The following is a 115,343-nucleotide window of genomic DNA, read 5'->3' as shown; positions in this document are numbered from 1 at the left end:
ATAATATCCCCATCCATATCCGGAATTCGCTCTCTCGTAACGTCATCGGCAAAGCCGTCATTATCCTGGACTTTAGGACGGGCAAAGCCGAGCTGGTCAAAAATTACCCCTGAAAATGTATTTTTGTAATAAATCCGTGCGATTCCCGGCATAAAGCGAACAAGGGAAACTTTTGTATTCAGCTTATCTCCAGCCTTTTCTTTGATCGATTTGACGCGATTGTCAAAGTCATCCAATACTTTTTGACCCTCTTTTTCTTTATTTAACGCTTTTGCATAAAGTTTGAAGTTATCCTTCCAATTTCCTCTTAAATCTTCGGAAAATACAGTTGGCGCGATTTTACTTAATTGACCATAAATTTTTTCCTGACGCATTTTATTCCCGATAATTAAGTCCGGCTTTAATGCCATGATCGCTTCAAGGTTGACGTTACTTTCTTCACCGACGACCTTAACGCCTTTCATTTTATCTTTAATATGGTTATACCACGGATCTCCTTCCCATGATTTAACCGCGCCAACAGGTTTAATTCCCATGGCGAGCACAGCTTCGGTTCCTTCATTCGTTAAAACGACAACTCGTTTATGGCTTTTCACTTTTGTTGTACCCATTGCATGCTTAACCGTGTACGACTTTGAAGAATCAGTGTTTGATGATTCTTCGTTTCCGCCATCTTTTCCTCCGCAAGCCGATAGCGATAGCAAGAGAATGAGCGTCATGAAAAAGATACCCATTTTTTTATATGTAGCCTTTGAAACCATTTTCTTTCTCTCCCCTATCTTTTGTTGATAATGAATATCATTTACAGTTAGTATCATAAATGTATAGAGTAACTGTGTCAATATATAATTGATAATGATTTTCAAATTCATTGACATCATCAAACTTCTTCTACTAAACTAGAAAATGAAAATATTGTTTAAGTAGAGGTAACAATGAACGGAATCATTCATTCAACACGATTGAAAATTATTGCGCTGTTCGTCGGGATGCTACTCCTTTGTTTGCTTATGGCATTAAGCGTTGTCTCGGGCTATACGGATACGAGCTGGGAGACGGCAATCAGCGCCTATACCCATTTCGATGGATCCAATGCGCAAATCATTGTAAAAACGTCGAGAGTGCCGAGGGCTATCATTGGTGCCGTCATCGGGGTTAGCCTCGCGATTAGCGGCGTCATTTTACAGGCAATCACGAGGAACCCTATCGCCTCTCCGGAGTTTTTTGGAATTAATGCGGGAGCCGGTTTTTTTATTGTTGCAGCCGTCACTTTTTTAGGCATCAGTTCGCTTCAGCAATTTATGTGGATCGGTTTTCTCGGCGCTGGGATCGCCGGTATCTCTGTCTATGCATTGGGTTCTGCTGGACGGGAAGGATTAACGCCAATTAGGCTCACTCTTGCAGGTGCGGTAATGGCCGCGTTGTTCGCTTCCTTAACCCAGGGAATGCTTGTTTCAAATGAGAAAGGATTAGAAGAGGTTCTGTTTTGGCTCGCCGGATCTGTCGAAGGAAGAAAGCTTGAGCTGCTCGCACCAGTATTACCCTATCTGGTCTGTTCGTGGATCGGCGCGCTTTTTCTAGCCCGGCAGCTTAATACATTTTCCCTTGGCGAAGATGTAGCAAAAGGCCTTGGCCAGCGAACCGGTGCATTTAAGCTACTTGCGACCCTTCTTGTCATTTTATTGTGCGGCGGGTCCGTCGCCGTTGCCGGTCCAATCGCCTTTATCGGTGTTGTCGTACCGCATTTCGCCCGTTTTCTTGTCGGGTCCCATCACGGATGGGTCATTTCGTATAGCGGTGTAATCGGGGGCATTTTATTAGTCGCAGCTGACATTGCCGCACGATTCATCATTATGCCGGATGAAGTTCCTGTTGGTGTCATGACCGCCATTATCGGCACGCCATTTTTTATTTACATTGCACGAAAAGGAAAATTCAAATGAACAAATATTGGATTCTTCGCTCAAAAAAAATTTCGTTTTTACTGGATAAGAGAGTGTTCTTTTTAACATTGCTACTATGTATCATTACTATTCTCGTCATGATCGTAAGTAGCAGTGTTGGCGAGCTACATATTCCTCCTTTAGAGGCGGCCAAAACATTGTTCGGTTTCGGCTCGGAAATGAATGAAACCGTCATCCAAAAATTCCGGCTTCCGAGAATTCTAATTGCTTTTATTGCCGGTGCTTCTCTCGCGCTTAGCGGTGCGATCTTGCAAGGAGTGATTCGAAATCCTTTAGCGTCACCGGACATGATCGGCATATCGACAGGTGCAGGATTTGCAGCCGTTACATTCATTACGATGTTTAGTAATAAAAGCAATGCGTTAACGGTCAGTATTCATTATCTTCCGGTTTTTGCATTTATCGGGGCAACGATCGCCGCACTATTTATCTACTTTCTCGCCTGGAAAAAAGGGGTAAGCCCGACGCGCCTTGTACTCATCGGCATCGGATTAATGGCTGCCTTCCAGGCTTTGACAACCTTAATGATTATTTTAGGCCCGATTTATGCGGCCAGCCAGGCAACGATCTGGCTCACCGGTTCAGTTAACGGTGTGTCATGGCAAGATGTGAACGGCCTCCTTCCATGGTTCATCCTTTCCCTACCGGTATTAGCCGTCCTTGTGCGCAGGCTGAATGTTCAGGAACTGGGAGATGAGCTTTCGACAGGACTTGGTGTAAATACAAACCGTGAACGTTTTTTATTTTTAATGATCTGTACCGCCCTCGCCGGGTCTGCCGTTGCATTTAGCGGCGCAATTGGATTTGTCGGCCTGATCGGGCCACATATTGCAAGAAGGCTCGTCGGTTCTTCCTTTGGAGGATTGCTTCCGGTTTCAGGATTGATCGGCGGACTGATTGTACTCATCGCTGATTTGGCAGGCAGAACGCTGTTTTCTCCTTTGGAAGTCCCTGCTGGAGTATTTACGGCAGCGGTGGGAGCGCCATATTTTCTCTATTTATTGTTTAAAACAAACGGATAAGGAGTGGATGGAAATGACTGTTTTGCGTGCGGATGACTTAACGCTTTCATACGGAAAAGAAAACATTATTGATGGCCTTCATTTAGAGATCCCAAAAGGGGAAATTACCGTTTTTATCGGCAGTAACGGATGCGGCAAGTCAACGTTGCTCCGTTCGATGGCACGCCTTTTGCAGCCAAAAAGCGGAGCGGTCATTTTAAATGGAAAAGAAATTGCGAAACGTTCCACGAAAGAAGTAGCAAAAGAATTAGCCATCCTTCCCCAGGGACCGGTCGCGCCCGAAGGATTAACCGTTCTTCAGTTAGTAAAACAAGGCCGCTTTCCTTACCAGTCCTGGCTTAAACAATGGTCGGAAGAAGATGAAGCGGCCGTTGAAAATGCGCTTGAGGCAACCAATATGACGGCGTTTAAAAAGCGTCCCGTTGACTCTCTTTCAGGCGGCCAGCGCCAGCGCGCATGGATTGCCATGACGCTTGCCCAGGGAACTGACACGATTCTTTTGGATGAACCGACAACCTATCTTGATATGACACATCAAATTGAAATTCTTGATCTACTATTTGAATTAAACGAAAAAGAAAAACGGACGATTGTCATGGTGTTGCACGATTTAAACCTTGCCTGCCGTTATGCCCACCATCTTGTCGCTATTCAAAACAAAGCGGTATACAGCCAGGGGGCTCCAGAAGAAGTCATGACGGAAAAGCTCGTTCAAGACGTCTTCCGCATGCCTTGCCAGATTACAAGAGATCCGCTCTTCGGGACACCGATGTGCATTCCGTATGGAAAGGGGAGAATGGTTCGAAATGCGGCAAGAAACCAATATGCCTGATCATTTAGGCTGGACAATCGAAGAACAATCCTATTTAACAGACCACTACCGGTTTCAATTTCACATTCCAATCAATGTCCCGGTCTATCCCGCTGGCGACCTATTGTTCCGCGAGCCGTTGCTAAACTTCCTAAATAAGGCGGGGAGGAAAATAGGTTCAAATGAATTAACCGTTACTGCATCGCTGTTTTTTAAACGTTATGCCTTTTGCGGCCTCACGTCTTCACTTTATGCAATGACAATGTTAAACAAAGCGTTTGACATGCGATTGAACAACATCGTCATTATCGACCAGGAAGCGGAAGATATGTGGCTTCCTTCGTTCACGCTGAAAAACCTCCACGGAACATCTTTGACAGGAAATCGAAAGCAGTGGCGTTCAGCGATTGTAAAAACGCTCTTTGCGGACAATATGACGATCATGCTGGAACATCTCGCAAAAGAAACGAGAGCGCCAAAAGCAATGTTATGGGAAAATGCCCGCATTTACATCGTCTGGCTATATGAAACGTGGTTAAAGGAAAACCATTCCGAATCCATTCAAAAGAGAATACAAGATGACTATCAATTTATCATTCACGATGCTGAGCCGTATCACTTCGGCACGATGAAAAAAAATCCGTTTTTCCGATTCGAACATAATCATCAAGAACGGCAACGGCAAACATGTTGTTTATATTACCGGACAGAGAACGGAACATGTTGCACGACATGCCCGCGAAAAAACCTCCGCCATTAAATGAAATTTTGGCGGAGGTTTCTGCTAGAAACGAATCCCATGTACGATCGTTTTTGCTTCGCTCATAATCGTTTCAATGATTTTTGCAGCCGGCTGTTTTTTGCCCATTGGCGCCGCCTGGCCCGCCCACATGTGGACATATTCCCTGTTCTTTTTGGCAGCGGAAGCTTTTCGTATATCATTCGTTAACGCATTTTGGACAGGGTATGGAGGCAAATCGGATTCCTTCTCCATTTCAGCCATGAACGAATTTCTTATTCCTCTTGCCATCTTTCCGGAAAATGCTCTTGTCAATTGAAGATCCGTTTCCTCGCATTCCAAAATGGCCTGTTGGTGCAACTGCCTTGCTCCGCTTTCTTCCGCTGTTAGAAAGGCCGTTCCTACTTGCACTCCCGCCGCCCCGAGGGCGAGGGAAGCAACTAGCCCTCTTCCGTCCATAATGCCTCCGGCCGCGATGACGGGAACGTTCACCTTGTCTACAATTTGCGGGACTAAAGCGATCGTTCCGATCAGGGCCTCTTCTTCTCTTCCGATAAATGTTCCGCGATGCCCACCCGCTTCGCTTCCTTGCGCAACGATCACATCAACGCCCACTTCTTCCAATATGGCCGCTTCCTTTACGGTTGTTGCCGTTCCAATAACCGTAATGCCGTGTTCTTTTAACTTGTTCATGATCGTTTGAGAAGGACAGTTAAATGTGAAGCTTATGATTTTGACATCCGATTCGATAACGGCTTCCAGCTGTTCCTGAAAATCTTCCCCATATTTTGACACTTGTGGGCTTAAAGGGAGGTCTAATTTTTCTCGATATGTATTTAAGCGCTCTTGCATTCGATGAATTTGCTGCCTATCCACGACGAATTCTTCGGGCAAAAATAAATTTACGGCAAATGGCTGGTCCGTCAACTCCTTTATTTTTTTAATCGACTCCTTGATCGCTACAGCGTTCATGTAACCCGCGCCAAGTGTCCCAAGTCCGCCAGCCTTGCTTACTGCTGCAACAAGTTCCGGTGTCGTTGGGCCCCCTGCCATCCCCGCCTGTACGATCGGATATTGAATGCCAACAAGGTTGCACAATCTTTGATCCATTAAGTCCACTCTCCCCTTCGTTATTTTTTCATCTCTCTCCATTTCTGATGAATGACATTTGATGTTTCTGTCATATGTTCAGCCCAATGATTATCTTTTTTTGTAAAGATCACTTTTCCCTTTTTATCCAGCATACCATATCCCCGGTAAGGAACCGTATCATTTCGCATGTTCATATGCTCGATCAACTTAAATTCAGGGTCAGATAAAAATGGAAACGGCGGTTCCAATTCATCGTGCAAATATTTAAGGCTTTTCATTGTATCGCTACTTACAGCGTAAATATTGACATCCATATCATTAAATTTTTTCACATTTTCTTTTAAAAGAGTAAGCTGTTTTTTACAAAGGTCACAGCCAGCTGTAGTAAAGAAAAAAATAAGCGCAGGTTGATCCCCGGGGAAAATATGAACGATTTCACCATTTGTATTCTTCAATTCAATAGACGCCTCTTGTCGGCCGGTGCATCCGGCAATTAATGCGGCAACCATTACAAATAGCAATGTGAAGATGATCATACGAAGGAATTTCAAAAGCGTGCCCCCCTTTCCTAATTATCTATAGTGTTCGCATATTTCTCTTTATTTACTTCCCTAAACTGTTATGATTAAAAGGTGCATCATGAACTTTGAAAAGGATTGAGAGATATGAACCATTTTTTGCGAACGTTATGTTTAGCCTTTCTTTTACTATTAACCGCCTGCGGGACGACAGAAACCTCTTCATCTTCTAAACAGGGCGCGTCTACTTCACCACTGCATACTGAAGAAGCAGAAAAACATAAAAGCATTGTTCCGGCAGAAGTAATTCGAGTAATTGATGGAGACACCATTAAAGTGAACGTAAACAATAAGGAAGAAACCGTCCGTTTTTTGCTCGTTGATACTCCTGAAAGTGTCCATCCGACAAAACCGGTACAGCCTTTTGGACCGGAAGCGAGCCAATTGACAAAAAAGCTCTTAACCGGAAAAAAAGTTGAGCTGGAACTTGATGTGAGTGAACGTGACAAATATGGCCGCCTGCTCGCTTATGTATATGTGGACGGAAAAAGCGTTCAAGAAGAACTGCTTAAAAAAGGGCTTGCCAGAGTGGCGTATGTATTTGCGCCTAACACGAAATATGTCGACCGTTATCGCAAGATCGAGCGGGCCGCCCGCGAAAAAGGGATCGGTATTTGGAGTCTTGAAAACTATGTCCAGGAGGACGGTTTTCACCCTAAAAAAGAGGCGAAGCAACCGAAGGAGCGCCTGGAAACGGAAGATCATCCTTCTGGCTGCAACATTAAAGGCAATATTTCCACCCACGGCGACAAAATCTACCATGTGCCAGGAGGAAGGTATTATCGTATTACCAAACCGGAGCAATGGTTTTGCACAGTAAAAGAAGCTGAACGTGCAGGATTTCGGCGATCAGCCGAGTAAATTCGCGAGGAGCGCCAATTTCCGGGCACTCCTTTCTCTGCTTATTGGCCATTGTCATTCATATGCGTTCTTCGATAAAATTTCAACCAGGAATGTTTCATTTTCTGATGAGCAGGGTAAAAGAATACGGTATGTTCCGAATCAAACGATAAAAGGTGAAGGAAATGCATGATAAAAACAAAGCGTTATACGATTATTTAATTTCCCATGCAAATGAAATAACGGACGAATGGCTGGGCAAACGAAAATATAGCAAAAACTCCGTCTATTCATTGGAAAAAGATGCTGATCACCTGCGAAAGACGAATCAATGGGTGATTCAAATTCTCTCGAGCTCTTTGCTGGATGCCCCGAACACTATAAAAGAATTAAACGAATGGGCGCAAAAGACGGCTTCTGAGAGAGTAAGGACCGATACGCCCATTTATGAAGTGATTCATCAATTCAAAGTTTTCCGCAATGTATTTTGGGACAAAATCCATTCATTTGTAAATGACACAACGTTACAGATTACACCATCCGATATAATCGAGTGGGAAAAGAAGATCAATTCTACTCTTGATGAAGTGATCGAAAGATTTACCGAATCTTATAATGAAATTACGACAACGAGATTGGTCGCCCAGGAAGCATTGATTAACGAACTGAGTTCACCGATTATTCCGATCGCGCACGAAATCGGAGTCCTGCCGCTTATTGGCGTTATTGATACGAAACGGGCAAAATATATTATGGAATCGACTTTACAACAATGCACGTCATTAAAAATTAGCCGGTTATTTATTGATCTGTCTGGTGTTGCCATTATGGATACAATGGTTGCTCAAGAAATCTTTCAGGTGATCCAGACATTAAAACTAATAGGCGTCGAAACGACACTGTCCGGCATCCGGCCCGAAGTCGCGCAAACCGCCGTGAATTTAGGAATTGATTTTAGCAACCTTTCAATAAGCAGCACACTCCAGCAAGCACTAATGGATCTCCACTTGACAGCAAACAAAAAGACCTGAAAAGAATGATCTTTAAGCAGGTCTTTTTTTGCTGTTTTTTATTAATTTAATGATGATAACGGCAACGATCAGAACGGCGGCAATAATTGCTGCCAGTTTCGTATAAGGCGCAGCGACCGTTTTAATATTCTCCCAGTTTCTCCCCAGCGTACTGCCTAAATAAATAAACATCATCGACCATGGAATGATCGCAAGTGTCGTGTACGTCGTAAATTTGACAAAAGACATTTTGGCAATGCCGGCCGGGATTGAAATGGCATGTCTGACAACTGGAATAAAGCGGGCAAAAAAGATCACACCTGCTCCATATTTTTCAAACCATCGTTCTGATATGTCAATATGTTTTTTACTGATTAATATATATTTGCCGTATTTCTCGAGAAACGGACGTCCTCCGTACGCTCCTGCCCAGTATAGGAACAGCTGGGCGATTGTCCCTCCGATTACTCCGGCGATGACCGAGCCTGTGAACGTAAGGTGGCCCTGAGACATCATATAGCCTGCATAAGATAATACAAGTTCACTTGGAATAATCTCAATCATTAAACCGAGTGCAATGCCAAGATGGCCTAAACTAACAATCCATTCTAAAATCGATACGATAAATTCATGCATGCTGAACCCACTTTCCGTATATAAGCTGCATCACTATTATAGCATTATTGGAACGCTCCATTTCTTAAAAAACGATGAAAAATAGGAAAAGCGAAATGCTTGTCACATAATCTACTAAAATATATGCAAAAACACTTCCCGCTATTCGCAAAAACAAGCTGAGGCCATTTTGACCCCAGCTTGCTTTTATAACTCATCAAAACCATTGACATCGGATACTTTTGTGTATTGACGTGATTTTTGTTCAAAGAAATCGCTTTTGCCACTGTCGACATCTTCATAAGCTTTAATCCATTTCATCGGATTTTCGCGATAGCCTTCAAACGGCCGCTCAAACCCAAGTTCGTTCACCCGTTTATTTGCCATAAACTTAATGTACGCCTCAAGCTCAGAACCGGTAATGCCCATGAATTTATTTCCGATAATGTAACGTCCCCAATTGATTTCTAGCTCTGCTGCCCGCTTAAACGTTTCTCGGACAAACTTCTCCGTTTCTTCATTGTCAAGTTCGGGGAATTCGTTCAGCAGCTCTTTAAATATATTTCGGAACAATAGGACGTGCAGCTGTTCATCACGGTTAATGTAATTAATCATCGTGCTTGTCGACACCATTTTTTGATTGCGTGCCAAATTATAGAAAAACGCAAACCCGGAGTAAAAATTCAGGCCTTCTAAAATGATGTCGTACACGATCGACTCCATCAGCGTTTTTGGCGTCGGATGATTCACAAACCGTTCATATCCTTCAGCGATGAAATCATTTCGTTCCCTTAATACCGGGTCATGTTTCCAATACTCGAAAATTTCATCTTGCTTCTGCTTCGAAACAAGGCTTGACAACACATAGCTGTAGGATTGATTATGAACGACTTCCTGGAAGGACAAGGTCGTCATTAAAGCGACGAGACTGGAATCTGTCAAATAGTGGGCTACCCTTCCGCTATAGTCCGTTTGAATGCTATCGAGAAAAGCAAGTAGACCAATAATTTTATTAAACGCCTCTTTCTCCTCTTCATTCAATTGCGGATATTGTTTCATATCGGTTGACATGTTGATTTCAAATGGCGTCCAAAAGTTGGCGAGCATATTTTTATAGAGCGGATAGGCCCATGAGAAGCGGACATCGTCCCAGTTTAAGACATTCGAGCTCTTCCCGTTGATGATGCCGGTTGAAGCATTTGGCGCTGCCACATCGTACAGTTTTCTTTCTTGCAATTTTTCCATTTAAAAACTCCTCCTCATTAGAGCCTGCCATTTAACTTGAACAGCTTTCGCATTCATCGATTTCCGCCTGTGACGTTGAACGTAAATAATAGGTGGTTTTCAATCCAGATTTCCACGCAGTTAAATGGAGGTTGAGCAGCTCTTTCGCCTTAATATTGTTTTTAACGTACAAATTAAACGAAATCGATTGGTCAATATGTTTTTGCCGTGCCGCATTTTGCCGGATGCTCCATTGCTGGTCGATTTCGTAGGCCGATTTGTAATACCAGATTGTTTTGGCTGACAAGTCCGGAGCCGTAACCGGAATCTTGTAATCTTTCTTTTCTTCGGAGTACTCTTTTTTGAAAATCGGGTCGATCGATGCCGTGCTTCCCGCAATAATCGCCGTCGTCGAGTTCGGTGCCACTGCCATTAAATACCCGTTGCGAAGCCCATTTTCTTTCACTTCCGCTTTTAATTTTTGCCATTTTCCGGCAGTGTAATTCCGCGAGTCAAAGTAAGTGCCCGTTTGCCAGTCCGATCCTTCGAACACAGGGTAGGCGCCTTTTTCTTTCGCTAATTCCATACTTGCATGAATCGTTAAATAGCTAATTTTTTCATAAAGTTGATCGGCATACGCTACCGCTTCTTCCGATTCCCAGCGAATGCCTTCTAACGCCAGAAGGTGATGCCATCCGAACGTTCCAAGACCGATGGCACGATACTTCTTATTCGTCAAAACCGCTTGCGGCACTTCAATACGGTCTTCATTCAAATCGATGACGTTATCGAGCATCCGCACTTGAATCGGGATCAATCGTTCTAAAACATCTGCTTTCACCGCGCGGGCAAGCGAGATCGAGCTTAAATTGCATGTTACAAAGTCACCCGGTTCTTTCGTGATGATGATCTTTCCGTCTTCCGTTGTTTCCTCAATCACCTTTGTCAAACTCATGTTCTGGGCAATTTCTGTGCACAAATTGCTGCAATAAATCATGCCGGTATGCTTATTCGGGTTTGCCCGATTGACCGTATCCCTGTAAAACATATAAGGAACGCCTGTCTCAAGCTGGCTTTTTAAAATTCGTTTAACAATTTCAATGGCGGGTACGACATCGTAACCTCCTGTTCCCCGCTCACCGAACAACCCTTCATTCGCCGCTTTTACACATTCTTCATACTTCTCCCTGAAACTTCCTTTGCCCGGCTCCTCATCATAAAAATCATCCAGATCATATCCCATCACTTTCCTGATCGTATGCGGGTCAAACAAATACCAGTCTTCTCGCGCTTCGACCTTTTCCATAAATAGATCTGGGACTGACAACCCGATAAATAAATCATGCAGTCTTAATCGTTCATCCCCGTTATTCAGCTTGCTGTCCAAAAACGAAAAAAGATCTTTCCCGAACACAGGATAATAAATGCTGATGGCGCCTTTGCGCTGGCCAAGCTGATCGACGCTGACAGCCGTCTGGTTGAGCAACTTCGCCCATGGAATGACGCCTGATGATGTCCCTTTAAATCCTTTAATATCGGATCCGAGGCTTCTGATTTTCCCCATATAGATGGAAATTCCTCCGCCCCCTTTTGAAAGGGTAGCCGCATCGGTATTCGTATCATAAATGCCTCTCAGGCTATCATCCATCGTATCTATGAAACAACTGGATAGCTGCCCATAGCTTTTACCCGCGTTGGCGAGTGTCGGCGTCGCCACCGTCATGTACAGGTTAGAAAGCGCCCAGTACGCTTCTTTAACAAACTCCATTCGCTTGTGCACGGGTTCATTGATCATTAATGTCATTGCAATGATCATAAAACGTTCCTGCGGCAGCTCGTACACCCGGCCATCGTACGATTTAGCCAGATAGCGGTCAGCCAGCGTCCTTACGCCAATATATGTAAACAGCTTGTCTTTTTCAGGATCAATAACTCCCTCGAGTTCTTCAATTTCTTCTTTTTCATAGCGGTCTATTAGTTCAGGTGTATAGATCCCTTCATCCGTTAACCGTGAAATGAGCGTGTAAAGAGAGCCATATTTGATCTCCGGATTGAACCCTCTATTTTTTGCCGCTTCCATGTAAAGTTTTCTTAAAAAAACGGATGCCGCCATGAACGTCCAGTCCGGTTCATTTGCATTTATTCGTTCAAGGCTATTTAAGATCAATACATCGGCAAGCTTCTGTTCATTTATATCTTCATGATCGTTTAAAAAGGACATTACTTTTTCGATATAGGGCCTGGAATGCAATTGTGGAAACCGGCTAAGAACTGGCTCAATCCATGTTTGGATGATTCTTTCTCTTTCCATCGTATCGGTAGTCAAACGAAACACTTCCTTTCAAAAATAAAAGCCCATCCTTCTTCAAGGATGAGCTCTATAAAACGACACAAATAAAAATGCACAGTTGTACATCACATTTTTAGCCCGTGTCGTTCTCATCTCAATCCCCGAAGAAAAGAAACGCATAAGAAAAAGGCAGGTCTACTGGCTCATGCTTCGCTCTACTCTGGTCCTTCCCATGTAAAAGCCACGATCCATCGCGCGTTCTTTACACAGTGGATATTCCCATTTCGTCCACAATTACAGTTGCGGGGACAGCTCCGAATTTCCATCGGATTCCCTATTAAGTCTTTTATAAGACACCTTTATTCTTACTTCATATTCAATATGTAGTTAACATCTATTACTTTGACACTAAATATTGTGTTTGTCAATAGTTCTGGCAACATTTCCTTCTGTTATTTCAAATCAATATTTTCTTGCATGACTTTTGCGCAATACTTAATGATGTCTCGTCGTCTGATAATACCAATAAAGTAACCGTTGTCATCTGTTACTGGAATAAAGTTTTGATCGGTTGAAAGAGGAATTAAATCTTCCATGTTCGAGTTGATGGTAACAGGAATGTTGCGAACCCGTTGCGGCACGTTTTTCAATTTCGTTTTCAATACTTCTTCATATCCGATTTCAAGCGCATCCCGGAGCTTCCACAATAAATCTCCTTCAGTCAGCGTACCTACATAGCGACCATCCTCAGAAACAAGAGGCACCGATGTATATTTATGGTACGACAATTTTTCAAGCGCCTGTCTCATCGTTGATTCTGGATTTAAGTATTTTACTTCATCTTTTGGTAATAAATAAAAAGCGATATTCATTTGTATATGTGCCTCCTCTAATCCAGTTGTTACCCATTATATTATAACAGATCTACTGAAAATCAAGAGAATTATACACTCTAAACAGTCCTTCGATAAATCGTAACAATTTCGTTTTACAAATCGTAGTCTTTCCGTTTATAATAAAACGTGCGTATAAAATGAGAGGAGAAACATCATGAGAAACAAATATAGATTCTTGACAGTATTACTTATTGTTTCGGTTTTGCTAACTGGATGCGGTGCAAAAAAGGCCTCCAATGATCATCATTCCGGCCGGCTAAAAATCTTTACAACCATTTATCCTTTGCAATACTTCACTGAGCGTATTGGAGGCAAGTATGTTGAAGTTAAAAATATTGTTCCCCCGGGGGCAGACGCTCATTCATTTGAACCAACGACGAGAACGATGATGGATGTCGCTACAGGAGACGCATTTATTTATAACGGAACTGGAATTGAAGGGTTTGCAAATGCAGTAAAAGATGCAATTAAAGATGAAAATGTGAAAGTCATTGAAGCAGCAAAAGGGATCGATTTAATAAAAGCGTCAGAACATGAAGAAGAAGGACATGACGATCACGGTGATAAAGATCCGCACGTTTGGCTCGATCCAGTCCTTGCTGAAAAAATAGCCGCCAACATTAAAAATGAATTAATTGCGTTAAAACCTGAAGAAAAAGCCGAATTCAATAAAAACTATCAATCTTTGAAAAAAGATTTAGAGCATTTGGATGCATCATTCAAAAACACCGCTGCCAAATCATCAAAGAAAGCGTTTGTTGTTTCACACGCTGCTTACGGTTATTTAGCCAAACGCTATGGTTTAGAACAAGTTGGCGTGACCGGCCTGTCGCCTTCGGAGGAACCATCACAAAAACAATTGGAGAAAATCATTAAGCTCGTCAAAAAAGAGCACATTCACTACATTTTATTTGAAGGAAATGTGAACAATAAAGTCGCAAGCGTCGTCGAAAAAGAAACAGGGGCGCGCACATTAACGATGCGCAACCTTGAATCGTTAACAAAAGATGACGTGAACCATCATGAAGATTATCTTTCATTAATGAAGAAAAATGCAATTGCCCTTCAAGCCGCTTTAAAATAAACTATGAAAGACCATCGGAACGTCCGATGGTCTTTCTTTTCCTTGCAAGGGAATCATCATTGTAATTAGCAGCAACCACCGCCGAAGCCGTATCCGCCAAATCCAATACATGCACATCCAATAATAATTAACAAAATGAACAAGACGACGATTAATGCAAAGCCGTTCCCAAATCCACATCCAAGTGCCATTTTGTTTCCTCCTTCAACATTAGTTAATTAACTGCTTTCACCCATAACATATGTGACTACCCCATGATTTGTACCGGTACAAATGTGGAATTTTCGAAATGGCGCAAAAATGTCCATTTTCTCCTTTATCCACTCTTGTCCTCTACAAAGCTTCCTAATCCTTCATATGTTATGAAGGAAAGACAAACTGCTTTTAAGAGAGGAGGTCCATAATGGCAGGTTGGGGCGGATGGTTCGCCATCATTATCGTACTGTTCATTCTCTTAATTATTGTCGGGTGCGCTTGCGTTGGCTGTTGGTGGTAATGGGAAAAACGCTACAATTGTTTCTCTTATAAGAAGCAAGACTTCGATCAATTGGCGAAGCGCCAAACTAAAAAAATCGGGACATCTCCCGATTTTTTAGTTATCCGATTGATTCTCTTCTTTATATTTTTCTTTCAGCTTCCAATAAGTATCGAGCGCCTGCGTGCCGATTCTTCCCGCAACATCATTATTGGAATACGTCGAAACATTCGGGACGGCAATCGCAAATGCGACTTCAGGGTTTTTAAACGGCGCAAAGCCGACCATCGTAATATTATATTTTTCGGTCTGGCCATGGTTGACATACACCTGGGCCGTCCCCGTTTTCCCGGCAGGATCATGGTATTTTGCCTGATGGAAGCCATATTTATAGGCCGTTCCTCCAGGGCTGTGCATCACTTGGTAAAAGCCTTGCCGGACTCGATCAATATACTCTTCTTTCATATCGACTTTGTTTAAAATGTGCGGCTCTACTTTTTCAATTAATTTGCCTTCCTTATCGGTTGAAGGGCTCGGTTCGCGAATTTCTTGCAAAAGGTGCGGCTGAACGCGATACCCCCCATTGGCAATTACGGATACATATTGCACAAGTTGCAGCGGCGTATATGTATCAAACTGTCCAATCGCCATATCAATCATGTTCCCTAATTGCTGATAGCCGCCATTATAGCCGGTCGCTTCATTTGGAAAATCAACCCCCGTTTTCACCCCGAGGCCAAACTGGCTGAAATAATAGCGCATTACATCAAAACCGAGCGTCTTGCTTTTGCCGTAATAAACGCCTCTATCATAATCATATTTCCCCAGCATCATCGCAACGCGCCAGTTATAGACGTTGGAAGACATTTTTAATGCCTCGAGGTCATCAATATACCCCATGTTTTTCCATGACTTTTTTGGCTTCCCCTGACCGAATTTCAATGGCGTATCATACAGGACAGTACCTGGATGAATAACACCCTTTTGAAAGCCTGTTAAAATGGTAGCACCCTTAACCGTCGATCCCATGGCATAAGCGTTAAATAGGGCACCATACGAGTCGTTATGGAATTTTCCTGTTTTCTTGTCATATGTCTTTCCGGCCATCGCATAAATTTCGCCCGTTTTCGGATTCATCATGACAATATAGGCACGGTCGACATATTCATTGCCGGCCATCGTTCTAGACGTTTTTATTTCTTTCTCCACAATTTTTTCCAGATTGCTTTGCAGTTCCATATCAACGGTCAACACTAAATCTTTGCCGCGCTTGCCGTGGATGACTTTCGGCTTCCCGATCGTTTCTCCGTTTTTTGGATTGATTTTATAAACGGTTTTCTCCTTTGTGCCTCTAAGCACATCTTCATATTGCTGCTCCAGGCCGCTTACGCCGACCTGGTCGCTTAAATCATAGTTTCGCGCTAAATAATACCCTTGCTTTTCTTTCGGCATTTGTTTAATGTTGCCGAAAATGGTTTTCAGCGATTCGCCATACGGATATTTCCGGTCGGCATCCGGCGAAATTTCCACGCCCGGCAATTGATCGAGGTTTTCCGAAATAACAGCGATTTGCTCGTTCGTCAAGCCTTTGATGACCGGTTGGGCGGTGTATGAGGAACCTTGATCCATATTCCGCTTGATCGCCAATACTTTAAAATCATCTTTCGTTAACGTTTTTAAATCGTCTTTCGTAATCCGTTCTTTTAAAATTTTATATTGTTCACTGTCGCTCTTTTTCAATTCTTTTTTCGAAAGGCGGCTGACCATTAATTTTTGCAGCCCGTTTTTTCCAAACTTTTTCAAATCGTTTTCTGTTAAGCGCTCCGTTAAAAGCTTATATTGCCCGTCGCTGCTTTTTTGCAGCTCTTCTTTTGACAAATGGGCTTTCAATAAAGCTTGCACGTCATCGGCAGGCAATTGTTTCAAATCCCCTGCCGTTATTCTTTGTTTTAAAAGCTTGTATTGTTTAGCAGCATCCAAATTGGCCCGTTCATCTTCATTAAGGCGTTTTTCCATTACGTTATATAAAGCTTCTCTCGCCTTCAGGCTTTGTTTGGCAATAAAATAGTCTTTCTTATCGCTTTCAGTAATTTTATCTTGATCCCCTTTTATGTAGCGGGAAAGCCATTTAGCGACCCGCATGGTATCTTCTGGGGTCGTGCTCTTTGTTTTCGTGTATGTGAGGGTGAAAAACGGTTTATTATCGACGACAACCCGGTGGTGGCGGTCATAAATGATACCGCGGGGCGATTCCTTCGTCGCTTCTTCCTTTTCAACCGCTTCTGATTCTAAACGTTTTTCTTCTCCGTGCACAATTTGCAACACACCTAAACGCAGGATAAGGATCGAGAATAATGCAAATACAGATAAAAACAAGATATTGAGCCTCAGAGGCAAGTGGCTTTTCTTTTTCTTTATTTTGGATTTCATTTTATTTACAGATTGAACTTCCATTCTCTTCCCCTCCCTGGAGTGTAACACAATTGAAACATAACGGTAAAAAAACTAATACTACATGTGCTAGTGTAACAAAATTCCCTTTTTTTATCTATGAAAATTTTTAAATTGCTCATTTAATAATTATTTACTTTATTAAAAACTCCTCTTATTTTTACACTTTTTTAATAAGAAATAAGAAAAACGACTCATTCGACAATGACATGAGCCGTTTTTCTCTATGAATCATTGAAAATAATCTTCAAGTCCGCAGATAATGCCTTCTGCGGCTTTGTTCTGGTAGCTAGATGTGCGGATTAGAAACTCTTCTTGAGGATTCGTTAAAAATCCGAGCTCAACAAGAACTGCCGGACGGCTATTTTCCCTGAGGACGTGAACATTTTGAAACTTAATGCCCCGGTTTCTCATCCCGGTTTCTTTAATGACATTTGTTTGAATGTCATTCGCTAAACTTGTATTTTTGCTGTAATAATACAATGTTTCAATACCGGTTGCCGTGCTATCAGCCGAATTGAAATGAATGCTTACAAACGCGTCAGAAAAATAGCGATGACTTATATCTACTCTTCCTTGAAGCGTAATGTAAGTATCGTCGGTTCTCGTTAAAATGACGGTAGCTCCTTCACGTCGAAGTTTGTCTGCTACAATCTTTGCCGTGCTGAGCGTTAAATCGGCCTCATGTGTTCCATATTTTGTGCCAATTGCTCCGGAATCATGTCCGCCATGGCCCGGGTCGATAACAATTCGTTTTCCGGCAAGCGGACCGGGGTTTTCACCGGGATTCGGTTTTGGAACCGTTCCTTCAGTGACCAATACGTACTTGCCCGAAACCCACGCCGTCTTTCCATTCGCTAATTTTACCTTCACCCATCCATTATCGCTCGTTTCAACATATTCCAATACATCGCCATAATAGGCATAGCCTATTGTTGAATACGATGTCCCCGGACCTGTTCGTAAATTTAGCGTATCGGCTTTAATCGTAACAATTTTACTTTCCGGCTTTGACGGTTTGTCCGGCTTGCCGGGTTTAGGATTCGTCGTGTCGACCTTAAAGGTTAAATATTTCGTTGATACCCAGCCAAGTTGGGCGGAAGATGTTTTCACATTGGACCAGGAGCCCTGTTGTTTTAACACGTTAATCACTGTTCCTTTTTTCAAGGTACCTATTAACTTGTAAGCCGTTCCAGGGCCTGACCGGAAATTTAACGAGCTGGCCGTCACCATTGCCGGTTTTGGCTTTGCCGCTGAACTTGTGTTTGGGTTGCTTTCTTTGATTGGTTTGGAAGATTCCAGTTGAATGTATTTTAAAGAAATCCACCCTTTTTTCCCTTTGTAGCTAATTTGGCCCCAGCCGCTTTTTTCAGCTAAAATCGTTACTTTTTCCCCCTTTTTTAAAGCGCCGATTTTAGAAGCGGTTGTCCGATAGGAAGTTCTTACATTTAATGAACTAGCCGTCACCGTTCCCTTTTTCAGTTTGCTCGCTAATTGGCTGCTGGAGGATGAAGATTTCTTTATGTACTTTAATGATATCCAGCCTTTTTTCCCTTTGTAACTAATTTGTCCCCAGCCATTCTTTTCTGCCAGTATCGTTACCTTCGTCCCATTTTTTAATGAGCCGATCACTTTTGCAGTTGTACTTGCCGAACTTCGGACATTTAAACTTGTTGCATTAACTGTACCTGTGTTTGTCCCCGCAGCAAAAACGGCCGGCTGAATTGTGCTAAAAAATAACGCAAGCACAATGAAACATGCAGGTAACCGTATTTTTGATTTCATGCTGTGCCCCCCTAAGCTTATTCCAGACTTTATATCGGCACGAATCGACGGTTTTTTTAGACAAAAATAAAAATAGCCGACAATTACTTGAGTAATTGTCGGCTATTTATTCGGATCGAAGAAATGGGTTACAGCAGGCCGGCATATTTTAGTCCGTGCCAAATGCCATCTTCTGATACACTTTTTGTTACATACTTGGCAGCTTGTTTTGCCTCTTGAAGCCCGTTTCCCATAGCGATGCCCATCCCGACCGTCCGTAACATTTCAATATCATTCAATGCATCGCCAAAAGCGTAGCTATTTTCACGTTTTACATTCATTTTTTTTAAAAGAATTTCGATCCCTTTTGCTTTTGAGCTTCCCATTGGCAAGACATCCGTTGAATGCTCGTGCCAGCGGACAAAATCAAAGATTCCATTATACTGTTCCGTATAGGCACGTTCAAATTGGGTCTGGCAAAAAAGGAGCACTTGAAAAATTTCACTTGTCTCGTAATATGTTTCATCCCGCTCAGGATAGTAAGGGAGAAGTTTTTTCATACATTCATAAACAATTTCGTTTCGATCAACACTCGCAGTCGCTTTTATATGATCCATAAAAATGAGCGGATGATTATTTTCGGTAGATAGCTCAAGTAAATGCCCGATCCATTTTCGCTCAAGCGGCCGCTTGTAAATTACTTCACCGTTAAATACGACATAGGAGCCATTGAAGCTGACAAAGGTATCGATATTTAATTCAGCAGCAATCTCCTTAAACATAAATGGCGATCTGCCTGTTGCGATGGCAACATGAATTCCGTTTTTCTGCAAATCCTTGATCGACTCTTTAGTTGAGTCGGGAATTCTTTTTTCTTCGTCTACTAATGTTCCATCTATATCAAAGAAAACAATTTTTTCTTCCATGTGCTAAGCTCCTTTACTGCCACTGTCCATTAACTTACTTTGTGAATTTCTACATCTTTTTGCTGATCCGTCTTTTCAGCTTTCTTTCCAATGGTAAGGAGGAAGACGGTTAAAATAATAAAAAGGCCCCCGATTGCTTGTACTAGCCCGAATGACGCATTCATCCATACACACGAGAAGACCGTTGCCGATAAAGGTTCTGCACTGCCTAACAAACTCGTTTGTGTCGGCGTAATATAACGAAGACTATCTAAATAAAGATAAAAAGCAAGCAATGTTCCAAATAAAATCACGAAAAGCAAAAGAGAACATGAAACAAGGGACCATATTTGCCCATGCACTTCCCAGGGAGGATGAATAAAGCAAAGGGCCCCACCGCCGATGACCATTGACCACCCGACAACAACGATTGAACCCCATTTGCTTATTAATGCATGGGGATACATTGTATAAAAGGCGGAAGCGACTCCTGATAGAATTCCCCAGCTAATAGCAGCCGCCGGAACCGTAACCGCATGAACATTTCCGTTTGTCAATAAACAAAAGGTGCCTACAAGCGCAAGCATGACCGCTCCGAACTCCCGCGGTGAAGGGAGTTTTCGAAATCTAACCGTTATATAAAGGATAATGAACACAGGGCCTAAAAATTGAAGAAGTGCCGCAGTTGCCGCATTTCCGTGCTCAATACTCGAAAAAAACGTAAATTGGCAGCCAAGCATTCCAAAAATAGAGAATACAAAAAGGGAAAAGGCGTCTTTTTTGCTCCTCCAAATGTTCCATACCTTCGCTTTATGTGACGACGCCAGTGCCATTAAAAGAAGCAAGACGCCGGCAGACAGCATTCTGATGGAGACCACCCAATTGACATTAAACTTCGCATGACTAAATAAGTATTCGGCCACATTTCCAGAGAGCCCCCATAATGAAGCCCCGGCTAGTACCATTAGAATACCTTTCCATTGATCCACTCTCGTTTTTTCCATGTGCTTCCCCTATCAATTTAAAACTAAAACACAACTTTTTTATTATAGCACAAATTTGCTAAAGCAAAATTCGCCTCAAAATAAAACGCCGTGTGGGAGATCAGCACGGCGTTTTTCTTTCTATAGGGGGATAGAATACTATACGATCATTCGTTTAAAAAAGTGACTCCAGGCATAAAAAAAATATTTTTATGGGCATGTATAATTTAAAATCGGATAAACAAACTACAAATACAAGGAGGTGATACATATGGCACGTAACAACAACTCTAACGAGTTATTAGTATCAAACGCCCAACAAGCGATTGACCAAATGAAATATGAAATCGCAACCGAATTTGGTGTACAACTCGGTCCTGATACTACTTCTCGTGCTAACGGATCAGTCGGTGGAGAAATCACAAAACGTCTTGTCCACATGGCTGAACAACAACTTGGTGGCGGATTCCGTCGTTAATTTTAAACTCTCCTCAAGCCAAAAAGGGTGGATCTGTCCACTCTTTTTGTCCGCAACCTTCTTTCACACCTCTTGAAGCATTTAAGCAAAAAAAATTGCCAGGGTTCTCGTATCCCTGGCTGGAAAAAGGTTATCTTTAGTATAACATAATTTTCAAGAAAAACAAAAAGAACACAATTTTTATTTTTCCCACGGTTTTTGAGCACCGATTTTTGCCGCAACCATTTTTCGTTCTTCGCGTCTCTTCCTTCGATTGACAGCCCGCTCTGCCGCTGTTTCATGCAGCCACTTTTCTTCTTCGGTTTCAGGAATGACCTTTGGAACAGGTGTCGGTTTTCCATCTTGATCGAGTGCGACAAATGTTAAGAAAGACACCGCACAAACTTTTCGTTCTCCTGAAATTAAGTTTTCCGAAATGACTTTTACAAACACTTCCATCGATGTTTTATGTGCCCATGTCACAAATGCTTCTAAGCAAACCGAATGCCCTACTTTAATGGGGTGCAGAAAATCCACTGAATCAGTAGAAGCCGTCACCACATTTTGACGTGCATGCCGGGTTGCCGCAATCGCAGCGACATCGTCAATATAGGCCATTAATTTCCCGCCAAAAAGAGTGCCGTGATGATTTGTATCAGGCGGTAAAATCATGCTCGATTTTACGGTTCTGGATTCGCTAACATATTTTTCACTAATCATTTCAAATCCCTCCTCATCCCTTTCTAGTTATACCACAATTTTCTTCCAAGTAACCTTTTCCAGCTTTATTCAAATGTTTTCGATAATGGTTTGTCTTTAAAAATTTCTGATAAAATCGAGCAACCTTATTGCCATTTTCGTCATTATCACGTTTAATTAGGTTATATTTCCCGCTTATTTCGAATCGTCAAAAATTTCCACTATATTTTTGAATACAGAAAATTTAATATAATAAATAAAGAACTAATTGTAACAGTTGGAGGAGGATTTCTTGATGAAGGGGCTTACATGGAAAATAAACATAGACGAACTCGACCGTATTGAAAATGCGTATTACACGATTGCTGATACGGTGAGACCTCAAATTTGGGAGGATGAAGGGATTACATCAACACAGTATCAATTACTCAAAACGCTTTCTTCCAAAGATAAATGGACGGTTACTGAGCTTGCAGAATCCATGAAAGTCCGTGCAAGTGCAACAACAGTCATTATTGATCGATTAGTGAAACGCAATCTAGTGCATCGCTACCGTTCAGAACTGGACCGGCGTATCGTTTATATCGAAATTACGAATGATGGGCGGTTAGCATTTGAAAAAGTAAAAGAAAAACGCAACCAAATTGTTCTACATTACCTTTCGAAACTATCTGAAGAAGATTATTCGCATTTATTAAACAGTCTGGAAAAGCTAGCGGATATCGTTACAAATGACAGAAAGAAGTATGACAAATAGTCATGCTTTTTTTATTTTCTAAAAAAAAGTAAACATACTACTTATTTGGTACGATATAAGTAACGACCAGGTTATTCGTTTCCATTTTTGTAAAAACGCTAGCATAGAGGATTTGTTTATGGCGAAAATCGAAAGACTTGAAAAACTACTACTATCTATCAATTCGAAAAAGAAGTTTACCTTAAAAGAACTTGCAGATGAATTCAATGTATCAACAAGGACTATTCAACGAGATTTACTGACACTTATTGACCGGGGCCTGCCAATCGTTTCAGAGTATGGTCCAAATGGCGGGTACTTCCTCGAAAACCGAAGAATTCTCCCGCCCATTGGCTTTACAGAATTAGAAGCGTTCCACTTTCTTTATGCGTCCCAACCTTTTTTGGAAAAGCCTATTTTACCCTTTCAAAAAGAGGCTGAATCAGGGTATAAGAAACTTCTTCAGTTTTTGCCGGAAGAGGCGAAACATCAATTAAACGAACTAGAGAAAAGATTATGGATCGAGCTGCCGCTTAGCACTCCTCCCTATTTTTTTAAAACTATTTTGGATGCGGCGTTGGCGCAAAAAATTGTAACCGTCCAGTATCAATTGGACAAAGAAACAGTCTACTACAATATTCAACCAATCGGAATCTATAATGAAAATGGGAAATGGCATTGTCCGGCCTTCAGTTATTCGACAAATGCCTTTCACGTGCTGGACTTGTTTTTCGTGAAGAAAGCGGCATTAAATGATGAAACCGGGGATGTTAAGGATTTTTCAAATGTAACAATTAAAAACTGGTTTCATACTGCACCTTCTAATGAAAAAGTGCTGTTAAAAGTTCACTTTACACCTAAAGGAGCAGAAGCCTGCCAACACCATAAAAGGCTGCACCACTTTCTCCAAATCCATCAAGATGGGTCAGGTACTATTGAAATTGAACTACTACCTGGAGAATTAAAGCGTTTTGCCGATTATATATGGACATTTGGCAAGGAGGCCTATATTGTTTCTCCGATGGAGTTAGTTAATGAAATGAAAGAGCGCATTCAGACTATCTCTGACTTATATTCAACTGCCGTTCACCTTTAAGGAAATCGCTAAAGCATTTAACGCCAGTGGACAAAAGTCGGCAATCAATAAACCGGGGAGTGGTCCGATTTTTCATCTTTTTAAAATATATATTAGGATATCCTTCATAAAATGAAAAATTTAGCATATACTACTACTAATACACTTAAGGGGGATATCCATGGCCTTTTTTTCCAAAAATCCGACCGAACCGATACCTGATGTAGAAACGAAAGTATGGGCATGTACTAGTGATGAGTGCCAGTGTTGGATGCGGGTTGACTACTCACTTAAAGATACACCAGATTGTCCGTTATGCCATTCGGATATGAAACAGGAAATCCGAATGCTTCCAGAGTTAAAATAAAACTTCTTTTCAGCTAGATCGGCAGCTAATCGCAGCTGCCTTTTTAGTTGTAATGAAGCTTCAGCATCATCACCCGTTTTTTCTTAACGGGTGTGTTTTTTCATATTCTAGTCCTTCTGTTAATACATTAGGTTAAGAGGTTTTTACGGGAGGTTTATTCATGCAAATTCATGTCGTCACCCGCGGTGATTCCATTTGGGAGATCGCAAGAAGATATGGAGTAGACGCTTCTATGATTATTCAAGTAAACGGAATGGCCAACCCGGATGTTCTCGTTGTCGGCCAAGCTATCGTCATTCCCGATCCTTTTCCTACCTATGTCGTTAAAGAAGGAGATACACTTTATTTCATTGCCCTCCGCATGCATACTACGGTTGAAGCGATTGTTGACCGAAACAATATTACCGATCATTCTCAGCTTTATGTCGGGCAGACTTTGATAATTCCCGTCCATACTGTCCAATCCGGTGAAACGCTTTCTGCTATTGCCAAACGCTATCAATCAACCGTTCAGGCGATTAGTGAAGCAAATTCCATTTCCAATCCAGAACTTGTATATCCAGGTACCCATTTAACCATTCCATTGATCCGGCCTGTGAAGGAAGTATTTGCTTACATGAATGATTTCGGGCCAACTGCCCAGGCGGAAATTCGTGACATCGGAAAATATTTAACATTTATCGGTCCGTTTAGCTATTTTATAAAACGTGACGGCTCATTGACGAATATGCAAGATACAGGGATTATTGCCGCGGCTCATTCACAAAAGGTGGCATCGATCATGGTCGTCTCTAATTTTGAAAAAGGGGCTTTCAGCACCGAACTTGCCCATGCCATTCTTTCCAGCTCTTCCCTTCAAGAAACGTTGCTTACCAATATATTAAATACGATGCGCAGCAAAAATTACCGTGGCGTTAATTTTGATATCGAGTATGTGGACCCAAAAGACCGTGAAGCTTACAATCAATTTTTGCGTCGTGCAGTCGCAAAGCTTCGCCCGCTTGGCTACTCCGTCTCTACCGCGGTACCTCCAAAATATTCGAGCGCTCAAACCGGTGCTTTATATGAAGGCCAGGATTATGCGGCTCAGGGGAAAATTGTAGATTTTATCGTAATCATGACCTACGATTGGGGCTGGTTCGGAGGAAGGGCGATGCCGATCGCACCATTAAATGAAGTCAAAAAAGTATTGGACTATGCAGTAACCGTTATTCCACGAAATAAAATTATGATGGGCGTATCATTATATGGCCGTGATTGGACGCTCCCATTTGTTCAAGGAACATTCGCAGATACGATTAGTGGTGCTGAGGCGGTTAACCGGGCTGCCCGGTTTGGCGCAAGTATTCAATATAATGAGAAGGCCGAATCGCCTTTCTTTACGTATTACGATCATCTAGGTAAAAAGCATGAGGTGTGGTTTGAAGATGCCCGAAGTGTAAAAGCGAAGTATGAAGTCGCAAAACAATACAACCTTCGGGGAGTCGCATATTGGGTTCTCGGGCTTCCTTTTACACAAAACTGGTATGTCCTCCAAGAAGCAATTAAGCCGAAAAAAGTGTAACACCCGGGTGGTCCCGGGGTTACACTTTTTTACATCGATTCCTTCTCCCATTGTTTTACTTTTTGGTCAGAAGGAAGAAGATATGTCAATAATCCTAGAAGTGGCAGGAAACTAATACATATCATTGTATATTTTATGCTGAATGCATCTGCAAGATTTCCTAGTATGACCGAACCCAGTGCCCCCATGCCGAAAGCAAGACCGACAATCAGGCCGGAGACCATCCCAATTCTACCTGGCAGGAGTTCCTGGGCATAAACGACAGTAACTGAAAAACTTGTCATAATGATAAAGCCAAGAACGAGAAAAATCGGAAACACCCAGATGAGATGAACATATGGAAGCAGAAGGGCAAGCGGCGCTGAACCGATCATCGACCAAAAAATCATGTTCCGTTTCCCGAACCGGTCGGCAAGCGGGCCGCCCATAAACGTGCCGAGCACACCTGCGGCTAAAAAGGCAAAAATAAAATATTGTGCACTTCGAATGGATAATCCGTAATCGTGAATCAAATAAAATTGATAATAATTGCCGATACCGGCCACATACCAGGAACGGACGAACACAAGAAAAACGAGCAATGTAATGGCAAACATCACCTGTTTTTTTCGCTTCGGATGAATTTCCTTCTTTTCTGCTTTTTTCTTCACTCTCGGAAAATACACCATTTGTTGATTGTACCAGTTTGAAATATATAGAAGAACGACAATCGCCAGTCCCGCTACAGTCGTAAACCAGATGGCGCCGAATTGGCCCAGCGGCACGAATATAAGCGCAGTCATGATCGGAGCTAATGATTGGCCGGCATTTCCTCCAACCTGGTAAATCGATTGGGCCAACCCTCTTCTTCCGCCGGCCGCCATATAGGCAACACGGGAACCTTCAGGATGAAAAACGGCTGAACCTAGCCCAATTAAAATGACTGACAGCAACACATATTCGAACCGATTCGCAAACGCAATGCCGAGCATTCCAATGAAACTTGATGCCATCCCAATTGGCAAAATATAAGGTGACGTCCTTTTATCCGTAAACGAGCCAATGACTGGCTGCATAATCGAAGACGTCATATTTAAACAGAAGGCAATCCACCCTAATTGCGTAAATGTAAGATTCATTGATTTTTCTAAAATAGGGAAGATCGCTGGAATCACGGCTTGCATCGTATCATTTAAAAGATGGACAAAGCCAATGGCGAATAAAATTTTATAAATCGTAGGCTGCTTCAAAACGTTACTTTCCTGGCTTAGAGCGGCCACTTGCTTCCCTTCTTTCTTAAGCGATTTGTATGTATTGACAAATTTAACATACCATTTCTGCACTACGATTTCTAATTTACTGCTTAAACAGTAGTCTCCATAATGCAAGAAAGGCCCTGCTCATTTTAGGACCTTTCTTCCAGCCTTATATTTTTTCAATCACTTTGTCGATAATGCCGTATTCTAATGCCTGGCCGGCGCTCATAAAGTAATCGCGATCGGTGTCTTTCGCAACTTTATCCAGCGGCTGGCCAGAACGTTCGGAAATGATTTGATTCAACAGTTCGCGGGTTTGTAAGATCCGTTTCGCATGGATCGCCATATCGGATGCTTGCCCTCGTGTTCCTCCAAGAGGCTGGTGGATCATTACTTCAGCATTTGGCAGAGCGAATCTTTTCCCTTTGGCGCCGGCAATTAAAAGAATGGCTCCCATCGATGCCGCCATGCCAATGCAAATCGTTGAAACATCTGGCTTGATGAATTGCATCGTATCATAAATCGCAAGGCCTGCCGTAACCGATCCACCCGGTGAGTTAATGTAAACGGAGATGTCTTTATCCGGGTCCTCTGCAGCTAAAAACAAAAGCTGTGCAACGACAGAGTTTGCGACAGCATCATTAATTTCACTTCCGATCATAATGATCCGGTCTTTTAATAATCTTGAATAAATATCATACGACCGCTCTCCTCGATTGGTCTGCTCTACGACCATTGGAACTAAATTCATCTTTTTGTCCTCCCTTAAAAAGTGTTAAGCAGCCATACACCTCGGGCCAGAACCGCTTCCCGCCTTGATTTCGCCAAACCCGGATGTAACGTAAATAACGGTTGCCGTTTTTTCACTTTCTGTTTTAATCTCCACTTCAGTTCGAACTGGTTCAAAGGATGTCGTTACTTCATTGCGTTTTCTGTTGATCGAAACGACTTTAGCGTTCTTTTCATCTGGAGCTTCTTTCGTTTCCCATAAAACGGTATCCTGCTTATGAGCCATTTTTTTCACTTCCCTCCGGTTTAGGGTAAACTGCAAGAGAAACATGATAAGACACGGATTTTTCATCAACATCACTCTGGTATTTTTCAATCAGCTGACCTACTAAAGCGACATACTCGTTGACAAATTGATTGCGTTCTTCCTTCGTCCGCAATGTGATCGATGTTTGTAATGCCGCGCTCGGAATTTCTTCCTCTTCACTTTGTTCCATGAGCCGAATGGCATCTTTTTTCATTTTTTCCGTTAAAGAGAGCACATGGGCAAGCGCGCTCTGGTCTTTTAATTTTTGCGCCGTTTCCGCAGACATCCCTAACGAATCGGACAATATCAAGTTTTGCGCAACCGCCTGATACAATACTTCTACAAGATTTCTAACATTCCTTGTGCCGACTCTTCGTACGAGCCCTACTTTTTCCAGCGTTTTAAGGTGATAATTGATTTTTTGCGGTGTTTCATCAAGCAATTTTGCCACTTCAGTCGCCGAACGTGGCTCTTTTAATGCGCGAATGATTTCAGAGCGAACAGGATGAAGGAGTGCTGCTGCCTGCTCCGGAATTGTTACTACATACGTTTCTAGAATTTCATCCCGTTTTTCCATCCAATCACCCCGTTTCATAAAATATTTATATTACGTAAAAACATTTTATTACGTTAGGCTTAGTTTTGTCAAAAAACTGTACGTTTAAACCAAAAAAAGAATGGAGCAAGTCCCCATTCTTTTATCCGCTTATCATTCTACCCAACAAAACTTACCTCATCTAACAACCTTCTTGCTGCCTCTATTGGTGAATCGGCCATGCTTATCGAAGAAATAACTGCAATTCCATTAGCGCCCGCTTCTATGACGGGCCTTGCTTTCCCAATTTGAATTCCGCCAATTCCAACGGTCGGGACCGTTATTCCTTTTTCTCTCAGCTGTCGGATAATGGTTGTTCCCATTACCGGCCTGGTATCTTTTTTCGTAATGGTCGGATACACAGGTCCAACCCCCAGATAGTCCGCTCCCTGGCGGATGGCGTCTTCGGCTTCTTTTACATTATGCGCGGAAACGCCGAGAATTTTCCCGGGAATTTGCCGCCTGATTTTTTCAACATCTCCGTCTTCTTGTCCGATATGAAGGCCATCTGCATCAAGCTCTTTCATTAGCTCTATTTCATCATTTACGATAAAAGGAACTTCGTGCTCCCGGCATAACTGTTGAAGCCGTCTGGCAAGCTCGATCTTCTCTCTGCCAATCTTTGCCTGCGCTCCTTTTTCCCGATATTGAAAACAGGTAATGCCACCCTTTAATGCCTCTTCAAGGACAACTACCGGATCGGATTCACAGTTGTTGCTTCCCATGACAAAATATAGCTTTAGCACATCGTTTAACGTATTAACTATTACCGCCATTGTTGAACATCCACTTTCTTTACCTTCTCGGCATTTTTTAGCGCTTCATCATCGATCGCGTACAACGCATCAAGTAATGAAACTTGAAAACTCCCCGGTCCGGATGAATGATTGATTGCCTTCTCAGCGCAAAGGTTCAGCATCGTAACCGCTTTTGTCGCTCGTTCAGCAGGCGTTAAAGACGTTTCTACCGATTTGGCCATAAACAGCCCGATCAGCGATGTCGCAAAGCAACCCGTTCCGGTTACCCTGGTCAACAATTCGTCACCGTGATTCACCGTATAAACAACGCTTCCGTCGCTTATTACATCCGTTTTCCCTGTCAATGCAACAGTTGTGCGGAGGCTTTTCGCAGTTTCAAAGACGAGCTCTTCAACATTCTTCTCTAAATGTCCGTCCACTCCTCTTCCTTCCCAGGTAGAAGAGAGCAAAAACGAAATTTCAGCCGCATTTCCACAAATGGCATCAGGATGAATTTCATCAACGATACGGCGCGCGGCATTTTTGCGCAGATTGGACAGCCCCGCTCCGACAGGATCAAATATGACCGGGATGCCAAGTTCCTTTGCTTTTTTGCCCGCGATAAGCATTGATTGGACCATTTCCGGATCGAGCGTGCCAATATTTAATACGAGAGCATCCGCATGGGCCACTGCCTCCCCCACTTCTTCACGATGATGGGCCATCATCGGGCTGCCGCCAGCCGCTAAAATTCCGTTTGCGAGAAAATTCATCGTCACTTGATTCGTTATGTGGTGAATGAGAGGATTCTTCGTTCGTATTTCTTGTAAAATCAGTGTCATTCTATTTGCACCCCCTTTATACAAGAGTTTTATTGTATTTCATGAATGCCCAATGGTTGGTTGGACCATGGCCGGAACCGATATGAAGAGGATTTTCAATTGCCGCCTGGATAAATTGTTTTGCTGTTTTCACAGCATGTAGCGGAGTTTTTCCATTGGCCAGCTCAGCCGTGATTGCGGCGGCAAATGTACAGCCCGTCCCATGTGTCTGTTTTGTCGCAATCCGTTTTCCTTCTATTTCAAAAAAATTCTCGCCATCATAAAACAAGTCATTGGCATGTTGCTCATCTTCAAGGTGGCCCCCTTTAATGACGACATGTTCTGCGCCCAGATCAGCAAGAATTCTCGCCGCTTCCTTTCGATCTTCCAAACTTACAATCTCCTTGCCTACAAGTTTTTCAGCTTCGGGAATGTTTGGCGTAACGATTTTCGCCAGTGGAAACAGATGTTCTTTTAAAGCGGCAACCGCTTCTTCTTGTAATAATTCCGCCCCTCCCTTTGCGATCATCACGGGATCGACGACGACATTTCCCCAGCCAAACTGGCGAATGCTTGAAGCAACCGTTTCGATGATTTCCCTGTTAAAGAGCATCCCTGTTTTTAATGCATCCGGCGACAGATCCTCGCCAATAGAAAATAACTGTCTTTCAACAGCCTGAACATCCATCGGGTAAACGCCTTGAACCCCTAGCGTATTTTGTGCCGTTATCGCGGTCAGCACCGACATTCCGTACGCATTCAGCTCCTGAAACGTTTTTAGATCCGCCTGTATACCTGCTCCCCCGCCGCTGTCCGAACCTGCAATTGTAAGCGCCTTAGGTACCATTACATGTTCCATTAATGACCATCTCCTCATTATGTAAAAAACCACCCACTTGGATAAGTGGGTGGTTAACAAAAAGTAATTGTCAAATAGCCACACCACTTCCCTACGCCAGCATCATCTGGATCAGGTTCAAAGGGTTGAAGAATCTAATCTTCTCTCAGCTTTAGAATAAAGCACCCCTAGTGGATCGTTTTTTTATTTTAGGGTAAATCAATCCCTTTTTTTAGTCAACTTTTTTCGCCGGCCTCCACTGACATTTTTTGTGCTTTATAAATTTTTTAATAAATTTGGTTTAACCTATCCGCATTATCGGGTAATAACTAAACAAACGATATCGTTAAACATCGAAATTCCGAAAGAGCGTATTGTCATTAGCAATAAAGGCCGTGATATTTTGATTTATACAAAAAAGGATGTCAACCGTTGCTGTCGAAGTATTCATCAATAAAAAAATTTATCAAAATTTTCAGATAAACTGTTGTCAATCACTCGGTTGCCCAGTATACTAGTAGAAATACTCGTTTTCACAAAACAAGCGAGTATGAAACAGGAAAGCAGCTTACTTTACACTGTAAGCACACTGTTTTTCAAAAAACATTCAAGGAGGAATGGAGCATGAAAGACAATACATCGTATAACAAAAAAATGAACGAACTGGTGAAACAGAAGCTTCAGAAAAGAAATGACCCGTTCGCCTTTAGCCTGGTTGCTCAAATGATCCTTGATGAATCATTACATGACTTTCATATTAATCTTTATAAAAAACGCATTGATGAAGCGTTAGAAAAATGTGACCGTGAATTGTTCATGAAACTGACAGAAGAATATAAGAAATTTATTGGATAAACCAGGCAGCGAACGCTGTCTGGTTTTTTGATCTTTCTTTTTAGGCTCCGGCAAAAAGTGTTTTTAGAAAAAAAGCACTTTTTCTACTTCTGTTGAAAACTTTTTTAGTTGTGCTAGTATGAAACATGGTATGATTGGCCGAAACATTTGGAGGATCAACATGGGAAGTAAAATTGGAAGAAACGCTCCTTGCCCGTGCGGGAGTGGCAAAAAGCATAAACATTGTTGCATGGTTACCATTTCATCTAAAAAGCTTGCGATCGTAAATGAAATGGCTAAACATCAGGAAGGATTAATTAAATTTGTCTTTGACAACCACCAGGTAGAAATGGCAAAACGAATTGCCAACCATCTTGCAAAACATCCAGTAGAAAAATCGAAAAGCCAGGCATTTGCAAATGTCGCTGTATGCTGGGAAATTTTCTGCTCTCCAATCAAAGAAGGAAAGACTCCGATCGAATGGTATATCGAATCTGTAAAAGAAAATGTCTCAGAAGAAATATGGCACATGCTTTGCAGCTGGCAATATAGAGAGCCGTCCGTCTACTCGATTGAATCACAAATCAATAAAAACACGTTTAAGCTTCGTGATGTTTATGGTCATGATGAATTTGAAGCGATCATGAATGAGAATCATTTGCCTCAATCCAACAGCCTTCTGCTAGGCACATTGATTTTTAACGGAAATCACCATGAATTTTATATTAGCTTCATCGAGATTTCCGAATCAAGGAAATCCCGTTTTCTCGAAGAAATAAACAACCTGGCGGAAGGATCTTCGTTAAAAGATCACTTTCCGGCAATTTTACAGCTCGCCCTATCCGAGCATCCTCGGAATAACCATAGTGCTGCGGAGAATATCGATGATTCCGTATTGGCTCTCTTAAAAAAAGAAGCCGGCGAGGAAATAGCGGCAAAAGCGGAAATACTCTGGAACTCTTATTATCAAAATCGCAAACCAGTCATACGAAAAGCAGAGATTTTCGCCAGCGCCCTTCATTACCTCGTGGCGAAAGATATTCTCGGAGAAAAACCGACTCAAGTATCCATCGCCAAACGCTACCATACAACGGCTTCAAGTCTTTCCTCACGCTACCGTGAATTGAAGGAATTTTTGCCTGCTAAATAAAAAGAACTCTGCAAACAGCAGGGTTCTTTTTATGAATTATCCGACTTCCATCTCTAATTCTTCAATTCGTTTTTCTTTATACTTCACGTCTTTTTGGGCATAAAAGGTTTCCGCTTTTTCTACAATAACGGTTGTATTATATTCAGGAATCCCCGCATATTGTTCATACACGCCTTTCGGAAAAAGCGAATTTCCTTCTGGCCAATAAACGGCAATGTTCCCTTGCTTCACATTTTCCACTTTGGCCCTTCCTTGAAAAAGTCCATGGCGATTATATACAACGACGGCCTCGCCGTCCTGAATTCCAAGCTTTTCGGCATCTTCACGAAACATGAGAACATCGTAACGATCCGCACCATTAAATGGATCCCTTTCGCTGTAGATCATCGAATTAAATTGTTTCCCGCGCCGCGAGGTTGCATAAAACTGTCCTTCCGCCTTACGAAGTTCAGGAAGTTCCACTGTGATTAAGTTCCCTTTTCCATCTTCTGTCGGACAAATGCCATCTTCACAGAGCCATGCGCCGCCCCATTGAAAGACGTCCCCTTTATGTTTTAAATGTTGGATGCCGTCATAGTCTGGCGCAGCCTTTGCAATTTCCGCGCGAACCGCAAACGCATCTTGAAAGTTCATCAAATGTTTCCTCTCCGGTTTAACCCGCTTCGCAAGATCAACGAAGATCTGCCATTCAGCCCTTGCCTCTTCAATTCTCGGCCCTTTAATTTCTGGAGAAAAATAGACCATTCGCTCCGTTGAAGTAGACGTTCCTCCGCCAGGCTGTTCATAACGCGTCATCGCTGGTAAAACAATTACCGCCTCTTTTGCATCAAGCAATGTCGAAGTATTGAAAATAATATCTTGATGAACCCGCAGTTCGAGATTTTCCAGGCACTGTTTGACAAAATCAGGATTTGGCATCGTCTCTAAAAAGTTCCCGCCTGACATATAATAAAGTTTTAGCTTCCGTTCATGATCGTCCGGCAAAAGAGCATTTTCGAGGCTAACCCCGACCATGTCCCCTTGCCATTTCGGCAGTTCAAACCCCCATACATTTTCGATTCGTTCAACCGTTTCCTTATCGAAACCTCCGCCCGGCAAACTAAACGGGTCCGCGCCCATCTCTCCTGAACCTTGTACGCCGGAATGTCCGCGAATCGGCATCACTCCGCAATGTTCCCGTCCTATAAAGCCTCTAAGCAAGGCAAGGTTTGCGACTTGCGATATATTATCAGTTCCGAAACGATGCTGGGTCAGCCCCATGGACCAGACGAATACTCCCGAGTTAGCCGCTGCTAACATTTTAGCAAGTTCCTTCATTCGTTCTTTGCTTATCCCGGAAGATTTCTCAAGTGCCTCCCAGTCATATTGCTCGACATGTTGCTTTAATTTGTCAAAACCATTGACGTGTTTTTCGACAAAGTCATAATTGATGGCAGATCCACGCTTTTCGTTTTCCATTTCAAACCAATGCTTCATAATTCCGTGCATGAAAGCAATATCTCCGCCTATGTTCACCTGGTAAAAATCATCCGCCAATTTTGTCCCGAATAATGCTGAATCGGGAATAGAAGGCACCCAATATTCATCCATCGCCGGCTCATGATAAGGATTAATGACGATGATCTTTGTCCCTTTTCGCTTCGCAGCATACATGTATTTTGTAGAAACCGGCTGGTTGTTAGCGGCAACAGATCCCCAAAAGACGAGCACATCTGTCCCAATCCAATCCTTATAAGTACAGCTTGAAGCACCGATCCCGAGCGAACGTTTCAATGCCGTTTTTGATGGAGAGTGACAGATTCTAGAGGCGTTGTCAATATTATTCGTTCCGATCAAACGGGCCGCTTTTGCCGCGACATAATACGATTCATTCGTAATTCCCCGGGACGTAAGATAAAACGCCATCTGTTTCGGATCAAGCTCCTTCATCTTATCGGCGATGATCGTTAACGCTTCATCCCATGTGAGGCGCTTAAATCGATCTTCTCCTTTTCGTCTCATTAACGGATAAGGAATCCGGCCCAGCTTGCGAAGTTCGGTTGAGCTTAATTTGCGCAATTCATGGATATCTTGAAAAATCACTTCATCTTTAATGGCTGGCATCGTATTTAATCGAAGGACGTTGAGCCTTGTCGTGCATAAATGCGGGCCCGCAAGCGTCTGATCATGAAGTCCCGACACGCCTAATGCACACCCATCACATACACCTTGCGTCAATATTCTTGCGGCGTAGCTTAAATTGTCTCTGTTTTCCCAGACGACTTTTACCGTATCGCGAAGGTGGTGCGGCTTCACTTTTCCTAGCCCAAACGGAATAGGGCTTACCCATAGTTTTGGATCAGGCAACTTTGGCAGCTTCATCGGACCCGTATGTTTTGTTTTCCCCAAAAGAAAGACTCTCCTTCGCTAAAATAGTGAAGTAAACGCTTTCATAAGAAATGGCGAGGTTCGGGCAATGCGAACAGCTATTAATCTATGGAAATTGTAGCATTATCCCCTTTTATTCGCAACGCCCGCCAAATTTTTTCATCGTTTATTGCATTGCCTATTGACTGACTGGTCATGGCGAATTATACTGTTAATTGCTGACTCAAGCCATTCCATTCATCCGACTGACCAATTAGTCAACATTCTTATTTAGAAGGTGTGTACCCATTGAATGAGAAAAAGTTAAAGATCATTGAAACGGCCATTAAATTATTTGCTGAAAAAGGATTTTACTCAACATCGATCCAGGAGATCACAAAAAAAAGCGACATCTCTAAAGGCGCTTTCTATTTGCATTTTTCTTCAAAAGAAGAGTTATTGCTATCGATTTTCCATTATTATCACGACCGGATGCGCAAAAAAGTGCTTGAAGTTGAAACCGACAACTTATCACCAAGGGAAAAATTAATTAAGCAAATTAACGTTCAATTTCAAGAAACGGTAGAATATCGGGACTTTATCATTATGTACATTCGTGAACATGTTCACTCGGTCAATGATAAAATCCATCAATATATGATGCAAACACGGCTCGACGTCCAAAAATGGTATGAGTCGAGACTGATTGAATTGTACGGTGAACAGATCATTCCTTATATTATCGATATTTCTATTCTTCTTGAAGGAATTAAACAAATTTATATTAAGTTTATTATCATCGATAAAATTAAACTGGATTTACTTCAGCTTTCAACGATGATCGTCAAGCGGCTCGACAATTTAGTTGATGGGATATTAAAAGAAAACGAACCCCCTTTACTTTCTCGTGAAGTCATTGACTACTATTTTTATAAAGACATGACAAATGCAGAAGATCAAACGAAGCAAACGATTGTAAAGCTTTTATTGGAAATGCAAAAGGAACTGACGGAAATTGAATTGGATCACCATCAAAGAGAGGAATTTTACTCGGTCATCGACTTTTTACTGGCTGAAATGAAAAAAGAAAAGCCAAAAAAGTTTATATTCCAGGGGATGCTTGCTCACTTTAAAGGAATAGAGCCACTGAAAGCCTATCGAACGAAATTGGCGGAGCTTTTAGATGTCGATCTTTTATAAATAAAAAAGAATAGGAGATTTTGAATGAATACAGAGCGAATTAACAGAAATGTTGTTTTAACCGGTTTAATCATCGGGATGTTTTTTAGCGCGATGGAACAAACCGTTGTTGGAACGGCAATGCCTACTATCATTGGAGAATTGCATGGATTTTCCATTTTCGCGTGGGTAACAACAGCCTATTTAATTACATCAACAACCGTCGTCCCGATTATCGGGAAATTATCCGACATGTATGGAAGAAGAAAATTTTATTTGCTTGGCGTTATTATTTTCGTTATCGGTTCAGGGCTTTGTGCGACGGCGCAAACGATGGAGCAATTAATCTGGTACCGGGGAATTCAAGGAATCGGTGGCGGGATGCTCATGCCTCTTTCACAAACGATTGTCGGCGATATTTTCACAGCCGAACAACGTGCGAAGTGGCAAGGGGTATTCGGCGGCATTTTCGGATTAAGCTCAGTTATCGGGCCATTAATCGGCGGAGCTTTAGTCGATACGATTAGCTGGCATTGGATTTTCCTTATTAACGTGCCATTTGGCCTTCTTTCAGGAATTCTAATTTTCATTGGTATGAAGCACGAAATTATCGCGAAAAAAGGGAATGCAAACATCGACTATCTCGGAATCATTACGTTTGTTCCAGCCCTTGTTTTATTGTTGCTCGGATTGACGAATGCTGGAAAGAATTTTGATTGGGTATCAATTCCTTCCTTCCTTTATTTTGGTGGAGCAATTGTGCTAACACTCATCTTCGGATGGATTGAAACGAAAGCGAAAGAACCGATCATTGATATTCGCTTATTTAAAAATCGTGTATTTTCAACAATGAATGGCCTTGGCTTCTTGCTCGGACTTGGAATGTTCGGGGCAATCAGCTTCGTCCCGATGTTTATGCAAGGCATTCTCGGCGTATCGCCGACACAGGCCGGTTCTACAATGACGCCAATGATGATTTCAATGATCTTCGCGAGCATTATCGGTGGCCGAATCTTACTTAAGCTTCGCTACCGTACCGTTTTAACCGTCGGAATGCTCATTACAGCTTTTGGCTTTTATTTAATGAGCACAATGGGGCTTGATTCCAGCAAATTAACGGCTTACATTTATATGATTATAATGGGCTTTGGGATGGGGCTTGTCATGCCAACATTAATGATCGCCGTCCAAAATGCGTTTCCGAAACACCAATTGGGTGCTGTCACTTCCGCTTCTACCTTTTTCCGTTCAATTGGCGGAACTATCGGGATTACAGTCTTGAATACAGTGATGAACGAAACGTTGCAATCAAAAATGGAAACGATCGCACACCATCAGGCAAATCCAATGATGAAAAAACTGTTTGCGGCATTAGCCGAGAAAACCGACTCACTGTTCAGCCTGCTCATTCACCCTGAAGCGTTAAAGTTGCCAGAAACGATTAAGGCAACGGTGATTACGTCCATTCAAAAAGCATGGAGCGAATCGTTTACGACCGTCTTTCTAACCGGACTGATTTTCCTCGGAATCGGAATCATTCTCGCCCTTTGTGTCGGCAGCGGTAAAATCGAGCGCGACGAACCAAAAAAGGCAGCCAAAGCAAAGCCAGAAGCGGCAACTGAATAGACATAACAAAACCTCCTTTCCGTAGCGGAAGGAGGTTTTTATCTTATTTAATGTATAACAGCTACTTTTAATAACTTATCGGCCACTTTCGCTAACTTATCAGCCAATTCGCTAAAAAATGGAATTTCATTCAAAAGAAGAAGAGCATGTTTATGCTAAACATGCTCCCCTATTGAGGATACTTTGAATTTAACTACCGATAGAACTCATTCAGTAAATGAAAAAAGACATGAAGCAACAAAGCTCCATGTCTTTTCACCGTTTGAATGCAAGCATCACTAAAAAAACAAGGCCGATCATCCCAAACAGCGGATACAAAAAGTGAAGCAAGGAAGAATAGCCAAATTGGCTGATCAAATAGCTGCCGAGCATGATGAAAAGCAAAAGCGTGTTGGATGATGCCCGGAAATTCCGGGTCAGTGAGCCAACAAGACCAAACAGATTTCCGATCAAGGTCGTGAAGATTTCCCCGTAGACAACGAGCAAAAAAAGCAAATGGACGACTGCACCGAGCTGACCAATAATTTCTGCAATAGGGATTTCATAATTTAGAACCCTTGGAACGGAATATAAGGCAAAATGGCTATTTAATAAAATAAACATTAATCCTAATCCGCCGAACAGCCCTCCCCACTTAATCACACCATCATCCTCTGCCTCTTTGCTTAATGGAACTAAAATTGCTGTCGCGAGCGTTAAGTTAAAAGCGGCATACGTAAAAGAGCTAAACAGCCACTTCCACTGGCCGATGAAATCATCTTGCTCTATAAGGGCCCGGCTCCCTGCATCATCAAGCATCGAAATGGAAATTACGATCGAAAAGAGAACCATGATCGGGACAACAATCGAATTTGTCCATAAAATGCCTTTCATTCCTTTTTGCATAACAATATACACGAGGAAAAGCGTTAAGAAAATCCCAATCTGAAACGACAAATGAAGCTGTTCTTTAAAAATGGCACCCGTTCCTGACAGCATGACCGAGGTCACGCCGAACAGCATAATAAAAAGGATGATGTTCACAAATGAAGCCATTCGGGAGCCAAACATGTGGCGGTTAATGTCCTCGTATGTATGTGCTCCGATTTTCCTGGCAACGAGCATGATTCTTGTCCCGAGGAAAATAAACAAGAGCCCGCTGATGATAATCCCGATTAATCCGGCGGAACCGTAGCTCGTAAAAAATTCAACGATTTCCCTGCCTGTTGCAAATCCCGCACCGACAACCGTTCCAATGTAGGTTGCCGCAATTTGCATCATCTGTTTTCGTCGACTTGCCATCTCCGTCCCCCCATGTCCATTCCCCATACTAATGTATGCCTGTACAAAAAAATTAGAAGGAATTCTAAATGTTTACCATCTACCGTTTATTTTTTGGTAAACTTAGAATAATACGTTAACTTTTAGGGGGTTAGTGATGAAAAAATGGATATTGATTTTGCTTTGCAGTATTTTATTTTTAATGTCCGGTTGTGAAACAAATCAGCAAAAGCCTGCAAACGGACTTACGGTTCAGCCGCTGAAAATGTCAAAACGGGAAAAGGATATTTTGGATCTTACACTTCCTTCAGACCATCTTTTTTTGGAAGTGAATGGCGCCGAAAAAAAATTGAAGGCAATTAAGCTTTCGTTGGAACTATATGAAAATGGAAAGCTAAAAAAAGATTTACCTCTATTTACCATTCATTCTAAAAAAACAAAAAAAGCACTCATTTTTTATCGCCAGGAAATGGAGAAAGAAAAGAAAAAGACGAAAATTTCTTATTACGCTTCAGTTAAATCAGAGGGCGGTTTGATGTCGGGCGGCGATTCGATATCGGTTTCCTCTTTTTCTGATAGCAACTCTGCGTCTATAAGACTATCAGATCAAACCATAATTAAACCCGGGGAATCTATCATTTTATATGCCTTTGCAGAAAATCAACATGACAAGAGCGGGATTCCGATGCGTTCAGATATTTTTACCGGGAATAAAGAAGCGGTACAAAAGCTTTTAAAAAATTCGAGAGTCATTCTTTTTAAAATGAAAGTGGAATTTTAAATTGTAAATGGTTTAACGGCGCTTTATAGAGTCCAAGGCGTTCTTCTTTCGCAAAAAAACGATACGGCGGCTGCCGTATCGTTATTTATTTATTTTCTTTTCGTTTTTGTCAATTTATCCAATAGCCAGCCTTTGCCTATTTCACAAAAGCGCAGGGGCATTTCGAGGGAGGCAAGAATCCGATCCTTCCCTATTATATTCAGCCTTCCCGTCTCTTCATCGAGCTTATTTACTTCAGCGCTCTCTGTTCTTGAAACAGGAACAACCCATTTCTCATTGTTAAAATCTTTAATCTTAAAAACCTTTCCGTCAAAAAATACTTTGTGACAGCGTGGAGGCAAACCAAGAGTAATTTTATTCATACTACTATCTTCCTCCTTCAAATGGTTTTTTCTATTGTAACAAAAAATTATCACTTTGCTTCATTTTTTTCAAGCAAAAATCATTCATTTATTCCCTTTTAAAAATAGTTATTTCTTAGTTGTATACCGTAACCATCAATCGACAATATCATAATCTATTAACAGATGTAATAGATTTTTACATCACGTTCTGTTCAATAGGGGGGATCATTTTTTATGGATAAGCTTTATTTTAGTGGGTTGTTTACGTTTGTTGGCATGATTCTTACTTATTTGTTCGGGAGCCCTTCCAAGCTGCTTGGCGCACTTGTTGTATTTATTGTCATCGATTATGTATCAGGACTAATCGCTTCCGCTTATGAGGGCGAGCTCTCAAGCAAAGTTGGTTTTAGAGGAATATTAAAAAAAGTTGCTATTTTATTTGTTGTGGCCGTCGCCCATTCACTTGATCAAATTTTCGCCTTTCATTATATAAGAGATGCGACCATTTTCTTTTATATTGCGAATGAGCTGTTATCAGTAATTGAAAATGTAGGGAGATTGAATGTACCGATTCCAAAGGCTTTAAAAAAAATGATTAAATTACTGCACGATCAAAAGGATAAAGAGTAATTCTATCATTCTTTTTTGAGGACATAAACAGACAGATTAGATGTATTAAAATCTAATCTGCTTTTTTTATGCCGTAGAAAGAAGCCATTTTCTCCGCAATTTTTTGCGGATCGATCTTATATTCTCCAGCTTTTATCTGTTTCCGGAGCGCTTCAACTTTTCTAAGCCGCTCAGCTTGTAAAGATGAATTTGCTTGCAGCTTTCTTGCCTCATCAGAAATTTCAATTCTGTCTTTATTTTGTTTTGATTTCTGTTGTTCTTCTTGAGGATAAGTATACTTTTGTTTCGCTTGATTTACAGGATGAACGTTATTTATGTTCTCTATCTTCATTGTCACACCTCATTCATCTCTTTATGTTTCCGATACAAATCCAATCGTCATCAATTTCAGACGGTTCCAAATACCTCATAAAAAGCTTGTTATTGTTTTTATCATATTTTATTTCATACTCTTTTCCACTATTCCGTGATTCACAAAACAAATGAATCCATACATCCGTAAACAAAAAAGGTTTAAAATTGTGAAAATCGTTTAAGTTGTTTTCCATCCAAATGACGATTTCATCGTATAGTATTGTGTCCATATCTTACCGGTCCCTAACCCCTTTTTGTAGTGACTATTTTGTTCAAAATAGTACTTCGAAAGTGTTTAAATCTTTAACGGGGTATTTATGTTTTCTTTTTATGCTATAATTAGCTTTGTGACTTTTAACATAATGAAGGTGTTACATCATGAAAACCGTTTTCTCATCTTTACAATGGCTCTTTTTTATTTTAGCGCAGGCCATTATTACGCCGATTGCGATCGGTCATTCCTTCCACATGTCACCACAGGAAATTGCTGAATTGCTGCAGCGGACATTTCTCGTTATCGGGGTTTCCGGGTTACTCCAAACATTATTTGGTCATCGATTGCCTATTTCCGAAGGGCCAGCCGGCCTCTGGTGGGGTGTTTTTATCATTTACGCAGGACTTGTTGCATCCGGTTCTTTAAGCACCGCAAGAGGTCTTCAAGAACTGGAAATGGGGATGTTGATTTGTGGCGCGCTCTTTATTTTATTAGGCCTGTTAAAATGGATGGAACCTGTTAAGAAATTGTTTACACCGCTTGTAACGGGTACTTATTTGCTTCTTCTTGTTTCCCAATTGAGCGGTTCATTCGTTAAGGGCATTGCAGGGATTGGCTATTCTTCCGGCCATTTTAATGGAAAAGTTGCTGCTTGCGCGTGTATTGTTGTCATAATTTCCATCTTTTTTTCGAAGTCAAACGTTAAGTTTCTTAATAGTTATTCGCTTCTTCTTAGCCTTTTAATCGGGTGGGCGCTATTCGGATTATTAGGGTTAACGAAGCATGATTCTTATAGCGGACAATGGATTTCCGTACCAAAATGGTTTGCATGGGGCTTGCCGCAATTTAGCTCGGGCATCCTTGTCACGTCCATTTTCATCGGCCTATTATTGCTGGCGAATATGGTTGCGACCATTAATGTTGTTGAAAAAACGTACAAAAATGCGAAAGTATCGACAACGCCCATTCCGTTCAACCGGGTCACTGTCATGATGGGAATCAATACGTGGATTGCGGGATTATTTTCTGCCGTTGCGTGCGTGCCTATATCAGCAACGGCCGGGTTCATTTTAACAACGAAAATCTACCAGCGCCTCCCTTTTCTTATTGGAAGTATGATTATGTTAGTTGTTAGTTTCTTTCCAGCACTTACCCATTTTTTCGCCAATTTGCCGGCACCGGTTGGCTATGCGACGATGTTTCTTCCTTTTTCAAGTTTAATTGCAATTGCTTTCAACGAATATCGTCTATTAAACTTTACCGAAAATACGTCGTTGATCATTAGCATATCCTTAATGATTGGTATTGGCAGTTTATTTATACCTGCAAGTGCTTTAACAGGACTTCCGAGTCTGCTAACAACCATTTTAAATAACGGTCTCGTTCTTGGCATGATTGTATGCATGATTCTTGAACGGGTTTTAAAAAACAAAGAGGCTGCTCCCTTACGTCGTGATCATTGACGAAGGGGCAGCACTTTTTTTATGCTTCTTCGTTAATAAGAACCTTTTTCCCTTTTAATTTAAGGACAAACGGAATGACAATCCAGAGTACGGCAATAACGATAAAGGCAAGGGAAATCGGTTTTTCCAAAAAAACCATAAAATCGCCGTTTGATGCAGTAAGCGCTCTTCTCATATTGTTTTCTATCATCGGTCCGAGCACGAGCCCAAGGACGAGCGGTGCGAGCGGAAAATCATTCGACGCCAGGTAGTACCCCGCAAGGCCGCAAATGATTAATAAAATAAGATCAAAAGTATTGACTTGAACGGCGTACACGCCAAAGACAGATATCGCGATGATGATCGGGATTAAATATTTTGGCGGAGTCTCAATAATTTTGGCAAACACTTTAACGAGCGGCATATTCAAAATTAAGAGCATGACATTTCCGATAAACATGCTTGCGATTAATCCCCATGCGACACCCGGGTGGTCTTGAAACAAAAGAGGACCCGGCTGAATGTTATACATGATCAGTGCTCCCATTAAAATGGCGGTCGTCCCCGATCCCGGTATTCCTAATGTCAATAATGGGATCATCGCTCCACCCGAGGCGGCGTTGTTGGCTGATTCAGGGGCAGCGACTCCGGCAATCGTTCCTTTTCCGAACTTTTCAGGCGTCTTGCTTATTTTCTTTTCCATAATGTAAGAGAAGAAGGAAGCAAGCGTTGCGCCGGCTCCAGGCAAAACGCCGACAAAAAAGCCTAGCAGCGATCCTCTTGCAATCGGTCCCGAGCTTTCCTTCAATTCTTGTTTCGAAGGAAGGATTTTGCCGACTTTCGCTAAATTGCCATCATGACTTTCTTTATGAAGAATCGTTTTGAACACTTCTCCGAGGGCAAATAAACCGACCGCCACCGTTAGAAACTCCAGTCCCCCATAAAGCGCGGGAATATTATACGTGAACCGGGCAACCCCTGAAACATTGTCCAGACCGATCGTAGATAGAAGCAATCCAAATATGGTCATGATTCCGGCTTTCGTCATCGAATTTCCGGCAAGGCCGCTGACGGCTGCCAGCCCGAGCAACATGAGAGAAAAATATTCGGCTGGCCCGAACTTTAAAGCAACTTCCGATAAAGGTTTTGCTAACAATGCGAGTCCGATTAAGGAAACAATTCCGGCGCAAAATGAGCCGATCGCCGCTATCGCAAGCGCTGAACCCGCCCTTCCTTGCTTGGCCATTTGATAGCCGTCTAATGTTGTTACAACTGACGATGATTCACCCGGGGTATTTAAAAGAATAGATGTTGTCGATCCGCCATACATCGCCCCGTAGTACACGCCAGCAAGCAAAATAATGGAACTTGTCGCGGCCGCCGCTGGATCCATTCCTCCCGTCATCGAGGCGGTCACCGGAATCAATAGGGCAACGCCGCTCATTGGCCCAATTCCGGGTAAAACTCCGACCGCCGTTCCGATTAAAACACCGATAAACGCAAATAAAATATTAATCGGCAAAAGTGCCGTTCCAAAGCCTTCTAAAAGATAGTGTACCGTGTCCATGTAAGGCCGCCTCCTTTCATCATGAACTAAACCAGGCCGGCAAGCCCGGCAATGTTCCTTTCAACACTTCGGCAAAGAGATAATAGACACCGAAAGAGAAGCTTGCCGAAATCAAAACGGTTTTCACCCAGCCGCCTTTTTCCATCGTTTGAAATCCAACAAGAAGGAAGAGAAACGTGCTAATGATATAACCGAACGGCTCCAATAAAAGAGCGTAAAGAATGGCTGCTACTAAAATGATGAGAAACTTTTTATAATCAAGGGCTTCTTTTTCCTTTCGCTCATTCTGGTACTTCATCGTTTCAATCAATAATTTAATACTTAATAAACCGAGAATGAGTCCGAGAAGAAACGGGAACACGTTCGGCCCCACGTTGCTTCCATAAGCGGAATGGGAAATTCGTCCGCTTTCAATCATAAAAGCCATGCCAACGATGAAAAATATGAAACTTGCATACCGATCAAATGTTTTGCTCATAACTTCACCTCACGATAGAATAGAAAAGAAGAGGCGGGCTCTTCTTCTCTATTATTTCTTCTCCATTCCAAGCGACTTGAGCATTTTTTGAATCATCGTTTCTTGATCTTTCAAGAACTTCGTGAACTCTTCTGAATCCTTGTATTCTGGCTCCCAGTTATTCGCTTTCAGCTCTGCCTTCCATTCCTCTTTTTCGGACAGTTTTTTAAGCGTATCATCCCAGAATTTTTTCGCGTCTTTTGACATTTCTTTCGGTCCAAATACCCCTCTCCAAATGATGAATTCCGCATCAATTCCTTGCTCTTTTAACGTCGGTACATCTTTGTAATCACCGCCGAGGCGCTCAGGCGATTCAACAGCAAGAATTTTTATTTTCCCGGCCTTTACATATTCACCGAGCGAAGACACGTCTGTTCCAATCACATCAACATTGCCTCCCAATAAAGATGCGACTGCCTCTCCCCCGCCATCATAGGCGACATATTTGATCGACTTTGGATCAATTCCTGACTTGTAAGCAGGAAGAATTGAAACGAGATGATCCATGGAGCCTGGCGCAGAACCACCGGCTACCGTGATTGACTTCGGATTTTTCTTTAATTGATTGATCACATCTTTAAGCGTTTTGTATTTTGAATCCGCTTTAACGGCAATGGCGCCGTAGTCTTTTGTCAGCTGGGCAAGCGGCGTTGTGTCTTTATACCCATAAGGGGTGTTGCCTTCCGCTTTTAAATGATTGATGAGAATCGGCGGTGAATTGACGAACAGCTTATAATCATTCGCCTTTTCCTGCGTTGCATATTCGGCCATGAATACCGTTCCGCCGCCTCCCGGTTTGTTTTCTACCGTCATCGTTTGAGCGACAAGATTCGTTTTATTCAGGACTTTCGTCAGCGACCTCGCCGTTAAATCCCATCCACCTCCGGCACCCGATGGAGCAACGACAACAAGCGGCTTTTCAGGATAAGCCGACTTTGACTTCCCTGAGTTCGCCGTGTCTTTGCTGCAGGCCGTAACACTAAGTGCCAGCATGCCAATCATTAAAAATTTCGACCATTTCTTCGTTCCCTTCAACAATCTAATTCCCCCTTTAAATTCACGTTATGGTAACGCTTACAAGAATAATAATACCTAATATTCTGAAAATAAATATTTCGATCATAAAGTGCATTTTGTTCATTAAGTTCACGCTTAAAAGGAACCGTTCTTTTAACAACCGTTCCTTTCGTTCGTTTATCATTCTTCTTCAAATGGTAAATGGTACGATCTCCCTCTTTTTTCTCCAGAATATGGAGTATTCAGCGAAAGTAATAGTTTCTTCGCAACTGTACTTGAAGAAAGCTGTAAGAAATTCCTCAATCTTTGGTTCGTGATCATCGCTTGAAACAGGAGATAATAGTCGTTTAACGCATGAAGATGGGCATCTTTTGAAGAAAAAGAACAATTCGCACAATTCCACTTCCCCCACTTTCTTTCCATCGGAAGGACTGAACAATTTGGACAGTGAACTCCCGTTAAAAGATCGGATTCATTGATCTGGAATTGTTGAAGGACGTCCAGGTTGCCAGGGGTGTGATGCTTTATAAGAAGTTTACAAAGTCTGCGGATCTCTTTTTTAGACAGCTTTTCTTCTTGATACATTTCTTTGAATATATTTACTTTTTCAAGAAGACTGGGAGTACGTATAACCGAAGGCGATGGGGTATTGCCAGGGGAAGTTTTAATTAAGGCGTTGGGGTTTGTCATAACAACGAAAGCTTCCAGCGGTATCAATGGAAATTGATTATTTTTTAACCATTTCGCAAATTGGAACTGCTGATGTTTAACTTGCTGGACAGGATCCGGAAAAACCTCTTCTTTTCCGTTAATGATGCGTATCAGTTGATGAAACATATGATCAAAAATAAGCGTTCCAGACAAATTTTTCGCCTCAAGAATGAGAAAAAACGATGATGAAAGAATTAATGTATCGATTTGAAAATAGTGGGTTTTTTCAGTAAGTCGGATGTCATGTAAAATGAGGTATTCTTGCTCGGGGAGAAAGCTTAAAAAGTAATCTAATGATTGCTCCCCTTTGTAACCTGATAATCTTCTTGCCAATTCCTGTTCCACTTCTATTCGTTTTGAATGATTAGGCGGCAACCGACGCAATAAAGCTTCTAACTTTCTTATTTTGAGCGGAACTTTTCGATGCTTTACTATCAATTTATCACCCTCCCTCTATATTTAAAAAATTTCATTCGACATCAACAACTAAATTTCCTGCTAAATGCTGACTATATTTGGATCATTTCGATGCACCTATTTCTGCTCCTCTCGGTTAGATCGTTTCTTATCGGTCATTTCGCACAGGTTATCAGTTATTTCAGATAGATTATCGGTCATCTCGATTCACTTATCAGTCAATTTCACAATGTTTTCAGCTAATTCCTTTCTTATCGGTCATTTCGCACAGGTTATCAGTCATTTCAGATAGATTATCGGTCATCTCGATTCACTTATCAGTCAATTTTCTCACTACTTTCTATCGATCCTTATCGTCTGTAACTTTTCTGTAACCCTTTTAAACTTGTAGTCATTTATACTTGAAGGAGGGAAAAATGGGGAAAAGAGTTGGGATTATGAGCTTAAAGAAAAAGCGAAAACGAAAAAGGCAAAAAGAAAGATTCGTAGTCACTATTGCTATTGCTGCTGTTGTCTTGCTTCTATTTGTCGGCTGCAGTGCCTTTCAAAATGATGATGAAACAAAGCCGGCCTCAAGCCAGACAGCTGGTGAAAAAACGAATCCCGCTGTTATAAAAAAAGAAGGCGATAAACAGCCGAACGATCAAAAATCATCTGACTCAAAAACGAAACAGCATCATGAAACGGATCATAAGGTTGCGAAAAAAGAAAAAACGAAGACTCCTTCTTCTCCTGATCATTCAACCGCAAAAGCAACCGATAATAAAAATTCAAGTACGAAAAACAAGAAAAATCAGCAAGGACAAAAACCTACAAACGATAATATCGTCTATTTAACGTTTGACGATGGGCCATCGCCAGTAACAAATCAAATTTTAGATTCACTTCAAACGTATCATGCAAAAGCGACCTTTTTCATGCTGGAACCGAGAATGAAGGAGTATAAGGCTGCAGTGAAACGATTGGTGGCTGAGGGCCACACTGCAGGGCTGCACGGTGTAACACATAATGCCCATCTTTTTTATCAATCGAAGAAAACGGTTGTCGGAGAAATGATGCAAGACAAGAATACGTTAAAAAAGATCACCGGGTACAATGCCCGTCTTATTCGGACGCCTTATGGAAGTGTTCCCCGCATGAAGAAAGAATACCGGCAAGCAGTGAAAGAGCAAGGGTTTATTATGTGGGATTGGGACGTTGACAGCAAAGATTGGCACTATCGCGACCGCCGATTTGTCAATAATACCATTCAACAAATTATACGGTTAAAGGGAAGTCATGAAAAGCTCGTCATCTTGCTTCATGATCGTCCGGAAACCGCGCCACATCTCCCACTTCTATTAAAGTATTTAAAAGAAAACGGCTATCAAATGAAAGCACTGACGCCTGATATGAAACCACTGCAATTTAAACAAAAGACGGTTAAATAAATTCTACCTGTATACGATAGTATTATATGCAGCCTATTCAAGAGACTAGATTAGCGGTTGGCTAATGTAGTCTTTTAAAATTCAAAAAGAAGGATTGACGTATGAAATACTTACTCATTGTTTTCACTTTACTGTTAGCGTTATCTGGTTGCGGCATGCCAAAATCTCCGGAAGATTTATTGAAAACGCCAAAACTCGAAGCAAAACAGGCAAGTCTAAAAAGCCAAATTAGCCATTACCTTCCGAAACATGCAATCATGCTCGCGCCGGACCAAGGAAAGAAAAAATCATATATTTCGTTAGTTGATATCAATGCTGATCATAAAAAAGAAGCGATCGTTTTTTATAAAACGGACAAAGATGCTTATGACATTAAATTAGTAATCTTTGCAAATAGCCATAACAAATGGAAAAAAATTTCGCAGGCGACCATCCAGGGTTATTCACTGGATATGCTTCAATTTAAAGATGTCACAAATAATGGTAAGCTTGATATAGTTGCAGGAATTACTTACCATGATTTTTATAATAACGCCTTGCTTGTTCTTTCAGTGAACGGCAAAACGACGAAAAAAGTTTTTGATCAGTTTTATACGAAAGCGGTATTGGATGACCTTAATCAAGACAAGCAAACAGACATTTCGATTTTAAGGGTAAAAAAAGACAAGGAAGTTAAAGTTTCTTTTTACCAGGCGGATAAACATGAGAAGTTTTCAAAGCTTTCAGAAACCGTTCTCGATCAATATGGCTTTTATGATCATATGTTTGCGGCCAATATAACGAAAAATAAACGGGCGCTAGTATTAGATATCGGCGAGGGTGCCCATTCAGCATATACCCAATTGGTTACTTTCGACCAGGGGAAGCTGAAGAAAATTTTCAAAAACGACGAAGCGACCTTTAAGCCTTACATGATTAAAAGCGTTGATATTAACAACGATGGGATCGTTGAAATCGGAAATGCAAGAGTCGCAAAAGGGTATGAAAAAGAACCTTATGCAACAGCCGTCTGGATTGAACAATACTATCAATGGACGCCAAAAAAATTAGCGTTAGTTAAAGAATTGTACGTCGATAACGAAAAAGGGTTCTATGTCGATTTTCCCGAGAGCTGGGTAGGAAACGTAACGATTAAGGAAAATAAGAGCCGCCGGATGATTCAAATTGTAGAAGTCAATTCTAACAAGCCGCTATTAACCATTAAAATATTTACACATAAACGCTGGAATAACAGTGACAAATTTATTCCGATTCGCCGGACGGACCGCTATATTTATGCTACTGCCAACACGGCTGAAAACCGAAAGAATTCTAAGTACTTCCATTCGATTGTCGAATTTCCTGAAGAATAATGAATGTGGAGGTTGTCATGACAAAAATACTAGTAGTTGAAGATGAACAAGCCATTCGAAGCTTTGTTATTATAAATTTAAAAAGTGCGGGATTTAAAGTTCTTGAAGCTGAATCGGGCGAAAAAGCACTTTCGATCCTTGAAGAAGATGGGCAAGATATCGATATCGCCTTATTGGACGTTATGCTTCCTGGTATTGACGGATTTGAAGTATGCGAACATATCCGAAAAAAATATTCACATATCGGAATCATCATGCTGACGGCAAAAGTCCAGGAAGATGATCGGGTGCACGGATTGACGATCGGGGCAGACGATTATGTTGCCAAACCTTTCAGCCCGCCTGAATTAGTCGCAAGGGTGAAGGCCCTTTTGCGCCGGACAAAAAGAAAAAAGAAGCAAGTTGAAAAAATCACGTCAGGTCCTTTTGAATTTTATATAAAAGAAGAACGGTTAACGAAACATAACGTGACGATCGATTTAACGCCGACTGAATTTCAGCTGGCCAAACATTTACTTAAACATAAAAATCAGCCTCTTTCACGCAATGAGCTTCTCGATCTCGTTTGGGGAGAAAATTATATCGGAGATACAAAAATCGTTGATGTGAATATCCGCCGTCTAAGAAGAAAAATTGAAGACGATCCGTCCAGTCCGAAATATGTCGAAACCTATTGGGGCAGAGGATATATTTGGAGAGACGCTGACCGATGAAACGCCGGGTTATATTGTACTTTATGATGGTCATTTTATTGACCATCGTCTTTGTTGAAGCGGTTTTTTTAATTTATGTCCAACGGTTTTATTATTCAGGGACGGCTAAGGCCATTATTGACCATGCGAAAACGTCATCCGCTTTTATTACGGAAGATGAAAAAAATCAAAGCCTTTATACTCAGGCGGATGAAATTTTATCGAAAGCAAAATTTAAAGGGACGGAGCTTGAAATTGTCGACCTAAAAGGAAATGTCATTTTATCGACCAGCGGATTTATAGAATCAGATAAACTCCCGATTAATGAAGTCCTTTTTAGTAATAAGCCCGAATATCACCTTATAAAAAGTGATAAAACGGGAGAACATATCATGAATGTACAATACCCGATTAAAAAACAGGGGCAAATTTATGGCATTTTAAATTACGAAACTTCATTAAATGCCGTTAATAAAGTGATTTTTTATTTGTCTTTTACCGCCATTCTCTATGGGATTATTATTTGCTTGATCGTTTTATTCATCAGTACAAAGCTGGCCAATTCTATCGTTGATCCGATCAATAAAATCATTTCCGTTTCAAAAGATATGGCAAAAGGTGATTTCGACAACAGGATTAACGAAAATTATAAAAATGAGCTTGGCGATCTGGCAAAAACATTAAATTATATGGCCGATGAAATTGTAAAAACCGATCGGTTAAAAAATGAATTTATTTCATCCATCTCGCATGAGCTTCGAACACCTTTAACCGGAATTAAAGGGTGGAGTGAAACCCTTCAGTCAGATAAAGGATTTTTGTCAGAAGAAGATAAAAAACAAGGCTTAAAAATCATTTCCGATGAAACCAACCGATTGATTTCTCTTGTCGAAGATTTGCTTGATTTCTCAAAGTTGTCTGCGGATCGGGAAATTGTATTATTTCCGGACGAATTTCGTTTGGACCATCTTCTATTGCAGGCAATGATGCAAATGCGAGTGAAAGCGGAAGAAAAAGGCTGCTCTATTCAAATGGAAGAAAATAATCCGTGCACGATTTTCGCTGATGAAGGCCGTCTTAAGCAAGTATTCATCAATGTGATTGATAATGCGATTAAATACTCGCATGAAAATGGCAAGATTACCATCCATATGATGGAAGAAAAAGATACGGTCTCTATTCGAGTGAAAGATGAAGGGATCGGCATTGATAAACGGCATCTTCCACTTTTAACGAAAACATTCTACCAGGTTGATCCGAACAAATTCGGAACAGGAATCGGTTTAGCCGTAACCGAGCAGATCGTATCGCTTCATAAAGGTGAGCTAAAGATCGACAGCACTCCCGGGAAAGGAACAACTGTTACGATTAAGCTGCCAAAAAACTATAAAAAGGGCAAATGATAAAAGGACATGCTCAGATACAGACATGTCCTTTTATTCGTAAATTTTCATATCTTCTGCTATACTTTGTTAGATAATGAGGAGGAATTTTATGGGCACATTTACGTATTCCAAAGGTGAAGAGATTGCCAATAGCATTACCCATGGCATTGGCGTCTTAATTAGCATTGCTTCAATCGCCATTTTAACGGTTTTTGCTTCATTGCATGGGACGGCTTTGCATATTGTTAGCTTCGCGATTTTCGGTGCTACGATGCTTTTGCTTTATACGTCTTCCACTCTGGTCCATAGCTTTCCCGAAGGACGGATAAAGGACCTTTTCGAAATTATGGATCATGCCGCCATTTATTTGTTTATCGCTGGAACGTATACGCCGATTGTTTTAATTGTAGTTGGCGGATCATTGGGCTGGACACTATTTGGTATTGTATGGGGGATCGCTTTCTGCGGTGTCATCTTTAAAATTTTTTTCACGAAAAAGTTTGTCATTTTATCTACCCTTGGCTATATCGCAATGGGATGGATGATCATCTTTGCATTTAGCTCCGTCTTGCATCATTTATCCACAAATGGCATTGCATGTTTAGTTGCCGGCGGGGTTTTGTACACGGTCGGTTCCATTTTTTATGTTTGGCGCGCCTTTCCTTTCCATCACGCAGTCTGGCATCTTTTCGTACTCGCCGGCAGCATTGCCCATTTTCTTATGATGTTCTACCTATTGCCAATACGCTAAAAAAACAAAAAGCCATCCCATTACTCATTGCTGGATGGCTTTCTTTCTATTATTTTATCCCGAACGCTTCAAATGCTTTATTGGTCGTACTTTTAAATCTTTCTCCAGCCACCTCCAACTAATTTTGTTATTTTTATCATTACAGCAACAACCGATGTAACCCAATATTTCAAACCATATTTTTATTCTCATCTGTTTCTTTTGAATGAATTTTTTGTTTGAATATCTGTAAATAGTGCCCTTTCAGCTAAGAAAGTTCTTATTTTCAAGAATCCATTTTCGCCTGTAAAAAAATAAAAAAATAGAAGCAAAAAACAGGATCAAACTTCTCTAGTGTATAGTGTGGTGCTATTTTCATGGCATTTGGACAATAAACAGTGGATTTCCGACAATAAATCGATTCCATCGGACAATAAATGGCCTGTGTCGGACAATAAAATGAGTAGTTTTTTCGCTTATTGTCCAAAAGTAAAATGTTATTGTCTAAACCGGATGATTTATTGTCCAAATAAGAGCACTTATTGTCCGAGAACGAAAAAATTTTAAATCATGTAACGATTCATGATCGTTTTTCCTCATTTCACAGATCTAACGAGGTGTTCTTAAAATAACGAATGTTCGATTACTGATATTCAAACTATTTTTCTAGAAAGGGCAATAGTTCATCCTTGTCTCTCATTGTTTATATTTCTCCCATAAAAAGGCATGATTTTCTTAATTGAAAACCATGCCTTTACAAAGTTAATTATACTTGAGTAGAAGATGTTTTATCTTTACGGAAAACACCCATTACACCAGCAATGATAAGTAATACCCCACTCAAAATATATGCGAACGATACACAGATAAATCCACCTATACCAGCGACTAACATAAAGATTCCGCCTAATTTTGGTTTACCTTTTACAACGACAGATCCAACAATGCCTAAAATTGAAAGGATAACTGCTGTCCATCCTAATCCAATAATATTACTTGATCCGTTAATTGCAGCATCTACCCCACCAATAAACAAAGCAATAAACGCTCCAATAATTCCAAATATACCACCCAAAAGACCTAATACAAATTCAGTTGTTCTTTTCATTACTTCTATTCTCCTTAAGTTATTTTAATTTAATAACTTGATCAAACGGCTTTGCATCCATTGATTTTTCGTTAAATATATCACCAAAATGTAATTGAACTTCTTTTACTTTGTCAACATCTAAAGATTTTCCATCTGGAACAGCATATTCTACAACTCCAGACTTACTCACACCTGCTTGAATGTCACCACCAACATTACCTTTACCATTAAAAAGGTCCGCATCAAGTTGAAGGTTTCCAATAACTACATTACCCTGGTCAGGAAAGAACGATAATTTATCTTTGGTAGTGTTTTTAACAGTCATACCAACAACAACTTTATTCTTTTTCAGCTTCATTTCACCAATTTTTACTTTGAGTCCATTTACGTTAAACTCTTTATTAATGGCAATTTTTTTACCATCTTCAGCTTTAGTGGTTTGTGTTTTCTCTGTTTTTGTCTTTTCCCCAGTTGACACGTCCTCAGAGTCAGCAGAACAAGCTGCAAGCCCCATAACTAAGAGTGAAGATAATGCAATCCCTAACAATTTTTTCATCAATTATTCCTCCCCTATTTCATTTGTTACAAACCAATTACAATATTATCACACATCCGTAATAATGTGGACAGTTTTTCTTTCTTTTCAATTCTTATTTCATTAGCCTATTTATGCGAAGTGTACTGTAACTACAGGCACCGATACTTTTTGTTGGTATACCAACTGTCTATAAAAACATTGACTATTTCATCACCGATAACTTCGTTTCCTTTGACGATAGCTAAATCATTTTTTCTTTGAAACGAGTGCGTATACAGTTGATAGTCCTTGAGAAAGTACAGCCGAAAGTCTAGGGCTTCCATACGTTCGTGAAGTAATCTTTTTTACAGCCATATCTTCTAGGATGAAAAAGGTAAGCAGTCATTGTCTCCTTCTTTGGAACCTTCGATTTCTACAAAAAGCGAGGTTATTCGTCTTTTTAGGGACTTCAATAAAGATTCAAAAAACTAACATTTAGTCATTTCCTGCAACAATTTTATTGTAAGACTCATTTATTAGTAAAAACGGCATTATCTTTTTGTGTAATAAATGGTAAAATTGGATTAAGTTAAAAAACAGTGATTGAGAGGCACATAAATGAGGAATTTATTTTTGGTTTTAGGAATCATTGGTTTGCTTTATTGTATGAATTTGATCCGAATCGCGAACATTGACACGGGGGCAGTCGTCATATTCTCTTTCTCGCTTTTTTTTATTGCGATTTACGTTTTTTACCGTCCTTTAAAAACAGTATGGAGTAGAAAAAGAAGTGCTAGAATACTAGTCTTAACGTTACTAGGAGCAATCATCATCGTCTCTTGCGTATTGGAAGGGCTCATTTTATCATCGATTGCCGATGATCATCCGAAAAAACTCGATTATGTGCTCGTCCTCGGGGCCGGAATCAGGAGAGGGAAACCCTCCCCTGTCCTTAAAGAACGATTAAATAAGGCGGTTGATTATTTAAAAGCATACCCGAAAGCGAAAGTTGTTGTAAGCGGCGGGAAGGGATATGATGAACCGGTCAGTGAGGCATCCGTTATGGAAGACTACTTACTTGCCCACGGCATTCCATCCCAGCGAATTGTAAAGGAAGAAAAAGCGACAAGCACTTATGAAAACCTGAAATTTTCAAGAGACTTGATGAACAGGCAAAGTGCAGTTCATTATCCTGAGCGGGTATTAATTATTTCGAGCAACTTCCACCTCCATCGGGCAAAGTCAATGGCGAGGGATCTCGGATTAGAAGCCTTCGGAGCAGGCTCGAAAGTACCCCTTAGCGTCATTCCCCAGGTTCATGTGCGGGAAATTCTTGCCCTTGCTAAGTATTATGTGTTTGATAAAATGGGCAACCCTTGAAAAAGTCCGTGACAGACAATAAGCAAGGGTCAGGCGAATAAACGTTGGTTTTAGACCAATAAGTTGCCTTGTTAGACGAATAAGAGATTCGATTAGACGAATAAATGCCAGGACTCACGAAAAAGTGCCGCAAGCCCGCTAAACTTGAATCTTTCCGATTCGTATAAGAAATGGCAAAGAGAAAAGCTACTGAAGCTGGTTTCAGTAGCTTTTCACCATTATGTAAACGATACATACGATGTAAAAGAGCCTTATCTTTACCAATTAACGACTGACGATGAAGAAAGGTGTTCGATATGAAATCATTTGGATTAGGCATTTGCATCGTATTGACCGCTCTTATTGTATCTCATTTGTTCTATACTGTTGAACTGTTTATAAAGTTAACGAGTAGCCTCTCAATTCTTTGTTCAAGGTTTTCATTAGGGTATTTTGTCAGCAGCGATCGCAGGCGGCTAAATTTTTATGTGGATCCCAATAGCCGAAAATACAGGCGTTTAAAATGGTCATTTCGCTTCTTGATGCTCGGTCTTCCATGCCTGATAGGGGCAGTAGGTGCTGTTATTTTTCTAAATATGATGTGAACTTAAACGACTACCAGATGAGGTAGTCGTTTAAAAATTTTATTTCCTGTAGGTACATGCCGTTTGCAAGTTCGCCGTCTTTCCATAAACTATCATGTATCACCTTAAAATAAATACTTTTAGAGGAGTAGAAACGAATGTCTAAAGATCAAGAACGTTTTGGTTTTGGATTTGGTTGTTGTTGTCCTCCACCTCCACCACCGCCTCCGCCTATCGTTCCCTTCATTCCAGTTATACCGGTCATGCCCGTTGCACAAGTGACGCCAGCCTATCCGGTTAGTCCTGTGACTGCGGTTAGCCCGGTGGCTGTGAGTCCAACAGCTGTGAGCCCTGTTACTTCTGTAAGCCCAACGGCGGTAAGTCCTGCTGCTTATGTGCCTACGATGCCAGTCAGCCCTGTTCAACCCGTAATGCCAGTTAGCCCGGCAATGAAACCAAATTATCCCGTTAGTCCAACACAATATTACAAATAGTAGGTACATGCCGTTTGCAAGAATAGGGAATGTCCATAGGATAGAAAGTAAGAAAGGTTTCAAATTCTATATTCAAGGAGTAGAACTGAATGTCCAAAGATTCCCGTTTTTTTGGCCCGCCGCGGCCGTTTCTTCCACCACCACCCGTTCCATTCATTCCGGTTATTCCCGTTCTTCCGGTCCAGCAAGTTGTTCCAACCTACCCGGTTAGTCCCGCTCACGTTGTCCAACCCGCAGTCAGTCCAACGAACGCGCCGATTAGCCCGGCCTATCAGCCGCCTTCACATCCCGGTGCTGTAAGCCCGGCCACGCAAGCTGCATGTCCGCCAAATCAATCGTTAAACGATGTTGTCTATCCAGCACAAAACTATGTAAAAGATTATTATAAAGAATATGAGATCAAACATATTCATCCGATTACTATCGAACATAAACATCATAACGTCTATATTCATAAACACCAATATCCTGTAAAAGAAACAACAACATGCGAACATGTAAACAAAGTAGTAGAAGAGCCGAAACCGAAAATAATGGACTAGTACTGCAGAGAGAAAGCCCGGGCAATGCCCGGGCTTTCTTATATTACGCTTTTGAACCGTTCCTTCACACTGCGGACGACAGAGGCCCAAATGGTCTTATCCGTTGCTAGTTTTTCTCTAAATGAACGGTACATCACTTGCTGCTTTGCTTCAAATTCAGGTGAGCTTTGATCTGGAAGCTCAGAACGCATCGTCATAATTATATCTTGCACTTCCGGTGAGCGCGGGCCCCATACCGCTTTTTCATTTCCATCGTGATCGATAAAAATAAAAATCGGAATTGCCCGAGAAGTGCCATTTGTTAAATATTGGTCCATTAATTCAAGATTTTCATCACGGATTAAGAGACTCATTTCAAATCCGGCAATTTCGGAAATCCGCTTAACGATCGGAACGCACAACAATGCATCGCCGCACCAATCTGCCGTAAGGACGATGACGCGCCAGCCTTTTGCGCGCCATTTCATAAAAAATTCCTCATCTTCCTTCGAAAGAGAGAATTGATCATAAATGTTCGCCAATTCTTCCTTATTGACATTCATTGCCGCCACGTAGTCTTTAAATGACATTCCTTTGTCAAACCAGTCGTTTAAATTCATTTACAAAAACCTCCTTACCATAAGTATAATCTACCAATTAAAATCAATAAATCCTCTCTTTTTATGAACAAGGTGTACTATAATGATAATAATACCTACAGCTTAAGAATAGGGAGAGGGAAACAAATTGAAGGCGATTTTTCTCGGTATACTTGCTTCTTTCTTTTTTGCTTTTACGTTTATTTTAAACCGGTCAATGGAAGTCTCTGGTGGATTTTGGGTTTGGAGCGCTTCGTTGCGTTTTATTTTCATGATTCCTTTTTTATGGCTCATTGTCAGGATGCGTGGGAACTTGCGGCCATTATTTTTGGAAATGCGAAAACGGCCCATGCCCTGGATCATATGGAGCTTTGTCGGATTCGTTTTATTTTATGCCCCGATTACGTACGCCGCGGCATTTAGCCCTGGATGGCTTACAGCAGGAACGTGGCAATTTACAATCATTGCAGGGTCTCTGATCGTCCCGTTTTTTCACGAGACGATCCACACGTCAAATGGCACGGTAAAGGTCAGACAGAGAATCCCTTTAAAAGGGCTGTCGCTTTCCTTTATTATTGTTGCTGGAGTAGTTCTTATTCAATTCCAACACGCCGAAAAGCTGGATCTTACAACGGTTTTCTTAAGTGTCGTTCCGGTCGTTATCGCATCTTTCGCCTATCCGCTCGGAAACCGGAAGATGATGGAAATTTGTGGCGGGCGGCTTGACCCTTTTCAGCGCGTGCTTGGGATGACGCTGGCAAGCTTGCCATTCTGGTTATTGCTATCTTTGTATGGCCTGCTAAAAAAAGGTCCGCCAACCGCCATGCAAACGACGCAATCCTTTTTAGTCGCCATTTGTTCGGGCATTATCGCTACCGTCTTATTTTTTCTGGCGACAGACATGGTTCGCAACGATCCGCATCAACTTGCAGCCGTTGAAGCAACTCAATCAGGAGAAGTGCTTTTCACTCTTCTTGGAGAAATACTTTTTTTACATGGAGCGATGCCTTCCATTCTTTCTTATATTGGGATTGCCCTCATTATCATAGGCATGATTCTTCATAGCTTGTTTACTCATCAAGCGCAGCCTGCCTCTTGCCAAAACGAATCGAAAGAAGCAGCCACTCTCAAATGACAGCGGCTGCTTTCTTTATTCCAATTCTTTTTCAGATGTCAATTCCTCGAGATGATGCATGAAATCACAATAACATTCTGGTTTAAATTCTCCAGGTGCCCAATTTTCTACTATCCATTCCGACATGTCCGGGCTGCTATTTGGAATCGTTCCCATATTTTCACGATTCATTACCGCTTGCAATATCTTTTCATAATGAACTTCATTCCAGAAAAAATCATCGAATGCATGTGCTGAAAATCTCATGTCATCGCCTCCTAAAAAGCTACCTTTGCTTACTCAAGTATTTCCCTCTTTCCATTTGAATATGTCCCGATATTCTTAAATTCATGTGCATAAATGGCAAACATTTGGCCAGTCTATAGTTTAAAGCGAGGCGATGATCAATGGACGAAATAAAAAAGAGAACGAGAAATCTGCAAACGAATACCCCGACTAAAGAAGAAATTACGATCTCATCGAATATTCATTCACAGCAACCATATGATTCCGATGATTTTTATCCAGGGGATTCTGTCAATGAATATAAGAAAATCGAGCGTGTGAACGAATTTTTAAATGAAGCCGAAATTAGCCAACAAAATAACAACCTGTAGGGAAAGTACAAACGTCCGGCTTTTCTTTTCAAAAAAATAACTGACAGGCTTGAGGCCATGTCAGTTATTTACCTTTTCCGCCTGCCAATAATAATCGCTTAGCGCATCACTAAGGGCGACGACAGAGCGGTACAATTCATCCATTGTATTGTCAATCCCGCCGATTTCCACTAAAATGGCATGATCCGCAAGGTCCTGGTTGTATACTCCATTCCCCATCGTTTTATATTTGACGACGACGCCGCGGCAAAGCCCCGGATATTTTTTATTTAAATGATCAAATAACGCTTTTCCAAATGCCTGGCTTTTGGCTGCATTCTTTTGTTCTCCGCCAACAATAAAAGCCAGTCTCGCATACGATTTACCATTGATGACCTTCCGTGTGACATTCCCTCCCGCTGAATCTCTATGAACGTCAATGATGAAATTTAAATTCCGATTTTGTCCCATCGCCTCCTGGACGATTTTCCTTGAAGCATCATACGATTGATAGTAGGACCAGCCCTTTTTATTTAAAAAGGCATTCATGTCTGTCGTATCATGCTCCGTGCCGATGCCTCTTTTTTCAAGTTCGTCGCTCAACATTTTGCCGATCGCAATCATATTCGCTTTATTGTTCGTGCTTCGTGGGTCTTTAAGATTTTTTCCGCCTTTTAGTAAAGGGGCATACGATTCCGTACTATGCGATTGATAGATGAAAACGACTTTCTTCCCATTCGTCGTATGTTTCGGCGCGGGTGCAGGTTCTTGTTCATCGATTTTTAAATTTTCTTCATTAATGTCTTCGTTTCTTTTTAATATTTTCATCGGAGGTGCTGAGTCTTCCGGCAAATTCGTGAAATCCGTTCCTTCCCCGGCGACAACAATTTCCGTATCGTATAGTGAAAACCCCGGAAGCTCCCGCCCTAAAAGACTGCGAATATCTCCCGGCCTGACGTTTGTCGCTAATTCAAAAAGAACGGATGACAGCCCGGGAGGCTTAGACTCTACTGGCAGTACTTGTGTTAAATATGGAATTTCAGTCCCCATAAAATGAACAAAACTCTCTACTTTAAAATGGCTAAACCACTTATTGACCAATGTAGAGTTCATGCTGTCTTTTAACGAAGACAAGACATTAATGCCGCCGAAAAACAGTACGAAAAGAGCTAGAATCAAGACGATTCCTAAGCTTGTCCGATTTCTTATCCTTCGCTTCATGATCATTTCTCAACATCCTTTCTAGTAAATACTTATGAAAGAAAAACTAGATTTAGAATGTTGAAAAATGCAAAGTTGCAAAAGCAATTTTGCAGGGCATCGCCTTCGTCGATGCCCTTACAATAAGAGAAAGCCCTGCTAACAGGGCTTTCTCTTATTGATTAATTTCAAGAATTTCTTTTAAGCGGTTGCTAATTTTTTGAACTTCTTCTTGCTTCGGTACAAAATAATATGTCCGTCCCGGACCGGTAGCTGGAAGATATACATCTGTTTCCGGACTATGGGTAAAAACAAAATGTTCCATATGTTTTCCATCTTTAATCGAACTGTAGAAATTTCGCATGCCGAACATTTCTTTCAAGGTTATGTTGGTCGTAATGTTGTTGCCAACAGTGTCGAGAAGATCGGTTGCTTTTGTCACAGTCGTAACCGACAACGCCTTATCGGCAAGTGCCTGCAAAATTTGCTGCTGGCGTTTTTGGCGGCCGAAATCCCCTTCTGGATCTGTTTTTCGCATTTGAACGTACGTCAATGCTTCTGCTCCGTTCATATGTCTCGTTTCACCCGGTATAAATGTATAGGTTTTCCCACCGACCGCCTTCATCGAACGTTGCGTAATCGGCTTTGCCACTTTTACTTTCACTGTTACACCGCCTAAATCATCAACAACTTCTTTAAACGCTTTAAAATTGACTGTGGCATAATAATCAATCGGGACATCAAGGAACTTCTCGACCGCTTCCATACTCGCTTCGACGGCTGCCTTTTGTCCGCCTTTTTTATTACCATAACTGTAAGCATGCGTAATTTTGCTCTCTTGATTAATAACCGGCAAAAATGTTCGTGTATCACGCGGGATACTAAGAATTACCGTTTCTTTCGTTTTTGGATTTAACGTGATAAGCATCATCGAATCCGAATGCGGAGGCTCTTCCCCGCTATATTTTTCAATTCCAAGAAGAAGAATCGTTACCGGGTTTTCACCTAATGTAACTTTTTCCGTCCGTAAATCGGATTTGCGTGATAATCCATGGTATGTTTTATCGGCCGCGGATTTTACTTTGTATGCTAAATATCCGGCATACGAAGCCGCTCCAACAAAACAAAATAATATAACAACAAGAAGAAGACGAAGAAAGCGGTTCTTTTTCTTCTTTTTCTTTACCCTCGTTCGCGGTTCATTCATTTACATTGCTCCTCGTAATAAGTTAAAAAGATTGTCGTGATCTCACGAATTACATCAAAAAATGTTAATTGACTTCATTAGTTTATCGTATTTTTAAATATTAAACAATTATAAACTGAAGATCCTTTTTACTTCATTTGTACTTTATAGTTTTCACGATTTTCATATCGTTCATGAATGCTATAAATCAAAGATGGCTTTGTTAAAATTCCCCTGCTTGCATTGTGGGAAATTTATAAAGCTGTTTTCATCGTTTATTTGACTCCATTATAGTTTTCGTTTGTTACAGCAGTTTAACAATGAACGTATTGACTTTAAGGTTTTTATTGGAAAAACAGTATTGGTGGGTACTATAATGAACACAAAAGATTATAAGCTGAGGAGAATTTGGCATGGGGAGAATCATTCGGTTTGATGAAAAAGAACTTACGCTGAAATTAACAGGATTTACGAGCATCGCCGCCTTAAAACGCGAAGTGAAAATTCCATATCCGGCAATTAAAAGCGCCATTATCGATACGTTTAAAGCGCCCTTTTGGATGCTTCGAATGCCTGGAACATGCATCCCGCCATATCTATATGAAGGCAGCTTTCGGTACGAAAATAAATGGTATTTTCTTTCCTATGAGCATAAAGGGCCCCATGTCATTCTTGAATTGGCCGGCCATGAACGTTATCACTATGTCATTTTTGAGATCGACCAACCGGAAGAAGTAGTAGCTGAAATTCGAAAGCATATTCAATATGCTTACTAGATGAATAAAATTTTTTGCAGACGAATAAACAGTAACACGTTCATTGAAAACGAGTAAAAGCTGCATTTTACAATAGAAAATGCAGCTTTCTGCCCTATCTCTAACGTATTAAGACCGTGCTTCGAAGGAAGACTTTCTTTTCGGGAATAAATGAGCCATGAATTTTGCCCTTGAAAGCGAAAAAAGGATAAGCGCCAGCCAGATGAAAAGGAACGATACGAATTGGACTTTTGAAAACCTTTCATTAAAGACGAAAATGCCCAGGAACAGCATAATGGTCGGGGCGATATATTGAAGAAATCCAACCATCGCAAGCGTAATCCGCTTTGCTCCTTCGGCAAAACATAATAATGGCAGTGCTGTTGCCACTCCCGCCCCTGCGAGCAGAAACGAAACAGAAGGAGCATCTGCCATAAAAGCGCCGGTTCCTTTGACCTGGACATAGAGTAAAAAAATAAAGGCGAAAGGGACTACGAACATCGTTTCAAAGGTTAGCCCAATAACAGAGTCAAATGGGGCCAGCTTCTTCGTTAATCCATATAACCCAAAGCTTAATGCCAGCGAAAGCGCCACCCATGGAACATGCCCGTATTGGACCGTTAAAATCGCTACCCCGATGAAAGCTAAGAAAAAGGAAATGATTTGCCAGCGGTTGAGCTTTTCCTTTAACACAAAAACTCCTAACAGAACAACTATAAGCGGATTGATATAGTAACCTAAACTCGTTTCAATGACGCGATTGGTATTGACCGCCCAAATGTAAATAAACCAGTTCGCACTGATTAAGAGAGAAGAGGCGAATACGGATAAGAAGATCGGCCAGGAACGAAATAATCGCTTTAAGCTAGTACTCAATTGGCCTGTTCTCCGTGAAATCAATAAGACAAGAATCATGAACAGAAAGCACCAGATAATGCGATGGGCAAGAATTTCATGTGCTGAAACGCCCTTGACCGCTTTCCAGTATAATGGCAGGAATCCCCATAATACGTAAGAAGCTGCGGCATACCCTATTCCCCACGAATCATTCTCTCGATTTTTCATTCGTTCCACCTCTATCTACTTTTTATGTTTCAAAACTTTATTTAAAAATCGCGCTTTATGAAGAGCTTCATGATCAGTCATAATGTCTCCCGGCTTATTCCCTTCTCCGATAATATAATCTTCAAACGAAGCTCCGACGAAATCAAAAATATATTGAAACTGCATGATGAGAGGTAATGCTTTTCGTTTTGGATCATCCCCTCCTACGATGACGACATACATTTTTTTGTTTTTCATTCGTTCAGCGAACCGCAAATCCGGATCGCGCAAACTTTCAGACCATCGATCGATAAAGTTTTTCATCGTGCCGCTCATTCCATACCAGTAAAGTGGTGTGGCAAATATAATCGTGTCGTGTTCCAACATTTTTTTAGCAATTTCTTCATATTCATCATGCCGTTGCGGAAATCCTTCTGGATCGTGCCGTTTATCTACGATCGGAAGAATATTTTTCTCCCGCAAGTAAATCCGTTCTGCTTCTATCCCTTCTAGCAACAGATTGATGATAGATTCTGTATTGCCGTTTTCTCGTGAACTGCCATGTAGTACAAACATGTTTAAATCCTCCATCTGCTCATTTAATGATTGTTTACTGTTTCCTATAAATGTATCATACAAGTAGATCCATAATCAGTACAGACGATTATTCCGATGATTATAATCGAAAATGCCGATAAAAGGAGAGGTAACATAGATGGAATATAAACAATTGATAACGTTTCGGACGGCAGCGGAAAAGTTAAATTTCACCCGTACCGCCGAAGCTCTAAACTTTGCCCAATCAAGCGTGACCGCGCAAATCCAATCGCTTGAGACGGAACTCGGCGTCCAATTATTCGAACGGCTTGGCAAGCGGCTCATTTTGACTGAAGCTGGCCGGCAATTAAAAATTTATGCCAATAAAATCATTTCATTAACTGAAGAAGCAAAAACAGCCGTAGCCGGTGAAAAAGAGCCAACCGGCAAACTTGTTATCGGTGCGCCGGAAAGCCAATGCACGTATCGGCTGCCATCCGTATTAGCGAAATTCCGGGAACGATATCCGAAGGTTCAACTTAGTTTCCATCCCGGAACCTCTGACCAGGAAGTGATGTTTCAGCTGGCCGAAGGAGTGCTCGATGTTGCCGTTTTAATGGATATACCTGGCGCCTCCGAACATGTAATTGTCGAACCACTTGTTAAAGAATCCATTAAAATCGTGACCCATCCGGAACACTCGTTAACCGATAAAGAATCTGTCATGCCATTTGATTTGCAAGGCGAGCCTCTCTTGCTTACCGGATGCGGCTGCAGTTACCGCCGGATTTTTGAGGACTCTCTATCTTCGGTCGGTGTTCAGCCTTCGAACATTATCGAATTTGCTAGCATTGAAGCAATTAAACAGTGTGTGATAGCCGGACTCGGAATTGCGGTTCTTCCCGCAATTGCGATTCAAAAAGATATTGAACAAGGACGCATGAAAGAACTTGCCTGGGGAGGCTGCGGGTTTTCGATTTACACCTATCTGGCCTGGCACAAGGATAAATGGATTTCGCCCGCTTTGAAAGCATTTATTGATGTGACAAGAGAAGTATTGAAAGGATAGAGATCATATAAAATTAAACGATTGAACTGATGGTCTGTCCTAAACGCTTATCAAGCAATTCTCATAAACTAGTAGTAAACGGCGAAAACATGTAGAAAGGAGAAAAATTTATGGTTTTTTTTAAAAAACCTGATAAACGTCAAATGTTTGCCGGGTACCCCGCCTATATGATGCCCGTTTACCCGGTCGTTCCAGCCGCCTACGGATACGGTTATGGATTTGGATATGGCCCCGGAGGATATTTTGGCAAATACAAATACTGGACCCGGGGTGGAGGGTGGTTCTGGTGGGCGATCATTGTCGTCCTGTTTATTCTTCTTATTATAGTCGGTTATGTCTGCTGGAACGGATTTTGTTGGATCGGAGACTGGGGAGGAGTCGACGGCCGCTGTTAAAAACACCATCATGAAACGATTAAAGAAGCTCTTTGAATGAAAAAACGGCTCATCCTTTAATGGATGAGCCGCTTTCGCTTAAAATGTCAATTTTTCTTCGATATAAGCCTTCAGTTCAGTAATCGGCATACGCACCTGTTCCATCGTATCACGATCCCTTACCGTCACCTGATTGTCTTCTTTTGAATCAAAATCATACGTAATGCAGAACGGCGTTCCGATTTCATCCTGGCGGCGGTATCGTTTGCCGATCGAACCTGATTCATCATAATCGACCATAAAATGTTTAGCTAAATCAGCAAAGACTTCACGCGCTTCATCGGAAAGCTTTTTCGACAATGGCAAAATCGCCGCTTTATACGGGGCAAGAGCCGGGTGCAAACGAAGCACTTTGCGGACATCGCCTTCACTGATTTCTTCTTCATCATAGGCATCAATCAAGAAAGCTAGTGTAACGCGGTCCGCGCCCAATGCCGGCTCAATGCAATATGGAATGTAACGGTCGTTCGTTTCTTGATCGACATATTCAAAGTCCTCTCCTGAATGTTCGCTATGGCGCTTCAAGTCAAAATCGGTCCGTGAAGCGATTCCCCATAGCTCGCCCCAGCCAAACGGGAATTGGTATTCAAAGTCGGTCGTGGCATTGCTATAGTGGGACAGCTCTTCCTTTTCATGGTCGCGAAGGCGCAACTTTTCTTTTTTCATTCCTAATGAGAGAAGCCACTTTTCGGCAAAGTCTTTCCAGTAATCGAACCATTTTAATTCTTCACCTGGTTTACAGAAGAATTCAAGTTCCATTTGTTCAAATTCTCTCGTCCGGAATGTAAAGTTACCCGGTGTAATTTCATTTCGGAAACTTTTGCCGACTTGTGCAATGCCGAATGGAAGTTTCTTTCTCATTGTTCGCTGTACATTTTTAAAATTGACAAAAATCCCCTGAGCCGTTTCCGGGCGGAGATAAATTTCATTGGCGCTTGACTCCGTCACTCCTTGATGGGTTTTAAACATTAAGTTAAATTGACGAATCGGCGTAAAATCACGCGCTCCGCAATCCGGACAAACGACTTCAAACTTTTCAATGAGCTTCTCCATTTCTTCAAACGAAAGGCCGTCTGCGATGATCTCTTGACCGGCGTTTTGCGCTGCTTCCTCAATGAGTTTGTCGGCACGATGGCGCGCTTTACATTGTTTACAATCGATCATTGGATCATTGAAATTGCCGATATGGCCAGAGGCCACCCATGTTTGCGGGTTCATAAGAATGGCAGCATCAAGACCGACATTGTATGGAGATTCTTGAACGAATTTCTTCCACCATGCTTTTTTCACATTGTTTTTCAGTTCAACACCGAGCGGACCGTAATCCCACGTATTCGCAAGTCCTCCGTAAATTTCTGAACCCGGAAAAACGAATCCTCTTTGTTTTGCCAGATTCACGATTTGTTCCATTGTGACCTTCATTGTAAAATCCTCCTTGTTAGAAAAACTACGATTATCGTCAGGCTTTTAGCGCGCAGCAGTCTTTCTTTTACTTTCATCCATTAATAGAATGAAAAAAAGCTCCCATCCCTAAGCATAACGCTTAGGGACGAGAGCTGTACTCACGCGGTTCCACCCTAATTGGCATACCAAAAACTGCATGCCCACTTTCATCAAAATGGCTCCAGACTGCCGTTTCTCTGAACTTTCTTCCGGGCTCCCACCATCCCCGGATCGCTAGAAAGAAAAGCTGCTCAGATACTATACGCCTTTCACTGCCAAACAGTATTTTTATTTATTGATAATATATAAAGTATATCCAGTTTGTCAAGGAAGGTTACATGTATTTTTAATTTTCACTACTAAAATCGCATTTTTCCAATGGCACGATTTTTGTTTTCTTTATCCATTTATAAGCAAGCCAGGCGATGATGAACAACGGCAAACCGATATAGGATACAGCCACACCATACCAATCAATTTTCCCGCCGGTAAAAGCTCCGTAGTTTTGTCCAAGAACGACGAACAAACATAAAATGAACGAAAGCAATGGGCCAAACGGGAACCACTTCGCTTTGTAGACAAGTTCATTTAAATCCCGCCCTTGAGCGATGTAAGCTTTTCTGAAACGATAATGGCTGATGGCAATTCCAAGCCAGGCGATAAAGCCGGACATGCCCGATGCATTTAATAGCCAGAGGTAAACAGCATCATTTTTAAACAATGATGATAAAAAAGCAGCTGCTCCAATAACCGTTGTAACGAGGAGCGCATTCATTGGTATTCCCCGGGAATTGACCTTCGCAAGAAAACGAGGCGCTTTCCCTTCTTTCGCAAGTGTCCATAACATCCGGGTCGCCGCATACATCCCCGAATTCCCCGCAGATAAGACGGCTGTAAGAATGATCGCATTCATCACCGATGCCGCAAAAGCAAGTCCCGCTTTCTCAAACACAAGGGTGAAAGGGCTTACAGAAACGTCTTTAATGTCAGAGTGAAGCAAGTTCGGATTCGTATAAGGAATGAGCAATCCAATGACGAAAATCGCTAATACATAAAATAATAAAATGCGCCAAAACACCTGTTTAATTGCTTTCGGAATATTTTTTTCCGGATTTTCACTTTCACCAGCGGCAATCCCGACAAGCTCCGTTCCTTGAAAAGCAAAGCCGGCAACCATAAAGACTCCAAGAATCCCCATAACTCCGCCGCTGAACGGGGCGTCCTTTACGGTGAAATTTTTAAACCCGACCGATTCGCCGCCCATAATGCCGAAAATCATGAGGAGGCCAACTGCGATAAATATAATAATTGTCGCCACTTTAATAAAGGCAAACCAATATTCCGCCTCGCCATAGCCTTTAACGGATAAAACATTGATGGCTAACAAAATAGCGAGAAATAGGGCGCTCCATAAAATAGGTGAAGATTTCGGAAACCAAAATTCCATCACCATTGCCCCGGCCGAAAGTTCAACGGCAAGCGTAATTGCCCAGTTGTACCAATAATTCCATCCAAGGGCAAACCCTAATGCAGGGTCAACAAACTTTGTCGCATACGTGCTGAACGATCCGGTTACCGGCATGAAAGAAGCCATTTCTCCCAGGCTTGTCATAAGAAAGAAAACCATAATTCCAATTGCAGCATAGGCGACGAGAGCTCCTCCTGGCCCGGCGGAAGAAATCGCTCCGCCACTGGCAAGGAACAACCCTGTGCCAATGGAACCGCCGATCGCAATCATCGTCATGTGCCTTGCCCGAAGGCCGCGTTTTAATTGATTTTCCGATTGAAGCGGGACGGCTTCGTTTAATTGCAATGAAGGTTTGCTCATACCATCTCTCCTTTGTTATTTTTTGAACTGATCTTTCGATTATGAGAATGAGTTCAATTAAGAATATTCAGTACATTTGAACTAAAATCCTTCTTTTTCAAAAAATAATCTTAAAAATAGTAGAAAACACACGACTTTAGACCTATAAAGCATTAACAGAACGAAGAAGTTTTCAACGTGCTGCTAATTTAGCTTGTGAAGCGCCTTTTTCTTAATGAGCTGTGCAATTCGTATCATGTTTTCATCATCTTCCGTAACCGAACAGCTTGTCCACCGATATGTCCGATAAACATCGTTGATCCTGACTTTTAAGTAATACGTCAAAAAGGGTTTTTCTTCACATGTTTTGCTTAGATTTTTTTCTCCTAAAATATCTACTTTCTCCATTTCTTTATAAATTTCATGCATATCGCTTTCCGGCAATTGAAAGTCCGATTGAGTAACGACTTTGTTGTAATTAAGCTGAAGCACAAGCTTTTGATCGAAAGTGTTAATCTCGTTTTTTTGACCCGGTCCGTACTTTAAGACAAAATCAAAATTCGCCGGTTTATCGATTGATTTTTCAGAACATCCGGCCATGATCAAAGCTTGTACCATCAACAATAGAAAAATTTTCATTTCAACACCCCCGGTCTGTTATTACTTCCTCTTTTCAAATGAGAATCCCTTTTAATTCGCCTGCAAAAAGAAGCATATTAGTAGACTTCTTTTCTCATACTAACGATAATATAGTTAATATTATTTTTTTGAAGGGAAACTATTATGTTAACATTAAGCGTATTAGACCAATCACCTGTCTCTTTCGGAAGTACACCGAGAGAGGCTGTTCAAAATACCGTTCGACTTGCACAAGAAACGGAGAAAATGGGGTATCATCGCTTTTGGGTGGCAGAACACCACCATACGAAAAATTTCGCCGGTTCGACCCCCGAAGTGCTTATTTCCCACCTTGCCGCGAAAACATCAACCATCCGCGTCGGGTCTGGCGGAGTGATGCTGCCCCACTACAGTTCGTATAAAGTAGCGGAAAATTTCAGGATGCTCGAGACTCTTTACCCGGGCAGAATCGATTTAGGGATCGGCCGTGCCCCCGGCGGCATGCCGCTTGCGACAATGGCATTGCAAGAAGGGAATACGCGCGGAATCCACCATTATCCGCAGCAGGTGGATGACCTGATTGCTTATTTGCATAATGCAGTTGATGAAAATCACCGATTTTGCGGGTTAGAGGCCACCCCTATTCCAGAGACCGCGCCGGAGATCTGGATGCTTGGCTCTAGCGGATCTAGCGCAAGACTGGCGGCTGAAAAAGGAATCCCCTTTACGTTTGCCCATTTTATCAACGGCATTGACGGACCTGCCGTAGCAAAAGCGTATCGTGAAGCGTTCCAGCCGTCATCCCTGCTCGCTGAACCGAAAGTGATCGCCGCCATATTTGCCATATGTGCGGATACGGAAGAACAAGCGGAAAGAATCGCCTCCAGCCTGGATTTATCGATTTTAATGCTTGAGAAAGGAGAGCGGCGGAACGGCGTGCCATCGATTGAACAGGCGCTCAATTATCCTTATACGACTTACGACCTGATCCGAATCAGGGAAAATCGCAAGCGGATGATCGTCGGTGCTCCAGAACAAGTGAAACAACAACTCCTTCAGTTAAGCAATGACTACGAGACCGACGAGTTAATGGTCGTAACCATTACCCATGATTTCAACGATAAACTCAACTCTTATCAATTACTTTCAGAAATGTTTCCACAGAAGCCATCCCGCGATTAATAGCCGTGGGACATTATAAAAGGCAGGCGCCAATAGCCTGTCTTTTATCTTTGGATTTGCGTTTTTGAATTTTCTTTCACAAGCTCGTACTCTCTTTCCAAATCCTTTAGCGGCAATTCATATAGTTGAGAGCCATCCGAAGCTTTATAAACATGATGCAGAATCAGCTTGTTAATGAGTTCGTCTTTTCGCTTCTTGACGGCTTTTGACAATTCACCCATCGTCTCCCCCTCTTTCGTTGATTGATACAAAAAGCAAGCCCTCTTCTTATCAAAGCAAGAAGAGGGCACGAATATGTAAAGTCACGTCGCTCTTCTTATCTATCAAGCAAACTACCCTTGCTTGTTGGAATTGGCACAGTATTCTCAAGCGAGAACCCGCTGCCGAGGCATCATAGGGCCAAATCCCTCCACCTCTCTTGATAAGAATCCGTTCATACTATGCAATTGTATACTACAATTTAATGGATGATTCTGATTTTGTCAATACTTAATTTCAATTAATCCCATCACTTTTATCGATATTCAATTGTTCAAATAAAGGACGTTCTGTTCGCACCACTGTTTTTACCACATTAAAAAAGTTTAAATACAGAATATAAATTGTAACTTTTTTGTAACCACTTCATTTGGAAGTTGATTTAAGATAATTTCAGTTGATCAACTACAGCAGAAAAACTTGGCTTAGCGTAACGTATGAATAGCGTTAGCTTTCGTTTTTCTATACTTTGTACTTTTTATCGCTTAAGCGTAGTTAAACTTTCTTCAAACTATTGAGAAAAATCATTGGGGGAATTTCAAATGACAACCATCATTCGCAGAGCAAACGTATTGCTTGTTGTCTTATCTACATTGTTGCTTGCAGCAACGATCCTTTTCTCGCCATTTTCGAATTCAGCGTATGCCGCAAAAGCTTCTAAAGGCGAACAAATTGCCTCTTTTGCCAGGACGCTAGAAGGGAAGCCTTATAAATATGGCGGAACAACGGTTAAAGGGTTCGATGCTTCCGGATTTACTCAGTATGTATACAAACAAGCCGTGAATGCCACCTTACCGCGTACGATTGACCAGCAATATAAAAACAAAAATGCAGTTTCCGTTCCACAAAAGAAATTGCAGCCTGGAGACTTAGTATTTTTTAAGCTGGACGGCAAGAACGTTTCTTTTGCCGGTATTTACTTAGGGAAGGATCAATTTATTGCAGCTACGACAAAAGGCGTTAAAGTTCAATCATTATCCACAAAGTACTGGAAAAGCACTTACGCTGACGCAAAACGCGTTGTAAAATAAATTTCAAATCAATAAATCAAGCAAAACTCTAAACTCTACATAAAAAGCATGCAACCTGCTTCTTTAGATTGCATGCTTTTTACTTTATTAGATGGAATACGCTCGTTTTGCGGATTGGATCGTATTTGCAAGCAGCATTGTAATCGTCATCGGACCGACACCTTTTGGCACTGGTGTAATGTAAGAAGCCTTCTCGAGACAGTCTTCAAAATCAACATCGCCGCAAAGCTTTCCGTCTTCCATTCGGTTAATCCCGACATCGATGACAACTGCCCCTTCTTTCACCATGTCTTTACCGATCATTTTCGGTCTTCCGACAGCTACGATTAAAATATCACCCTGAGAAGTGATTTCTTTTAAATTTTCCGTTTTTGAATGACAGTAGGTAACCGTTGCATTTTCGTTCAACATCAACTGGCCGACCGGTTTCCCTACGATATTGCTTCTTCCAACGACAACGACGTGCTTTCCTTCCATCGGCAATTCATACGCTTTGATCAATTCCAATATTCCGTATGGCGTACATGAAATAAAACATTCCTGGCCGAGCATCATTTTTCCGACATTCACCGGATGGAAGCCGTCCACATCTTTTTCTGGAATAATCGTTTCAATGACCTTCTGTTCCGAAATATGATCTGGCAAAGGAAGTTGCACTAAAATGCCGTGGATACTGTTATCCTTGTTAAATTTTTCAACCTGATCAAGAAGTTCTTCTTCCGTTACCGTCTCCGGAAGTTCAACCAGGACGGAATGCATTCCGACTTTCTCACATGCTTTCACTTTCGAACGGACATACGTTTGAGACGCTGGATTGGCACCGACAATAATTACGGCTAATCCAGGTACGATTCCTTTATCCGCCAAATGCTCGACTTCACTCTTCATTTCTGCTTGTTTCTTTTCCGCTAATTCTTTTCCGTTTAATAATACTGCTGCCATCATTTGCCTCCTCCAATCACAAAAACCGAACATTATTTTTATAAGGTGACTTTATCATTCGTTATTTATATATAAAATAACATGACCTCAATAAAAATTAAAGGATTTATATTGGCAGGAACAATAGACGCAACTTTAAAAACTTTCCGATTACGTTAAAGCGTTCATTGCAAGAGCAAGAGCGCCGCATAATCCGGCCCTGTCGGCCAGACCTGGCGGAACGATATAATGCTCAATGTTCTCAAGAAGTTCTTCTTTTTGTATATAGCCGTTTAACATTTCCTTCACGTTTTTGCGAATAAGGGGGAAAAGATGATTTTGTTTCATAACTCCTCCGCCTAAAATCATTTTTTTCGGAGATAAGATTAAAGTATAGTTGACCAGACCTTGAGCCAAATAATAGGCCTCTAATTCCCACACATCTTTAATATCACTTAACTCCATCCCTTTTCTTCCCCATCTTTTTTCAACTGCTGGGCCTGCCGCCATTCCTTCCAGGCAATCTTGATGGTACGGGCAATTTCCTTCAAAAGGATCTTCTGGATGGCGTTTAACGACAATATGTCCCATCTCCGGATGAGATAAACCGTGAAGCAGCTGTCCTTCAACGATTGCCCCGACGCCAATGCCTGTCCCGACCGTCATATATAAGCAGCTGTCCAGGCCTTTTGCCGCCCCCCACAATAATTCACCAAGCGCCGCACCATTGACATCTGTATCAAAGCCAATGGGCACAGAGAATCGTTTTTTCATCTCGCCTACAAAATTAAAGTTTTTCCAATGCTGTTTTGGCGTGCTTGTGATAAAACCATATGTACTGCTGTTTTTATGTAAATCAATGGGTCCGAATGAACCGATTCCAATCGCATCAAGCTTCTCATCCGCAAAGAAGGCATAGACATGTTCCATCGTTTCTTCTGGCGTTGTTGTTGGAAAACTGATCTGTTTTAGTATCTTCCCTTTTTCATTTCCAATTCCGCAAACGAACTTTGTTCCCCCTGCTTCAATTGCCCCGAAACGCATTGCGTCATCTTCCTCTCTTTTTTCTTAAAATTCTACATTTTATCTTATCATAAAAAAACAGCCGATTTCCTCAATTGAAAATCGGCTGCCTGTATTTACTTTATTAGCCGCCCAATCATCGGGTAATTAAACGTACGATCCCCTAAGGCGTACACAATCCCCATAATCGGTGCGATAATGGCGATTAATCCAAAAATAATCAAAAACGGAATACCGATGAGGATAAACGAAAAAACGATGGATAGCCAGATGAGTACTCCCATTACAATATGAAAAACTAATGCTTGCAGTGAAATTCTTCTTACCTCTTTATCGCCGCTTAAAAGCAAGACGATTAAAGGAACGAGGATAGGTGCAAACCATGTGCTCGCATGGACGATCACTTTCAACCATTTCCCTTCCATTCCAACCTCTCCTTCAAGACAAATTTGCTTTACTTCTGTTTTTTCCCGATTAAATGTGTGACAAGGATAATCGTAGCCGCCAGTGATCCTCTTTTCCCATAGGCTAAATATTTCCCAGTCCAAATCGGGCTATATTTGCTTTTGAAATTCCGTAACCCGCTGAAACTGTACATATAGCGCACTTTGTTGAAGATAGCCGCCGCAATCCGTTCATACAAAAATGCGGTTTTCGCCTGGCCGACATTCGATAAAGGCGCCATTCCAATATTAAAGTACTTGTACCCATTTTCTTTCGCCCAATTCAATAAATGAATGAGCATGGCATCCATAATACCGCCAGGTGAATCGGGATAATACCGCATTAAATCAACCGATAACTGCCCAGGCTGATAAACCGGCATGAAATTCATAAAGGCGACAATTTTCCCATCTTGATCCGAAAGCGTGGCAATCGGAGCACGTGATAAATAGTCTTCATCAAAATAGCCTAATGAAAATCCTTTTTCTTTTTTCGTTCCTAGCCACGCATCAGAAACATGGCGCAACTCCTGAAAAAAATCTTCAGAAAATGGCGGGTGATGGACATCGAACGTATACCCTTCACGTTCAAAACGATTGAACGTCGCGCGCAACCCGGCCCGTTTTTTCCCTGATATGGTGAACGAGTCTAGCGAAATGACCGCTTCTTCGCCTAATTTAAAGAAATTGTAGCCAAGATCATGATATAAGGCCATCAGCTGGCCGCTGATTTGATAAAAAATGCAATAATAACCATAGCGGTCGGTCTCATCCGTAAATTCTTTTAAAATGGCAGGGATTGAAGAAGGTTCCCCAAAAGGATCCCCTAAAACAACAAGCCGTTTTCCCACTTTCGCAAATTGCAGCATCGCTTTTCCGTCACTGCTAAAATAAAACCGTTTATCGCCTAAAAACCCGAGATGGCTCAATACATTTCCGCCATGCTTTGCCAGAAACGCCTCGAGCTTCTTATCATCCGCCTCTTCCCCCGGCAGCTGATCATGGGCTTTGTCAAAAATGATGACAAAGACGGTAATATAAATGCAGGCAAAGAGGAACGCAGAAAACGTCACAGAATATAATCCGATATATGAGCCTGTATAACCGCTTAAATCTAGCAGCAATTTTGTCAGCCAGACAAACAGGCATAACGTGATGATCGAAAGAATGATCATATGGAATACGCTTGCTGACGTAAACGGCAGGCTTCTTCGTTTAAACCGGCCCCTGAGCGTATACAATAACCCTGCGACAATTAATAAAATAATCGCGACCAACACCCATAACGTCAACAAATTTAAGATGCTGGCGGCAACTAGAGCGATAATCGCCATGTAATACGCCCGTTTCGTTTTCCGGTAAATTTCCTTTACTAAAAATAAAAGGATAAGCCCGCAACCAAAGGTAAGCGCATGGTCTAAATAGATGAGCTGGACCGGAAGTTCAAAATCCGCTCCACCGCTCGCTAATAAATAAACGACTTCAAATGAGACGAGCATGAAAATCCATAAACTTGAAAGAAGAATAAGGGCAGAAAGCGACCATGAACCAAGCCGTATAAAAAATTGGCGCTGCAATGTCCAGATTACACCTGTTGTTTCAATGGCCGGCGTTAAAAAACGGTTATCGTCCATCTTTTTCATGACCACACCCGTCATTTCCAGTGCGGCAAAAACAAGACCTAACCCGAATGGAATAAAATAATAAGCAATCCGATATAAAAGAAGCGCGGTTAATACAGCGCCTTTTTCAATATCAAACGCTTGCATCCCAATTAAAAACATTAAATCAAACGACCCAAAGCCACCGGGGATCAAACTGATAACACCGGCCGTTGCAGCAACCGTATAAACGCCGATCGTTTGTGCAAATGTCAAATCAATCCCCGTCAATTTCAAAATGACATAGAGAACAACGCCCGCAGACAGCCACTCAACGAATGAGACGGCAGAATACATGAGCGTATATTTCGGGGAAATCGAATCGCTCTTTTTTAATTTTGAAACTAAAATATAGGCGGGGACGATTAATGCGACACCGACAAATACAACCCACATCCATACTTTTTCATCAAGAACGACATGAGCCGGAAAGACGTTAAATAAAGAGAGAAGCGCCAATATGGATAAACCGTTAATAACCGCAGGAGCCATCCAGGCGATTCCTTTTAACAACTGTTTTCCATCATCGACATGCTCGCGATAAAGCATCGCCCGCAGGCTTGCGCCAATTAAACCGCCAAAACCTAAAATACCGTTAAACGTATTCGCGATCCATGATACACGAAAGATCTTTTGAACAGGGATTTCAGTCTTTAATGACCGGACAAGAATATAATCATAAAAAAACATCGTAGCAACCGCAAGTGCACCAACGGCAACCGCAAGTAGAAAGCCGCCATTTGGAATTTCTTTAATTGCTTTTATTGAATCTTTAAGCGAGAGCCCGGCCAATTCTTTTTTGCCTTGAAAAAAGATAAAGGTAATCAATAAAATAGGAAAAAGGATCTTCCCTATTTTCAATAAACGTTTTGTCATTTCATTCATGTTTTGCAGTCTTTCCCCCTCTACATGAGCACGTCCGCTAAACGAGTTACTTTTTCCTCTACTTTCATTCTTATCCTGAATACGCCATAAAAAACCTTTTTATTTTTCTTTCATCCAATTATGAACAGTAAGACAAAATCTACCATCCTTTTTTCCAAAGAACGGTAGATTTTAATTATCTCATAACATCTTTTAAAATTCGAGAACTTATCATAATTTATTAAGCCGCTACATCCCGTTTGTTAAATACAACTAAGGAAAGTGCTACGAAAATGATAAAGTAAACCGCGAGAACGGTAAGTGAAAAGCCAAGGGTCATGCCTTCAACTAGCGGGGTGCCTGTCGTATATTGTGTTAAATCGGTGTTTGCAAATAACACATATTTCACCCAATCATACTTATGCAAAATTTGAATGGCAATAGAGCTGCCCATCGTTAAAAAGATGGAGATGCCAATGGCGAGCGAGCTATTGCGGAAAACGGTTGACATCATAAAGGCAAATGTGACCATCATAATCAGGCTGATACAGTTTAATCCATATGTGCTCATAATATGAAGAACCATGTTTTGCTCAACGACTTTTCCATCGGTATAGGCTAAATATGGCGCAGAAACTCCTTCAAATCCGAATAGAATACCGCCTAAAATCCATGAAACGGCAAATAAAACGACTAACATGAAAACCGCATATAAAAGAGTGGCGATATATTTAGAGAACAACACCATCGTTCGGCTAACAGGGCGGATTAACAACAGTTTAATCGTCCCCCACGAAAATTCACTGGCCAGAATTCCTCCGGCAATGATAATTGTAAAAATGCTGATGACACTTACTAAATCACTCGTATTATCGACAAAACCCCAGAGGCTGTCAGATTGAATCGGCTTTATATTATGCTCAAGCCGGTATTCATTGATCGCAATGTTCCTTTTCACATGTTTTTTAATGTCATCCGGCAATTTTTCATTCAGCGTTTTTTTGTCTTCTTTAATCTCTTTCGTTACCGCCTGTTTCCAATTTGCATCGTTTGCCTTCTCCGTCGTCGTTTTTTCAATGACCCCCATTAAAACGATCCCGCCAACTAATAGAAGGAGCATAATAATGCTTCCGATTCTACGGTAAATTTTCATATTTTCATTTCGGATTAGTCCAATAAAATTAGCCAACTTGTTTCCCTCCAGTCACTTCAAGGAACTTCTCCTCTAACGTTTTCGTCATTTCCGAAATTCCGTAAATCTTGATCCCTTCTTCGACTAAATCAATGACAATGTCCGGAATCGCTTCTTTCTCGAGAAGAACGTCGATGTAATCTTCACCTGTTGTTATCGCCCCGTCATTCAGTTTAGCCGCAAAAATGCGTTGGGCCTTTTCGACAGGCTCAACATGAAAGCGGACCGTTTTTTGTTCCTCTCCGCTCACGAATTCAGTGATGTTTTGCACTCCGATTAATTGGCCATTTTGCAAGATGCCGATCCGGTCACACATCAATTCCATTTCGGCGAGCAAGTGACTGGACACGATGACAGCCAGACCTTCTTCCTGGGCCAATTTCCGTAAGTAATGGCGAATTTCGCGGATGCCCGCCGGATCGAGCCCGTTTGTCGGTTCATCAAGTATTAAGACAGATGGCGAATGAAGCAACGCCTGGGCAATTCCTAATCGCTGGCGCATTCCGAGCGAGTACGTTTTCACTTTATTGTGAATGGCATCCTCCAGCCCGACAAGCTTCACGACTTCTTTAATCCGCTCTTTTGTCACACCTTTGACCATCCGGCTATAGTGGATTAAATTTTTATACCCGGATAAAAACTTGTACATTTCAGGATTTTCAACGATCGCCCCAATATGTGAAATCGCTTCTTTGAAATTTTTACTAATGTCGTTCCCTTTAATTAACACTTTTCCTTCCGTAATTCCCATCAATCCGACCATCATCCGGATCGTTGTCGTTTTCCCGGCGCCATTCGGCCCAAGAAAGCCAAAGACTTCCCCTTTATATATATCGAATGTAAGTCCGTGAATGATCGTTTTATTCCCGATCTTCTTTTTTAAATTTTGAATTTGCACAATCGGTGTTTGACTCATCTTTCTTCCTCCTCTTAACAATTATAAATTTCTCGATTTGTTTTTTGATGGCAAAACACGTTGTTCTGCTTTTTCATAAATTAACAGCAATCGTTGAATAAAGGAAATATTTGGAACGATCCAATAAACGAACAATGCTGAAGTGATGCCGATAAAGGCTCCGGCCAAAACATCTACAGGATAATGAACGCCAACCCACACACGAGAGATTGCTACACAAATGGCGAGAATCAGCCATACCCATCCTTCTTTTCTTCGCATCAGCCAAAAGGATGCACAAATGGAAAAAAACAAAATCGAATGATCGCTTGGAAAAGAATTATCCACGGCATGTTCAATCAGTTTATTCACATGTGGAAGCGACGCAAACGGTTGGTTATGGGAGTATATCAAGCCTGCCATTTTGCCTGAGGCTTCGGCAATGACAGCCGCAGCCGCCGCATTAAAAACCATTAGCCTATTTTTTTCTCTTCTTGTAAACCAATAGACGATCATTCCTAAAATAAGAACATACAGCATATTTTCCGCCAGAAATACCGCAACCGGATTAAAAGCCGGATATTGGCCGCCAAGGTCGTTGATTGAACGGAACAGATCGACATTCAATTGGGAAAAAGACATTTGAATGAACCTCCAACAATTTTTCTTTATTTCATTGTTCCTTAATTCCATCATCAATAATAGTTGAAAGTCTAATGTCAAACTATCGATTTACCTTACACAACCTTACAGTTTTGTAAGATTCATTACTCATACTGCTGTTTCATCCAATCAACAATGCTGAGGTTTTCATCATCCCGAAGTTCTTCTACGTCCCGAATGCCGATCAATTCTCCTTCTTTAAGCGCTACGGCCATGTCTAACAGCGGCTCGATTTCTTTCAATTCATGCGTCGTAATAACAATCGTCCGATGTTCGATATCCAAAAAAGAAATTAAACTTTTAACAATCGCATCCCGGACCATGGGATCCAGTCCGGAAAAAGGCTCATCCATTAAAATGACCGGGGCTTCGCGGGCAAGTGTCAAAACCATTTTCAGACGGCCGCGACTTCCCTTCGATAAGCTTTTCACCCTTTTTTTTCGATCTAACTTCATGAATGCTGCAATTTCATCCGCTCTTTCCAGGCTGAAATCGGCAAACTGAGAGGCATAGAACTGAATCGTCTCTTCAACGGTAAACGGATAATACACGTCCAACTCCGACAAATAGGAAACGGCTTTTGCCATTCTTCTGTCCATAGGAACTCCATTAACGATAACCGTTCCTTTTGTAGGACAAATTAAACCGGCCATTAACTTTAAGGTGGTCGATTTCCCGCTTCCATTTTCCCCTACAATGCCGATAATTTTACCTGATGGGAGAGTGAAGGTCACATCTGTTAACGCTTGATGCTTCCAATATCGTTTCGAAACATTTTTAAACTCAATCATGCCTTATTCCCCTCCCTTGCCCTGATATGCTCTTCAAGGCCTTTCATCATCTCTTCGACCGTAAACCCCATTTCCTTCATATCGTCCACAAAGCTGGATATTTGTTCTTCCTTCAACCTTTCCCTAAGCTCGACTAATATGGATTCATTTTCGGTCACAAACGTCCCTTGTCCCCTTTTCGTTTCCACAATCCCCATCCTTTCCAGTTCACTGTACGTCCGTTGCACCGTGTTAGGATTGACGCCTGACTGAATCGCCATTTCCCTCACCGATGGCAGCTTGTCTCCTGCTTGCAATTCTTTGCGCAAAATTTGCCGATTGATTCGTTCTGCCAATTGAAAGTAAATGGGCTTCGACGCATTAAATTCTTCTCCCATTGGCTACACCTCAACTTTTCTATCGATGATCCAACTGGTTATAAAAAATAAAAGAAGGGCTACAAGTGAGTCAAAGACCAATTCACCAATATACAGGTTATAACTGAAATTTTTAACGTCAAGTTGATCGGAGGTAAATAATGATACAACATGAATCTGCCCCCAATGGGTTAAATACGTGTACACCTGACTGGAAGCCATTTTCGTCAACAGCCATACAGAACCGATAAAGAACAGGGCAACCGCTACTCCGCTTGCTACTTTTCCTACGAGCCTTTGGAGCAATTGATCCATTCCCCAGATGAAACTGATCCAAATCCCTAATTGTAAAGAAGTCACAATGATATGGAGGATGATCAATATGCCGATTCGAAAAATGTGTAGTCCCGTTACATTCGATTCTTGAAAAACATCATAATGAAAAACGCAGGAATACAGTACGAACAAACTTGTAATGAAGAGCGAGGCGACCATGAATAGTAGTCCGGCTGCCATTTTAGCACTAAGCAAGACGGCTCCCGATGCGGGGTTGTGCAGCCATAAATGCATTCTCTTTTTTTCCAAAGCCAAACTTACCGGCATATAAACAAATAGAAAAAAACAATGAAAAAACAGCAACATCACTGATGTAACGATTAAAAAATCCGGACGGCCAGTTTTCCATTCGAGAAAAAAAGCGAAGCCGATGCAAAGAAAAAGGACCGATAATTCAATCACCATCACCGGAAGCCCAAGGCGATACTCCTTTTTCAATAATCCACGCCAAACGTTCATATGTGATCCTCCAATTCCACCTATTGTTCCACTGAATTAGTGTTCTAGTTACATAGTACACTAATACGAATGAAGGGTCAACAAATTTTACCAAAAATTGAAGAACTGAATCCATTTCTCTCCAAATAATAAACAGACATCGCTGTCATAACGATGCCTGTTCCATTTAATTATTCAAAAATGTAGGATAAAACTTTTAAAGCTTGCTCTGGCGTCTCAACAACGACCTGCGCTTTGTTGGACAGTTCTTTAAGCGGGTGATGAAGGCTTTCCGGCCGGATTAAAATGAGCGGCTTTTGCATAGCGATGGCTGTCGCCGCGTCCATTGCCGTATTCCACTGCTTGTACTTTTCACCAAACAGGGCGATGACGACATCCGCTTTCCTCAGTAAAATTTCCGTCCGCAAAATGTTGATGCTGGAAGCCGCTTCATCCTTTAAAACAGGATTTGGCTGCTTGCCGATAATTTCTTCTCCGACGTTATCCGAGCGGTCATGATCTTCCATCGGACCGACAAACGTTAATGGAAGCTTCATTTCTTCCGCTTTCAATTTGATTTTCTCACGCCAGTCATCATGAATTTGTCCTGCTAAGTAGACGATCAGTTCCATTTGAAATTCCTCCTTCAGTAAAACTATACCGCAATCCATCGCCCCGTAAACATTTTAGTGGAACAACCTGTGACCGACATAATCCCATAAATTTTTCCCGATTAAAATGACAGTGACGACGATAAATAATAGGCGAACATAACCTGCACCTTTTTTAATGGCAAAATTCGTACCGACAAGTGCCCCCGCCATCATGGCAAGGGCCATTGGAATCCCATATGCATAATTGACAGACCCCAGCGCAATAAAGGTGATGACTGCGGCAATGTTGCTGCCAAAGTTAAGCACTTTCGCATTTCCTGACGCTTCAACGAAACTGAAGCCGACAGCAAGCAGCGAAAATAAGAAAAAGGAGCCCGTTCCGCCGCCGAGAAAGCCGTCGTAAAACCCGATCGCAAAGACGACGATTCCGAAAATGACCATCTTTTTCTTCGTCATCCCTTTAAAGGTGGACACCGTCCCCCAGTTTTTTTTGAAAATCGTATAAATCGTCACGATGATCAATAAACAAAGGACGAGCGGTTTCAAGTTTTCCGATGGGATGAGCCTGACAATATAGGCGCCTGAAACCGAACCGAGCACCGCAAGCGGAAACAGCTTTAAGACGAACTTTAAATTAATTTGGCCGGATTTCATAAAAGAAGCCATGCTTGTGAGCGAACAAACGGTGCTTGCCAGCTTATTCGTTCCTAATGCAACGGAAGGAGGAAGCCCGACAAATAATAAAGCCGGTATGGAAATAAGTCCGCCTCCCCCGACGACAGAATCGATGAATGCCGCGATAAATCCTGCGATGATGATGAACAGCAACAGTTGAAGATGGATATCATGCATAGTCTTTTACCCCTTCTTGTTGTAGATAACTAGAATCATAGTAACATAAAAAGCGCATGAATTTTCCATGCGCTTAAACAAATTTAATGAATTTCATTTAGTGATTTTTTAAATGGCCAGGCCGGAAGCATTTTGCGCAACGTTTTATCCTTACGGTATCCAAGGACGTATTCGGCCTGCATGATCGTATGGATTTCCCGCGTGCCTTCGTAAATGACCGGCGCTTTCGAGTTGCGCAAATAGCGTTCAACCGGATATTCATTCGAATAGCCGTACGCTCCGTGGATTTGGACGGCGTCATTTGCTGCTTCGTTCGCAAAGTCGCACGCCTGCCATTTCGCAAGAGACGTCTCGCGCGTATTCCGTTTTCCTTGATTTTTCAACCAGCCGGCTCGATAAACGAGCAACCTTGATATTTCGAGCCCCGCTTCCATTTTCGCGAGCATTTGCTGAACGAGCTGATGCTTTCCGATTTCTTTGCCGAACGTTTTCCGTTCTTCACAATATTTCACGCTCGCCTCTAAACAGGCCATAATTGTCCCGCATGCCCCGGCAGCAACGGTGAACCTTCCGTTATCAAGAGCCGACATCGCAATTTTAAAGCCTTCCCCTTCTTCGCCGAGAAGATTTTCTTTCGGGACTTTCATGTTGTCAAAAAAGATTTCTCCTGTATTGCCCGCGCGAATGCCTAGCTTCCCTTTAATCGCTTTCGACGAAAATCCTTCCATCGTCCGTTCGACAATAAAACAGGAGATGCCGCGATGTTTTTTGTTTTTATCGGTATAAGCAAAGACGAGAAAATGATCGGCCACATCACAGAGCGAGATCCACGTTTTTGAACCGTTTAAAATATAGTAGTCGCCGTCTTTAACAGCGGTCGTCTGGATGGCTGCCACATCCGAGCCCGCATTCGGTTCGGTCAGCCCGAATGCTCCGACTTTTTTCCCTTTTGCCTGTGGAATTAAATACTTTTGCTTTTGTTCTTCTGTCCCCCATTGCAGCAATGTGAGACTGTTTAAGCCTGTATGAACGGAAACTGCCGTCCGAAAAGCGGTGTCGCCTCTTTCTAATTCTTCACAAACGATCGCAAGCGTGTTGTAGTCCATGCCACTTCCGCCATACTCCTCAGGAATGCACACGCCCATTAAATCCAATTCACCCAGCCGATTTAGGATGCGGGGTTCGAAATGGTGATTCGCATCCCATTCGCCAATATACGGCATGATTTCCTTGTCCACGAAATTGCGCACCATTTTTCTTACCATCTCTTGTTCTTCTGTAAAACTGAAATCCATCATGAATCCTTCCTCCTAAACGATTTTTTGCTCTTTAAAAGCTTGAATGATTTTTTCCGAATAGCCTAATTCCGCTAAAATCTCATCCGTATGTTCACCGGCAAGCGGGGGATGTCTGTTCATCCCAACCGGTGTTCTCGATAGCTTTAAAGGACTTCCGACAAGCTGAATTTGGCCAGCTTTCGGATGATTGACGTTCACCACCATTTCGCGCGCATGAACATGTTCATCCTCAAATACTTCTTTCATTGTCCGGATCGGACCACATGGAATTTTCTGTTCATTCAAACGTTCAATCCATTCCTTCGTCGTTCTTTCTTTCAGCGATTTTTCAAGAATGCCGATCAGTTCCGTACGGTTTTCAAGTCGGCAGGGATTGGTCTTAAACTTCGGATCGTCTGATAAGCCGGCCAGATTAAGCAGCCCACATAGTTTCCGAAATTGATTGTCATTTCCTACAGCAATGACAATCTCGCCGTCCAGCGTTTCGAACGATTGATAGGGAACGATATTCGGATGTTGATTCCCGAGCCGCCCTGGCACGTTTCCAGAAATGAGAAAATTGCTTGCGACATTGACAAGAGTGCTCAATTGTGAGTCAAATAACGAAAGGTCGATGTTCTGCCCTTCTCCTGAACGATTCCTTTCATTGATGGCTGCAAGAATGCCGATCACTGCATACAGCCCTGTCAAAACGTCGGAAATGGCGACTCCGACCTTCATCGGCCCGCTCTCTTCACTCCCGGTAATACTCATCAATCCGCTGAGCGCTTGAATGATAAAATCATAGCCTGGAAGATGTTCATACGGACCGTTATGGCCGAATCCCGTAATTGAACAATAAATGATTTTCGGGTTCGCTTTTTTCATTGTTTCATAATCTAAAGCCCATTTCTCCATCGTTTTGCTTTTGAAATTTTCAATGACAACGTCGGACGTGTTGATTAATTTTTTGATAATCTTTCTGCCTTCTTCTGTCTTCAAGTTGACCGTCATCGCCCTCTTGTTCCGATTCGCACACAAATAGTAAGCACTTTCTCCGCCAGCAAACGGTGGTCCCCACTCTCTCGTTTCATCGCTTCCCCCTGGAGCTTCGACTTTAATGACATCCGCCCCTAAATCTCCCAAAATCATCGTGCAAAAAGGACCGGCTAACACTCTTGTTAAATCTACTATTCTTATCCCGCTTAAAGGTCCCGGCAACATTGTTCACCATCCTTTGTTAAAAACTTAACTTTGATCAGAGTGGCACTTCTACTTCGAACTTAAAAGCCCACAACATCGATGGCTCTGATCTGCTAATTTTTATCGTTAAACAAAAACAAAGCCAGCTATATCATTGAAAAAACATGATATAACTGGCTCTGATCTACTTGAATGCTTCGGGAAACGAAGTCATATAGATTCCACAGTTACTTTTTTATCGATTTGACTGCTCTTATTATAGCAACCATCTCTACGCGGAGTCAACAGTCTATTTTGACAATTCTAATTTTTGAATCAACTACTCTTCCCTTCCCGCAAGCTTCCTTTCCATTAAATGGACCAGTCCTGTCAATAGTAGGACAAGGGCGAAATAATAACAGGCTACGATAATCAAATAGGTTAAGTCGTCAAAGGTTCGTGCTCCCTGGGTTGTTGCCACATTAAAAAGCTCTGCCAATGACACAAAAGCGGCCAGTGAAGAATCTTTCAAACCGATGATAAACTGGTTCCCGAGCGGCGGAAGGGCGCGCGGGAATGCTTGCGGTAAAATGACTTCCTTCATCGTCGTTGACGCACTCATTCCGAGCGATCGCCCGGCTTCGAGCTGGCCTTTACTGATCGATTGGATAGCCCCCCGGAAAATTTCGGCAATATACGCGCCGTTATGCAAAGCGAGTCCCAGAGTCGCGGACCAATAGGCAGAAATCCCTAATTGCGTCAATCCAAAATAAAAGATGAAAATTTGGACGATTAAAGGCGTTCCTCGAATAATCGCAATGTAGGCATTAGCAATCCCGTTTAAAATTTTATTGTTGGATATTTTTAAAAAGGCGAAGAATAGGCCGATGACAATCGCAATTAAAATTGAAACGGCAGTAATGGCGATCGTCCAGCCGAGCCCTTTTAAAAATAAAGGATAGCTATCGATCAATACGTTAAAAAAATGGCGAATTGCAGGGCAAGTCAATCACTCCTTTCTCGCAAACCAAGTATTCTTGTTACGGTTTTTCCGTAATGTCAGCACCGACGTATTTTTCACTTAACTCTTTTAACTTGCCGGTTTTCCGTAAATGGTCGAGTGCTTTATTAACTGCCTTCAATAAATGCGTATCTTTTTTTGAAACAGCAATTCCTTGTTCACTGACTCCCAATACTTTTACTTCTTTCACTTTAAATCCTTTTTTTATCGCCTGCTTTCCGGTAATCGAGTCGGTAATCACTGCATCATGCTTTCCATCGCTTAATGCCCGAAGCGCCGTGACATCGGAATCATAAACGGCAATATCTTTTGTATATTTGGAAGCTTCTTTTTCATATGTCGACCCTTTTGAAACCGCAACACTTTTCCCCTTTAAATCAGACACGTCTTTAATATCGCTATTCGGCTTCGCGTAAAGAACAGGGCCCGAGTAGTAATAAGGAGTTGAAAAATTGACCGATTTCTTTCGCTCCGGTGTGATCGTATGACTGGCGACCGCCGCGTCAAACCGATTCGTTTTCACTGCGGAAATAATCCCGTAAAACTTAAACTGGCTCACTTTCGGCTTAACCCCTAATTCTTTGGCAATCGCCTGACCGACGGCAACATCAAACCCGTCAAGTGACCCGTCTTTTTTCACAAAACTAAATGGGGCAAATTCACCTGAAACGGCGTAATGAAAGACGCCATTTTCATTTAATTCAACCTTTTCCCCATTGGCTGTTTTTGTCATATTTGACCCGCAGCCTGAAAGGACGAAGATAAATAGTGCAACTCCAACGACCAATTTTGAAACTTTTCCCATTTCATTCCCTCCTCGTTATGTTTAATAGTTTAGAATTTTCATATAATAATACATCTATTCTCCTATTCATACCACCGGCTTTAGATATGGGCATTTCTTACTAAAAGCCTATTAACATGGGAGTGGTCTTGATCAACATCCATTTATAAAAAATCAAAATAGGACAATTGATCTATTATTTTCGTTTGCTGTAACCCGTTAGAAAAGAAATGACCCTCTCCTACTTAAGTCATAGTAATATCCCTTTGCCATTGTCGACTTTCTACGTCGAACGGCCTATTGTCCACTTCATTTTTTTACCATATGATGATTATGAAAATTCAAAAAATAATCGTTAGGGGAGATTGTATGGGAAAAAGTAAAAAAGTAATTGCCGCCTTATCAACCGCTATATTGCTTACAGCATCTGTTTCAACTGTCGCCGCAAAAACGAACATGCCTGTAAAAGCAACTGAAAAAAAAGAGTTCGACACTCGTACTCTAGCAGAACAATACTTGAAAAAACATGCAAAAACCTACAAAATGAAAAGCAATCTTTCCGATCTAAAGTATGTCACAACCATTTCTACTCAACATGGTTCCTACGTCCGGTTCGAGCAGACGATCAACAACGCCCCTGTTTTTACGAAGGAAGTTACAGTTACCGTTGCCCCTCATGGAAAGGTCGCGCTCGTCGTATCAGACTACACGCCTTATGAAAAAGTAGAAACCATTAAGGACAAGCTGTCAAAAGATGAGGCCGAAAAGAAAGCGGTCCATTCGATGAAAACCAAAACGGCCGAAAAGTGGATGGCAGATTCTAAAGAATTCGGCTATATCATTAAAGATGGCGTTGCCATTCCGACCTATCGTGTGATTGTGAAAACAGATGATCAAGGTAACGAGTGGGAAACGTATGTCCACGCCGGGGACGGAACCGTTTTAAAGAAAAAAGATTTGCTTCAGCACGCTACGGGCTCTGGCAAAGTATTTTTACCGAACCCTGTGGAGTCCCAAGGGTCGGCGGCCGGTTTAAACGATAACCGCGATAAAGATTCAACCGCGCTTAACCATCAATTGAAAGCGGTTACACTTTTAGGATTGGACGGATCCGGGTATTTACGCGGAACATATGCTAACATTAACTCGAAAGCGAAAACGTATTCGGCAACCAATACGTTCAACTTTACCCGTTCATCAGACAGCTTTGAAGATGTAATGGCCTATTATCATATTGATACGGAGCAACGCTACATTCAATCTCTCGGTTTTACAAACATTAACAACCGTTCAATAAAGGCGAACGTCAATACGTATACACAGGATAATTCGTTTTACTCCCCTTCTACAAAAGAATTGACATTTGGCTCGGGAGGCGTGGATGATGCAGAAGATGCAGGCGTCATTATTCATGAATACGGCCATTCTATCCAGGACAATCAGGTTCCAGGCTTTGGGAATTCTGCGGAAGGCGGGGCGATGGGAGAAGGATTCGGAGACTTTTTAGGCGCCACCTACGAAGATGCGACATCAAGCGCCAGCTTCGGCAAAGCCTGTGTCGCCGAATGGGATGCAACCTCTTATTCATCTTCCAATCCGCCTTGCCTCCGCCGTTTGGATGAGAACAAAGTGTATCCGAAAGACTGGAGCGGGGAAGTTCATGCGGATGGCGAAATATGGTCACAGGGCTTATACGAGATGGCTCAGGCGTTTGGCCGCGATGTCGCAACGAAAATCATTTTGCAATCCCACTGGTCACTGACACCGAACGCAACGTTCCACGATGGGGCAAAAGCGATCAAACAAGCGGACATGGCTTTATATGGAGGTGCCCACGCGTCGCAAATCGATGCCATCTGGAAAGCAAGGGGAATTTCAACGAACTAATCGGAGAAAGCCGCTGTTTTTTATACAGGCGGCTTTTTTTGGTCCATCCATGCCACTTCTTCTCCTCTGCGAACCTTTATTTATCAACGGAGTCTTTTTATTCGTCTAATCCGGGCACTTATTCGTCTATGAAGGACGTTTACTCGTCAAAATCATCCACTTATTCGTCTGAGAAAACTTTTATTCGTCTATTCCACCAATTTATTCGTCTAAATGCCTCAATGCAGGAAAAAGCTCATGACACTAATAATAAGCAGCGCTCCAACAACAATGAACGCTATTTCTTTGATCAGCCTTGTTTGTTCTTCCCGGACGTTGCAAAGCTCGGCGCCTAACACCACTCTGAATGGAGAGCCCATCGTCGCATGAGAGCCGCTTGCATTTTGGATCGCGATAATCAGCTCATTTGAAATGCCTAGTTGTTTTGCCGTATGTGCCTGGAGCGGAATAAACATCGCATTTGATCCAGTATTGCTTCCTGTAAGATAGCCTCCTAATCCGCCAATGAATGGCGAAATGAACAAATACGAACTGCCAAAAATGATGGCAAGCCTATTCGATAATTGCCCGATCATCCCTGATTCCGTCATGATTTCGGCAATCGCCACAAAACAAGTCGTCGATATCATAAACGGAACCCATTGCTTCACTGCGTTAATATAAGCTGTTTTTATCTCATGGCCATCCATTTTGAAAATAACTACGGTAAAAATGCACGTAACCAACAGCCAGAACCCCGGTGAATATAGAAGCGGCATGGAAAACGAAAAAGCGGGCAAATCAATGACAGCCGTTGAAAGCAACCATTGTTTAATCGGAGGAACGAGCCGCGTAACAAAAATTAGCGCCGTCAAAAATAAATACGGACTAAACACTTTTAACATTCCATATTTCGTTTCTTCCTTAGCCGCTGAAACAAAAGTTCGGGCATCCGAGCCTGACCTTTTGGAAGCAAACGTGATCATGCAAAGCTGGGCAAGAAGCGTCACCATTGAACTCAATACACCGGCGAGTTCGACGCTGACAAACTGATTAAACAAACAAATACAAATCGAAAAGATGGCAACAAGAAAAACAATTTCTTTCCATTTTTTCTTTAAAGCACTGGCCCCTCCTGTAATCAAGGCTGCTATAATTAAAAAATAAAAAAATACCGGAATGCTTAAAATGGCGCTTCCCATTCCAATCTTTTCAAGAGGAACCCCGCTGAGCTCCGCACCGATGACTGTACCAGTTGAAAGCGCTCCCCATGGCACGGCAAGCATTCCGATTAGCCCGATTAATACTGCTTTTCTTCCGGGAAACCCGAGTGCATAAAGTATTGGCGAAAGAATAACGAATGAAATGCCAAAGCCTGTCGCCGATTCCAATAACGGCGCAAACCCGATAACGATCAACAACACTTGCGCCAGTTTATCAGAAGTGACATTCGTAATGAAAGTGGCTACTGACGTAATCACTCCTTTTTCATTCATCAGATGATAAAGAAAAAGACCAAAGAACAATATATAGGCAGCTATAAACGAAATCAATCCTCCTTTAGCCACTTCATGGACGATTTTTTCGCTATTCAGGTGAAATGAAGAAAAATGAACAAGTAAGATGCAAAGTACAAGTACAATGAGACCAGCTTTTACCGCAGTCAACCGAAAGCCAAAGAGCAGCCCAAAAATACATAATAGTGGCAGCAACGCAATAAACGTATTCACTTCATCTTCCCCCCTCGAAATGAAGATTAAAATATACTATAGTATATTTATCATCACCTATTCAGTTAACAAAATCAAGATTTTTTTCTCCTATAGTAGAATACAGAAAGGGCTTTTAACGATGAATTTTGGTCAACGATTAAAACAAGAACGAAAAAAAAGGGACTTAACGTTAGATGAACTCCAGCAAAAATGCGGTGTCAGCCGTTCGATGCTATCGAAAATAGAACGAGGCGAAAAAAACCCGACGATTGCTGTTGTGGCAGAAATTGCGAGAGGGCTTGATGTCACTGTTTCCCAATTGCTCGGGGAAGATGAGGAGCAGGAAGTTATTATGATAAAGAAAGATCAACGATATACGTATAAAGATCCGGCAAGCGGATTTGAGCGCCATGTATTATCTCCGATTTTGCCTGCCAAAGGGATCGAGTTTATTTTAAATATTATCCCGGCCGGCCAATCTTCCGGGAAGTTCCCGCCCCATCCTAAAGGAACGAAAGAATACATCACCGTTACAAGCGGCACTCTGAATTTAGAACTAAACGGAAAACTACATGTTTTAAATGAAGGGGATTCGATCTATTTTGATGCGGATGTTTACCATCAATTCACCAACATAGGCAATTGTGAATGCTCCTATTATTTAGTCATTGATTCCCGAACGATTACATAAGCCTATGGAACGCGATCCATAGGCTTATATTCTTGCTTTTTATTTTTGACGTTCTTGCTTTATAACAAAAACCATCGATATCGTAATGATTGTAAAAGCGATGAAGGCTAATAGCGGAATCGTTATAAATCCAAGCCAGTTAATGTACTCCCCCGAACACGGCACGCCGGAAGTGCACGTTTCAAATTCTCGCATAAACGGCAGCTTTTGCAGCGCGTAATGATAGCCGGAAATTAACATGCCGATAACCGTCAGCGGAAGAACGTACCGATAAATTGACCGGTCATTCAGGTAAAAACCAATGCCTAAAAGAATGGCTAACGGATACATTACGATTCGCTGGTACCAGCATAAGGTGCATGGGATAAAATGCATTACTTCACTAAAAAATAAACTGCCTAATGTCGCGATGACGGCCGCTACCCAGGCGATCAATAAAGGTTTGTTCACCTTCGCTTACTCCTTCTCCGCTTTTTTCACTTGCTTCGCAAAATCCTCATACGTTTGACCCGTAAACTTCTTGCCGTTAATAAAGACCGTAGGCGTTCCGGTAATGCCTAATTTCGTTACATAAGACTCGTCTTTATCGAGCGCGGCTTTCGCTTTGTTCGATTGATACGTTTTTACTACCTTTTGAACCTCTTTTTCAGAGGCAAATGGTTTTAATAGGTTCGCCAACGTCTTTTCAGTAAAAACGTCTTTTTTCTCGTCTTCTTCCCGTGTTTTACTATAAAGAGCTTCATGGAATTTCCAGAACGTATCATCACCCAGCTCGTTATAAACGGTTTCCGCAAACAACGCCGCCCTGGTTGAATCAACGTTAATAAACGCATAGTTCATGAAGTAAAACTTTGCCTTTCCTGTATCGACAAAATCTTTTTTAATTTGCGGGACAAAGCTTTCATTAAAGTTTTTGCAAATCGGGCATTTATAATCTCCGAATTCGACTATCTTGACAGGAGCTGACTTGTCCCCCTCAAACGGCTGATTTTTATAATCAATTTGATCGGCTGCCGCCTCGTTATTTTGCGACATTTTGCTATAAACGAAAAAGCCAACAAAACAGAGTACGATCACGATGACGATTCCAATTGTCCATTTTGTCGCATTGTCTTGCTTTTTCTTCATCTGCTTTAACACCTCATTCACTTGTATGCTACTTTAAAAAAGAAAGTAAATGCTCAATCCCCTATAGCTTATAAGAATTCTATCCTTTTTGCAATAAATTCTCTTTCTTTTTTGTGTCGATGAGGTGGCAATTCCGACCCTGTGAAAGATTGCCAGTTTATAAAGATTTGGTGTATCTTTCGAGATAATTATGATAAATGGCAACCATCACGATATTTCTGGAAAGGGTACTAGTGCCCCTTCTAGAAAAATAGTTTGAATTTCAGTACTCGAAAGAACACCTCGTTAGATCTGTGAAATGAGGAAAAACGATCACGAATCGTTACATCATTTAAAATGATTTCGTTCTCGGACAATAAATGCTCTTATTTGGACAAAAAGTCATCCGGTTTAGACAATAACATCTTACTTTTGGACAATAAGCGAAAAAACCACTCATTTTATTGTCCGACACAGGCCATTGATTGTCCGATGGAAACGATTTATTGTCGGAAATCCACTGTTTATTGTCCAAAGGCCATGAAATAGCACGACACTAGAGAAGTTTGATCCTGTTTTTGCTTCTATTTTTAAATAAGAACTTTCTTAGCTGAAAGGGTACTAGAAAAAGATAGTACTTTTCAAGCTTCACCTTTTGCTTTTAAATAGGAAATAAGAACCAACTACATTTTTCGAAAGGAGTTGTTCGCTTGGACTTTCCGGTGTGGATTCATCTCGGTCCCATTAAGCTCCATCCTCACTTTGTTTTTGAAACATTATCCTATTTTGTCGGGTTCCGGCTGTATCTCCGTTTTCGAAGGCCGGGGCTGATGCCCGCTTCCGTAGCCTGGTCGGTCATTACCGGAGCCATTTTAGGCGCCGCGCTTGGTTCAAAGATCCTTGCCTGGTTCTATGACCCTTCGATTCTTTTAGCACATGTAAGTCATCCACTTTCGTCAGCCGCTTTCTGGCTGGAAGGAAAAACGATTGTCGGCGGATTGCTTGGCGGCCTGATCGGTGTTGAAGCCGCGAAGAAACATGCAAACTATCATTCTTCCACAGGAGATGACATTGTCCTTCCGCTTATTTTTGGAATGGCTATCGGCAGGATCGGCTGCTTTTTAACCGGTTTACGTGACAATACATATGGAAATGCGACTATGCTTCCGTGGGGAATTGATTTTGGCGACGGCATCAACCGCCATCCAACTCAAGCCTATGAGTTTGTTTTTCTCGTGCTTTTAGGATGGTTTCTATTCATATTACGGAAAGTCCCTCATCAAGAAGGAGACCTTTTCAAGCTGTTTATGATTGCTTATTTCGTTTTTCGTTTTGTAATTGATTTTATCAAACCCTACCCCCGCGATTATTTCGGGTTAGGTTCGATTCAAATCGCATGTCTCTTCGGCCTACTTTACTACTTCAAATTTGTTCCACAACTTGTTCACTTAGTTAAGAAATCCAATGAAAGGGGATTTACCAATGCCAAATAGACCGTATGTTTTCTATGAATTGACGAACAGCATTTGCTCGACCTGTTATCGAAAAGTAGAAGGAAAAATAATCGAACAAAACGGAAGCATGTATATGATCAAGCGTTGTCCCCGCCATGGGCATGAACGGGTTTTGCTCTCCAATGATGCAGAATATTATAAACTGTGCCGCAACTATTTAAAGCCCGCCGAAATGCCTCTTCGCTTTAATACGCCAATTCGTTATGGCTGCCCGTACGACTGCGGATTATGCCCAGATCATGAACAGCACAGTTGTCTTACATTAATTGAGGTAACCGAATCGTGCAATTTAAAATGCCCGATTTGCTATGCCGAATCTTCTCCTGATCGAAAAACGTTCCGCAGCCTGGAGCAAATTGAAGCAATGATGGATGCGGTGGTCTCAAATGAAGGAGAGCCGGACATCATTCAAATTTCCGGCGGGGAGCCGACGATCCATCCTGACTTTTTCGCTATTTTGGACGCTGCCAAAGCTCGACCGATCAAGCACATTATGGTCAATACCAACGGAGTGAAAATCGCCAGCGATCGTGAATTTGTCCGACGCCTTGCCGAATATAAGCCAGGATTTGAAATTTATTTGCAGTTTGATAGCTTTGAAGCCGAAGTATTAAAAGAGCTGCGCGGGGCCGATTTACGCATTATTCGCGAAAAAGCGCTGGCCCATTTAAACGAATTTAACATTTCAACAACCCTTGTCGTCACATTGAAAAAAGGGTTGAATGACCATGAAATCGGAAAAATTATTCAGTTCGGCTTACAACAGCCTGCTGTACGCGGTGTTACTTTTCAACCAATTCAGGCTGCCGGGCGTCTGGAGCAATTTGATCCGGCCTTAGATCGCCTTACGCTCAGCGAAGTTCGCCAGCAAATTATAGCTCAATCCAATGTTTTTCAAGCCGAAGACATCATTCCTGTTCCGTGCCATCCGGATTGCCTGGCGATGGGCTATGCGCTAAAATTGGGCGGCAAGGTTATCCCGCTAACCGGGTTGATCGATAAAGAAGTGCTGCTCCAGGGTTCCCGAAACACCATTGTCTTTGAGCAGGATGAAACGATCAGAGACCGTGTGTTTTCATTGTTTTCAACAAGCCATTCACCGGAATCGTCGGCTTTGTCGCTTAAAAGCTTGCTTTGCTGCTTGCCGCTTGCCCGGGTGCCAGAAGGAATCGGCTATGACAATGTGTTCCGCGTCATAATTATGCAGTTTCTCGATCCGTACAATTTTGACGTTCGTTCGGTAAAAAAATCATGCGTCCACATCGTCCACCCCGATGGAAGAATCATTCCGTTTGATACGTATAACATGTTTTACAGGGATGATAAAGAAAAGCTGTTAGAGAAGCTAAAATCGGAGATCGAGCCGATGCCTGTTGAACAATCTTAATGGGGGTGTAAGGGATGGAATCCGAGAATCAAAATGGCGGAGGAAAAGAGATTACGAAAGGATTTTTCTTGATCGCAGGGATTAACATTCTTGTCAGCATCATTGGTATTGTTTTTTACCCCTTTATTCTAGCAATCGGACTTGTTCAGCTCCTATATGTGGTGCCTTTGGCGATGAATGCTTCCAAAAAAAATCAAAAGAATGTGATGAAAGGAATGATCATTGCCGCGAGTGTAACCTTTCTTTTAAATGCCAGCTGCTACGGATTGTTTTTCGGTCTCATGCAAAGTCCTTGATCACTACATTGAAAAGTTGGAATTTTTTAGTTGATCGGCTGATAAATTGATAAAAGTGGCTGATATATTTCGATTAAGGCGAAAAACCGAAGCAATTGCTGCTTCGGTTCTTAGCGAATCGTCTTGATCGCTTTTTCTATTCGTTTCAGGGCTTCTTCCAATAGAGAACGGGGGCACGCGATGTTGACCCGCGTAAACCCTTCTCCTTCTTTCCCGAAAATATAGCCTTCATCAAAAGCGACCTTCGCTTCTTTTTGCATGAAGCGCTCCAGCTCTTTTGCACCCATTCCTAGTGCGCGGCAGTCGAGCCAGACGAGATACGTCCCTTCTGGCTTAATGACTTTGATTTCACTCATGTGGCTTTCAATGTATTCGGTCATGAATTCCAGGTTCTTTTGCAAATAATCCATCAACTGGTCAAGCCACTCATCACCATGACGGTATGCGGCTTCGGTCGCCGTTACGCCAAACGTATTGGATAGTCCGATAAAATGATTTTCAACTGTTTTTGAAAACGTCAATCTTAATTTCTTGTTTGGGATGATGATATTCGAAATTTGCAAGCCGGCCAGATTAAATGTCTTACTTGGTGCGGTGCAAATAATTGAATGGTTGGCAAACTCCTCTGAGATCGACGCAAAAGGAGTATGTTGATACGCCTTGTACACAAGGTCAAAGTGAATCTCATCTGCAACGACAAGAACGTTGTTTTCAATGCAAATTTGGCCTAGTTCTATCAGCTCCTCTTTTGTCCAGACGCGGCCTACCGGATTGTGAGGGCTGCATAAAATAAGCATTTTCACATTAGGATCGCTGACTTTTATTTTTAAATCTTCATAGTCCATCACATAACGTCCATCTTCAAATTTAAGAGGGTTATGTACAAGCTTGCGTCCATTTTGCTCGACGACTTTTGTAAACGGATAGTATACCGGTGTTTGAATGACGATTTTATCATCAGGTTGTGTAAATGCTTCAACGATGAAACTTAAAGCCGGTACGACTCCTGGAGAATGGCAAATCCATTCCTTTTCAATCGTCCACGAATGCCTTCGCTCCATCCAACCTGCTACCGCATCATAATACGACTCCGGTCTCATGGTATAGCCGAAAATGCCGTGTTCGGCCCTATCCTTCAACGCTTCGATGACCGGCGCGGGAGCCTTAAAGTCCATATCCGCCACCCACATCGGCAAAATGTCTTTTTCACCAAATAAATTTTCCGCATCATCCCATTTGACCGATGCCGTTTTCATTCGGTCAATAGCAGTATCAAAATCATATTTCATATTCCAGACCCCCAATCAATTTTATTCCCTTTTCATTTTACCCAAAGTTTAGTCCATCCGTCTCATTTCGCGCATTAACTATTGTTCTTCTCGTATTGACCTGTTTAAAATTATCGTACAAGGAAAGATGAAAGCTTCGAACTGTCGCCTCTTTATAGAATGAAATATTTTCAGTTGGATCAGGCTTTTTATAATTCTTTCTCAAAAATTGAGCACCCCATCTTGTAAATAATTTGTTGTATTTATCTCCTAATCTTTTATCAGGGCTACTTCTTTTTACTTTCTTCAAAATATGGGGCAAGCCATGGTTCCTGTTCCACAACGATCCGGCGGATTTCTTCGGCAAAATTTGCGATTTCCCACTGGGCTCCGCTCCCTTTTCTTCTCTTTGCATAGAAGTCGAGCAAAGCCCTTAAATTAACGGTCATCGTCAAATTGATTGCCGCCGCATTTGGAAGGACAAAGCGGGCATCCTCGCCCGGGATTTTTAAATCTCTTAAGGCATCATATGCTTCTTGCAGGCGCTCCATTGTTTGAAGATATACATTCAATGCATCACGGTTTTCTTGCACTTTTGGCGGAATGACAAACTGGAAACCGCCTTTCTTTTTGTCGCTTGCATCAGACACATAACGCTGGCTCTGCACGCTATATCCAAAACCGACGCGATGCCTGGTCAATTGGGCCAGAGCTGAACGGGACAGACCTTCAATCGCAAACGTGAACTGGATGTGTTCTAATGTTGATGTGTGGCCGCTCCCGACAATGTGCCGGAACAGGCGGTCAGCATCGGTTCCTTCTTGTCCATCCCCTGCTTGTTTCTGTTCGTATTTTTCATATTCTGCTCCGTCAAATAATTCGGATGGCACATTGGGTGAATAACACGTCCGAATAGCGGTGAACGCCACTTTTCTTGCATTTGGTGTAGATGAAATCATTTCTATTTTTAGTTTTCCTTCTTGTTCTACTGTCTTTGTAGTCATTGATTGCCCTTCCTTTCATATACGTAAAAAATCATTCTTTTTCTTTCATTTCGTATATAAGTTATGATTCTAGGTTCACTATTTTATTCGTCCTTCTTCAACTAATACCTATTTTTCAGAATAATCCACCATTAATTCTTTCCATTTTACGGAATGCATGATATACTAGTATTGGAGATATTTCGGAAGGAGAATTAACTTTATGCCAACGTCTTTGTAATGGAATAAACGTAAAGTGCATAGCATTGCCCTCGTTGAATTTTTTAAATTCTATTCCAGGGGAGCAGTGTGCCCTTTATTACCCATTACAAGGAGCGTAAGTGAACCGATCTTTTTAGCGGAGACCTTTATCGGGGTGCTCCGCTTTTTTGGCTGTTTAAAAAACTTCATATCTCCATCAACACGATTACGCTCCTTAACGATATAAGGAGTGAAAGAAATGAGTACATTCCATATGATCTGGAACCTTCAACAACGTGTAACGAACAAAACGATTGAGCGATATTGTCATAATTGCAAGAAGAAAGTTCCGCTTCTTGATTCAGGCATACTCAGGCATAATGCGAACGGGAAAAACATTTATCAGTTTGCTATTTACAAGTGCCGCCCGAATGGCCATACATGGAATCGAAAACTTGACATGTATAAAGCAAAAACAGAAATTTCAATGGACGAAACGAAAACGGAAATGAATGAACATCAGCCTCAAGCGTTTTCTTTGCTCTCATTGCATAAAACGGGAATTAAGAAGGTCGTGATTTCGCTTGAGAATGTAGAGGGAAAATGGCGGCTGGATGCATTGCTATCACAACATATTGAAGACGTAAGCCGTTCTCAAATTGTACAGTTGATCAAAGAGGGAAAAATTGCAGTGGATGAAACGGTTGTGAAACCAAAGCATTTTCTGCGTAAGGACGAAACGATTACAATTATTGAGAAGATCTAATTTAAAAAAGTAGTTCGATGCTGGAGAACAAACACTCCAAATCGAACTACTTTTTTCATTAGCATTAAGCTGGGCTCAACTGCTCATTTTATGTTCATCAACTTGCTCTTTCTTCCCTCGCATGCGGCTAAAGATCGACGCTAAAACTGAGCCGGACAGATTGTGCCAGACGCTGAAGATGGCGCTTGGGACGGCCGCGAGCGGAGAAAAGTGGGCTGTAGCGATCGCGACCCCGAGCCCGGAATTTTGCATGCCGACTTCCATGGCCACGGCTTTTTGTTTCGCCAGATCCATTCCGCACAGGCGGGCAAAGAAAAATCCAAGAAGGAAACCTAAAACGTTATGAAGAACGACAACGGCGAAAATAATCGGCCCTGCCGTAGCCAGTTTCGCCTGGCTTCCCGCTACGACGCCGCTGACGATCATGACGATTGCCACTACGGATACGAGCGGCAATGCTTTCGCCCCTGCTTCCGCCTGTTTGCCAAAAAACTTTTTCACGATAAATCCAAGTGCCAGCGGTATAATGACAACTTGAATAATGGATACAAATAAAGACCAGATGTTAATGTCTACCCACTTGCTGGCCAATAAAAGAATCAATAATGGCGTGACGATAGGAGCTAAAAGCGTTGAGACAGATGCAATTGCAACGGCAAGCGCCACATCCCCTCTCGCTAAAAATACCATGACATTCGAAGCGGTCCCGCTCGGGCAGCATCCTACGAGGATCACCCCAACCGCAATTTCCGGCGGCAATTTAAGCAAGTATGCTAATAAAAATGCCAACAGCGGCATGACAAGATAATGGCCGATGACACCTAATGCGACGTCTTTCGGACGCCTGAAAACTTCCTTAAAATCTGCCGCGGAAATCGTCAGCCCCATTCCGAACATGACAAGTCCTAACAGCGGAACGACATATCCACCAATCCACGTAAAATGATCTGGCGCCAAATACGCAATAACGGCAAACAATAATACCCAGAGCGTAAATGTTTTCCCGGCAAATGAACTGACTTTTTCGATGACTTTCATACTACCTACCCCTATCTCTCTAGCAAAGCTATTTTTAATATAGTAATATAACCTATTCATACATTTTTTACAAGTATTTATTTTCATAAAATTTAAAAAGTCTCTCATTCTGGCCATATGCTTTCTAATGTTTATTTTTGTCAACCGATTACAAAATGGTAAAGATTTTATTTTCGAAAATGAAAAAGCTTGCAGAAACAGCCTGCAAGCATAAAAAATGATCAGGTTTTGTACGAAGAATCAAACAGACAAGTGCTGCCTAAGTTGATCCCGCAATGCCATTTTTAAAAATTTCCCGACGGACGTCTTCGGAATTTCGTCTAAAAACACGATGTCGTCCGGAAGCCACCATTTCGCGAATTGCGGTCTTAAATAGTCGAGCAGCTCCTCTTTTGTTACGTTGTCTTTGTATTTTTCCTTTAAAACGACACAGGCAACCGGGCGCTCTTGCCATTTTGGATGGGGAACAGCGACAACCGCCGCTTCAAACACGGCTTCATGGGCCATCAACACATTTTCTAAATCAACGGAAGAAATCCACTCCCCTCCGCTTTTAATCACATCTTTTGTCCGGTCAACAAGCTTTACGTTTCCTTCTTCATCAATGGTGGCGATATCGCCCGTATATAGCCAGCCATCTTTAAACGAGTCACTCGTCCGATCGTCACGATAATATTCGGAAGCGATCCACGGCCCGCGAATTAATAGCTCGCCCATCGTCTCTCCGTCCCAATCAACCTCGCCGTTTTCGTTGACGATTTTCACATCGAGGCCTGGAACAACAATCCCTTGTTTAGCAAGAACTTCAAGGCGCTCTTCCCCGGTTAGATCCGATTGATAGCTTTTTAATCTGGAGTATAAGGCAAGCGGTGTCGTCTCCGTCATCCCGTATGCATGGTAAAACGGAATTTTATGTTTTTCTTCAAACGCCCGGATCATTCCTTTTGGCGCAGCCGATCCTCCGCAAAGGATGCCGCGGAGGCTGCTCATATCGTATGATCCCGCTTCCAGCTCTTTTAGCAGGCCGAGCCAAATGGTCGGAACACCTGCGGTAATTGTTACTTTTTCGTTTTGAATAAGCTCGGCAAGCAATTTGGGGGTAAAAGCCGGGCCCGGCAACACTTGAGTCGTGCCAAACCATGTGGCGGCAAATGGCGTTCCCCACGCATTCACATGAAACATCGGCACGACAGGCATGCATACATCCGATTCGGAAATGCCCGTCGTATCGGCAAGGCCAAGCGCCATGCTGTGAAGCACAATGCCGCGATGGGTATATACAACGCCTTTTGGTTTACCTGTAGTTGCGGACGTGTAGCACATCCCTAACGGATCATTTTCTTCAATATCGGCGGGGTACGAAAAATCGGGATCTCCAGCCGCTATTAATTGTTCATACGAATATAGCGGTTCGATTGTCGAAGCCGGCAAAGATGTTTCATCTGACATAACAACAAATTTCTTAACGGTTGTAAGCTGATCTTTAATCGCTTCGATAAGCGGAAGGATGTCTTCATCAATAAGCAGAACTTGATCTTCAGCATGATTGATTACATAAATGAGGTCTTGAGGAGAAAGACGGATATTAATCGTATGTAGAACTGCCCCCATACAGGGAATCGCAAAATAAGCTTCAAGGTGGCGGTGATGGTTCCAGGCGAGCGTTCCGACGCGGTCTCCCCGCTTAACCCCGAGTGTTTCAAGACTGCTTGCTAGTCTCCGGGTTCTTTCGGCTACTTCTTTGTACGTCAATCGGTGAATTTTAGAGTGTGTTCTTGAGATGATTTTCTTCTTCGGAAAATACTTTTCTGCGCGATCAATCAACCCATGCAATACCAATGGCGTGTTCATCATAATAACATGCCTCCTCTATACTGATTTTTCGGAAACTTAAGACTATTGTACCATATATTCCGAATTTTATTGATTTTTTCATTCTAAACATTCATTTGGTTAAACTATAAACGGTATGATTTTTTAAAGGAGACATTTTTGTGATTAGACTAATCGATGAGCGAAAAATAGAAGAAAAAAACGGGCGAAAGTGGCTTATATTGGCGAATGTTTCAATCGGCACATTTATGTCCACCTTAGACGGCAGCATCGCAAACGTCGCCTTGCCGTCCATTTCAAGTCAACTGAATGCGCCACTTCATGAGGTTCAATGGGTTTTGACCGCCTACCTTTTAACGATTTGCGCGACATTGCCGATTATCGGAAAGTTTTCCGATTTATTCGGGCGGAGCCGTGTGTATACGATCGGACTTTTTATTTTCACTGCAGGTTCGCTTATGTGCGGGCTGTCCCACTATTTGGCCACGCTTATTATTTCGCGCATTGTTCAAGCGATCGGCGCATCCTGCATTATGACAAACAGCCAGGGAATCGTCGCTTCCACTTTTGCAAAAGGCGGAAGAGGAAAAGCGATGGGCATTACCGGAACGATGGTATCCCTCGGTTCATTAACGGGACCTGGTATTGGCGGTTTGCTGATTGAACATTTCGGGTGGGCGTCCATTTTTTTAATGAACCTTCCGATCGGGCTGATCGGCTTTCTCGCCGGATGGTTTATTTTGCCGAAAGACAAGATAAAAGAAATACATGAACCGTTCGATTATTTAGGGTCGGTCCTTTTTATGGTCGGAATGATCAGCTTTCTTTACACGCTGTCCAACGCGGAAGTCCAGGGCTGGGGGTCGCTTTTCGTTAAAATGGGAATGATCAACGCAATTTGTTCCTTTGTGTTTTTCTTTTCATGGGAAAGAAAGACAAGCTTTCCGATGCTTGATTTCTCCTTATACCGAATCCGCGCTTTTGCGATCGGAAACATTACGGCCTTATTATCGTTTATCGCGATCTTTTGTACGAACGTTATGATGCCGATTTATATGGAAAATATTTTGCACTACTCGCCTGAACTCACCGGTTACACGATGATGTCCTATCCGTTAGTGATGGCGGTCATCGCGCCTATCTCGGGCTGGCTGTCTGACAAATTCGGCTCTCATTTTTTAACAACTGGCGGATTGCTCATTAATGCGCTCGGTTTCGGTCTTCTTACTACATTGACACAAAGTGAAAGTCCATGGCTTGTCGCCCTTCATCTTTCCCTATTCGGAATCGGGCACGGCCTGTTTCAATCGCCGAACAATTCAAGCGTTATGGGTGCGGTTCCAATACAAAAGCTAGGATCAGCGGGCGGGTTAAACGCCTTAATCCGCAATGTCGGGATGGTTCTTGGAACAACGTTTTCCGTCTCGCTCTTTTCGTTTCGACTTCATCAATTGAGCGGGCATTTAGGATCGCTCTCTTCTCATTCAACCGATCAGCCGGAACAAATGATGAATGCCCTTCATGTTGTCTTTTGGGCCGCATTCACCATATGCCTGATCGGCGCCATCCTTTCTTCCCTCCGCATTTGGACACGGATCCATGCAAAAAAGGTCGCGATTTAGCGGCCTTCTATTTATGCATAAGATAAATAAATTGGGCAGCTAGACGACGAATCGGTCCCGTGCCAATTTAACGCCCATAGCCCAAAGCGCCTCTGCCTTTGCTACGGCCAAAATTTCTTTAGTGATATGAAATCGTCAAGTGAAGCACGGCTTGTTGGTCGGATACATTTTCATAAGTGTGCTTTTCACTGGCCGTAAATTGGATGGAATCATATTGTTCAAGTGTGTACGTTTCCATTCCGATCGTTAGTTGAATGCTTCCTGACATGACCGTTGCGATTTCCGTTGTGCCTTCATGATGCTGTTCAGGTTCATATTTGCACTCAGGATCTAAGAAAGCGCGATACATCCCGAGCCCTTCACTCATATTCGAAAAAAGGGGCTCCATTATCCACCCGGGCCCACCTGAAAATCGTGGCCCTTTTCCTGCCCGTGAAAGCATTACTTTATTTTCAGACTTTAACAATGCCATTAATGGCACCGAAAGCCCGTTTGAAATTTTCCACATCATTCCGATTGTCGGATTCGTATCCCCTCGTTCGATATTCCCCAGCGTTAATTTACTGACTCCCGTTTTTGCGGCTAATTCTTCTAAGCTGAGCTTTTTCTCTTTTCGTAATTGCCTTAAGGTCGATCCTACACATTGGATAAGTTTTTTCGTTTCATCATCATTGCATTTCATTCTTATACATTCCTTTTGTATATTTTAATTTACTTTTTTATTAATTTAGTATACTATGATATACCGTAGATAAAAAATAAGAGGTGAACTTTTATGAGAGCAATAGTCGTTGGGATCTTATCTTCCATGTTTTTTTCTGCAACGTTTATTATAAATCGGGCAATGAATTTATCGGGAACGAGCTGGGCCTGGACTGCTTCGTTGCGGTTTTTGCTCGCTATTCCATTTCTCTTTATTATTGTAGCACTTCGGAAAAATGGAAGACAATTGTTGACGGAAATGATTAAGCATCCGTTTCAGTGGCTCTTATGGGGGACTGTCGGCGGTGTTGGATTTTATTCATTGTTAAGCTTTGCCGCCGTATATGGACCGGCATGGTTAACATCTGGAACGTGGCAGGTGACGATCCTGGCCGGGGCGCTGCTTTCCCCTTTGTTTTTCGTTACTGTCCATACTGAAAAAGGCGAGCGAAAAATCCGGCAAACGATTCCTTTAAAAAGTGTAAAAATATCGCTCGTCATTTTAATCGGGGTTGTTTTCATGCAGGCGAAAGAAGCGGACCATATTAGCTTGAAGGCATTTTTATTAGGATTTTTGCCTGTTGTTATCGCCGCTTTTTTGTATCCGCTCGGCAACCGCAAAATGATGGAATTGTGCCAGGGAAGAATCGATACGTTCCAGCGCACATTAGGAATGGCCCTCTCCAGCCTGCCCGTTTCCATTTTGTTTGCCATTTATGGAACAGCGACCGTCGGATTGCCGTCTAAAGCGCAGCTCAGCCAGGCATTGCTTCTCGCTTTATGTTCAGGAGTGGCAGCGAGCCTTCTTTTCTTCCTTGCCACTGACATGGCGAAAAACAACATGACACTCTTGGCCGCTGTCGAGTCGACGCAATCCGGAACGATGGTATTTACCGTGCTTGGAGAGGTCGTTTTATTAAATGGGGCATTCCCGACAGGCATTTCCTTAGTCGGAATGATCGTCATTATGGCCGGCATGGTCCTGAACAGCCTGGCCAATCGAAAACCGGCTAGCCCGAAGCGTTCGAGAACTGCTTAGTGAAAAACAGCGTCCACGCTGTTTTTTCATTTTGTTTAAGAAAAAGGATTTTTCGGCTTCTTTATCTAATTTTTAAAGGGTGGAAATAAAACTGAAGGAGAGCAACGAATGAAACCATCTTTTTTTATTCAAAACAGAGAAAAATTTGCGAAACATTTGCCTGACCAATCGATTGCGTTATTGTTTGCCGGGCGCGCCCCGCAAAAATCGGCGGATGAAAGCTATAAGTTTGTACCGAACCGGAATTTTTACTACATGACCGGAATCGATGAGCCAAATGTCATCTTGTTTCTGAAAAAAGTGAATGACAAGCTTGATGAAATGTTATTTATTGAAAAATCGGATCCCGTTATGGAAAAATGGGTCGGCAAAACCGTTTCGAAGGAAGAAGCCGAAACGATTTCCGGAATTAAGAAAATCTTTTATTTGGACCAATTCGAAACGATACTTGCCCGCACCCTTTTTAATGAAAATGTGGGTCATCTTTATTTAGATCTTGAACGCCGCGAATGGGACCGCCCGCTCTCACGAACACAAGTTTTTGCGAACAAAGTGAAAGAAAGCTATCCGCACCTTACAATCGCTAATAGCTACCCGATCATTTGTGAGCTGCGCGTCATTAAATCCGGCGAAGAAGTTGAAAAAATTAAAGAAGCGATCGAAGTGACGAAAAACGGCATTTACAATGTGATGAAACATGCGAAAGAAGGAATGATGGAATATCAGCTCGAAGCCCATTTCGATTTCACGCTAAAATCGTCCGGCATTAAGCACCACGCGTTCAACACAATTTTAGCAAGCGGGAAAAATGCGACCGTCCTCCATTACGAAGACAACGACGCGCAAATCCAGGACGGGGATTTGATTTTGCTCGATCTCGGCGCTCAAAAAGATTACTACAATGCAGACATTAGCTACACCTTCCCGGCAAACGGCAAATTTACCGACCGGCAAAAACAAATCTACAACATTGTTTTAAAAGCGTTGAAAGAAACGACGGAGCTTGTCAAACCAGGTTTGAAATTTGCCGAGCTGAATGAACATACGAAAAAGGTGCTTGCTGAAGAATGCAAAAAAATTGGCTTGATCAAAGAAGACTCCGAAATCGCAAAGTATTATTACCACGGCGTGAGCCATTTCCTTGGCCTTGACACGCACGATGTCGGAACGTACCAGGGGCGGGTATTGGAGCCGGGAATGGTCATCACGATGGAGCCTGGCCTATATATCGAAGAAGAAAACATCGGCATCCGCATCGAGGATGACATTCTTGTCACCGAAGACGGCTATGAAAACCTTTCCAGAGACATTATCCGTACTGTTGAAGAAATTGAGGAGTTTATGGCAAGTAGATAAATTTCATAAAGGGCTGCCAGGAAAGTTATTGGAAAATGACTTTCACTGGCCGCCCTTTTTTCGTAGCTACTGCCCTTTCAGCTATCCATTAGACAATAAAATGTTGAGTTCGGACAATAAAATGTTAAATTTCGACAATAACATGTACGATCCGGACAAGAAAGTGTCAGTTTCGGACAATAAACTATTAGATCCGGACAATAAACTTTGTCTTCTTTACATTTTAACTTCCGAAAGTACTCTTTTACGGCATTTTTTATTTCAGGAAATCCATTTCAACCCGATCGCAGCGAACAGAACCATGGCAATAAAGAAAATGCGCCTCCAGTCTCTCGATTCACCGTATAGCACCATCCCGAGAATCGCTCCTCCTGACGCGCCTATTCCCGTCCATACCGCATATGCCGTTCCCATCGGCAATGTTTTCATAGCAATCGTAAGAAACAAAAAGCTTGCGCCAAATCCGGCTAGTAAATAAATAAAAGATGTCCACTTTCGATCGTGGTGCCATTTGTTAATCATCGTCACGCCTATCATTTCAAAGAGCCCCGCTAGTATAAGTGAAACCCAGGCCATTATGAATCCACCCCTTTCTCTTTTGTCTCTTTATCGCCCGTCACGACTTTCAAACCGATCACCCCGACAAGCAAAATCAAAATGAGAACGAGCTTGATTATGTGAAACGGCTCTCCGAAAAAGGCCATTTCGGCAAACACCGTCCCTGCTGTTCCCATTCCAACGAATACGGCATAAACCGTCCCGACAGGCAGCACTTTCCCTGCCATAATCATTAAATAAAAGCTGATCAAAATCGAAATGACCGTCCCGCCCCAGGCAAGTGGCGTATGGGCGTGCTTTAGCCCGATCACCCAGAACACTTCAAAAAATGCGGCGACAAACACATTTATCCAATTGACATTCATTTCTCTCTCCCCTTTCTAGTTGTTCGGAACCTTAAATAAAAAAGCCCGGAAGATATCGCTTGATGATATCTCCCGGGCTTTTATCCCTCCGTGGCACAGCTTTAGCTGTGAGTTTTCTCTCGGACCAGACCAAATGAGATTTGCGGAACCCTAGAAAACATTTTTGTTTTTACAAGACTACATTATTCCTTAAAACTATTCCATATGCAAGGCTTTTCTATTTTTCTTCTTTAAATTCTTCATATCTTTTAAAACGGCAAGCAAGTACTCCCACGTTCGAATGGCAGAAGTGATACTTATATGCTCATCCGGCGTATGGACATTGTACATGTCAGGACCGATGGAAATCACATCTAAACCGGGGATTTTTTCTGTAAATACACCACATTCAAGCCCCGCATGAATGGCGACAATTTCTGCTTCTTTTCCATACATTTCTTTATAGACTTTTTGGCATAGCTCGCGGATGGCCGAATCAGGTTTGTACGCCCATTCCGGATATCCCGCGCTGATCTCAAGCTTACCGTGTAATACCTCCGCCAGCGCCTTCACCTGATTGAGGATATATTCCTTCTCGCTTTTGACGGAACTGCGGATTTCATTTTGAAAAACGACTTCCCCTTCTTTCGTTGACGTAGCGACGACACCGAGATTGGTTGAAGTTTCCACAAGCCCTTCAATATCCAAACTCATTTTTTGAACGCCATTTGGAGTTAACATGAGCGCGTGAATCACTTTTTCCGTCGTTTCTTTCGAAAATGCCCTGCTGCCGATAGGGCTTTCTACTTTTTCAAAGAGTAGCGAGACATCAGGGTCGGATACGCGCAACTCGGTCTTCAATCGATCATTCCATTCTTTTATTTTTTGCTCTACTTTCCCGATCAATTGATCTTCCACTAAAAGGATAGCGTCCGCTTCCCGCGGAATCGCATTGGATTTCAAGCCGCCATTAATTTCACATAATAGAAACGATCCTTCATTAAACAGGTCATAAAGAACCCGTCCGAGAAGTTTGTTCGCATTTCCTCTTTCTTTATCAATCATCATTCCGGAATGTCCGCCTTTTAAGCCTCGTATACTCAGGCGGCAAGCAGTTAATGGGTGCGTGACGTTGGTCCAGCTGATCGGAATAACAAGGTCTCCTTTCACACCTCCCGCACTGCTGACAAGAAGTTTTCCTTCTTCTTCGGAATCTAGGTTAATGAAAAGTTCACCTGTAAAATGGGACGGATCAACGGAAATCGCTCCGGTCATCGTTGTTTCTTCTTCTGTCGTGATCACGACCTCAAGAGCCGGGTGTGGAATTTCGTTTGAGTCAAGCAAGGCAAGAGCATAGGCAACTGCAATCCCATTGTCCGCGCCAAGTGTTGTATCCGTCGCGTACAGCATGTCCCCTTCAAGCTTCAGGCGAATCGGATCATGCTCGAAATTATGCTTTGTCCCTTGATTTTTTTCACAAACCATATCCATATGCCCTTGGAGGATGACAACCGGGGCTTGTTCATATCCTTCTGTTGCCGGTTTTTTAATGATCACATTAAGCGCTTCATCTTGAATCGCTTCAAGATTTCGTTCTTTCGCAAACCGGACTAAATAATCGCTAATTTCTTTTTCATGTCCGGAACATCGCGGGATATTGGATATTTCTTGAAAATAATGAAACACTGGATGGCGTGTCAACTCTTCCAAACTTTGAAACATACCTATCATCCTTTCCTATGTAAAAATTTATCCTTCGAGCCTTTTTGACGCATCCGGCTCAATTCCCTGAAGTCTTTTTTCAAATGTTGCTCTCCAATTGGCCGATAACGCATCGACGTTTAATAGCATCTCAATCCCCTCACGATTTTTCTTATCGTGATGCATGATCGTATTGGCGTACTGTACTGATCGTTTCATAGGATGTTCTTCGAGAAGGCTTAGTGCATCCCGCTCGCGAACAATTCCTTCTTGTAACACGCGAAAATAATAGCCTGTGAAACCGGTCGTTTGAAACTTGAGCGGCAGTTCCTTGATCCCGTACCTTTTTGCCAGTTTAAAGCATGGCTGCCTCGGCTGGCTCACTTGAACGACCGCCTCTCCCAATTGAAAAATGTCCCCGATATGGACTTTGTCCTCGGTTAATCCTTTTACCGTCAGATTTTCGCCAAAAGCTCCCGGCGAAAGTGTAAGTTTCAAATCGTTCTCCCAATATACATAATGGTCATGGGGATAGACACAAACTGCTTTATCGGCCCCACCATGGTGGACAAGATCCGCCTGGCCATCCCCTTCAAAGTTCAACGTTTTTAGATGAACAGGCGCATGTACCGGCCGCTTAACGATCCCTGTCTGGATTTCTTGCCCGTCGGTGTATAATGTTGATGGTTTCCCGACATTTATAGAAACGATTAGATACTGATTCAACGACATTCCCTCCCTTTGTAAAACGTCCAATCATTTTTCTCCTATTTAAAAAGTACCTTATTTCGAAAAATTCCGCTACACTTTTTGGAAATGCTTTGAATACGTCGCTCTCATCATTTTTTAATATAGATTTGGTACAATTCCAATAGAGAGGAGCGTGTCATGTGGATAGAAGAATTTTAATTATAGAAGATGAGGAAAAAATCGCCCGTGTGTTGAGCCTTGAGCTCAACTATGAAGGCTACCAGACCGAGACCGCTTTTGATGGGAAAACCGGGTTAGAGAAAGCAAAAAACGAAACATGGGATTGTATATTGCTCGACATTATGCTCCCTGAACTGAATGGGCTTGAAGTATTACGGCGCCTGCGAATGGCCGATGAACATACGCCTGTCATTTTATTAACCGCAAGAGATGCCGTACCGGATAAAGTGAGCGGGCTTGATCACGGAGCCAACGACTATGTGACGAAACCTTTTGAAATCGAAGAATTGCTCGCTAGAATTCGGGTAGCTTTAAGAACAAGTCAGCCCCGGAAAGCCCATTTAGATTCACAATCGTTATATGTCAATGATCTTTCGGTTCATTTAGGCACCCGCGATGTCCTGCGTGCCGGAAATGAGATTGAACTGACGCCGAGAGAATTTGATTTGCTCGTCTATTTAATGAAAAACAAAAACCATGTACTAACAAGGGAGCAAATCATTACGGAAGTATGGGGATATGATTTTATAGGGGATACGAATGTGGTTGACGTCTATATTCGTTATTTACGAAAAAAGATTGACCATGACTATGACCAAAAGCTCATCCAAACCTATCGAGGTGTCGGCTACAGTATGAAGGAGCATTGATTGATGAAAATCAGGACAAAATTGCAGCTTTTCGCCAGCCTTTTTCTGCTTGTTCTTCTTTTGATCGTCAACATCCTTGTTTGCTTGCTATTTTATGAACAATCAATGGAACAAGAAAAAAGCACGCTGGAAAGTCAGGCTGTACTTTTAATGAAAAACTATAAAACAGCGGAGCTATTGAAGGGCGATTCGAAATTGCTTTCTCCTTACACGCCTGATGATGGCATGATTCGAATTATTGATTCTCGGCTCAACGTACTAAATGAAGCCAGTGATGATGATGATTTAAAAAAATTGCCCGTTCATTTTTCAAACGATGATGATTTTGCCATCGTACGTATCGATGACGACTTTTGCCTTACCTACCGCCTTCCAATTCCGGACGAGGATCACCCTCGAGCGAACATTGAAATCACTGAGAGCCTTGACGCTTTCCGTAAGACGATGTCGACATTAATGATGATTATACTTGGAGCATCTATTGTCGCTCTCCTTTTATCGATCATTGGCGGCAGGCTCTTGTCAAACCTTTTATTAAAACCGATCGCTTCTATGAGCCATACGATGAAAGACATTCAAGAGAGCGGAAGTTTTAAAAAAATTAAGATAGAGAAAAAGTCGAAAGACGAGCTCCATATGATGGCAGACACGTTTAATGCGATGATCGGACAGCTTGAGAAAAACTTTACCAGGCAGCAGCAATTTCTTGCAGACGCTTCCCATGAGTTGAAAACGCCGCTTACCGTGATCGAAAGCTACGCAAAGCTTTTAAAGCGCTGGGGAACAAGCGATCCTGACATTCAAAAGGAAGCGGTCGATGCGATTTATTCTGAAGCGATCCGAATGAAAACATTGACGCGCCAATTACTTTACATTGCTTCAGAGGAACAAGAAGAAACAAAACTAAAAAAAGAATCGATCGATCTCGTCTCTTTTTGCAAAAAAATGTTGCAGCCGCTGCGGCGGATTCACCGTCGGACAATCCATATTCATCATGAGGATCACGAACTTTTCATCCGCTCCGACCCGGAAAAGCTGGAACAAGTTCTTCTCATATTGCTTGATAATGCGCTCAAATACAGTGAAAAAGAAATTGACCTTTTTGTACAACGTGCGGGAAGTGGAGCCTCTATCACTGTAAAAGATTACGGCATTGGCATTCCGGAAAACGAATTAGAAGCGGTATTTGACCGATTTTACCGGGTTGATAAATCGCGGCAACGAAAAACGGGCGGTTCTGGTTTAGGATTGTCGATAGCAAAATCCATCGTAGATCGATTGGGCGGAACCATCCGAGTTGAAAGCAAGGAAGGCAGCTGGACAAGTTTTACGATCACATTGCCTTCATGAATCTCATCATCTTTTAATCTTCCTTTCATGATCGTTTCATGTTAGCCGGGTAGTCTAGAAACAGGTTAAAACAAGGAGGAATTTTAAGATGAAATTTGGAAAGAAAAAAGGGATCGTTTCTGCGTCTGCCTTAGCGCTCGCAGCTGGTATTGGAACAGCGGGGGTCGTGGTTCATGCCGCAAATGCAAACGTGAAAATTTCAAAAGAACAGGCAAGGCAAATGGTTGCCGATCAATTAAAAGGAAAAGTGACAAAACAAGAATTGGATCACGATGATGGAAAAGTTGTATATGATATGGATGTGATTGCGCATAACAACCGATATGATGTGAACCTTGATGCAAAAACTGGAAAAATGATTAGCGTAGAAAAAGAAGATGGCCACGATGGCGATGATCATGAAGATCACCTCCAGAATGTTAACCCGAAGATAAGCGTTGATCAAGCGATTAGCATTGCTTCGGCACACGCAAAAGGCACTCCTGTTGATCTTGAGTTGGACGAGGAACACGGGAAGATGATATATGAAATTGATCTTCAGGAAAAAACGACCGCTCATGAAGTGAAAATCGATGCAGCCACCGGAAAAGTACTTAACGTGAAACCAAAAGAAGTCGATGATGACCTGCCTGGAAATGCAAGAGCGAAAATCAGCATCGATCAAGCAGCTGCCATTGCCTTGACAAAAGAAAATGGAACCGTCACCGATATCGAATTGGATAAGAAGCGCGGAAAGCTTGTTTATGAAATTAACATACAAGGCAAATCAAAAGACTATGAAGTAAAAATTGATGCGACTTCCGGCAGCGTTCTTTCAGTTAAAGCAGAAACCCCGGACCATGAAGATTAATTGAAACTGTTAAAAGTCGGAGTGGTGTAAAATGCCATTCCGGCTTTTGTTTTTGACCTATTCAATTTCGCCTCTTGTTTTTCATTTATAAATACGTTTGGATAATAAAATTCTTAGTTTGGACAATAAAGCCTGTAATTTGGACAATATTTCTCTCGATCAGACAGTATACTCTGCCGATCAGACAATAAACACTTGTCTGGACAATAAAGCCTGTAGTTTGGACAATATGCTTTCCGATTTGGACAATAAGTTACCCAGTACGGACAATATGCTTCCTGATTTGAACATAATTTTTTCGTTTAAGTCAGCCATTCATGGAATTCTCGTATCTTTCCACGAGTTTTGGGTATAACGATCCCGATTTCAAGTACATCCTCATAAAATTAGGACAGTGTTCCCTTTCAAAACGAATAATTGCTCTATTCTCAAAAGATTTTATTTCTGCAAAAATACTATTCTAGCTTCCATTATGGTATAATTCGGAAAAATAGATTTTGAGAGGAGTCCCAATGAAATCTAGTAAATGTAAACTGACCCTATTGCTTAGTACGGCCTTTTTTCTTTTGTCTCCAGTTTTTCCGAATGTTTCTTTCGCCGCTTCAGCTCAAGCAGCAGCTTGTGGATACGTTCCGAAACAAGGCGTTAATCCAACTTATCAACAAATAAACTGCTTGCTTACACAAGCCGCAATAAAGGCGAAAATTCCTCCTGAAGTGGTAAAAGGAATTGCAACTCAGGAAAGCGGGGATTGGAAACAATTTGATGCGAACGGCAAGTCGATTATCTCCCCTGACGGAGGAATCGGAGTCATGCAAATTACCAATCAAACAGGGTATGACACGAACAAATTGAAAAATGATGTTGTTTATAATATTAATGCCGGAGTTGAAATAGTAGCCAATATGTACAAACGGAACGATCTTCCGAAAATTAAAGGCATGACGTCCAATATAATCGAAAATTGGTACTTTCCAGTGATGGCGTATAATGGAACGAAACCAAAAAACAGTCCAATTGTTCAAGCGACAGGCAAAAAGAACATGAACGCGTATCAGGAAAAAGTATTCCATCATATTGAAGAATTCAGCTTTTTAGATAGTATGAAATTGACGCCTATCCCGTTTCTTGCAAAAGACTTTCAATACGATCCGCAATCAAACGAAAACATTAAATTTCTGAAAACGTTGTACACCATTACAAAGCCGCTCAATGCTTCAAGGTATTCATTTATGAAAGGAGAAGCTGTTGTAACAACGCAAAGTGCAAATTTACGTTCAAAACCGACGACAGATAGCAGCAGTGTGCCCATAAAGAAGCAAACAACACTTACAATTGCAGGGAACTTTACATATGATGAAGTTTCCAGTCGGCATAATCAATTTGTCTGGTATCCTGTTAAACCAGGAAATAGCACAAAGACCTACTATATTTCTTCAAGCTACATTACAAAAAAATTAAATGCCCCTTCAGTCAACACCGTTGATGATAACGATAAGTATGTAATCGGGAGCAAAGCGCTGCCCGGATCAAACGTAACCGTCAAAGCGGGAACAAAAGGAATAGGAGCTGCGATCGCGGACGCGAAAGGATCTTTCAAACTATCCATTCCTATTCAAAAAGCAAATAGTAGCCTGACGATATACTATGTTGATAAAACAAATACACAAAGTCCTGCAGCAACGGTCAAAGTGAAAGATCGGACCGCACCTTCAGCACCAAAAATCAATAGCATCACTTCAAAAACGAAAAGTGTCACGGGTAAGGCTGAATCGTATTCAACGGTTAAGCTAGCGGTCGGCAAAAAAACGATTGGAGCCGCGAAAGCCGATCAAAAAGGGAACGTAAAAATCTCAATAAAACCTCAAAAAGCCGGTACGTTAATAAAAGCTTCAGCAACCGATACATCAGGAAATACAAGCAGCATAACGACAATTAAAGTAAAAA

General features: G+C 41.9%; 117 protein-coding genes and 4 riboswitches (1 of these 121 running past the window's edge). Of the genes, 49 read left to right on the top strand and 68 right to left on the bottom strand.

What is annotated here, in order from left to right; translation table 11 throughout:
• Positions 1-761, bottom strand: partial view of an ABC transporter substrate-binding protein gene (locus WD019_RS07695; protein ID WP_425711124.1) — the 5' portion only. The gene continues 205 nt to the left of window position 1, outside the view; only the first 761 of its 966 coding nucleotides appear in the window; the start codon lies at positions 759-761; its stop codon lies off the left edge, out of view.
• A 174-nt stretch (positions 762-935) separates the two neighbouring features.
• On the opposite strand from WD019_RS07695, the gene WD019_RS07690 reads away from it, so the two are divergent.
• The 4 genes from WD019_RS07690 to WD019_RS07675 are packed head-to-tail and all read left to right on the top strand — an operon-like array spanning position 936 to position 4,557.
• Positions 936-1,943, top strand: coding sequence for a FecCD family ABC transporter permease (locus tag WD019_RS07690; protein ID WP_425711123.1), 1,008 nt, complete (start codon positions 936-938; stop codon positions 1,941-1,943).
• Positions 1,940-2,986 (top strand): FecCD family ABC transporter permease, encoded by a 1,047-nt coding sequence (locus tag WD019_RS07685; protein ID WP_026676188.1) that lies wholly within the window; start codon positions 1,940-1,942, stop codon positions 2,984-2,986. The genes WD019_RS07690 and WD019_RS07685 overlap by 4 nt, the downstream gene beginning before the upstream one ends.
• A 13-nt stretch (positions 2,987-2,999) precedes the next feature.
• A complete protein-coding gene (locus WD019_RS07680) occupies positions 3,000-3,818 on the top strand; it encodes an ABC transporter ATP-binding protein (protein WP_425711122.1) in 819 nt (272 codons plus the stop codon).
• Positions 3,793-4,557 carry an IucA/IucC family C-terminal-domain containing protein gene (locus WD019_RS07675; RefSeq protein ID WP_425711121.1) on the top strand — a complete coding sequence of 255 codons (765 nt, stop codon included), beginning with the start codon at positions 3,793-3,795 and terminating at the stop codon, positions 4,555-4,557. Before WD019_RS07680 ends, WD019_RS07675 begins: the two co-directional genes overlap by 26 nt.
• Positions 4,558-4,581: 24 nt before the next feature.
• Here the strand turns inward: WD019_RS07675 and WD019_RS07670 are convergent, their stop codons facing one another.
• Positions 4,582-5,646, bottom strand: coding sequence for an NAD(P)H-dependent flavin oxidoreductase (locus WD019_RS07670; RefSeq protein ID WP_425711120.1), 1,065 nt, complete (start codon positions 5,644-5,646; stop codon positions 4,582-4,584).
• A 20-nt stretch (positions 5,647-5,666) separates the two neighbouring features.
• Positions 5,667-6,179, bottom strand: a complete 513-nt coding sequence (locus WD019_RS07665; RefSeq protein WP_425711119.1) for a redoxin domain-containing protein — start codon at positions 6,177-6,179, stop codon at positions 5,667-5,669.
• 114 nt (positions 6,180-6,293) lie between these two features.
• On the opposite strand from WD019_RS07665, the gene WD019_RS07660 reads away from it, so the two are divergent.
• Positions 6,294-7,067 (top strand): thermonuclease family protein, encoded by a 774-nt coding sequence (locus tag WD019_RS07660; protein WP_425711118.1) that lies wholly within the window; start codon positions 6,294-6,296, stop codon positions 7,065-7,067.
• A 164-nt stretch (positions 7,068-7,231) separates the two neighbouring features.
• Complete coding sequence (locus WD019_RS07655) at positions 7,232-8,077, top strand: STAS domain-containing protein (protein ID WP_425711117.1); 846 nt, start codon at positions 7,232-7,234, stop codon at positions 8,075-8,077.
• Positions 8,078-8,089: 12 nt separating this feature from the next.
• On the opposite strand, the gene WD019_RS07650 is transcribed toward WD019_RS07655, so the two are convergent.
• The 4 genes from WD019_RS07650 to WD019_RS07635 all read right to left on the bottom strand — a co-directional run bounded on the left by WD019_RS07650 (position 8,090) and on the right by WD019_RS07635 (position 13,057).
• Positions 8,090-8,692, bottom strand: coding sequence for a DedA family protein (locus WD019_RS07650; RefSeq protein ID WP_026676195.1), 603 nt, complete (start codon positions 8,690-8,692; stop codon positions 8,090-8,092).
• 186 nt (positions 8,693-8,878) lie between these two features.
• Positions 8,879-9,916 carry a ribonucleotide-diphosphate reductase subunit beta gene (locus tag WD019_RS07645; RefSeq protein ID WP_026676196.1) on the bottom strand — a complete coding sequence of 346 codons (1,038 nt, stop codon included), beginning with the start codon at positions 9,914-9,916 and terminating at the stop codon, positions 8,879-8,881.
• 31 nt (positions 9,917-9,947) lie between these two features.
• Positions 9,948-12,206, bottom strand: coding sequence for a ribonucleoside-diphosphate reductase subunit alpha (locus WD019_RS07640; RefSeq protein ID WP_425711130.1), 2,259 nt, complete (start codon positions 12,204-12,206; stop codon positions 9,948-9,950).
• A 150-nt stretch (positions 12,207-12,356) separates the two neighbouring features.
• A riboswitch (cobalamin riboswitch) is annotated at positions 12,357-12,561 on the bottom strand.
• Positions 12,562-12,637: 76 nt separating this feature from the next.
• Positions 12,638-13,057: a CBS domain-containing protein gene (locus tag WD019_RS07635; RefSeq protein ID WP_026676198.1), complete on the bottom strand. Its 420-nt coding sequence runs from the start codon at positions 13,055-13,057 to the stop codon at positions 12,638-12,640.
• 178 nt (positions 13,058-13,235) lie between these two features.
• Between WD019_RS07635 and WD019_RS07630 the strand changes: the two genes are divergently transcribed.
• Positions 13,236-14,165, top strand: coding sequence for a metal ABC transporter substrate-binding protein (locus tag WD019_RS07630; RefSeq protein WP_425711116.1), 930 nt, complete (start codon positions 13,236-13,238; stop codon positions 14,163-14,165).
• 65 nt (positions 14,166-14,230) lie between these two features.
• On the opposite strand, the gene WD019_RS07625 is transcribed toward WD019_RS07630, so the two are convergent.
• Positions 14,231-14,356, bottom strand: coding sequence for a YjcZ family sporulation protein (locus WD019_RS07625; protein ID WP_081412548.1), 126 nt, complete (start codon positions 14,354-14,356; stop codon positions 14,231-14,233).
• 212 nt (positions 14,357-14,568) lie between these two features.
• Between WD019_RS07625 and WD019_RS07620 the strand changes: the two genes are divergently transcribed.
• Positions 14,569-14,661, top strand: coding sequence for a YjcZ family sporulation protein (locus tag WD019_RS07620; RefSeq protein WP_081412549.1), 93 nt, complete (start codon positions 14,569-14,571; stop codon positions 14,659-14,661).
• A 96-nt stretch (positions 14,662-14,757) separates the two neighbouring features.
• Here the strand turns inward: WD019_RS07620 and WD019_RS07615 are convergent, their stop codons facing one another.
• The 4 genes from WD019_RS07615 to WD019_RS07600 all read right to left on the bottom strand — a co-directional run bounded on the left by WD019_RS07615 (position 14,758) and on the right by WD019_RS07600 (position 20,764).
• Positions 14,758-17,094 (bottom strand): peptidoglycan D,D-transpeptidase FtsI family protein, encoded by a 2,337-nt coding sequence (locus WD019_RS07615; protein WP_425711115.1) that lies wholly within the window; start codon positions 17,092-17,094, stop codon positions 14,758-14,760.
• A 228-nt stretch (positions 17,095-17,322) separates the two neighbouring features.
• Positions 17,323-18,876 carry an SH3 domain-containing protein gene (locus tag WD019_RS07610; RefSeq protein ID WP_425711114.1) on the bottom strand — a complete coding sequence of 518 codons (1,554 nt, stop codon included), beginning with the start codon at positions 18,874-18,876 and terminating at the stop codon, positions 17,323-17,325.
• 128 nt (positions 18,877-19,004) lie between these two features.
• Entirely contained in the window at positions 19,005-19,781 is a 777-nt protein-coding gene (locus tag WD019_RS07605; protein ID WP_425711113.1) for a Cof-type HAD-IIB family hydrolase, read from the bottom strand.
• A gap of 29 nt (positions 19,782-19,810) precedes the next feature.
• Entirely contained in the window at positions 19,811-20,764 is a 954-nt protein-coding gene (locus tag WD019_RS07600) for a DMT family transporter (protein ID WP_425711112.1), read from the bottom strand.
• Between the two features lie 250 nt (positions 20,765-21,014).
• Here WD019_RS07600 and WD019_RS07595 point away from each other — a divergent pair, with 250 nt between their 5' ends.
• The gene (locus WD019_RS07595; protein ID WP_026676202.1) at positions 21,015-21,221 is read left to right on the top strand and encodes an alpha/beta-type small acid-soluble spore protein; all 207 of its coding nucleotides are present in this window, start codon (positions 21,015-21,017) and stop codon (positions 21,219-21,221) included.
• 180 nt (positions 21,222-21,401) lie between these two features.
• Here the strand turns inward: WD019_RS07595 and WD019_RS07590 are convergent, their stop codons facing one another.
• Positions 21,402-21,920, bottom strand: a complete 519-nt coding sequence (locus tag WD019_RS07590; RefSeq protein ID WP_026676203.1) for an acyl-CoA thioesterase — start codon at positions 21,918-21,920, stop codon at positions 21,402-21,404.
• A gap of 274 nt (positions 21,921-22,194) precedes the next feature.
• Between WD019_RS07590 and WD019_RS07585 the strand changes: the two genes are divergently transcribed.
• The 4 genes from WD019_RS07585 (at position 22,195) to WD019_RS07570 (ending at position 25,641) form a co-directional block, all read left to right on the top strand.
• Complete coding sequence (locus WD019_RS07585) at positions 22,195-22,656, top strand: MarR family winged helix-turn-helix transcriptional regulator (protein ID WP_425711111.1); 462 nt, start codon at positions 22,195-22,197, stop codon at positions 22,654-22,656.
• Positions 22,657-22,774: 118 nt separating this feature from the next.
• On the top strand, positions 22,775-23,731 hold the full coding sequence (locus tag WD019_RS07580) for a helix-turn-helix transcriptional regulator (protein ID WP_425711110.1): 957 nt from the start codon (positions 22,775-22,777) through the stop codon (positions 23,729-23,731).
• A 160-nt stretch (positions 23,732-23,891) separates the two neighbouring features.
• Positions 23,892-24,077 carry a cold-shock protein gene (locus tag WD019_RS07575; protein ID WP_026676206.1) on the top strand — a complete coding sequence of 62 codons (186 nt, stop codon included), beginning with the start codon at positions 23,892-23,894 and terminating at the stop codon, positions 24,075-24,077.
• Positions 24,078-24,237: 160 nt separating this feature from the next.
• The gene (locus WD019_RS07570) at positions 24,238-25,641 is read left to right on the top strand and encodes a LysM peptidoglycan-binding domain-containing protein (RefSeq protein ID WP_425711109.1); all 1,404 of its coding nucleotides are present in this window, start codon (positions 24,238-24,240) and stop codon (positions 25,639-25,641) included.
• Positions 25,642-25,670: 29 nt separating this feature from the next.
• Here WD019_RS07570 and WD019_RS07565 read toward each other — a convergent pair whose 3' ends face one another.
• From WD019_RS07565 to thiD, 7 genes are all read right to left on the bottom strand, one after another.
• Positions 25,671-26,900 (bottom strand): MFS transporter, encoded by a 1,230-nt coding sequence (locus WD019_RS07565; protein WP_026676208.1) that lies wholly within the window; start codon positions 26,898-26,900, stop codon positions 25,671-25,673.
• A gap of 145 nt (positions 26,901-27,045) precedes the next feature.
• Positions 27,046-27,627, bottom strand: coding sequence for an ATP-dependent Clp endopeptidase proteolytic subunit ClpP (gene clpP / locus WD019_RS07560; protein WP_425711108.1), 582 nt, complete (start codon positions 27,625-27,627; stop codon positions 27,046-27,048).
• Between the two features lie 24 nt (positions 27,628-27,651).
• Positions 27,652-27,891 carry a hypothetical protein gene (locus WD019_RS07555; protein ID WP_026676210.1) on the bottom strand — a complete coding sequence of 80 codons (240 nt, stop codon included), beginning with the start codon at positions 27,889-27,891 and terminating at the stop codon, positions 27,652-27,654.
• Positions 27,881-28,489 (bottom strand): winged helix-turn-helix domain-containing protein, encoded by a 609-nt coding sequence (locus tag WD019_RS07550; protein WP_026676211.1) that lies wholly within the window; start codon positions 28,487-28,489, stop codon positions 27,881-27,883. Before WD019_RS07550 ends, WD019_RS07555 begins: the two co-directional genes overlap by 11 nt.
• A 137-nt stretch (positions 28,490-28,626) precedes the next feature.
• Positions 28,627-29,283, bottom strand: coding sequence for a thiamine phosphate synthase (gene thiE / locus WD019_RS07545; protein WP_026676212.1), 657 nt, complete (start codon positions 29,281-29,283; stop codon positions 28,627-28,629).
• Positions 29,274-30,086, bottom strand: coding sequence for a hydroxyethylthiazole kinase (thiM, locus tag WD019_RS07540; RefSeq protein ID WP_425711107.1), 813 nt, complete (start codon positions 30,084-30,086; stop codon positions 29,274-29,276). The genes thiE and thiM overlap by 10 nt, the downstream gene beginning before the upstream one ends.
• 16 nt (positions 30,087-30,102) lie before the next feature.
• Complete coding sequence (thiD, locus tag WD019_RS07535; protein ID WP_425711129.1) at positions 30,103-30,912, bottom strand: bifunctional hydroxymethylpyrimidine kinase/phosphomethylpyrimidine kinase; 810 nt, start codon at positions 30,910-30,912, stop codon at positions 30,103-30,105.
• A gap of 83 nt (positions 30,913-30,995) precedes the next feature.
• Positions 30,996-31,103, bottom strand: a riboswitch (TPP riboswitch).
• Positions 31,104-31,527: 424 nt separating this feature from the next.
• On the opposite strand from thiD, the gene WD019_RS07530 reads away from it, so the two are divergent.
• A complete protein-coding gene (locus tag WD019_RS07530) occupies positions 31,528-31,758 on the top strand; it encodes an IDEAL domain-containing protein (protein WP_425711106.1) in 231 nt (76 codons plus the stop codon).
• A gap of 160 nt (positions 31,759-31,918) precedes the next feature.
• Entirely contained in the window at positions 31,919-32,887 is a 969-nt protein-coding gene (locus tag WD019_RS07525; RefSeq protein ID WP_425711105.1) for a YecA family protein, read from the top strand.
• 36 nt (positions 32,888-32,923) lie between these two features.
• On the opposite strand, the gene WD019_RS07520 is transcribed toward WD019_RS07525, so the two are convergent.
• Positions 32,924-35,275 carry an FdhF/YdeP family oxidoreductase gene (locus tag WD019_RS07520; protein WP_425711104.1) on the bottom strand — a complete coding sequence of 784 codons (2,352 nt, stop codon included), beginning with the start codon at positions 35,273-35,275 and terminating at the stop codon, positions 32,924-32,926.
• A 267-nt stretch (positions 35,276-35,542) separates the two neighbouring features.
• Here WD019_RS07520 and WD019_RS07515 point away from each other — a divergent pair, with 267 nt between their 5' ends.
• Together WD019_RS07515 and WD019_RS07510 are read left to right on the top strand one after the other, a co-directional pair.
• On the top strand, positions 35,543-36,433 hold the full coding sequence (locus WD019_RS07515; RefSeq protein ID WP_425711103.1) for a TetR/AcrR family transcriptional regulator: 891 nt from the start codon (positions 35,543-35,545) through the stop codon (positions 36,431-36,433).
• 24 nt (positions 36,434-36,457) lie between these two features.
• Positions 36,458-38,038, top strand: coding sequence for an MDR family MFS transporter (locus WD019_RS07510; protein WP_425711102.1), 1,581 nt, complete (start codon positions 36,458-36,460; stop codon positions 38,036-38,038).
• A gap of 255 nt (positions 38,039-38,293) precedes the next feature.
• Here the strand turns inward: WD019_RS07510 and WD019_RS07505 are convergent, their stop codons facing one another.
• Positions 38,294-39,319 carry a YkvI family membrane protein gene (locus WD019_RS07505; protein WP_425711101.1) on the bottom strand — a complete coding sequence of 342 codons (1,026 nt, stop codon included), beginning with the start codon at positions 39,317-39,319 and terminating at the stop codon, positions 38,294-38,296.
• A gap of 136 nt (positions 39,320-39,455) precedes the next feature.
• Here WD019_RS07505 and WD019_RS07500 point away from each other — a divergent pair, with 136 nt between their 5' ends.
• Positions 39,456-40,079, top strand: a complete 624-nt coding sequence (locus WD019_RS07500; protein ID WP_026676226.1) for a hypothetical protein — start codon at positions 39,456-39,458, stop codon at positions 40,077-40,079.
• A gap of 89 nt (positions 40,080-40,168) precedes the next feature.
• On the opposite strand, the gene WD019_RS07495 is transcribed toward WD019_RS07500, so the two are convergent.
• Entirely contained in the window at positions 40,169-40,441 is a 273-nt protein-coding gene (locus WD019_RS07495; protein WP_026676227.1) for a hypothetical protein, read from the bottom strand.
• Positions 40,442-40,657: 216 nt separating this feature from the next.
• Between WD019_RS07495 and WD019_RS07490 the strand changes: the two genes are divergently transcribed.
• Complete coding sequence (locus WD019_RS07490; RefSeq protein ID WP_026676228.1) at positions 40,658-41,053, top strand: phage holin family protein; 396 nt, start codon at positions 40,658-40,660, stop codon at positions 41,051-41,053.
• A gap of 52 nt (positions 41,054-41,105) precedes the next feature.
• Here the strand turns inward: WD019_RS07490 and flgM are convergent, their stop codons facing one another.
• A complete protein-coding gene (flgM, locus tag WD019_RS07485; protein ID WP_026676229.1) occupies positions 41,106-41,384 on the bottom strand; it encodes a flagellar biosynthesis anti-sigma factor FlgM in 279 nt (92 codons plus the stop codon).
• A 401-nt stretch (positions 41,385-41,785) separates the two neighbouring features.
• Between flgM and WD019_RS07480 the strand changes: the two genes are divergently transcribed.
• Positions 41,786-43,084, top strand: coding sequence for a purine/pyrimidine permease (locus WD019_RS07480; protein WP_425711100.1), 1,299 nt, complete (start codon positions 41,786-41,788; stop codon positions 43,082-43,084).
• Positions 43,085-43,103: 19 nt separating this feature from the next.
• Here WD019_RS07480 and WD019_RS07475 read toward each other — a convergent pair whose 3' ends face one another.
• The 4 genes from WD019_RS07475 to WD019_RS07460 all read right to left on the bottom strand — a co-directional run bounded on the left by WD019_RS07475 (position 43,104) and on the right by WD019_RS07460 (position 47,313).
• Positions 43,104-44,630: a tripartite tricarboxylate transporter permease gene (locus WD019_RS07475; RefSeq protein ID WP_425711099.1), complete on the bottom strand. Its 1,527-nt coding sequence runs from the start codon at positions 44,628-44,630 to the stop codon at positions 43,104-43,106.
• 19 nt (positions 44,631-44,649) lie between these two features.
• The gene (locus tag WD019_RS07470; protein ID WP_425711098.1) at positions 44,650-45,108 is read right to left on the bottom strand and encodes a tripartite tricarboxylate transporter TctB family protein; all 459 of its coding nucleotides are present in this window, start codon (positions 45,106-45,108) and stop codon (positions 44,650-44,652) included.
• A gap of 51 nt (positions 45,109-45,159) precedes the next feature.
• The gene (locus WD019_RS07465; protein ID WP_425711128.1) at positions 45,160-46,140 is read right to left on the bottom strand and encodes a Bug family tripartite tricarboxylate transporter substrate binding protein; all 981 of its coding nucleotides are present in this window, start codon (positions 46,138-46,140) and stop codon (positions 45,160-45,162) included.
• Positions 46,141-46,344: 204 nt separating this feature from the next.
• Positions 46,345-47,313: a nuclease-related domain-containing protein gene (locus tag WD019_RS07460; protein WP_425711097.1), complete on the bottom strand. Its 969-nt coding sequence runs from the start codon at positions 47,311-47,313 to the stop codon at positions 46,345-46,347.
• 395 nt (positions 47,314-47,708) lie between these two features.
• Between WD019_RS07460 and WD019_RS07455 the strand changes: the two genes are divergently transcribed.
• The 5 genes from WD019_RS07455 to trhA all read left to right on the top strand — a co-directional run bounded on the left by WD019_RS07455 (position 47,709) and on the right by trhA (position 52,902).
• Complete coding sequence (locus WD019_RS07455) at positions 47,709-48,722, top strand: polysaccharide deacetylase family protein (protein ID WP_425711096.1); 1,014 nt, start codon at positions 47,709-47,711, stop codon at positions 48,720-48,722.
• A 101-nt stretch (positions 48,723-48,823) separates the two neighbouring features.
• On the top strand, positions 48,824-50,074 hold the full coding sequence (locus tag WD019_RS07450; RefSeq protein ID WP_425711095.1) for a hypothetical protein: 1,251 nt from the start codon (positions 48,824-48,826) through the stop codon (positions 50,072-50,074).
• Between the two features lie 17 nt (positions 50,075-50,091).
• A complete protein-coding gene (locus WD019_RS07445) occupies positions 50,092-50,787 on the top strand; it encodes a response regulator transcription factor (RefSeq protein WP_026676237.1) in 696 nt (231 codons plus the stop codon).
• Positions 50,784-52,169 (top strand): sensor histidine kinase, encoded by a 1,386-nt coding sequence (locus WD019_RS07440; protein ID WP_425711094.1) that lies wholly within the window; start codon positions 50,784-50,786, stop codon positions 52,167-52,169. The genes WD019_RS07445 and WD019_RS07440 overlap by 4 nt, the downstream gene beginning before the upstream one ends.
• Positions 52,170-52,260: 91 nt before the next feature.
• Complete coding sequence (trhA, locus tag WD019_RS07435) at positions 52,261-52,902, top strand: PAQR family membrane homeostasis protein TrhA (RefSeq protein WP_026676239.1); 642 nt, start codon at positions 52,261-52,263, stop codon at positions 52,900-52,902.
• 745 nt (positions 52,903-53,647) lie between these two features.
• Here the strand turns inward: trhA and WD019_RS07430 are convergent.
• Both WD019_RS07430 and WD019_RS07425 read right to left on the bottom strand, forming a co-directional pair.
• The gene (locus tag WD019_RS07430; protein WP_026676240.1) at positions 53,648-53,989 is read right to left on the bottom strand and encodes a DUF4064 domain-containing protein; all 342 of its coding nucleotides are present in this window, start codon (positions 53,987-53,989) and stop codon (positions 53,648-53,650) included.
• 19 nt (positions 53,990-54,008) lie between these two features.
• The gene (locus tag WD019_RS07425; RefSeq protein ID WP_026676241.1) at positions 54,009-54,527 is read right to left on the bottom strand and encodes a hypothetical protein; all 519 of its coding nucleotides are present in this window, start codon (positions 54,525-54,527) and stop codon (positions 54,009-54,011) included.
• 579 nt (positions 54,528-55,106) lie between these two features.
• On the opposite strand from WD019_RS07425, the gene WD019_RS07420 reads away from it, so the two are divergent.
• The 4 genes from WD019_RS07420 to WD019_RS07405 all read left to right on the top strand — a co-directional run bounded on the left by WD019_RS07420 (position 55,107) and on the right by WD019_RS07405 (position 57,467).
• The gene (locus WD019_RS07420; RefSeq protein WP_026676242.1) at positions 55,107-55,868 is read left to right on the top strand and encodes a YdcF family protein; all 762 of its coding nucleotides are present in this window, start codon (positions 55,107-55,109) and stop codon (positions 55,866-55,868) included.
• A gap of 296 nt (positions 55,869-56,164) precedes the next feature.
• Positions 56,165-56,452: a DUF5316 family protein gene (locus WD019_RS07415; RefSeq protein ID WP_425711093.1), complete on the top strand. Its 288-nt coding sequence runs from the start codon at positions 56,165-56,167 to the stop codon at positions 56,450-56,452.
• A 137-nt stretch (positions 56,453-56,589) separates the two neighbouring features.
• Positions 56,590-56,925: a hypothetical protein gene (locus WD019_RS07410; protein ID WP_026676243.1), complete on the top strand. Its 336-nt coding sequence runs from the start codon at positions 56,590-56,592 to the stop codon at positions 56,923-56,925.
• A gap of 89 nt (positions 56,926-57,014) precedes the next feature.
• The gene (locus tag WD019_RS07405; protein WP_035349778.1) at positions 57,015-57,467 is read left to right on the top strand and encodes a CotD family spore coat protein; all 453 of its coding nucleotides are present in this window, start codon (positions 57,015-57,017) and stop codon (positions 57,465-57,467) included.
• Between the two features lie 38 nt (positions 57,468-57,505).
• On the opposite strand, the gene WD019_RS07400 is transcribed toward WD019_RS07405, so the two are convergent.
• Positions 57,506-58,066, bottom strand: coding sequence for a thioredoxin family protein (locus tag WD019_RS07400; protein ID WP_425711092.1), 561 nt, complete (start codon positions 58,064-58,066; stop codon positions 57,506-57,508).
• A gap of 127 nt (positions 58,067-58,193) precedes the next feature.
• Between WD019_RS07400 and WD019_RS07395 the strand changes: the two genes are divergently transcribed.
• On the top strand, positions 58,194-59,180 hold the full coding sequence (locus tag WD019_RS07395; RefSeq protein WP_425711091.1) for a DMT family transporter: 987 nt from the start codon (positions 58,194-58,196) through the stop codon (positions 59,178-59,180).
• A gap of 15 nt (positions 59,181-59,195) precedes the next feature.
• On the opposite strand, the gene WD019_RS07390 is transcribed toward WD019_RS07395, so the two are convergent.
• Positions 59,196-59,426, bottom strand: a complete 231-nt coding sequence (locus tag WD019_RS07390; protein ID WP_425711090.1) for a hypothetical protein — start codon at positions 59,424-59,426, stop codon at positions 59,196-59,198.
• 140 nt (positions 59,427-59,566) lie between these two features.
• On the opposite strand from WD019_RS07390, the gene WD019_RS07385 reads away from it, so the two are divergent.
• On the top strand, positions 59,567-59,776 hold the full coding sequence (locus tag WD019_RS07385) for a hypothetical protein (RefSeq protein ID WP_035349781.1): 210 nt from the start codon (positions 59,567-59,569) through the stop codon (positions 59,774-59,776).
• A 60-nt stretch (positions 59,777-59,836) separates the two neighbouring features.
• Here the strand turns inward: WD019_RS07385 and spoIIP are convergent, their stop codons facing one another.
• Together spoIIP and WD019_RS07375 are read right to left on the bottom strand one after the other, a co-directional pair.
• Positions 59,837-60,982, bottom strand: a complete 1,146-nt coding sequence (gene spoIIP, locus WD019_RS07380) for a stage II sporulation protein P (protein ID WP_425711089.1) — start codon at positions 60,980-60,982, stop codon at positions 59,837-59,839.
• Positions 60,983-61,130: 148 nt separating this feature from the next.
• Positions 61,131-62,162 (bottom strand): LCP family protein, encoded by a 1,032-nt coding sequence (locus WD019_RS07375; RefSeq protein WP_425711088.1) that lies wholly within the window; start codon positions 62,160-62,162, stop codon positions 61,131-61,133.
• 392 nt (positions 62,163-62,554) lie between these two features.
• On the opposite strand from WD019_RS07375, the gene WD019_RS07370 reads away from it, so the two are divergent.
• On the top strand, positions 62,555-62,917 hold the full coding sequence (locus WD019_RS07370; RefSeq protein ID WP_026676249.1) for a hypothetical protein: 363 nt from the start codon (positions 62,555-62,557) through the stop codon (positions 62,915-62,917).
• A gap of 108 nt (positions 62,918-63,025) precedes the next feature.
• Here WD019_RS07370 and rarD read toward each other — a convergent pair whose 3' ends face one another.
• Positions 63,026-63,961 carry an EamA family transporter RarD gene (rarD, locus tag WD019_RS07365; protein ID WP_425711087.1) on the bottom strand — a complete coding sequence of 312 codons (936 nt, stop codon included), beginning with the start codon at positions 63,959-63,961 and terminating at the stop codon, positions 63,026-63,028.
• Positions 63,962-63,976: 15 nt separating this feature from the next.
• Complete coding sequence (locus tag WD019_RS07360; protein ID WP_425711086.1) at positions 63,977-64,516, bottom strand: flavodoxin family protein; 540 nt, start codon at positions 64,514-64,516, stop codon at positions 63,977-63,979.
• Positions 64,517-64,655: 139 nt separating this feature from the next.
• Here WD019_RS07360 and WD019_RS07355 point away from each other — a divergent pair, with 139 nt between their 5' ends.
• Together WD019_RS07355 and WD019_RS07350 are read left to right on the top strand one after the other, a co-directional pair.
• Positions 64,656-65,546, top strand: a complete 891-nt coding sequence (locus tag WD019_RS07355) for a LysR family transcriptional regulator (RefSeq protein ID WP_425711085.1) — start codon at positions 64,656-64,658, stop codon at positions 65,544-65,546.
• Positions 65,547-65,656: 110 nt separating this feature from the next.
• Entirely contained in the window at positions 65,657-65,941 is a 285-nt protein-coding gene (locus tag WD019_RS07350; protein WP_425711084.1) for a YjcZ family sporulation protein, read from the top strand.
• 78 nt (positions 65,942-66,019) lie between these two features.
• On the opposite strand, the gene WD019_RS07345 is transcribed toward WD019_RS07350, so the two are convergent.
• The 3 genes from WD019_RS07345 to WD019_RS07335 all read right to left on the bottom strand — a co-directional run bounded on the left by WD019_RS07345 (position 66,020) and on the right by WD019_RS07335 (position 69,869).
• Positions 66,020-67,402 carry a glycine--tRNA ligase gene (locus WD019_RS07345; protein WP_425711083.1) on the bottom strand — a complete coding sequence of 461 codons (1,383 nt, stop codon included), beginning with the start codon at positions 67,400-67,402 and terminating at the stop codon, positions 66,020-66,022.
• 367 nt (positions 67,403-67,769) lie between these two features.
• Complete coding sequence (locus tag WD019_RS07340) at positions 67,770-69,251, bottom strand: amino acid permease (RefSeq protein WP_425711082.1); 1,482 nt, start codon at positions 69,249-69,251, stop codon at positions 67,770-67,772.
• Positions 69,252-69,434: 183 nt separating this feature from the next.
• Complete coding sequence (locus tag WD019_RS07335) at positions 69,435-69,869, bottom strand: hypothetical protein (protein ID WP_026676255.1); 435 nt, start codon at positions 69,867-69,869, stop codon at positions 69,435-69,437.
• A gap of 144 nt (positions 69,870-70,013) precedes the next feature.
• Here WD019_RS07335 and WD019_RS07330 point away from each other — a divergent pair, with 144 nt between their 5' ends.
• A complete protein-coding gene (locus WD019_RS07330) occupies positions 70,014-71,030 on the top strand; it encodes an LLM class flavin-dependent oxidoreductase (protein ID WP_425711081.1) in 1,017 nt (338 codons plus the stop codon).
• A 44-nt stretch (positions 71,031-71,074) separates the two neighbouring features.
• On the opposite strand, the gene WD019_RS07325 is transcribed toward WD019_RS07330, so the two are convergent.
• On the bottom strand, positions 71,075-71,251 hold the full coding sequence (locus tag WD019_RS07325; RefSeq protein WP_081412552.1) for a Fur-regulated basic protein FbpA: 177 nt from the start codon (positions 71,249-71,251) through the stop codon (positions 71,075-71,077).
• Positions 71,252-71,343: 92 nt separating this feature from the next.
• A riboswitch (SAM riboswitch) is annotated at positions 71,344-71,458 on the bottom strand.
• 372 nt (positions 71,459-71,830) lie between these two features.
• Between WD019_RS07325 and WD019_RS07320 the strand changes: the two genes are divergently transcribed.
• The gene (locus WD019_RS07320; protein ID WP_051291216.1) at positions 71,831-72,319 is read left to right on the top strand and encodes a C40 family peptidase; all 489 of its coding nucleotides are present in this window, start codon (positions 71,831-71,833) and stop codon (positions 72,317-72,319) included.
• 87 nt (positions 72,320-72,406) lie between these two features.
• Here WD019_RS07320 and folD read toward each other — a convergent pair whose 3' ends face one another.
• The 16 genes from folD to WD019_RS07240 form a co-directional block, all read right to left on the bottom strand.
• Entirely contained in the window at positions 72,407-73,261 is an 855-nt protein-coding gene (gene folD / locus WD019_RS07315; protein ID WP_425711127.1) for a bifunctional methylenetetrahydrofolate dehydrogenase/methenyltetrahydrofolate cyclohydrolase FolD, read from the bottom strand.
• Positions 73,262-73,411: 150 nt separating this feature from the next.
• Positions 73,412-74,284 (bottom strand): ROK family protein, encoded by an 873-nt coding sequence (locus tag WD019_RS07310; protein ID WP_425711080.1) that lies wholly within the window; start codon positions 74,282-74,284, stop codon positions 73,412-73,414.
• Between the two features lie 95 nt (positions 74,285-74,379).
• Entirely contained in the window at positions 74,380-74,688 is a 309-nt protein-coding gene (locus WD019_RS07305) for a DUF4870 domain-containing protein (RefSeq protein ID WP_026676260.1), read from the bottom strand.
• Positions 74,689-74,717: 29 nt separating this feature from the next.
• Positions 74,718-77,252 carry a bifunctional lysylphosphatidylglycerol flippase/synthetase MprF gene (mprF, locus tag WD019_RS07300; protein WP_425711079.1) on the bottom strand — a complete coding sequence of 845 codons (2,535 nt, stop codon included), beginning with the start codon at positions 77,250-77,252 and terminating at the stop codon, positions 74,718-74,720.
• Positions 77,253-77,472: 220 nt separating this feature from the next.
• Entirely contained in the window at positions 77,473-78,420 is a 948-nt protein-coding gene (locus WD019_RS07295; RefSeq protein WP_425711078.1) for an ABC transporter permease, read from the bottom strand.
• A complete protein-coding gene (locus tag WD019_RS07290; RefSeq protein ID WP_425711077.1) occupies positions 78,413-79,339 on the bottom strand; it encodes an ABC transporter ATP-binding protein in 927 nt (308 codons plus the stop codon). Before WD019_RS07290 ends, WD019_RS07295 begins: the two co-directional genes overlap by 8 nt.
• A 21-nt stretch (positions 79,340-79,360) precedes the next feature.
• Positions 79,361-79,960 (bottom strand): undecaprenyl-diphosphatase, encoded by a 600-nt coding sequence (locus WD019_RS07285; RefSeq protein ID WP_425711076.1) that lies wholly within the window; start codon positions 79,958-79,960, stop codon positions 79,361-79,363.
• 125 nt (positions 79,961-80,085) lie between these two features.
• Positions 80,086-80,772: an ABC transporter ATP-binding protein gene (locus WD019_RS07280; RefSeq protein ID WP_425711075.1), complete on the bottom strand. Its 687-nt coding sequence runs from the start codon at positions 80,770-80,772 to the stop codon at positions 80,086-80,088.
• Positions 80,769-81,149 (bottom strand): GntR family transcriptional regulator, encoded by a 381-nt coding sequence (locus WD019_RS07275; RefSeq protein WP_026676266.1) that lies wholly within the window; start codon positions 81,147-81,149, stop codon positions 80,769-80,771. The genes WD019_RS07280 and WD019_RS07275 overlap by 4 nt, the downstream gene beginning before the upstream one ends.
• A 3-nt stretch (positions 81,150-81,152) precedes the next feature.
• The gene (locus WD019_RS07270) at positions 81,153-81,923 is read right to left on the bottom strand and encodes a hypothetical protein (protein ID WP_026676267.1); all 771 of its coding nucleotides are present in this window, start codon (positions 81,921-81,923) and stop codon (positions 81,153-81,155) included.
• A 170-nt stretch (positions 81,924-82,093) separates the two neighbouring features.
• Entirely contained in the window at positions 82,094-82,534 is a 441-nt protein-coding gene (locus tag WD019_RS07265; protein ID WP_425711074.1) for a YtoQ family protein, read from the bottom strand.
• 54 nt (positions 82,535-82,588) lie between these two features.
• The gene (locus tag WD019_RS07260) at positions 82,589-83,368 is read right to left on the bottom strand and encodes a sulfite exporter TauE/SafE family protein (protein WP_026676269.1); all 780 of its coding nucleotides are present in this window, start codon (positions 83,366-83,368) and stop codon (positions 82,589-82,591) included.
• Positions 83,369-83,451: 83 nt separating this feature from the next.
• Positions 83,452-84,666 carry an acyl-CoA dehydrogenase family protein gene (locus WD019_RS07255; protein WP_425711073.1) on the bottom strand — a complete coding sequence of 405 codons (1,215 nt, stop codon included), beginning with the start codon at positions 84,664-84,666 and terminating at the stop codon, positions 83,452-83,454.
• Between the two features lie 12 nt (positions 84,667-84,678).
• Complete coding sequence (locus WD019_RS07250; RefSeq protein WP_026676271.1) at positions 84,679-85,866, bottom strand: CaiB/BaiF CoA transferase family protein; 1,188 nt, start codon at positions 85,864-85,866, stop codon at positions 84,679-84,681.
• A 301-nt stretch (positions 85,867-86,167) separates the two neighbouring features.
• Positions 86,168-86,836, bottom strand: coding sequence for an amino acid ABC transporter permease (locus WD019_RS07245; RefSeq protein WP_051291218.1), 669 nt, complete (start codon positions 86,834-86,836; stop codon positions 86,168-86,170).
• Positions 86,837-86,867: 31 nt separating this feature from the next.
• Complete coding sequence (locus WD019_RS07240) at positions 86,868-87,653, bottom strand: transporter substrate-binding domain-containing protein (protein WP_026676273.1); 786 nt, start codon at positions 87,651-87,653, stop codon at positions 86,868-86,870.
• Between the two features lie 348 nt (positions 87,654-88,001).
• On the opposite strand from WD019_RS07240, the gene WD019_RS07235 reads away from it, so the two are divergent.
• Positions 88,002-89,519, top strand: a complete 1,518-nt coding sequence (locus WD019_RS07235) for a M36 family metallopeptidase (RefSeq protein WP_425711072.1) — start codon at positions 88,002-88,004, stop codon at positions 89,517-89,519.
• Between the two features lie 218 nt (positions 89,520-89,737).
• On the opposite strand, the gene WD019_RS07230 is transcribed toward WD019_RS07235, so the two are convergent.
• On the bottom strand, positions 89,738-91,228 hold the full coding sequence (locus tag WD019_RS07230; protein WP_425711071.1) for an L-lactate permease: 1,491 nt from the start codon (positions 91,226-91,228) through the stop codon (positions 89,738-89,740).
• 121 nt (positions 91,229-91,349) lie between these two features.
• Between WD019_RS07230 and WD019_RS07225 the strand changes: the two genes are divergently transcribed.
• Positions 91,350-91,901, top strand: coding sequence for a helix-turn-helix domain-containing protein (locus WD019_RS07225; protein WP_425711070.1), 552 nt, complete (start codon positions 91,350-91,352; stop codon positions 91,899-91,901).
• A gap of 39 nt (positions 91,902-91,940) precedes the next feature.
• On the opposite strand, the gene WD019_RS07220 is transcribed toward WD019_RS07225, so the two are convergent.
• Both WD019_RS07220 and WD019_RS07215 read right to left on the bottom strand, forming a co-directional pair.
• Positions 91,941-92,351, bottom strand: a complete 411-nt coding sequence (locus WD019_RS07220; protein WP_026676277.1) for a disulfide oxidoreductase — start codon at positions 92,349-92,351, stop codon at positions 91,941-91,943.
• Positions 92,352-92,357: 6 nt separating this feature from the next.
• The gene (locus tag WD019_RS07215; protein ID WP_026676278.1) at positions 92,358-93,029 is read right to left on the bottom strand and encodes a DsbA family protein; all 672 of its coding nucleotides are present in this window, start codon (positions 93,027-93,029) and stop codon (positions 92,358-92,360) included.
• A gap of 689 nt (positions 93,030-93,718) precedes the next feature.
• Here WD019_RS07215 and WD019_RS07210 point away from each other — a divergent pair.
• The 3 genes from WD019_RS07210 to WD019_RS07200 are packed head-to-tail and all read left to right on the top strand — an operon-like array spanning position 93,719 to position 96,205.
• A complete protein-coding gene (locus WD019_RS07210) occupies positions 93,719-94,501 on the top strand; it encodes a prolipoprotein diacylglyceryl transferase (protein ID WP_425711069.1) in 783 nt (260 codons plus the stop codon).
• Positions 94,491-95,909 carry a radical SAM protein gene (locus tag WD019_RS07205; protein WP_425711068.1) on the top strand — a complete coding sequence of 473 codons (1,419 nt, stop codon included), beginning with the start codon at positions 94,491-94,493 and terminating at the stop codon, positions 95,907-95,909. Before WD019_RS07210 ends, WD019_RS07205 begins: the two co-directional genes overlap by 11 nt.
• Before the next feature lie 14 nt (positions 95,910-95,923).
• Positions 95,924-96,205 (top strand): hypothetical protein, encoded by a 282-nt coding sequence (locus WD019_RS07200; protein WP_035349792.1) that lies wholly within the window; start codon positions 95,924-95,926, stop codon positions 96,203-96,205.
• Positions 96,206-96,315: 110 nt separating this feature from the next.
• On the opposite strand, the gene WD019_RS07195 is transcribed toward WD019_RS07200, so the two are convergent.
• Both WD019_RS07195 and thyX read right to left on the bottom strand, forming a co-directional pair.
• Positions 96,316-97,494, bottom strand: coding sequence for a MalY/PatB family protein (locus WD019_RS07195; protein ID WP_425711067.1), 1,179 nt, complete (start codon positions 97,492-97,494; stop codon positions 96,316-96,318).
• 266 nt (positions 97,495-97,760) lie between these two features.
• The gene (gene thyX, locus WD019_RS07190) at positions 97,761-98,432 is read right to left on the bottom strand and encodes an FAD-dependent thymidylate synthase (protein WP_425711126.1); all 672 of its coding nucleotides are present in this window, start codon (positions 98,430-98,432) and stop codon (positions 97,761-97,763) included.
• 484 nt (positions 98,433-98,916) lie between these two features.
• Here thyX and WD019_RS07185 point away from each other — a divergent pair, with 484 nt between their 5' ends.
• Complete coding sequence (locus WD019_RS07185; protein WP_425711066.1) at positions 98,917-99,423, top strand: S4 domain-containing protein; 507 nt, start codon at positions 98,917-98,919, stop codon at positions 99,421-99,423.
• A gap of 75 nt (positions 99,424-99,498) precedes the next feature.
• On the opposite strand, the gene WD019_RS07180 is transcribed toward WD019_RS07185, so the two are convergent.
• Positions 99,499-100,461 (bottom strand): bile acid:sodium symporter family protein, encoded by a 963-nt coding sequence (locus WD019_RS07180; protein WP_425711065.1) that lies wholly within the window; start codon positions 100,459-100,461, stop codon positions 99,499-99,501.
• 240 nt (positions 100,462-100,701) lie between these two features.
• The gene (locus WD019_RS07175; protein WP_425711064.1) at positions 100,702-102,315 is read right to left on the bottom strand and encodes a long-chain fatty acid--CoA ligase; all 1,614 of its coding nucleotides are present in this window, start codon (positions 102,313-102,315) and stop codon (positions 100,702-100,704) included.
• 140 nt (positions 102,316-102,455) lie between these two features.
• Here WD019_RS07175 and WD019_RS07170 point away from each other — a divergent pair, with 140 nt between their 5' ends.
• Positions 102,456-103,916: an MFS transporter gene (locus tag WD019_RS07170; protein ID WP_425711063.1), complete on the top strand. Its 1,461-nt coding sequence runs from the start codon at positions 102,456-102,458 to the stop codon at positions 103,914-103,916.
• A 118-nt stretch (positions 103,917-104,034) separates the two neighbouring features.
• On the opposite strand, the gene WD019_RS07165 is transcribed toward WD019_RS07170, so the two are convergent.
• Entirely contained in the window at positions 104,035-104,598 is a 564-nt protein-coding gene (locus tag WD019_RS07165) for a helix-turn-helix domain-containing protein (RefSeq protein ID WP_425711062.1), read from the bottom strand.
• Positions 104,599-104,691: 93 nt separating this feature from the next.
• Here WD019_RS07165 and WD019_RS07160 point away from each other — a divergent pair, with 93 nt between their 5' ends.
• Together WD019_RS07160 and WD019_RS07155 are read left to right on the top strand one after the other, a co-directional pair.
• On the top strand, positions 104,692-105,657 hold the full coding sequence (locus WD019_RS07160) for a DMT family transporter (protein ID WP_425711061.1): 966 nt from the start codon (positions 104,692-104,694) through the stop codon (positions 105,655-105,657).
• A 108-nt stretch (positions 105,658-105,765) separates the two neighbouring features.
• Entirely contained in the window at positions 105,766-107,013 is a 1,248-nt protein-coding gene (locus WD019_RS07155; RefSeq protein WP_425711060.1) for an aminopeptidase P family protein, read from the top strand.
• A 261-nt stretch (positions 107,014-107,274) separates the two neighbouring features.
• Here WD019_RS07155 and WD019_RS07150 read toward each other — a convergent pair whose 3' ends face one another.
• From WD019_RS07150 to WD019_RS07135, 4 genes are all read right to left on the bottom strand, one after another.
• The gene (locus WD019_RS07150; protein ID WP_026676288.1) at positions 107,275-107,589 is read right to left on the bottom strand and encodes a DMT family transporter; all 315 of its coding nucleotides are present in this window, start codon (positions 107,587-107,589) and stop codon (positions 107,275-107,277) included.
• Positions 107,589-107,936 (bottom strand): DMT family transporter, encoded by a 348-nt coding sequence (locus WD019_RS07145; protein WP_425711059.1) that lies wholly within the window; start codon positions 107,934-107,936, stop codon positions 107,589-107,591. Before WD019_RS07145 ends, WD019_RS07150 begins: the two co-directional genes overlap by 1 nt.
• A gap of 67 nt (positions 107,937-108,003) precedes the next feature.
• Positions 108,004-108,101: riboswitch (guanidine-I (ykkC/yxkD leader) on the bottom strand.
• A 30-nt stretch (positions 108,102-108,131) separates the two neighbouring features.
• Positions 108,132-109,637, bottom strand: a complete 1,506-nt coding sequence (locus WD019_RS07140; RefSeq protein WP_425711058.1) for an aminoacyl-histidine dipeptidase — start codon at positions 109,635-109,637, stop codon at positions 108,132-108,134.
• Between the two features lie 27 nt (positions 109,638-109,664).
• The gene (locus WD019_RS07135) at positions 109,665-110,342 is read right to left on the bottom strand and encodes an MOSC domain-containing protein (protein WP_425711057.1); all 678 of its coding nucleotides are present in this window, start codon (positions 110,340-110,342) and stop codon (positions 109,665-109,667) included.
• Positions 110,343-110,506: 164 nt separating this feature from the next.
• On the opposite strand from WD019_RS07135, the gene WD019_RS07130 reads away from it, so the two are divergent.
• From WD019_RS07130 to WD019_RS07115, 4 genes are all read left to right on the top strand, one after another.
• Positions 110,507-111,196 (top strand): response regulator transcription factor, encoded by a 690-nt coding sequence (locus tag WD019_RS07130; RefSeq protein WP_026676292.1) that lies wholly within the window; start codon positions 110,507-110,509, stop codon positions 111,194-111,196.
• 3 nt (positions 111,197-111,199) lie between these two features.
• Complete coding sequence (locus WD019_RS07125; RefSeq protein ID WP_425711056.1) at positions 111,200-112,546, top strand: ATP-binding protein; 1,347 nt, start codon at positions 111,200-111,202, stop codon at positions 112,544-112,546.
• Between the two features lie 88 nt (positions 112,547-112,634).
• A complete protein-coding gene (locus WD019_RS07120) occupies positions 112,635-113,396 on the top strand; it encodes a PepSY domain-containing protein (RefSeq protein WP_425711055.1) in 762 nt (253 codons plus the stop codon).
• Positions 113,397-113,908: 512 nt separating this feature from the next.
• Positions 113,909-115,343 (top strand): Ig-like domain-containing protein (locus tag WD019_RS07115; RefSeq protein ID WP_425711054.1); only part of this gene is annotated, 1,435 nt, incomplete at its 3' end.

Source organism: Fictibacillus sp. Mic-4, from assembly GCF_049843615.1.
In the GTDB taxonomy this organism is placed as follows: Bacteria; Bacillota; Bacilli; order Bacillales; family Fictibacillaceae; genus Fictibacillus_A; species Fictibacillus_A gelatini.
This window is presented reverse-complemented; position numbering and strand designations above follow the sequence as displayed.

Excerpts from the sequence above, each read along its gene's own strand:
- WD019_RS07690 (WP_425711123.1), top strand. The coding sequence starts at position 936 with ATGAACGGAATCATTCATTCAACACGATTGAAAATTATTGCGCTGTTC.
- WD019_RS07685 (WP_026676188.1), top strand. The coding sequence starts at position 1,940 with ATGAACAAATATTGGATTCTTCGCTCAAAAAAAATTTCGTTTTTACTG.
- WD019_RS07680 (WP_425711122.1), top strand. The coding sequence starts at position 3,000 with ATGACTGTTTTGCGTGCGGATGACTTAACGCTTTCATACGGAAAAGAA.
- WD019_RS07675 (WP_425711121.1), top strand. The coding sequence starts at position 3,793 with ATGCGGCAAGAAACCAATATGCCTGATCATTTAGGCTGGACAATCGAA.
- WD019_RS07670 (WP_425711120.1), bottom strand. The coding sequence starts at position 5,646 with ATGGATCAAAGATTGTGCAACCTTGTTGGCATTCAATATCCGATCGTA.
- WD019_RS07660 (WP_425711118.1), top strand. The coding sequence starts at position 6,294 with ATGAACCATTTTTTGCGAACGTTATGTTTAGCCTTTCTTTTACTATTA.
- WD019_RS07655 (WP_425711117.1), top strand. The coding sequence starts at position 7,232 with ATGCATGATAAAAACAAAGCGTTATACGATTATTTAATTTCCCATGCA.
- WD019_RS07650 (WP_026676195.1), bottom strand. The coding sequence starts at position 8,692 with ATGCATGAATTTATCGTATCGATTTTAGAATGGATTGTTAGTTTAGGC.
- WD019_RS07645 (WP_026676196.1), bottom strand. The coding sequence starts at position 9,916 with ATGGAAAAATTGCAAGAAAGAAAACTGTACGATGTGGCAGCGCCAAAT.
- WD019_RS07640 (WP_425711130.1), bottom strand. The coding sequence starts at position 12,206 with ATGGAAAGAGAAAGAATCATCCAAACATGGATTGAGCCAGTTCTTAGC.
- WD019_RS07635 (WP_026676198.1), bottom strand. The coding sequence starts at position 13,057 with ATGAATATCGCTTTTTATTTATTACCAAAAGATGAAGTAAAATACTTA.
- WD019_RS07630 (WP_425711116.1), top strand. The coding sequence starts at position 13,236 with ATGAGAAACAAATATAGATTCTTGACAGTATTACTTATTGTTTCGGTT.
- WD019_RS07625 (WP_081412548.1), bottom strand. The coding sequence starts at position 14,356 with ATGGCACTTGGATGTGGATTTGGGAACGGCTTTGCATTAATCGTCGTC.
- WD019_RS07620 (WP_081412549.1), top strand. The coding sequence starts at position 14,569 with ATGGCAGGTTGGGGCGGATGGTTCGCCATCATTATCGTACTGTTCATT.
- WD019_RS07615 (WP_425711115.1), bottom strand. The coding sequence starts at position 17,094 with ATGGAAGTTCAATCTGTAAATAAAATGAAATCCAAAATAAAGAAAAAG.
- WD019_RS07610 (WP_425711114.1), bottom strand. The coding sequence starts at position 18,876 with ATGAAATCAAAAATACGGTTACCTGCATGTTTCATTGTGCTTGCGTTA.
- WD019_RS07605 (WP_425711113.1), bottom strand. The coding sequence starts at position 19,781 with ATGGAAGAAAAAATTGTTTTCTTTGATATAGATGGAACATTAGTAGAC.
- WD019_RS07600 (WP_425711112.1), bottom strand. The coding sequence starts at position 20,764 with ATGGAAAAAACGAGAGTGGATCAATGGAAAGGTATTCTAATGGTACTA.
- WD019_RS07595 (WP_026676202.1), top strand. The coding sequence starts at position 21,015 with ATGGCACGTAACAACAACTCTAACGAGTTATTAGTATCAAACGCCCAA.
- WD019_RS07590 (WP_026676203.1), bottom strand. The coding sequence starts at position 21,920 with ATGATTAGTGAAAAATATGTTAGCGAATCCAGAACCGTAAAATCGAGC.
- WD019_RS07585 (WP_425711111.1), top strand. The coding sequence starts at position 22,195 with ATGAAGGGGCTTACATGGAAAATAAACATAGACGAACTCGACCGTATT.
- WD019_RS07580 (WP_425711110.1), top strand. The coding sequence starts at position 22,775 with ATGGCGAAAATCGAAAGACTTGAAAAACTACTACTATCTATCAATTCG.
- WD019_RS07575 (WP_026676206.1), top strand. The coding sequence starts at position 23,892 with ATGGCCTTTTTTTCCAAAAATCCGACCGAACCGATACCTGATGTAGAA.
- WD019_RS07570 (WP_425711109.1), top strand. The coding sequence starts at position 24,238 with ATGCAAATTCATGTCGTCACCCGCGGTGATTCCATTTGGGAGATCGCA.
- clpP (WP_425711108.1), bottom strand. The coding sequence starts at position 27,627 with ATGAATTTAGTTCCAATGGTCGTAGAGCAGACCAATCGAGGAGAGCGG.
- WD019_RS07555 (WP_026676210.1), bottom strand. The coding sequence starts at position 27,891 with ATGGCTCATAAGCAGGATACCGTTTTATGGGAAACGAAAGAAGCTCCA.
- WD019_RS07550 (WP_026676211.1), bottom strand. The coding sequence starts at position 28,489 with ATGGAAAAACGGGATGAAATTCTAGAAACGTATGTAGTAACAATTCCG.
- thiE (WP_026676212.1), bottom strand. The coding sequence starts at position 29,283 with ATGGCGGTAATAGTTAATACGTTAAACGATGTGCTAAAGCTATATTTT.
- thiM (WP_425711107.1), bottom strand. The coding sequence starts at position 30,086 with ATGACACTGATTTTACAAGAAATACGAACGAAGAATCCTCTCATTCAC.
- thiD (WP_425711129.1), bottom strand. The coding sequence starts at position 30,912 with ATGGTACCTAAGGCGCTTACAATTGCAGGTTCGGACAGCGGCGGGGGA.
- WD019_RS07530 (WP_425711106.1), top strand. The coding sequence starts at position 31,528 with ATGAAAGACAATACATCGTATAACAAAAAAATGAACGAACTGGTGAAA.
- WD019_RS07525 (WP_425711105.1), top strand. The coding sequence starts at position 31,919 with ATGGGAAGTAAAATTGGAAGAAACGCTCCTTGCCCGTGCGGGAGTGGC.
- WD019_RS07510 (WP_425711102.1), top strand. The coding sequence starts at position 36,458 with ATGAATACAGAGCGAATTAACAGAAATGTTGTTTTAACCGGTTTAATC.
- WD019_RS07505 (WP_425711101.1), bottom strand. The coding sequence starts at position 39,319 with ATGGCAAGTCGACGAAAACAGATGATGCAAATTGCGGCAACCTACATT.
- WD019_RS07500 (WP_026676226.1), top strand. The coding sequence starts at position 39,456 with ATGAAAAAATGGATATTGATTTTGCTTTGCAGTATTTTATTTTTAATG.
- WD019_RS07495 (WP_026676227.1), bottom strand. The coding sequence starts at position 40,441 with ATGAATAAAATTACTCTTGGTTTGCCTCCACGCTGTCACAAAGTATTT.
- WD019_RS07490 (WP_026676228.1), top strand. The coding sequence starts at position 40,658 with ATGGATAAGCTTTATTTTAGTGGGTTGTTTACGTTTGTTGGCATGATT.
- flgM (WP_026676229.1), bottom strand. The coding sequence starts at position 41,384 with ATGAAGATAGAGAACATAAATAACGTTCATCCTGTAAATCAAGCGAAA.
- WD019_RS07480 (WP_425711100.1), top strand. The coding sequence starts at position 41,786 with ATGAAAACCGTTTTCTCATCTTTACAATGGCTCTTTTTTATTTTAGCG.
- WD019_RS07475 (WP_425711099.1), bottom strand. The coding sequence starts at position 44,630 with ATGGACACGGTACACTATCTTTTAGAAGGCTTTGGAACGGCACTTTTG.
- WD019_RS07470 (WP_425711098.1), bottom strand. The coding sequence starts at position 45,108 with ATGAGCAAAACATTTGATCGGTATGCAAGTTTCATATTTTTCATCGTT.
- WD019_RS07465 (WP_425711128.1), bottom strand. The coding sequence starts at position 46,140 with ATGCTGGCACTTAGTGTTACGGCCTGCAGCAAAGACACGGCGAACTCA.
- WD019_RS07455 (WP_425711096.1), top strand. The coding sequence starts at position 47,709 with ATGGGGAAAAGAGTTGGGATTATGAGCTTAAAGAAAAAGCGAAAACGA.
- WD019_RS07450 (WP_425711095.1), top strand. The coding sequence starts at position 48,824 with ATGAAATACTTACTCATTGTTTTCACTTTACTGTTAGCGTTATCTGGT.
- WD019_RS07445 (WP_026676237.1), top strand. The coding sequence starts at position 50,092 with ATGACAAAAATACTAGTAGTTGAAGATGAACAAGCCATTCGAAGCTTT.
- WD019_RS07440 (WP_425711094.1), top strand. The coding sequence starts at position 50,784 with ATGAAACGCCGGGTTATATTGTACTTTATGATGGTCATTTTATTGACC.
- trhA (WP_026676239.1), top strand. The coding sequence starts at position 52,261 with ATGGGCACATTTACGTATTCCAAAGGTGAAGAGATTGCCAATAGCATT.
- WD019_RS07430 (WP_026676240.1), bottom strand. The coding sequence starts at position 53,989 with ATGAAAAGAACAACTGAATTTGTATTAGGTCTTTTGGGTGGTATATTT.
- WD019_RS07425 (WP_026676241.1), bottom strand. The coding sequence starts at position 54,527 with ATGAAAAAATTGTTAGGGATTGCATTATCTTCACTCTTAGTTATGGGG.
- WD019_RS07420 (WP_026676242.1), top strand. The coding sequence starts at position 55,107 with ATGAGGAATTTATTTTTGGTTTTAGGAATCATTGGTTTGCTTTATTGT.
- WD019_RS07415 (WP_425711093.1), top strand. The coding sequence starts at position 56,165 with ATGAAATCATTTGGATTAGGCATTTGCATCGTATTGACCGCTCTTATT.
- WD019_RS07410 (WP_026676243.1), top strand. The coding sequence starts at position 56,590 with ATGTCTAAAGATCAAGAACGTTTTGGTTTTGGATTTGGTTGTTGTTGT.
- WD019_RS07405 (WP_035349778.1), top strand. The coding sequence starts at position 57,015 with ATGTCCAAAGATTCCCGTTTTTTTGGCCCGCCGCGGCCGTTTCTTCCA.
- WD019_RS07400 (WP_425711092.1), bottom strand. The coding sequence starts at position 58,066 with ATGAATTTAAACGACTGGTTTGACAAAGGAATGTCATTTAAAGACTAC.
- WD019_RS07390 (WP_425711090.1), bottom strand. The coding sequence starts at position 59,426 with ATGAGATTTTCAGCACATGCATTCGATGATTTTTTCTGGAATGAAGTT.
- WD019_RS07385 (WP_035349781.1), top strand. The coding sequence starts at position 59,567 with ATGGACGAAATAAAAAAGAGAACGAGAAATCTGCAAACGAATACCCCG.
- spoIIP (WP_425711089.1), bottom strand. The coding sequence starts at position 60,982 with ATGATCATGAAGCGAAGGATAAGAAATCGGACAAGCTTAGGAATCGTC.
- WD019_RS07375 (WP_425711088.1), bottom strand. The coding sequence starts at position 62,162 with ATGAATGAACCGCGAACGAGGGTAAAGAAAAAGAAGAAAAAGAACCGC.
- WD019_RS07370 (WP_026676249.1), top strand. The coding sequence starts at position 62,555 with ATGGGGAGAATCATTCGGTTTGATGAAAAAGAACTTACGCTGAAATTA.
- rarD (WP_425711087.1), bottom strand. The coding sequence starts at position 63,961 with ATGAAAAATCGAGAGAATGATTCGTGGGGAATAGGGTATGCCGCAGCT.
- WD019_RS07360 (WP_425711086.1), bottom strand. The coding sequence starts at position 64,516 with ATGTTTGTACTACATGGCAGTTCACGAGAAAACGGCAATACAGAATCT.
- WD019_RS07355 (WP_425711085.1), top strand. The coding sequence starts at position 64,656 with ATGGAATATAAACAATTGATAACGTTTCGGACGGCAGCGGAAAAGTTA.
- WD019_RS07350 (WP_425711084.1), top strand. The coding sequence starts at position 65,657 with ATGGTTTTTTTTAAAAAACCTGATAAACGTCAAATGTTTGCCGGGTAC.
- WD019_RS07345 (WP_425711083.1), bottom strand. The coding sequence starts at position 67,402 with ATGAAGGTCACAATGGAACAAATCGTGAATCTGGCAAAACAAAGAGGA.
- WD019_RS07340 (WP_425711082.1), bottom strand. The coding sequence starts at position 69,251 with ATGAGCAAACCTTCATTGCAATTAAACGAAGCCGTCCCGCTTCAATCG.
- WD019_RS07335 (WP_026676255.1), bottom strand. The coding sequence starts at position 69,869 with ATGAAAATTTTTCTATTGTTGATGGTACAAGCTTTGATCATGGCCGGA.
- WD019_RS07330 (WP_425711081.1), top strand. The coding sequence starts at position 70,014 with ATGTTAACATTAAGCGTATTAGACCAATCACCTGTCTCTTTCGGAAGT.
- WD019_RS07325 (WP_081412552.1), bottom strand. The coding sequence starts at position 71,251 with ATGGGTGAATTGTCAAAAGCCGTCAAGAAGCGAAAAGACGAACTCATT.
- WD019_RS07320 (WP_051291216.1), top strand. The coding sequence starts at position 71,831 with ATGACAACCATCATTCGCAGAGCAAACGTATTGCTTGTTGTCTTATCT.
- folD (WP_425711127.1), bottom strand. The coding sequence starts at position 73,261 with ATGGCAGCAGTATTATTAAACGGAAAAGAATTAGCGGAAAAGAAACAA.
- WD019_RS07310 (WP_425711080.1), bottom strand. The coding sequence starts at position 74,284 with ATGCGTTTCGGGGCAATTGAAGCAGGGGGAACAAAGTTCGTTTGCGGA.
- WD019_RS07305 (WP_026676260.1), bottom strand. The coding sequence starts at position 74,688 with ATGGAAGGGAAATGGTTGAAAGTGATCGTCCATGCGAGCACATGGTTT.
- mprF (WP_425711079.1), bottom strand. The coding sequence starts at position 77,252 with ATGAATGAAATGACAAAACGTTTATTGAAAATAGGGAAGATCCTTTTT.
- WD019_RS07290 (WP_425711077.1), bottom strand. The coding sequence starts at position 79,339 with ATGAGTCAAACACCGATTGTGCAAATTCAAAATTTAAAAAAGAAGATC.
- WD019_RS07285 (WP_425711076.1), bottom strand. The coding sequence starts at position 79,960 with ATGTCTTTTTCCCAATTGAATGTCGATCTGTTCCGTTCAATCAACGAC.
- WD019_RS07280 (WP_425711075.1), bottom strand. The coding sequence starts at position 80,772 with ATGATTGAGTTTAAAAATGTTTCGAAACGATATTGGAAGCATCAAGCG.
- WD019_RS07275 (WP_026676266.1), bottom strand. The coding sequence starts at position 81,149 with ATGGGAGAAGAATTTAATGCGTCGAAGCCCATTTACTTTCAATTGGCA.
- WD019_RS07270 (WP_026676267.1), bottom strand. The coding sequence starts at position 81,923 with ATGAACGTTTGGCGTGGATTATTGAAAAAGGAGTATCGCCTTGGGCTT.
- WD019_RS07265 (WP_425711074.1), bottom strand. The coding sequence starts at position 82,534 with ATGGAACTGATCGTCTACTTAGCAGGACAAATTCATGATGACTGGCGT.
- WD019_RS07260 (WP_026676269.1), bottom strand. The coding sequence starts at position 83,368 with ATGCATGATATCCATCTTCAACTGTTGCTGTTCATCATCATCGCAGGA.
- WD019_RS07255 (WP_425711073.1), bottom strand. The coding sequence starts at position 84,666 with ATGATGGATTTCAGTTTTACAGAAGAACAAGAGATGGTAAGAAAAATG.
- WD019_RS07240 (WP_026676273.1), bottom strand. The coding sequence starts at position 87,653 with ATGGGAAAAGTTTCAAAATTGGTCGTTGGAGTTGCACTATTTATCTTC.
- WD019_RS07235 (WP_425711072.1), top strand. The coding sequence starts at position 88,002 with ATGGGAAAAAGTAAAAAAGTAATTGCCGCCTTATCAACCGCTATATTG.
- WD019_RS07225 (WP_425711070.1), top strand. The coding sequence starts at position 91,350 with ATGAATTTTGGTCAACGATTAAAACAAGAACGAAAAAAAAGGGACTTA.
- WD019_RS07215 (WP_026676278.1), bottom strand. The coding sequence starts at position 93,029 with ATGAAGAAAAAGCAAGACAATGCGACAAAATGGACAATTGGAATCGTC.
- WD019_RS07205 (WP_425711068.1), top strand. The coding sequence starts at position 94,491 with ATGCCAAATAGACCGTATGTTTTCTATGAATTGACGAACAGCATTTGC.
- WD019_RS07200 (WP_035349792.1), top strand. The coding sequence starts at position 95,924 with ATGGAATCCGAGAATCAAAATGGCGGAGGAAAAGAGATTACGAAAGGA.
- WD019_RS07195 (WP_425711067.1), bottom strand. The coding sequence starts at position 97,494 with ATGAAATATGATTTTGATACTGCTATTGACCGAATGAAAACGGCATCG.
- thyX (WP_425711126.1), bottom strand. The coding sequence starts at position 98,432 with ATGATTTCATCTACACCAAATGCAAGAAAAGTGGCGTTCACCGCTATT.
- WD019_RS07185 (WP_425711066.1), top strand. The coding sequence starts at position 98,917 with ATGAGTACATTCCATATGATCTGGAACCTTCAACAACGTGTAACGAAC.
- WD019_RS07180 (WP_425711065.1), bottom strand. The coding sequence starts at position 100,461 with ATGAAAGTCATCGAAAAAGTCAGTTCATTTGCCGGGAAAACATTTACG.
- WD019_RS07175 (WP_425711064.1), bottom strand. The coding sequence starts at position 102,315 with ATGATGAACACGCCATTGGTATTGCATGGGTTGATTGATCGCGCAGAA.
- WD019_RS07165 (WP_425711062.1), bottom strand. The coding sequence starts at position 104,598 with ATGAAATGCAATGATGATGAAACGAAAAAACTTATCCAATGTGTAGGA.
- WD019_RS07160 (WP_425711061.1), top strand. The coding sequence starts at position 104,692 with ATGAGAGCAATAGTCGTTGGGATCTTATCTTCCATGTTTTTTTCTGCA.
- WD019_RS07155 (WP_425711060.1), top strand. The coding sequence starts at position 105,766 with ATGAAACCATCTTTTTTTATTCAAAACAGAGAAAAATTTGCGAAACAT.
- WD019_RS07150 (WP_026676288.1), bottom strand. The coding sequence starts at position 107,589 with ATGGCCTGGGTTTCACTTATACTAGCGGGGCTCTTTGAAATGATAGGC.
- WD019_RS07145 (WP_425711059.1), bottom strand. The coding sequence starts at position 107,936 with ATGAATGTCAATTGGATAAATGTGTTTGTCGCCGCATTTTTTGAAGTG.
- WD019_RS07140 (WP_425711058.1), bottom strand. The coding sequence starts at position 109,637 with ATGTTTCAAAGTTTGGAAGAGTTGACACGCCATCCAGTGTTTCATTAT.
- WD019_RS07125 (WP_425711056.1), top strand. The coding sequence starts at position 111,200 with ATGAAAATCAGGACAAAATTGCAGCTTTTCGCCAGCCTTTTTCTGCTT.
- WD019_RS07120 (WP_425711055.1), top strand. The coding sequence starts at position 112,635 with ATGAAATTTGGAAAGAAAAAAGGGATCGTTTCTGCGTCTGCCTTAGCG.